The 113,461-nt window shown below is 71.8% G+C and carries 106 protein-coding genes and 1 pseudogene (2 of these 107 only partly in view); 67 read left to right on the top strand and 40 right to left on the bottom strand.

The window, feature by feature from the left end; all coding sequences use genetic code 11:
* Positions 1-648, top strand: partial view of a trypsin-like peptidase domain-containing protein gene (locus EIY87_RS08450; RefSeq protein WP_191984012.1) — the end only. The gene continues 870 nt to the left of window position 1, outside the view; 648 of the gene's 1,518 nt are visible here — the last part of the coding sequence; its start codon lies beyond the left edge, outside the window; its stop codon occupies positions 646-648.
* A 78-nt stretch (positions 649-726) separates the two neighbouring features.
* Positions 727-1,137: a Sec-independent protein translocase protein TatB gene (gene tatB, locus EIY87_RS08445; protein WP_125307102.1), complete on the top strand. Its 411-nt coding sequence runs from the start codon at positions 727-729 to the stop codon at positions 1,135-1,137.
* Positions 1,138-1,242: 105 nt separating this feature from the next.
* Here the strand turns inward: tatB and EIY87_RS08440 are convergent, their stop codons facing one another.
* From EIY87_RS08440 to EIY87_RS08425, 4 genes are read right to left on the bottom strand one after another with little or no spacing between them, the layout of a single operon-like run.
* Positions 1,243-2,388 carry an Mrp/NBP35 family ATP-binding protein gene (locus EIY87_RS08440; RefSeq protein ID WP_163046824.1) on the bottom strand — a complete coding sequence of 382 codons (1,146 nt, stop codon included), beginning with the start codon at positions 2,386-2,388 and terminating at the stop codon, positions 1,243-1,245.
* A 10-nt stretch (positions 2,389-2,398) separates the two neighbouring features.
* Positions 2,399-2,899, bottom strand: a complete 501-nt coding sequence (locus EIY87_RS08435) for a DUF1003 domain-containing protein (RefSeq protein WP_125307100.1) — start codon at positions 2,897-2,899, stop codon at positions 2,399-2,401.
* Complete coding sequence (locus EIY87_RS08430) at positions 2,892-4,169, bottom strand: magnesium transporter MgtE N-terminal domain-containing protein (protein WP_125307099.1); 1,278 nt, start codon at positions 4,167-4,169, stop codon at positions 2,892-2,894. The genes EIY87_RS08435 and EIY87_RS08430 overlap by 8 nt, the downstream gene beginning before the upstream one ends.
* Before the next feature lie 10 nt (positions 4,170-4,179).
* Positions 4,180-5,091, bottom strand: a complete 912-nt coding sequence (locus EIY87_RS08425) for an aminoglycoside phosphotransferase family protein (protein ID WP_125307098.1) — start codon at positions 5,089-5,091, stop codon at positions 4,180-4,182.
* Positions 5,092-5,184: 93 nt separating this feature from the next.
* Here EIY87_RS08425 and EIY87_RS08420 point away from each other — a divergent pair, with 93 nt between their 5' ends.
* Positions 5,185-6,036 (top strand): slipin family protein, encoded by an 852-nt coding sequence (locus EIY87_RS08420; RefSeq protein WP_125307097.1) that lies wholly within the window; start codon positions 5,185-5,187, stop codon positions 6,034-6,036.
* Here EIY87_RS08420 and EIY87_RS08415 read toward each other — a convergent pair.
* Together EIY87_RS08415 and EIY87_RS08410 are read right to left on the bottom strand one after the other, a co-directional pair.
* Positions 6,033-6,626, bottom strand: coding sequence for a DUF4190 domain-containing protein (locus EIY87_RS08415; protein WP_125307096.1), 594 nt, complete (start codon positions 6,624-6,626; stop codon positions 6,033-6,035). The two genes, EIY87_RS08420 and EIY87_RS08415, sit on opposite strands and share 4 nt — an antisense overlap.
* Before the next feature lie 34 nt (positions 6,627-6,660).
* A complete protein-coding gene (locus EIY87_RS08410) occupies positions 6,661-7,023 on the bottom strand; it encodes a DUF4190 domain-containing protein (protein ID WP_125307095.1) in 363 nt (120 codons plus the stop codon).
* Positions 7,024-7,154: 131 nt separating this feature from the next.
* On the opposite strand from EIY87_RS08410, the gene EIY87_RS08405 reads away from it, so the two are divergent.
* The 6 genes from EIY87_RS08405 to EIY87_RS08380 all read left to right on the top strand — a co-directional run bounded on the left by EIY87_RS08405 (position 7,155) and on the right by EIY87_RS08380 (position 13,952).
* Positions 7,155-8,351, top strand: a complete 1,197-nt coding sequence (locus EIY87_RS08405) for an acyl-CoA dehydrogenase family protein (protein ID WP_125307094.1) — start codon at positions 7,155-7,157, stop codon at positions 8,349-8,351.
* 529 nt (positions 8,352-8,880) lie between these two features.
* The gene (locus EIY87_RS08400) at positions 8,881-9,396 is read left to right on the top strand and encodes a general stress protein (RefSeq protein WP_163046823.1); all 516 of its coding nucleotides are present in this window, start codon (positions 8,881-8,883) and stop codon (positions 9,394-9,396) included.
* A 255-nt stretch (positions 9,397-9,651) separates the two neighbouring features.
* Entirely contained in the window at positions 9,652-10,974 is a 1,323-nt protein-coding gene (locus tag EIY87_RS08395) for an ABC transporter substrate-binding protein (RefSeq protein ID WP_125307093.1), read from the top strand.
* The gene (locus EIY87_RS08390; protein ID WP_125307092.1) at positions 10,971-11,933 is read left to right on the top strand and encodes a carbohydrate ABC transporter permease; all 963 of its coding nucleotides are present in this window, start codon (positions 10,971-10,973) and stop codon (positions 11,931-11,933) included. The genes EIY87_RS08395 and EIY87_RS08390 overlap by 4 nt, the downstream gene beginning before the upstream one ends.
* Complete coding sequence (locus EIY87_RS08385) at positions 11,933-12,772, top strand: carbohydrate ABC transporter permease (protein WP_086858878.1); 840 nt, start codon at positions 11,933-11,935, stop codon at positions 12,770-12,772. Before EIY87_RS08390 ends, EIY87_RS08385 begins: the two co-directional genes overlap by 1 nt.
* A 4-nt stretch (positions 12,773-12,776) precedes the next feature.
* The gene (locus EIY87_RS08380) at positions 12,777-13,952 is read left to right on the top strand and encodes an ABC transporter ATP-binding protein (protein ID WP_125307091.1); all 1,176 of its coding nucleotides are present in this window, start codon (positions 12,777-12,779) and stop codon (positions 13,950-13,952) included.
* A gap of 54 nt (positions 13,953-14,006) precedes the next feature.
* On the opposite strand, the gene EIY87_RS08375 is transcribed toward EIY87_RS08380, so the two are convergent.
* Positions 14,007-14,912: a hypothetical protein gene (locus tag EIY87_RS08375; RefSeq protein WP_225439779.1), complete on the bottom strand. Its 906-nt coding sequence runs from the start codon at positions 14,910-14,912 to the stop codon at positions 14,007-14,009.
* Between the two features lie 253 nt (positions 14,913-15,165).
* Between EIY87_RS08375 and EIY87_RS08370 the strand changes: the two genes are divergently transcribed.
* Positions 15,166-15,360, top strand: coding sequence for a PspC domain-containing protein (locus EIY87_RS08370; RefSeq protein ID WP_125307090.1), 195 nt, complete (start codon positions 15,166-15,168; stop codon positions 15,358-15,360).
* A 9-nt stretch (positions 15,361-15,369) separates the two neighbouring features.
* Here the strand turns inward: EIY87_RS08370 and EIY87_RS08365 are convergent, their stop codons facing one another.
* On the bottom strand, positions 15,370-16,035 hold the full coding sequence (locus EIY87_RS08365; protein ID WP_125307089.1) for a TetR/AcrR family transcriptional regulator: 666 nt from the start codon (positions 16,033-16,035) through the stop codon (positions 15,370-15,372).
* Positions 16,036-16,155: 120 nt separating this feature from the next.
* On the opposite strand from EIY87_RS08365, the gene EIY87_RS08360 reads away from it, so the two are divergent.
* On the top strand, positions 16,156-17,655 hold the full coding sequence (locus EIY87_RS08360; RefSeq protein WP_125307088.1) for an MFS transporter: 1,500 nt from the start codon (positions 16,156-16,158) through the stop codon (positions 17,653-17,655).
* A 44-nt stretch (positions 17,656-17,699) separates the two neighbouring features.
* Here EIY87_RS08360 and EIY87_RS08355 read toward each other — a convergent pair whose 3' ends face one another.
* The 3 genes from EIY87_RS08355 to EIY87_RS08345 are packed head-to-tail and all read right to left on the bottom strand — an operon-like array spanning position 17,700 to position 20,310.
* Positions 17,700-18,356: a response regulator gene (locus EIY87_RS08355; protein WP_125307087.1), complete on the bottom strand. Its 657-nt coding sequence runs from the start codon at positions 18,354-18,356 to the stop codon at positions 17,700-17,702.
* Positions 18,353-19,486 carry a sensor histidine kinase gene (locus tag EIY87_RS08350; protein WP_125307086.1) on the bottom strand — a complete coding sequence of 378 codons (1,134 nt, stop codon included), beginning with the start codon at positions 19,484-19,486 and terminating at the stop codon, positions 18,353-18,355. Before EIY87_RS08350 ends, EIY87_RS08355 begins: the two co-directional genes overlap by 4 nt.
* Entirely contained in the window at positions 19,483-20,310 is an 828-nt protein-coding gene (locus EIY87_RS08345; protein ID WP_125307085.1) for a CPBP family intramembrane glutamic endopeptidase, read from the bottom strand. Before EIY87_RS08345 ends, EIY87_RS08350 begins: the two co-directional genes overlap by 4 nt.
* Before the next feature lie 178 nt (positions 20,311-20,488).
* Here EIY87_RS08345 and EIY87_RS08340 point away from each other — a divergent pair, with 178 nt between their 5' ends.
* Both EIY87_RS08340 and EIY87_RS08335 read left to right on the top strand, forming a co-directional pair.
* Positions 20,489-20,983 (top strand): SigE family RNA polymerase sigma factor, encoded by a 495-nt coding sequence (locus tag EIY87_RS08340; RefSeq protein ID WP_225439777.1) that lies wholly within the window; start codon positions 20,489-20,491, stop codon positions 20,981-20,983.
* Positions 20,983-21,723 (top strand): hypothetical protein, encoded by a 741-nt coding sequence (locus EIY87_RS08335; RefSeq protein WP_125307083.1) that lies wholly within the window; start codon positions 20,983-20,985, stop codon positions 21,721-21,723. Before EIY87_RS08340 ends, EIY87_RS08335 begins: the two co-directional genes overlap by 1 nt.
* 99 nt (positions 21,724-21,822) lie before the next feature.
* Here EIY87_RS08335 and EIY87_RS08330 read toward each other — a convergent pair whose 3' ends face one another.
* From EIY87_RS08330 to corA, 3 genes are all read right to left on the bottom strand, one after another.
* On the bottom strand, positions 21,823-22,662 hold the full coding sequence (locus EIY87_RS08330; protein WP_086857204.1) for a chromosome partitioning protein ParB: 840 nt from the start codon (positions 22,660-22,662) through the stop codon (positions 21,823-21,825).
* On the bottom strand, positions 22,659-23,309 hold the full coding sequence (locus EIY87_RS08325) for a metallophosphoesterase family protein (RefSeq protein ID WP_125307082.1): 651 nt from the start codon (positions 23,307-23,309) through the stop codon (positions 22,659-22,661). The genes EIY87_RS08330 and EIY87_RS08325 overlap by 4 nt, the downstream gene beginning before the upstream one ends.
* Positions 23,310-23,486: 177 nt before the next feature.
* Complete coding sequence (gene corA / locus EIY87_RS08320; protein WP_125307081.1) at positions 23,487-24,569, bottom strand: magnesium/cobalt transporter CorA; 1,083 nt, start codon at positions 24,567-24,569, stop codon at positions 23,487-23,489.
* 312 nt (positions 24,570-24,881) lie between these two features.
* Here corA and EIY87_RS08315 point away from each other — a divergent pair, with 312 nt between their 5' ends.
* Together EIY87_RS08315 and EIY87_RS08310 are read left to right on the top strand one after the other, a co-directional pair.
* Positions 24,882-25,385: a MaoC family dehydratase gene (locus tag EIY87_RS08315; RefSeq protein ID WP_125307080.1), complete on the top strand. Its 504-nt coding sequence runs from the start codon at positions 24,882-24,884 to the stop codon at positions 25,383-25,385.
* A gap of 7 nt (positions 25,386-25,392) precedes the next feature.
* Positions 25,393-26,487, top strand: coding sequence for a DUF2332 domain-containing protein (locus EIY87_RS08310; protein ID WP_125307079.1), 1,095 nt, complete (start codon positions 25,393-25,395; stop codon positions 26,485-26,487).
* A 396-nt stretch (positions 26,488-26,883) separates the two neighbouring features.
* Here the strand turns inward: EIY87_RS08310 and EIY87_RS08305 are convergent, their stop codons facing one another.
* Positions 26,884-27,297: an NUDIX hydrolase gene (locus EIY87_RS08305; RefSeq protein WP_125307078.1), complete on the bottom strand. Its 414-nt coding sequence runs from the start codon at positions 27,295-27,297 to the stop codon at positions 26,884-26,886.
* 185 nt (positions 27,298-27,482) lie between these two features.
* On the opposite strand from EIY87_RS08305, the gene EIY87_RS08300 reads away from it, so the two are divergent.
* From EIY87_RS08300 to EIY87_RS48305, 7 genes are all read left to right on the top strand, one after another.
* The gene (locus tag EIY87_RS08300) at positions 27,483-27,647 is read left to right on the top strand and encodes a hypothetical protein (RefSeq protein ID WP_163046845.1); all 165 of its coding nucleotides are present in this window, start codon (positions 27,483-27,485) and stop codon (positions 27,645-27,647) included.
* Between the two features lie 20 nt (positions 27,648-27,667).
* Positions 27,668-28,228, top strand: coding sequence for a PH domain-containing protein (locus EIY87_RS08295; RefSeq protein ID WP_125307077.1), 561 nt, complete (start codon positions 27,668-27,670; stop codon positions 28,226-28,228).
* Between the two features lie 47 nt (positions 28,229-28,275).
* On the top strand, positions 28,276-29,139 hold the full coding sequence (locus EIY87_RS08290) for a PHP domain-containing protein (protein WP_404800023.1): 864 nt from the start codon (positions 28,276-28,278) through the stop codon (positions 29,137-29,139).
* Position 29,140: 1 nt separating this feature from the next.
* Positions 29,141-29,770, top strand: coding sequence for a MarC family protein (locus EIY87_RS08285; RefSeq protein WP_125307075.1), 630 nt, complete (start codon positions 29,141-29,143; stop codon positions 29,768-29,770).
* Positions 29,771-29,895: 125 nt separating this feature from the next.
* Entirely contained in the window at positions 29,896-32,358 is a 2,463-nt protein-coding gene (locus tag EIY87_RS08280) for an alpha-L-rhamnosidase-related protein (protein ID WP_125307074.1), read from the top strand.
* Positions 32,359-32,473: 115 nt separating this feature from the next.
* On the top strand, positions 32,474-33,325 hold the full coding sequence (locus EIY87_RS08275; protein ID WP_191984036.1) for a RecB family exonuclease: 852 nt from the start codon (positions 32,474-32,476) through the stop codon (positions 33,323-33,325).
* 13 nt (positions 33,326-33,338) lie between these two features.
* Positions 33,339-34,238 carry a hypothetical protein gene (locus EIY87_RS48305; RefSeq protein WP_225439776.1) on the top strand — a complete coding sequence of 300 codons (900 nt, stop codon included), beginning with the start codon at positions 33,339-33,341 and terminating at the stop codon, positions 34,236-34,238.
* On the opposite strand, the pseudogene EIY87_RS08265 reads toward EIY87_RS48305, so the two are convergent.
* Both EIY87_RS08265 and EIY87_RS08260 read right to left on the bottom strand, forming a co-directional pair.
* Positions 34,231-35,575: pseudogene (locus EIY87_RS08265) on the bottom strand (Rv3212 family protein). The gene EIY87_RS48305 and the pseudogene EIY87_RS08265 overlap by 8 nt on opposite strands.
* Before the next feature lie 25 nt (positions 35,576-35,600).
* Entirely contained in the window at positions 35,601-37,055 is a 1,455-nt protein-coding gene (locus EIY87_RS08260; protein WP_263855605.1) for a DEAD/DEAH box helicase, read from the bottom strand.
* 556 nt (positions 37,056-37,611) lie between these two features.
* On the opposite strand from EIY87_RS08260, the gene EIY87_RS08255 reads away from it, so the two are divergent.
* Together EIY87_RS08255 and EIY87_RS08250 are read left to right on the top strand one after the other, a co-directional pair.
* Positions 37,612-38,265 carry a ferritin-like fold-containing protein gene (locus tag EIY87_RS08255; protein WP_125307072.1) on the top strand — a complete coding sequence of 218 codons (654 nt, stop codon included), beginning with the start codon at positions 37,612-37,614 and terminating at the stop codon, positions 38,263-38,265.
* Between the two features lie 119 nt (positions 38,266-38,384).
* Positions 38,385-38,615, top strand: coding sequence for a DUF3107 domain-containing protein (locus EIY87_RS08250; RefSeq protein WP_125307071.1), 231 nt, complete (start codon positions 38,385-38,387; stop codon positions 38,613-38,615).
* A gap of 68 nt (positions 38,616-38,683) precedes the next feature.
* On the opposite strand, the gene EIY87_RS08245 is transcribed toward EIY87_RS08250, so the two are convergent.
* Complete coding sequence (locus EIY87_RS08245; protein ID WP_125307070.1) at positions 38,684-39,001, bottom strand: DUF4873 domain-containing protein; 318 nt, start codon at positions 38,999-39,001, stop codon at positions 38,684-38,686.
* Positions 38,998-39,768, bottom strand: coding sequence for a TetR/AcrR family transcriptional regulator (locus EIY87_RS08240; RefSeq protein WP_125307069.1), 771 nt, complete (start codon positions 39,766-39,768; stop codon positions 38,998-39,000). Before EIY87_RS08240 ends, EIY87_RS08245 begins: the two co-directional genes overlap by 4 nt.
* 55 nt (positions 39,769-39,823) lie before the next feature.
* On the opposite strand from EIY87_RS08240, the gene EIY87_RS08235 reads away from it, so the two are divergent.
* Together EIY87_RS08235 and EIY87_RS08230 are read left to right on the top strand one after the other, a co-directional pair.
* Positions 39,824-40,732, top strand: coding sequence for an AurF N-oxygenase family protein (locus tag EIY87_RS08235; RefSeq protein WP_191984011.1), 909 nt, complete (start codon positions 39,824-39,826; stop codon positions 40,730-40,732).
* Positions 40,729-41,637 (top strand): alpha/beta fold hydrolase, encoded by a 909-nt coding sequence (locus EIY87_RS08230; RefSeq protein WP_125307067.1) that lies wholly within the window; start codon positions 40,729-40,731, stop codon positions 41,635-41,637. The genes EIY87_RS08235 and EIY87_RS08230 overlap by 4 nt, the downstream gene beginning before the upstream one ends.
* 68 nt (positions 41,638-41,705) lie before the next feature.
* On the opposite strand, the gene EIY87_RS08225 is transcribed toward EIY87_RS08230, so the two are convergent.
* Positions 41,706-42,332: a TetR/AcrR family transcriptional regulator gene (locus EIY87_RS08225; RefSeq protein WP_125307066.1), complete on the bottom strand. Its 627-nt coding sequence runs from the start codon at positions 42,330-42,332 to the stop codon at positions 41,706-41,708.
* Positions 42,333-42,409: 77 nt separating this feature from the next.
* On the opposite strand from EIY87_RS08225, the gene EIY87_RS08220 reads away from it, so the two are divergent.
* From EIY87_RS08220 to EIY87_RS08170, 11 genes are all read left to right on the top strand, one after another.
* On the top strand, positions 42,410-43,423 hold the full coding sequence (locus EIY87_RS08220) for an alpha/beta fold hydrolase (RefSeq protein WP_404800022.1): 1,014 nt from the start codon (positions 42,410-42,412) through the stop codon (positions 43,421-43,423).
* A gap of 80 nt (positions 43,424-43,503) precedes the next feature.
* Positions 43,504-44,652, top strand: coding sequence for a DUF3152 domain-containing protein (locus tag EIY87_RS08215; protein ID WP_125307064.1), 1,149 nt, complete (start codon positions 43,504-43,506; stop codon positions 44,650-44,652).
* A gap of 95 nt (positions 44,653-44,747) precedes the next feature.
* Entirely contained in the window at positions 44,748-45,923 is a 1,176-nt protein-coding gene (gene moeZ, locus EIY87_RS08210; RefSeq protein WP_125307063.1) for an adenylyltransferase/sulfurtransferase MoeZ, read from the top strand.
* A 141-nt stretch (positions 45,924-46,064) separates the two neighbouring features.
* Positions 46,065-46,862: a TIGR02569 family protein gene (locus tag EIY87_RS08205; protein WP_125307062.1), complete on the top strand. Its 798-nt coding sequence runs from the start codon at positions 46,065-46,067 to the stop codon at positions 46,860-46,862.
* Between the two features lie 195 nt (positions 46,863-47,057).
* The gene (locus tag EIY87_RS08200; RefSeq protein ID WP_125307061.1) at positions 47,058-49,106 is read left to right on the top strand and encodes a molybdopterin oxidoreductase family protein; all 2,049 of its coding nucleotides are present in this window, start codon (positions 47,058-47,060) and stop codon (positions 49,104-49,106) included.
* Positions 49,103-50,530, top strand: a complete 1,428-nt coding sequence (locus EIY87_RS08195) for an FAD-dependent oxidoreductase (RefSeq protein WP_125307060.1) — start codon at positions 49,103-49,105, stop codon at positions 50,528-50,530. Before EIY87_RS08200 ends, EIY87_RS08195 begins: the two co-directional genes overlap by 4 nt.
* Positions 50,527-51,918, top strand: coding sequence for a nitrate/nitrite transporter (locus tag EIY87_RS08190; RefSeq protein WP_125307059.1), 1,392 nt, complete (start codon positions 50,527-50,529; stop codon positions 51,916-51,918). The genes EIY87_RS08195 and EIY87_RS08190 overlap by 4 nt, the downstream gene beginning before the upstream one ends.
* A 1-nt stretch (position 51,919) precedes the next feature.
* Complete coding sequence (gene nirB, locus EIY87_RS08185) at positions 51,920-54,427, top strand: nitrite reductase large subunit NirB (protein WP_125307058.1); 2,508 nt, start codon at positions 51,920-51,922, stop codon at positions 54,425-54,427.
* A complete protein-coding gene (gene nirD, locus EIY87_RS08180) occupies positions 54,424-54,765 on the top strand; it encodes a nitrite reductase small subunit NirD (protein WP_125307057.1) in 342 nt (113 codons plus the stop codon). The genes nirB and nirD overlap by 4 nt, the downstream gene beginning before the upstream one ends.
* Complete coding sequence (locus tag EIY87_RS08175) at positions 54,762-55,865, top strand: uroporphyrinogen-III synthase (protein WP_125307056.1); 1,104 nt, start codon at positions 54,762-54,764, stop codon at positions 55,863-55,865. Before nirD ends, EIY87_RS08175 begins: the two co-directional genes overlap by 4 nt.
* 101 nt (positions 55,866-55,966) lie before the next feature.
* On the top strand, positions 55,967-56,632 hold the full coding sequence (locus tag EIY87_RS08170; protein WP_125307055.1) for a DUF4097 family beta strand repeat-containing protein: 666 nt from the start codon (positions 55,967-55,969) through the stop codon (positions 56,630-56,632).
* A 122-nt stretch (positions 56,633-56,754) separates the two neighbouring features.
* On the opposite strand, the gene EIY87_RS08165 is transcribed toward EIY87_RS08170, so the two are convergent.
* Together EIY87_RS08165 and EIY87_RS08160 are read right to left on the bottom strand one after the other, a co-directional pair.
* Positions 56,755-57,852: a DNA glycosylase AlkZ-like family protein gene (locus tag EIY87_RS08165; protein ID WP_125307054.1), complete on the bottom strand. Its 1,098-nt coding sequence runs from the start codon at positions 57,850-57,852 to the stop codon at positions 56,755-56,757.
* 9 nt (positions 57,853-57,861) lie between these two features.
* Entirely contained in the window at positions 57,862-58,257 is a 396-nt protein-coding gene (locus EIY87_RS08160) for a DUF3224 domain-containing protein (RefSeq protein ID WP_191984010.1), read from the bottom strand.
* A 63-nt stretch (positions 58,258-58,320) separates the two neighbouring features.
* Here EIY87_RS08160 and EIY87_RS08155 point away from each other — a divergent pair, with 63 nt between their 5' ends.
* Both EIY87_RS08155 and EIY87_RS08150 read left to right on the top strand, forming a co-directional pair.
* Positions 58,321-59,289: a helix-turn-helix transcriptional regulator gene (locus EIY87_RS08155; protein WP_125307053.1), complete on the top strand. Its 969-nt coding sequence runs from the start codon at positions 58,321-58,323 to the stop codon at positions 59,287-59,289.
* Positions 59,282-60,088 (top strand): uroporphyrinogen-III synthase, encoded by an 807-nt coding sequence (locus tag EIY87_RS08150; protein ID WP_125307052.1) that lies wholly within the window; start codon positions 59,282-59,284, stop codon positions 60,086-60,088. The genes EIY87_RS08155 and EIY87_RS08150 overlap by 8 nt, the downstream gene beginning before the upstream one ends.
* Positions 60,089-60,177: 89 nt before the next feature.
* Here the strand turns inward: EIY87_RS08150 and EIY87_RS08145 are convergent, their stop codons facing one another.
* Together EIY87_RS08145 and EIY87_RS08140 are read right to left on the bottom strand one after the other, a co-directional pair.
* A complete protein-coding gene (locus EIY87_RS08145) occupies positions 60,178-61,035 on the bottom strand; it encodes a siderophore-interacting protein (protein WP_125307051.1) in 858 nt (285 codons plus the stop codon).
* Positions 61,036-61,063: 28 nt separating this feature from the next.
* The gene (locus EIY87_RS08140; protein WP_125307050.1) at positions 61,064-61,387 is read right to left on the bottom strand and encodes an MGMT family protein; all 324 of its coding nucleotides are present in this window, start codon (positions 61,385-61,387) and stop codon (positions 61,064-61,066) included.
* A gap of 139 nt (positions 61,388-61,526) precedes the next feature.
* On the opposite strand from EIY87_RS08140, the gene EIY87_RS08135 reads away from it, so the two are divergent.
* Both EIY87_RS08135 and EIY87_RS08130 read left to right on the top strand, forming a co-directional pair.
* On the top strand, positions 61,527-64,700 hold the full coding sequence (locus EIY87_RS08135) for an ATP-dependent helicase (protein ID WP_125307476.1): 3,174 nt from the start codon (positions 61,527-61,529) through the stop codon (positions 64,698-64,700).
* Positions 64,701-64,794: 94 nt separating this feature from the next.
* Positions 64,795-68,031 (top strand): ATP-dependent helicase, encoded by a 3,237-nt coding sequence (locus EIY87_RS08130; RefSeq protein ID WP_125307049.1) that lies wholly within the window; start codon positions 64,795-64,797, stop codon positions 68,029-68,031.
* Between the two features lie 7 nt (positions 68,032-68,038).
* On the opposite strand, the gene EIY87_RS08125 is transcribed toward EIY87_RS08130, so the two are convergent.
* Complete coding sequence (locus EIY87_RS08125; protein ID WP_125307048.1) at positions 68,039-68,401, bottom strand: DoxX family protein; 363 nt, start codon at positions 68,399-68,401, stop codon at positions 68,039-68,041.
* 91 nt (positions 68,402-68,492) lie between these two features.
* Between EIY87_RS08125 and EIY87_RS08120 the strand changes: the two genes are divergently transcribed.
* Both EIY87_RS08120 and EIY87_RS08115 read left to right on the top strand, forming a co-directional pair.
* Complete coding sequence (locus tag EIY87_RS08120) at positions 68,493-69,575, top strand: potassium channel family protein (RefSeq protein ID WP_125307047.1); 1,083 nt, start codon at positions 68,493-68,495, stop codon at positions 69,573-69,575.
* A 78-nt stretch (positions 69,576-69,653) separates the two neighbouring features.
* Positions 69,654-70,073 (top strand): P-loop NTPase family protein, encoded by a 420-nt coding sequence (locus tag EIY87_RS08115; RefSeq protein WP_125307475.1) that lies wholly within the window; start codon positions 69,654-69,656, stop codon positions 70,071-70,073.
* 373 nt (positions 70,074-70,446) lie between these two features.
* On the opposite strand, the gene EIY87_RS08110 is transcribed toward EIY87_RS08115, so the two are convergent.
* Entirely contained in the window at positions 70,447-71,466 is a 1,020-nt protein-coding gene (locus EIY87_RS08110; protein WP_125307046.1) for a neutral zinc metallopeptidase, read from the bottom strand.
* 250 nt (positions 71,467-71,716) lie between these two features.
* Between EIY87_RS08110 and EIY87_RS08105 the strand changes: the two genes are divergently transcribed.
* From EIY87_RS08105 to EIY87_RS08080, 6 genes are read left to right on the top strand one after another with little or no spacing between them, the layout of a single operon-like run.
* Positions 71,717-72,859 carry a hypothetical protein gene (locus EIY87_RS08105; RefSeq protein ID WP_125307045.1) on the top strand — a complete coding sequence of 381 codons (1,143 nt, stop codon included), beginning with the start codon at positions 71,717-71,719 and terminating at the stop codon, positions 72,857-72,859.
* Positions 72,853-73,485 (top strand): DUF4129 domain-containing protein, encoded by a 633-nt coding sequence (locus EIY87_RS08100; protein WP_125307044.1) that lies wholly within the window; start codon positions 72,853-72,855, stop codon positions 73,483-73,485. Before EIY87_RS08105 ends, EIY87_RS08100 begins: the two co-directional genes overlap by 7 nt.
* Positions 73,482-74,621: a DUF4350 domain-containing protein gene (locus EIY87_RS08095; RefSeq protein ID WP_125307043.1), complete on the top strand. Its 1,140-nt coding sequence runs from the start codon at positions 73,482-73,484 to the stop codon at positions 74,619-74,621. Before EIY87_RS08100 ends, EIY87_RS08095 begins: the two co-directional genes overlap by 4 nt.
* Positions 74,618-75,583, top strand: coding sequence for an AAA family ATPase (locus tag EIY87_RS08090; protein ID WP_125307042.1), 966 nt, complete (start codon positions 74,618-74,620; stop codon positions 75,581-75,583). Before EIY87_RS08095 ends, EIY87_RS08090 begins: the two co-directional genes overlap by 4 nt.
* Position 75,584: 1 nt before the next feature.
* A complete protein-coding gene (locus EIY87_RS08085) occupies positions 75,585-76,877 on the top strand; it encodes a DUF58 domain-containing protein (RefSeq protein ID WP_125307041.1) in 1,293 nt (430 codons plus the stop codon).
* 48 nt (positions 76,878-76,925) lie between these two features.
* The gene (locus EIY87_RS08080) at positions 76,926-77,681 is read left to right on the top strand and encodes an RICIN domain-containing protein (RefSeq protein ID WP_125307040.1); all 756 of its coding nucleotides are present in this window, start codon (positions 76,926-76,928) and stop codon (positions 77,679-77,681) included.
* Here EIY87_RS08080 and EIY87_RS08075 read toward each other — a convergent pair.
* Complete coding sequence (locus EIY87_RS08075) at positions 77,673-78,680, bottom strand: stage II sporulation protein M (RefSeq protein WP_125307039.1); 1,008 nt, start codon at positions 78,678-78,680, stop codon at positions 77,673-77,675. The genes EIY87_RS08080 and EIY87_RS08075 overlap by 9 nt on opposite strands.
* 33 nt (positions 78,681-78,713) lie before the next feature.
* Between EIY87_RS08075 and EIY87_RS08070 the strand changes: the two genes are divergently transcribed.
* The gene (locus EIY87_RS08070; protein ID WP_125307038.1) at positions 78,714-79,619 is read left to right on the top strand and encodes an RDD family protein; all 906 of its coding nucleotides are present in this window, start codon (positions 78,714-78,716) and stop codon (positions 79,617-79,619) included.
* Between the two features lie 110 nt (positions 79,620-79,729).
* On the opposite strand, the gene EIY87_RS08065 is transcribed toward EIY87_RS08070, so the two are convergent.
* Positions 79,730-80,791 (bottom strand): neutral zinc metallopeptidase, encoded by a 1,062-nt coding sequence (locus EIY87_RS08065; RefSeq protein ID WP_318531881.1) that lies wholly within the window; start codon positions 80,789-80,791, stop codon positions 79,730-79,732.
* Positions 80,792-81,393: 602 nt separating this feature from the next.
* On the opposite strand from EIY87_RS08065, the gene EIY87_RS08055 reads away from it, so the two are divergent.
* The 11 genes from EIY87_RS08055 (at position 81,394) to EIY87_RS08005 (ending at position 95,289) form a co-directional block, all read left to right on the top strand.
* Positions 81,394-83,115, top strand: coding sequence for a DUF2207 family protein (locus EIY87_RS08055; protein ID WP_191984009.1), 1,722 nt, complete (start codon positions 81,394-81,396; stop codon positions 83,113-83,115).
* A gap of 2 nt (positions 83,116-83,117) precedes the next feature.
* Entirely contained in the window at positions 83,118-84,716 is a 1,599-nt protein-coding gene (locus EIY87_RS08050; protein WP_125307036.1) for a DUF2207 family protein, read from the top strand.
* 9 nt (positions 84,717-84,725) lie between these two features.
* Positions 84,726-86,018 (top strand): M16 family metallopeptidase, encoded by a 1,293-nt coding sequence (locus EIY87_RS08045; RefSeq protein ID WP_125307035.1) that lies wholly within the window; start codon positions 84,726-84,728, stop codon positions 86,016-86,018.
* Positions 86,015-87,394 (top strand): M16 family metallopeptidase, encoded by a 1,380-nt coding sequence (locus tag EIY87_RS08040; RefSeq protein WP_125307034.1) that lies wholly within the window; start codon positions 86,015-86,017, stop codon positions 87,392-87,394. Before EIY87_RS08045 ends, EIY87_RS08040 begins: the two co-directional genes overlap by 4 nt.
* On the top strand, positions 87,394-88,413 hold the full coding sequence (gene nudC / locus EIY87_RS08035; RefSeq protein WP_125307033.1) for an NAD(+) diphosphatase: 1,020 nt from the start codon (positions 87,394-87,396) through the stop codon (positions 88,411-88,413). The genes EIY87_RS08040 and nudC overlap by 1 nt, the downstream gene beginning before the upstream one ends.
* A gap of 209 nt (positions 88,414-88,622) precedes the next feature.
* A complete protein-coding gene (locus EIY87_RS08030; RefSeq protein WP_125307473.1) occupies positions 88,623-89,822 on the top strand; it encodes an ROK family transcriptional regulator in 1,200 nt (399 codons plus the stop codon).
* Between the two features lie 11 nt (positions 89,823-89,833).
* Positions 89,834-91,192, top strand: a complete 1,359-nt coding sequence (locus tag EIY87_RS08025) for an extracellular solute-binding protein (RefSeq protein WP_125307032.1) — start codon at positions 89,834-89,836, stop codon at positions 91,190-91,192.
* Positions 91,189-92,175, top strand: a complete 987-nt coding sequence (locus tag EIY87_RS08020; protein WP_125307031.1) for a carbohydrate ABC transporter permease — start codon at positions 91,189-91,191, stop codon at positions 92,173-92,175. Before EIY87_RS08025 ends, EIY87_RS08020 begins: the two co-directional genes overlap by 4 nt.
* Positions 92,172-93,062 carry a carbohydrate ABC transporter permease gene (locus EIY87_RS08015; RefSeq protein ID WP_125307030.1) on the top strand — a complete coding sequence of 297 codons (891 nt, stop codon included), beginning with the start codon at positions 92,172-92,174 and terminating at the stop codon, positions 93,060-93,062. Before EIY87_RS08020 ends, EIY87_RS08015 begins: the two co-directional genes overlap by 4 nt.
* Entirely contained in the window at positions 93,059-94,324 is a 1,266-nt protein-coding gene (locus tag EIY87_RS08010; RefSeq protein ID WP_125307029.1) for a 6-phospho-beta-glucosidase, read from the top strand. The genes EIY87_RS08015 and EIY87_RS08010 overlap by 4 nt, the downstream gene beginning before the upstream one ends.
* Complete coding sequence (locus tag EIY87_RS08005; protein ID WP_125307028.1) at positions 94,321-95,289, top strand: N-acetylglucosamine kinase; 969 nt, start codon at positions 94,321-94,323, stop codon at positions 95,287-95,289. Before EIY87_RS08010 ends, EIY87_RS08005 begins: the two co-directional genes overlap by 4 nt.
* 56 nt (positions 95,290-95,345) lie before the next feature.
* On the opposite strand, the gene EIY87_RS08000 is transcribed toward EIY87_RS08005, so the two are convergent.
* From EIY87_RS08000 to EIY87_RS07985, 4 genes are all read right to left on the bottom strand, one after another.
* Positions 95,346-95,852, bottom strand: coding sequence for an SRPBCC domain-containing protein (locus EIY87_RS08000; protein ID WP_125307027.1), 507 nt, complete (start codon positions 95,850-95,852; stop codon positions 95,346-95,348).
* Positions 95,849-96,169 carry an ArsR/SmtB family transcription factor gene (locus tag EIY87_RS07995; RefSeq protein ID WP_225439772.1) on the bottom strand — a complete coding sequence of 107 codons (321 nt, stop codon included), beginning with the start codon at positions 96,167-96,169 and terminating at the stop codon, positions 95,849-95,851. The genes EIY87_RS08000 and EIY87_RS07995 overlap by 4 nt, the downstream gene beginning before the upstream one ends.
* Positions 96,170-96,277: 108 nt before the next feature.
* Positions 96,278-97,642: a GntT/GntP/DsdX family permease gene (locus tag EIY87_RS07990; protein WP_125307025.1), complete on the bottom strand. Its 1,365-nt coding sequence runs from the start codon at positions 97,640-97,642 to the stop codon at positions 96,278-96,280.
* A complete protein-coding gene (locus EIY87_RS07985) occupies positions 97,639-98,133 on the bottom strand; it encodes a gluconokinase (protein WP_191984008.1) in 495 nt (164 codons plus the stop codon). Before EIY87_RS07985 ends, EIY87_RS07990 begins: the two co-directional genes overlap by 4 nt.
* Positions 98,134-98,236: 103 nt before the next feature.
* Between EIY87_RS07985 and EIY87_RS07980 the strand changes: the two genes are divergently transcribed.
* Together EIY87_RS07980 and EIY87_RS07975 are read left to right on the top strand one after the other, a co-directional pair.
* The gene (locus EIY87_RS07980; protein WP_125307023.1) at positions 98,237-98,920 is read left to right on the top strand and encodes a FadR/GntR family transcriptional regulator; all 684 of its coding nucleotides are present in this window, start codon (positions 98,237-98,239) and stop codon (positions 98,918-98,920) included.
* A 41-nt stretch (positions 98,921-98,961) separates the two neighbouring features.
* Complete coding sequence (locus tag EIY87_RS07975) at positions 98,962-99,852, top strand: cobalamin biosynthesis protein CobD/CbiB (protein WP_125307022.1); 891 nt, start codon at positions 98,962-98,964, stop codon at positions 99,850-99,852.
* A gap of 129 nt (positions 99,853-99,981) precedes the next feature.
* Here the strand turns inward: EIY87_RS07975 and EIY87_RS07970 are convergent, their stop codons facing one another.
* Genes EIY87_RS07970 through EIY87_RS07955 form a run of 4 tightly spaced genes read right to left on the bottom strand, consistent with a single transcriptional unit; the run spans position 99,982 to position 102,796 of the window.
* The gene (locus tag EIY87_RS07970) at positions 99,982-100,596 is read right to left on the bottom strand and encodes an FMN-binding negative transcriptional regulator (protein ID WP_125307021.1); all 615 of its coding nucleotides are present in this window, start codon (positions 100,594-100,596) and stop codon (positions 99,982-99,984) included.
* 50 nt (positions 100,597-100,646) lie between these two features.
* Positions 100,647-101,489: an SURF1 family cytochrome oxidase biogenesis protein gene (locus EIY87_RS07965; RefSeq protein WP_125307020.1), complete on the bottom strand. Its 843-nt coding sequence runs from the start codon at positions 101,487-101,489 to the stop codon at positions 100,647-100,649.
* A 60-nt stretch (positions 101,490-101,549) separates the two neighbouring features.
* Positions 101,550-102,011 (bottom strand): low molecular weight protein-tyrosine-phosphatase, encoded by a 462-nt coding sequence (locus tag EIY87_RS07960; protein ID WP_125307019.1) that lies wholly within the window; start codon positions 102,009-102,011, stop codon positions 101,550-101,552.
* 23 nt (positions 102,012-102,034) lie between these two features.
* Entirely contained in the window at positions 102,035-102,796 is a 762-nt protein-coding gene (locus EIY87_RS07955) for a GntR family transcriptional regulator (protein WP_125307018.1), read from the bottom strand.
* 571 nt (positions 102,797-103,367) lie between these two features.
* Here EIY87_RS07955 and EIY87_RS07950 point away from each other — a divergent pair.
* The 4 genes from EIY87_RS07950 (at position 103,368) to EIY87_RS07935 (ending at position 107,972) form a co-directional block, all read left to right on the top strand.
* On the top strand, positions 103,368-104,189 hold the full coding sequence (locus tag EIY87_RS07950) for a Nif3-like dinuclear metal center hexameric protein (RefSeq protein ID WP_125307017.1): 822 nt from the start codon (positions 103,368-103,370) through the stop codon (positions 104,187-104,189).
* A 12-nt stretch (positions 104,190-104,201) separates the two neighbouring features.
* A complete protein-coding gene (locus EIY87_RS07945) occupies positions 104,202-104,939 on the top strand; it encodes a zinc ribbon domain-containing protein (RefSeq protein WP_125307016.1) in 738 nt (245 codons plus the stop codon).
* Positions 104,936-106,045, top strand: a complete 1,110-nt coding sequence (locus tag EIY87_RS07940) for a bifunctional RNase H/acid phosphatase (protein ID WP_125307015.1) — start codon at positions 104,936-104,938, stop codon at positions 106,043-106,045. The genes EIY87_RS07945 and EIY87_RS07940 overlap by 4 nt, the downstream gene beginning before the upstream one ends.
* Positions 106,046-106,229: 184 nt before the next feature.
* Positions 106,230-107,972 carry a glycosyltransferase family protein gene (locus EIY87_RS07935; protein ID WP_125307014.1) on the top strand — a complete coding sequence of 581 codons (1,743 nt, stop codon included), beginning with the start codon at positions 106,230-106,232 and terminating at the stop codon, positions 107,970-107,972.
* Positions 107,973-107,975: 3 nt separating this feature from the next.
* Here the strand turns inward: EIY87_RS07935 and EIY87_RS07930 are convergent, their stop codons facing one another.
* From EIY87_RS07930 to EIY87_RS07915, 4 genes are all read right to left on the bottom strand, one after another.
* Positions 107,976-108,269, bottom strand: coding sequence for a contact-dependent growth inhibition system immunity protein (locus EIY87_RS07930; protein WP_125307013.1), 294 nt, complete (start codon positions 108,267-108,269; stop codon positions 107,976-107,978).
* Between the two features lie 3 nt (positions 108,270-108,272).
* Positions 108,273-109,514 (bottom strand): SLC13 family permease, encoded by a 1,242-nt coding sequence (locus tag EIY87_RS07925; protein ID WP_125307012.1) that lies wholly within the window; start codon positions 109,512-109,514, stop codon positions 108,273-108,275.
* 69 nt (positions 109,515-109,583) lie between these two features.
* The gene (gene sfnG, locus EIY87_RS07920; RefSeq protein WP_125307011.1) at positions 109,584-110,696 is read right to left on the bottom strand and encodes a dimethylsulfone monooxygenase SfnG; all 1,113 of its coding nucleotides are present in this window, start codon (positions 110,694-110,696) and stop codon (positions 109,584-109,586) included.
* Between the two features lie 31 nt (positions 110,697-110,727).
* Positions 110,728-113,461, bottom strand: the 3' portion of a protein-coding gene (locus EIY87_RS07915; protein WP_125307010.1) for an AAA family ATPase. 53 nt of this gene lie beyond the right edge of the window; the window shows 2,734 of its 2,787 coding nt (coding positions 54-2,787); its start codon lies beyond the right edge, outside the window — the gene reads right to left on this strand; its stop codon occupies positions 110,728-110,730.

Here is a 113,461-nt window from a genome sequence, read left to right as displayed (position 1 = left end):
GTCACCAACCCGACCGTGCTGCAGATCGGCAAGTCCGCGGACCTGCAGGTCGGCGACACCGTGATGGCGATCGGCTCGCCGCTGGCACTGCAGAACTCGGTCACCGCGGGCATCGTCAGCGCGCTGAACCGGCCGATCACCGCGGGCGGCGACAGCGGCGCACCGCCGGTCACCTACGAGGCCATCCAGACCGACGCCGCGATCAACCACGGCAACTCGGGCGGCGCGCTCGTCGACTCCACCGGCGCGCTGGTCGGCATCAACTCGTCGATCCGCTCGTCCAGCGCGGACGGCGGCAGCATCGGCATCGGCTTCGCCATCCCGAGCGACTACGCGATCAAGATCGCGAAGTCGCTGATCAAGGACGGCAAGGTCCGGCACGCGGACATCGGCATCAACGCGTCGTCGACGGTCGCCGGCTCGTCCACGATGGGCGCGCAGGTGAAGAACGTCGCCCCCGGCGGCCCGGCCGCGAACGCGGGCATCAAGGAGGGCGACGTGATCACGAAGATCGGCAGCCGGCTGGTCCGCGACTCCGCGGAGCTGACGGTCGCGGTCCGCGCGCACGACGTCGGCGAAGTGGTCCCGGTGTCACTGGCCCGCGACGGCGCGAGCTTCGTCGTGGACGTAACCCTGGCTTCCGACTGAGTTCCCGCGTTCGGCCTGCCGGAGCACGGCGGGCTGCGGGTACCCTGGCCGGGTAGGTTCAGCTGCGGAGGTTGACTGGTGTTCGACAGCGTCGGGTGGGGCGAAATCCTCGTCCTCATCATCGCCGGTCTCTTCATCCTCGGCCCGGAACGCCTCCCCGAGGCGGCTTCCTGGCTGGCGAAGAGCGTGAAGAAGGTCCGGGACTTCGCGACCGGCGCCCGTGAACAGCTGCGCGAGGAGATGGGCCCGGAGTTCGACCAGCTCCGCAAGCCCCTCGAGGACCTGCGCGGCCTGCGCAACTTCGACCCCAAACGCGTGGTGACGCAGCACCTCTTCGACGGTGACGCGGACCCACTGGGCCTCAAGGGCATCACGAACGGCAGCAACGGGACGAACGGGACCAACGGCACGACGGTCGGTCAGCCCAAGGCAGCGCCGGAACCGCTGAAGCCGGGGGAGCGCCCGCCGATCGACCCGGACGCCACCTGACGCGCACTTCTCAAGCGCCCCAATGTGGCCTTCGGTGCGTCAGACGCACCCAAGGCGGCCTTCGGTGCGTCTGACGCAACCAAGGCCACCTTGGGGCGCTTGGGGTCAGCGGCCGGCCGGGGTCACGTTCAGCATCATCCCGGCCAGGCCGCGAGCCCGGACCGAGAGCTTCTTCGCCACGTCGCCGAGCACCACCGACGCCGGGGCCTCCGGCTCGGACAGCACGATCGGCGTGCCCGCGTCGCCCTGGGCGACCACACGCGGGTCCATCGGGACCTGGCCGAGCAGCGGCACCTCGGAGCCGATCGACTTGGTCAGCGAGTCGGCCACCGTCTGGCCGCCGCCGGCGCCGAAGATCTCCAGCCGGGAGCCGTCAGGCTGCTCCAGCCACGACATGTTCTCGATGACGCCCGCCACGCGCTGGCGGGTCTGCAGCGCGATCGCGCCCGCGCGCTCGGCCACCTCGGCCGCCGCCTGCTGCGGGGTCGTGACCACCAGGATCTCCGCGTTCGGGATCAGCTGGGCCACCGAGATCGCGATGTCGCCGGTGCCCGGCGGCAGGTCCAGCAGCAGGATGTCCAGGTCGCCCCAGAAGACGTCGGCCAGGAACTGCTGCAGCGCGCGGTGCAGCATCGGGCCGCGCCACACCACCGGCGTGTTGCCCGGGGTGAACATGCCGATGGAGATCACCTTCACGCCGTGGGACTGCGGCGGCATGATCATCGTGTCGACCTTGGTCGGCTTCTCGCGCGCGCCCAGCATGCGGGGGATCGAGTGGCCGTAGATGTCCGCGTCCACGACGCCGACCGACAGCCCGCGCGCGGCCATCGCCGCGGCCAGGTTCACCGTGACCGACGACTTGCCGACGCCGCCCTTGCCCGAGGCCACGCAGTACACGCGGGTCATCGAGCCCGGCTGCGCGAACGGGATCACCGGCTCCGCCGCGTCGCCGCGGAGGGACTTCCGCAGCTCGGAGCGCTGCTCGTCGCTCATGACGTCCAGCTCGACGCGCACGTCGACGACGCCGGGGAGCTTCGCGACGGCTTCCTTCGTGTCGTTGGTCAGCGTCGCCTTCAGCGGGCAGCCCGCGACCGTCAGGTAGATCCCGACCGTCACGACGCCGTCGTCGCCGACGACCACGTCCTTGACCATCCCCAGGTCCGTGATGGGTTTCCGGATCTCCGGGTCTTGCACGCTCTTCAGCGCGCTGCGGACGTCGTCGACGCTGGGGAGCTGCTGCGTACTGGTCACGCCACCCATGTTACGTACCGGTAGGCGTCCGGGACTTCTTGGGCTTTACGTCCAGGTCTTCCCGCAGCCGGTCCAGCTCGCTGCGGAGGTAGTCGCGCGTCGCGACTTCGCCGATCGCCAGCCGCAGCGCCGCCAGCTCGCGGGCCAGGTACTCCGTGTCGGCTTTCGTCTGGGTCGCCCGGTTCCGGTCCTCCTCGAGGGAGACGCGGTCGCGGTCGTCCTGGCGGTTCTGCGCGAGCAGGATCAGCGGCGCCGCGTACGCCGCCTGGGTCGAAAACGCCAGGTTGAGCAGGATGAACGGGTACGGGTCCCACTGCAGCGACACCGCGGCCAGGTTCAGCACGATCCAGACGATCACGATGAGCGTCTGCCAGAACAGGTACTTCCCGGTGCCGAGGAACCGCGCGACCCGCTCGGTGAACCGGCCGAACGAATCGGGGTCGATGTTCAGCCTGAACCGGTTCTGGCCGCGGGGCTGGTCGAGCCGCCGTCCCGGAGTCAGCTCAGGCACGGTGTTCCTCCAAGGTGTCGTGCAGCCCGGTCTCGCGCCAGTCCTCGGGCAGCAGGTGGTCGAGGACGTCGTCGACGGTCACCGCGCCGATCAGGTGGTCGTCGGTGTCGACGACCGGCCCGCAGGTCAGGTTGTACGCCGCGAAGTACCGCGTGACCTCGGCCAGCGACGCGCCCGGTTTCAGCGGCGGCAGCCCGGTGTCGACGGCGCTGGCCACCAGTTCCGCCGGCGGCTCGCGCAGCAGGCGCTGGAAGTGGACGACGCCGACGTAGCGCCCGGTCGGCGTCGCGGTCGGCGGCCGGCAGACGAACACCATGCTGGCCAGCGCCGGGGGCAGCTCGGGGTTGCGGATGTGGGCCAGCGCCTCCGCGATCGTCGTGTCCGGCGTGAGCACCACCGGCTCCGGCGTCATCAGGCCGCCCGCGGTGTCCGACGAGTACTTCAGCAGCCGCTTGACCGGCGCGGACTCCTCCGGCTCCATCAGCTCCAGCAGCCGGCTCTGGTCGGCCGGGGCCAGCTCGGCCAGCAGGTCGGCCGCGTCGTCCGGGTTCATCGCCTCCAGGACGTCGGCGGCGCGCTCCTCGGCCAGGTAGGCCAGCAGCTCCTTCTGGTCGTCGTCCGGCAGCTCTTCGATGACGTCGGCGAGGCGCTCGTCGTCCATCGCGTCGGCGACCTCGTGGCGCCGCTTGAGCGGCAGGTCGCGCACGGTCGCGGCAATGTCGGCCGGTCGCATGGTGTCGAACAGCATGAGCAGCTGGCCGGCGCCCTGGGGCTGCGCGCCGAGGTCGGCCAGTCCCAGCCCGGAGACCTCCGGCCACGGCAGCACCTGCATCGTCGAGCGGCGGCGGCCCAGCCCGCCCCGCCGTTCCCGGATGGCCAGCTTGGCCAGCACCCAGTCGCGGGTGCGGGTCGGCTCCATCCCGGCGTCGACGACGGTGATCCGGGTGCCGGACGCGGTCAGCGTGGCGTGCGCGTCGAGCAGCTGGCCGAGCACCAGCACCTCGTTGGGCCGCTGGACGAACTGGCGCATGTTGACCGAGCCGGTGGCGAGCGTCACGGCGGTCGGCTCGATCCCGGTGACCCGCAGCATCGGCACGAAGACGCGCCGCCGCGTGCTCAGCTCGACGACCAGGCCGAGGATCCGCGGCGGCTGCGCGTCCAGCCGCAGCCCGGCCACCAGGTCGCGGACCCGCCCGATCGACTCGCCATCCGGGCCGAACACCGGCAAGCCGGACAGCTGAGCTGCGAAAACCCTGTTGACCGAGGCCATGGCGCTGACACTATCGGCTGGCTGCCCAGGGAGCGATTTCCGCCACTGTGACGAAGGCCGGGTCGTCGCTGTCCTCGCCGGTCCCGGCGAGCTCCTCGATCATCCAGATCCAGTTCTGCACCGCGCGCACGAGCGTCCACGCCCGCGCCTTCGAGGCGTCCAGCTCGTGCGAGGCGACGATCAGCGCGAACCGTTCGTCCAGTGTGGACTCGGTGAAGCGGTTCCAGAACAACGGGATGACACCCCACTCGAGGTCGCCCGCCAGCGGCTTGGGGTCGATCACCAGCCACGGCTCGCGCGTGCCCGCGAGGACGTTCTCGAAGTGCAGGTCCTCGTTCACCAGCAGCTCACCCGCGTCCGGGCCCAGCTCGCGGCAGATCGCGACGGCGTCGTCGACCAGCCGCTTCTCGAACGGCTCGCCCAGCTCGGCCCACCGGCGGGGGAGTTCCTCGGCGAGGCGCTCGGCTTCGGCGCGCAGCCGCCGCCGCATCGACGACGGCGCGGGCACGGCGAGCCGGCGCGCGAGGCCGCCGATGAGCGGGATCGCTTCGCGCAGCGGGAGGTCGTCGAGGGTCCGGTCCGGGTCGAGCCGTTCGAGCAGCAGGACGCCGTCCTCGGGCGCGGACTCCAGCAGCAGCACCGCACCCCGACCGGCCCATGTGGACAGTGCGAGCGGCTCGTCGGCCGACTCTTCGTCGCGCCAGCCGAGCTTCAGCACCACCGGCGTCCCGTCGGGCAGGCGCGCGGGCTGCGCCACGCCGACGTAGCCGTGCATCGCCTCGCCCTCGAACGTCAGCCCCCACTTCCGCGCGTACCCGGCGGCGAGGCCGGGCAAGGCCGCCAGCCACGGGACGGCCTCGGGGCCGAGCACCCGGGGCGCGCGAGCGGCGAACAGCGGCGGGACGCGGAGATCGTTCACCACCCCAGTCTGGCGGTCCCGTCCACCGCGTTTCGTCGTCGGCGCGGCGGGCGTACGCTGGGTTTTCAGGGGAAAACGCAACCCCGGGGAGCAGCCATGGTGGTGGAGGTCCTCAGCGCGGTCGTCGTCGCGGGCGGAGCCTGGCTCGCGGCCAGCGTGCGCGTCGTGAAGCAGTACGAACGCGGGCTCGTCTTCCGGTTCGGCCGGGTGCGGGCGAAGGTGCGGGAACCGGGGCTGGCGGTGCTGGTGCCGTTCGCGGACCGCATCCAGAAGGTCAACATGCAGATCGTCACCATGCCGATCCCGGCCCAGGACGGCATCACCCGCGACAACGTCACCGTCCGGGTCGACGCCGTCGTCTACTTCAAGGTCATCGACCCGATCGTCGCGGCGGTCAACGTCCAGGACTACCGGTCGGCGGTCGGCCAGGTCGCGCAGACGTCGCTGCGCTCGATCATCGGCAAGAGCGACCTCGACGACCTGCTCTCCAACCGCGAGCGGCTCAACGAGGGCCTGGAGCTGATGATCGACAGCCCCGCGCTGGACTGGGGCATCCACATCGACCGCGTCGAGATCAAGGACGTCGCGCTGCCGGAGGCGATGAAGCGGTCGATGTCGCGCCAGGCCGAGGCGGAGCGGGAACGACGCGCGCGCGTCATCTCCGCCGACGGCGAGCTGCAGGCGTCGCACAAGCTCGCGCAGGCCGCGGCGACGATGGCCGACACCCCTTCGGCGCTGCAGCTGCGGCTGCTGGAGACCGTCGTGCAGGTGTCGTCGGAGAAGAACTCGACGCTGGTGCTGCCGTTCCCGGTGGAGCTGCTGCGGTTCCTGGACGCCCAGACCCCGAAGCCCGCGCCGCCGGAACCGCCGGCCGAGGCCAAGCCGGAGGTCAACGGCCACGCGACCCCGGCACCGCGCAGCCCGGGCGACGCGGTCCTGCCGGACTAGGTGAGCTGCCCGTTCGCGCTCAGCACGATCAACGTGGTGAAGAACCCGACCCACAGCGCGACGACGACGTAGCCGACGATCACGGCGGCCGTGGCCAGGCCGCGGCCGCCCGCTTCGCCGCGGTTCGACTTGCTCAGCGCGATGTGGCCCATGACCAGCCCGGCGATCGCCGTGACGCCGGAGCAGAAGCCGAGGATCGAGCAGACCAGCGCGCCGATCGCCAGCGCGTTGTCCTGCCCGCGGGCGACGTTCCCGTACGGCGCGTACTGCGGCGGCGTCACGTACGACGGGTACTGCGCGTACGGCTGCTGCGGGTAGGCGGGCGGCGTGTACACCGGCTGGCCGGGGGCGGCGTAGGGCGTGCCGGGGATGTGCGCGGCCGGCGTTTCGAACGAGCCGGGCGGCAGCGGCTCGGGCGGCTCGGGAGCCACCGGCGTGTCCGCGACCGTGGTGTCGGCGAGCGTGGCGTCGCCCCCGGGCGGGTCGTACGTCGCCGGCTCGTAGGACGGCGGGTCCGCGGGCGGTGGCGGGTCGTAGGCCGCGGTCGGGTCGGTGGCCGGACGGTCCTTGTCCCCGGACGGGTCGGTCATGACGGGTCCCCTCGGTGCGTGCGGGAAGCCAAGGCTAGCTCCAGGCGCCGATCGCGCCGATGCCGAGGAAGAGGGCGAGCAGCCCGATGTTCAGCGCGACCGCGCAGTAGCCGATGATGATCCCCGCCAGCGCGAGGCCCTGGCCGTCGGCGACGCCGCGCTTGGCCTTGCCGTAGGCGATGTGCCCCATGATGATGCCGGCGATGCCGACGGCGAAGCACAGCACGAGCCCGAGGACCGAGCAGACCAGCGACCCGACCGCGAGGCCGGAGCCTTCCTGGGGCTGCCGCGGCCCGCCGGCGTAGCCCGGGTAGCCGGGGTACTGCGGGTAGCCGGGCTGCTGGTAGCCGTACTGCTGCTGGCCGTACGGGTTGTTCGGGTCCTGCGGATACGTCATGGTGCTCCCCTCCGCGCCGCACTCTACGGCGGGAATCGTGAGCGCCCTCATAGCAGGGTCCGGGTTTTCGGGTCATACTCACCGGTAACCCAGCGCCGGGAGCGGCGTCGTATTCCGGAAAGGGAGCCGTGATGGCCCGTCTCGCCCAGACCGCCGGCCTCACCGACGTGCAGTCGGAGATCCTCGCCACCGTCCGCCAGTTCGTGGACAAGGAGGTCATCCCGCACGCGCAGGAGCTCGAGCACTCCGACACCTACCCGGCGGACATCGTCGAGGGCATGAAGGAGATGGGCCTGTTCGGGATCACCATCCCGGAGGAGTACGGCGGGCTCGGCGAGTCGCTGCTGACGTACGCGCTGGTCGTCGAGGAGATCGCGCGGGGCTGGATGAGCGTGTCCGGCGTGATCAACACCCACTTCATCGTGGCGCACATGATCTCCCGCCACGGCACGGAGGCGCAGAAGCAGCACTTCCTGCCGCGCATGGCCACCGGCGAAGTCCGCGGCTCGTTCTCGATGTCGGAGCCCGACCTCGGCTCGGACGTCGCCGCGATCAAGACCCGCGCGCGCAGGGACGGCGACGGCTACGTCATCGACGGCTCGAAGATGTGGCTGACGAACGGCGGCTCGTCCAACCTGATCGCGCTGCTCGTCAAGACGGACGAAGGCGCCGAGAAGGCCCACCAGAACCTCACGACGTTCCTCGTGGAGAAGCCGGAGGGCTTCGGCGAGGTGGCACCGGGCCTGACCATCCCCGGCAAGATCGACAAGATGGGCTACAAGGGCGTCGACACGACCGAAGCGGTCTTCGACGGCTACAAGATCGGCGCGGACATGGTCCTCGGTGAGGCCCCGGGCAAGGGCTTCGCGTACATGATGGACGGTGTCGAGGTCGGCCGCGTGAACGTCGCGGCCCGGGCGTGCGGCATCGCGATCCGCGCGTTCGAGCTGGCGGTGGAGTACGCCCAGCAGCGCAAGACGTTCGGCAAGGCGATCGCCGAGCACCAGGCGGTGGCGTTCAAGCTGGCCGAGATGGCGACGAAGGTCGAAGCGGCCCACCTGATGATGGTGAACGCGGCCCGGTTGAAGGATTCGGGCGAGCGCAACGACGTCGAAGCCGGCATGGCCAAGCTGATCGCTTCGGAGTACTGCGCGGAGGTCACGCAGGACGCGTTCCGCATCCACGGCGGCTACGGGTACTCGAAGGAGTACGAGATCGAGCGCCTGATGCGCGAAGCGCCGTTCCTGCTGATCGGCGAGGGCACGAGCGAGATCCAGAAGACGATCATCAGCCGCGGCCTCCTGCGGGAGTACAAGTCCCGGAGCTGACCGTAGCTTTCACGTGAAAGCTACGGGGCACGATTGTCGCCGTGTCGACAAATGGACCACGGGCATGAAAAGGGCTGGGTGGTCATCCCGTCGCCTGAGGCCGTCAAATCACTTTGAGCCGGGCCCGCAACACACAGACCAACGCGAGAGAACTACGCAAGCTTGCGGGCCCGGCTCAAAGTGATAGGCCTCGATCAGGCGACGGGATGACCACCCAGCGACCACGTCCACAAGGTGACGGAACAGCGAAAGCCAAGGTCATCCCAGAGCCTGCCCGTCCGGCGAGGACATCTTTTCCGCCCGAAGAGGGCCCGACATCCCCCGCCCCTCCTCGCGGAGTGTTCAGCCGCCGGCTGAAGAGCGGCGAGGACGAGGGGCGGGGGAGGTCTGGTGATCTCCTGCTCGGTCAGCGTCGCCGGCCGCCGCTTCACGAGGTGAAGCCCCGCGCCCGGCCTTTCGGGGTAAGCGGCTCGCACCGTCCGGGTGTTCTTGACAAGATGGACGCCCGAGACCCACGAGTGCGCAGGTGATGATGGTGAGTAGTCCCTTCGGCGGGAACCGGGCGCCCGGCAACCTGCCACGGCTGCCGACCCCGCCGACCGGCTGGCCGATCGGGTCGTACGCGACCTACGGCGAGGCGCAGCAGGCCGTCGACTTCCTCGCCGACAGCGAGTTCTCCGTCTCCGACGTCACCATCGTCGGCGTCGACCTGATGCTCGTCGAACGCGTCATCGGGAAGCTGTCGTGGGGGCGCGTGCTCGGGACCGGCGCCGTGTCCGGTGCGTGGTTCGGGCTGTTCGCGGGGCTGCTGCTCGGGCTGTTCGTCAACCAGGGCTTCGCGCTGCAGCTGCTCACCGGGCTGGTGCTCGGCGTGCTGTCCGGGCTGATGTTCGCGGCCATCGGGTACAGCATGTCGCGGGGGCGGCGGGACTTCTCGTCGGCGAGCCAGCTCGTCGCCGGCCGGTACGACGTCCTGTGCCAGCCGCGTTCCGCCGAACAGGGGCGCGAATTGCTCGCCAAGCTCGCGCTCAAGCCGAACCCCTGAACCGGAACCCCTAAAACCGCGCTCTTACCAGCGAAAAATCACGATTCGGCGCGCGGTGGGCTGAATCGTTACCGATACTGCTTGCGGGGTGTGATCGCCCGGCATAAGTTGTCCGACACCAGTCGGGCGGCCTCGCCCAATCAGCGCGGCGGCCCGAGCACTAGCACGTCGGGGTGCTGGCGCGGTTCGCCTCATCGCGTCGCGGTGCCCACCGGGTACCGCGGTAACCGGCGTGCACGCGGGTGAGGAGGCCTTATGGGGAAGAGGATCGGCGCGGGCGAACGGGGGCGCTCGCCCGGCCGTGCCGCGGTCCTGCTGGGGGCAGGGGCACTGGTGACCGGTCTGCTGGCCGGTTGCGGATCGGGCGGTGGGCTGAAGATCAACGTCTACTACGCGCCCGAAGACAGCTTCCAGAAAGTCGTCGACAACTGCAACCAGGCGGCGGGCGGGCGCTACGAGATCGTTTACAACAAGCTGCAGCGCGGTGCGGACGACCAGCGCCTGCAGATGGCGCGGCGGCTCGCCGCGGGTGACGACGCGATGGACGTCCTCGGCCTCGACGTGACCTGGGTTTCGGAGTTCGCCGAAGCCGGGTGGATCGAGGAGTGGAAGGACCAGAACAAGGCCGAAGCGACGCAGGGCGTCCTGGAGGGGCCGCTGGAAACGGCGACCTACGACGGGAAGCTCTACGCGGCCACGAAGAACACCAACGTCCAGCTGCTCTGGTACGACGACCGGATCACGCCGGCGCCGCCGAAGACGTGGCAGGAGATGATCGCGAAGTCGAAGGAGCTGAAGGCGCAGGGCAAGCCGTACAGCATCGTCTTCACCGGCGCGCAGTACGAAGGCCTCGTCGTCTTCTACAACACGCTGGTCAACTCGATGGGCGGGCACATCGTCTCCGACGACGGCAAGTCGGTCGTCATGGACGACGGCGCCGTGCAGGCGCTGGCCCTGCTCAAGGAGGTCGCGTCGTCGGGGATCACCGACCCGTCGCTGACCAACTCGAAGGAGGATGACGTCCGGCAGGCGTTCCAGCGCGGTGACGCCGCGTTCGAGCTCAACTGGCCGTTCGTCTACGCCTCCTACGCCAAGGACAAGCCGCAGGACGTCTCGCACATGAAGTGGGCCGTCTACCCCGAGGCGAAGGCCGGCACGCCGGCCAAGACCACGATCGGTGGCTACGACCTGGCCGTCAGCTCGCTGTCGGCGCACAAACCCGAGGCGTTCGAGGCGGCGCTGTGCCTGCGCAACGCGGAGAACCAGAAGTTCTCGGCGATCAACGACGGCGTCCCGCCGACCATCGAATCGGTGTACCACAACGACACGCCGCTCGACCCGTCGAAGCCGGCGAGCGCCGACAACCCGAACATGGCGCTGAAGTACCCGATGCGCGACTCGATCATCGACGCCATCAAGGACTCGGCGGTGCGGCCGCTGACCCCGGCGTACCAGAACATGTCGACCGTGATGTCGAAAGTCCTTTCGCCGCCCGGGGAAATCGACCCGAAGGCCACCGCGGACAAGCTTCGCGAGCAGCTCAACGACGCGCTCCAGTCGAAGGGAGTGATCCCGTGACCGTCCAGGACCCGACCGCGGCGGGGGCCACCGCCGCCCCGGAACCCGTGTCCCACAAGAAGGGCAAACCCGCGCTCTCCGAAGGGAAGAAGGCCGAACGGCGGCTCGGGCTCTGGCTGTGCGCGCCCGCGTTCATCGTGATGATCGCGGTCACCGGCTACCCGATCCTCTACTCGATCTGGCTTTCGCTGCAGCGCTACGACCTCCGGTTCCCGGCGCAGCAGGAGTTCGTCGGCTTCGACAACTACGGGGCCGTGCTGTCCAATTCGTACTGGTGGACCGCGTTCGGCACCACGATGTTCCTCACCGTGGTGTCGGTGGCGATCGAGTTCGTCCTCGGCATGGCGCTGGCGCTGGTGATGCACCGGACGCTCGTCGGGCGCGGGCTGGTGCGCACGGTCGCGCTGATCCCGTACGGCATCGTCACGGTCGTCGCGGCGTTCTCGTGGTACTACGCGTGGACGCCGAAGACCGGCTACCTGGCGAACTGGCTGGCCGCCGACGCGGCACCGCTCACCCAGCAGTGGCCGTCGCTGTTCATCATCATCGGCGCCGAGGTGTGGAAGACCACGCCGTTCATGGCGCTGCTGCTGATGGCGGGCCTGGCGCTGGTGCCGGACGACCTGCTCAAGGCCGCGGCGATGGACGGCGCGAGCGCGTGGCAGCGGTTCACCAAGGTGATGCTGCCGGTGATGAAGCCGGCGATCCTGGTGGCGCTGCTGTTCCGCACGCTGGACGCGTTCCGCATCTTCGACAACATCTACGTGCTCACCTCGGGCGCGCAGGACACCGGATCGGTCTCCATGCAGACCTACAACAACCTGGTCAAGGGGCTCAACCTCGGGATCGGGTCGACGATGGCGGTGCTGATCTTCCTCACCGTGGCGATCATCGCCTTCATCTTCATCAAGGTGTTCGGCACGGCCGCACCGGGTTCGGACGACGGGGGTAAGCGCTGATGGTGATGGGAACCGTCACGACGGGCCGCAAAGTCAGGTGGGGCCTGGTCGACATCCTCGTGCTGGTGTTCGCGCTGGTGCCGGTGCTCTGGGTGGTTTCGCTGTCGTTCAAGACCAAGGACACGCTGACCGACGGGAACTTCATCCCGCGGTCGTGGACCTGGCAGAACTACGCGGACATCTTCCAGACCTCGGAGTTCCTGCTGGCGCTGGTCAACTCCATCGGCATCGCGATCATCTCGACGGTGATCGCGGTGGTGCTGGGCACGATGGCCGCGTACGCGATCGCGCGGCTGGAGTTCCCCGGCAAGCAGCTGCTGGTCGGGCTTTCGCTGCTGATCGCGATGTTCCCGCAGGTGTCGCTGGTGACGCCGCTGTTCAACATCGAGCGGAACCTGGCGCTGTTCGACACGTGGCCGGGGCTGATCCTGCCCTACATCACGTTCGCGCTGCCGCTGTCGATCTACACGCTGTCGGCGTTCTTCCGGGAAATCCCGTGGGAGCTGGAAAAAGCGGCCAAGATGGACGGCGCGACGCCGGCACAGGCCTTCCGGAAGGTGATCGCGCCGCTGGCCGCGCCGGGCGTGTTCACCACCGCGATCCTGGTGTTCATCTTCTGCTGGAACGATTTCCTGTTCGCCATCTCGCTGACGTCGACCACGGCGTCGCGCACGGTGCCGGCCGCGCTGTCGTTCTTCACCGGGTCCTCGCAGTTCGAGGACCCGACCGGGCAGGTGAGCGCGGCCGCGGTCGTGATCACCATCCCGATCATTGTGTTCGTGTTGTTCTTCCAGCGTCGCATCGTGGCGGGGCTGACGTCCGGTGCGGTGAAGGGGTAGCGCTATGGCAGAGATCGTGCTCGACAAGGTGTCGAAGAAGTACCCCGACGGCGCCCTCGCCGTGTCCGAAGTGGACATCACCATCGCCGACGGCGAGTTCATCATCCTGGTCGGCCCGTCCGGCTGCGGGAAGTCGACGACGCTGAACATGGTGGCGGGCCTGGAGGACATCTCCTCCGGCGAGCTGCGCATCGACGGCAAGCGCGTCAACGAGAAGGCCCCGAAGGACCGGGACATCGCGATGGTGTTCCAGTCCTACGCGCTCTACCCGCACATGAGCGTCCGGGAGAACATGGCCTTCCCGCTGCGGCTGGCCAAAGTGGACGACAAGACGGTGCGGGCGAAGGTCGAAGAGGCGGCGACGATCCTCGACCTGACCGCGCACCTGGACCGCAAGCCGGCCAACCTCTCCGGTGGCCAGCGCCAGCGCGTCGCGATGGGCCGGGCGATCGTCCGCAGCCCCAAGGCGTTCCTGATGGACGAGCCGCTGTCCAACCTGGACGCCAAGCTGCGCGGCCAGATGCGGACGTCGGTGTCGAAGATCCAGAAGCAGCTCGGCACCACGACGCTGTACGTGACGCACGACCAGACCGAGGCCATGACCCTGGGCGACCGGGTCGTGGTGCTGCGGGCCGGGTACGTGCAGCAGATCGGCTCGCCGCAGTTCCTCTACGACAACCCGGCGAACCTGTTCGTGGCCGGGTTCATCGGCTCGCCGTCGATGAACTTCGTCCCGGCGACGCTGGAGAACAACGAGCTGCGCAGCGCGCTGGGCACGACGTCGTTGACCGACCGCGTCCGCCGGCTGGTGGAGCGGGCCGACGCCCCGCGCGAGCTGATCGTCGGTATCAGGCCGGAGCACTTCGAGGACGCCGCCCTGGTCGCCGACAAGAGCGGCGGGGGGACGTTCACCGCGCACATCGACGTGCTCGAGTCGATGGGTTCGGAGAAGTTCGCCCACTTCACGGTGGAGGGCGAAACGGCGACGTCCGAGGAACTGGCGGAACTGGCCGCGGACAGCGGCTCGTCCGACGTCCCGGGCGCGGAGTCCCAGATCGTGGCCCGCCTGTCGGCCGAGTCGGCGGCGACGGAGAACGCGGACCTCGAGGTCTGGTACGACGCGGACAAGATCAAGCTGTTCGACCCCTCGAACGGCAAGAACCTCACCTACGAGGACTGAGCCGCAAGTCCGTGAAGGCCTCCTTACCGGGCATAAAAGCCGGTAAGGAGGCCTTCACGGCTTTCCGGGCGTGGGGAGGCGGGGGAAGATCGACGTCGCCGCGGTGCGGGCCAGGGCGCAGGTGGCGTCGTTGGCCGTGCCCGCCGTTTCCACCACGCTGATCTCCGCCAGCTCGCGGCGGCCCGGCAGGCCGGGGGCCGGCTGGGTGGTGTCGACCAGGCAGAACGCGCCGGCCGGCCGGACGTGGGCGTCGCGGCCGCCGAGTTTCTCGGGCGGGGCGGACGGCGGCGTCGTCTCCACCGTCAGCGCGAGGCTGACCTTGCCGCGGATGCAGGTGTGCCCGGACAGGCCGGTCGTCGGCCGGCTGCCCGGGCCGGCGGCGGCGTCGAGGTCGTGGCTGTCGAGCAGCACGCACGGCGCGACCCGGCCCCACGAGCGGTCCGGGAACGTCAGCCTGCCGACCTTGCCCGCGGTGATGGCGGTCAGCGCCGAGCCGACGGTGGCGTCCGCGACGCCGCAGCGCGCGGCCTGGTCGGTGCCGGTGTCGGTGACCGTCAGGTCGATCCGGTTGCCGTCGGCGAAGGTGATCGCGCGGGTGCACGCGCTGCGGTCGTTGAACATCGACTGCTGGACCGCCACGCCGTCGGGCACCGGGCCGGGGTAGTCGTAGGGCTTGATGTTCGGGTCGGAGTCGAACGCCAGCGGCCCGAGCCGGATCGTCTGCGCGCCGCGCGCGGCCTGGCAGGACTCGAACGTCGGCACGGCGACCGCGCCGGGCGCGACCGCGGCGACGTTGAGGAGGCTGCAGTAGTCGACCGTGCCGAAGTCCCCGAGCGCGGCGGACGCCGTCAGCGGCGTCGGGCCGGACTGGTCGGGCGCCGCCGCCCGCGTCGTCGAGCACGCCGCGGTGAGCAGGGCGCAGAACATCGCGACGGCCAAGCTTTTCGAACGCGGGTACACGGGGTGCAAGTATCACCACATCGGCCGGAAAAACCAGCCCTGACGGGGACATCTCTCAGTATTTTCGGCACCACCGGCGGCAAACCCGCAGTTCAGGCGGATTCGCCGGCGGGCGACCGGGTTTTCCCGGGCTTACGAATGTTTTTCGGCTTTACCGTCCCCTAAGGGAGCTGTCCTTCCCGCGAGCGATGCGGCGGCGGGTGGCGCGGTGGTGAAGTGGGTTCATCGGAACTTCGAGGAAAAGGAAACGACGATGAGCGCACCGGTCACCCGCCGCCTGTCCCGCCCCCGCCACGGCCGCATGCTCGGCGGCGTCTGCGCGGGCCTGGCCCAGCGCTGGGGCATGAAGCCCGGCACGGTCCGGTTGCTGGCGGTGCTGTCCTGCCTGCTGCCCGGACCGCAGTTCGTGGCCTACCTGGTCCTGTGGGTGGTCATCCCGTCCGAGTGACCGAAGCCCTCAGGGGCGCCAGCAGGACATCGCCTCGTCCACCTCGTCCACCCCGAGCGGCGGCCGGGGCAGCTTCGACGGCTTCCCCGGCTCGGCGCGCAGGCCGTCGAGCAGCATCGCGAGGCAGCGGCGCCACAGGTCCGGCTCCACCGCCGACGTGAACTCGATCGCCGAGCCGATCATCATGTGCAGCAGCGGGATGTCCGTGGGGGAGAAGTCGGCGCGCAGGCCGCCCGCCTCCTGGGCCCGCTCGACGAGCCGTGTGATCAACGGCACCATGCGGGCTTTCTCTTCGGCGACGTGCTCGTGGCCGAACTTGTTGGACAGCATGATCTCGCGCAGGCCGCGGTCGCCCGAGTGAAGCTCGATCGACTTCCAGGTGAAGTCCACGAACGCCTGCCACGCGTCTTCGGCCTTCAGCGCTTCTTCGGCGAGATCGCCGATTTCCTCCATGCGTTCGGCGAACATGGCCTCGACCAGGTGTTCCTTGCTGGGGAACCGGCGGTAGACCGTGCCGACACCGAGGCCGGCGTGGTGGGCGATGTCGTCCAGCGTGGCTTCGAGCCCGCGCTGGCCGAACACCACGCGGGCCGACGCCAGGATGCGACGGCGGTTGAGTTCAGCGTCACGCCGCAGCGGCCGCGCCGGTGCGGCGGGACCAGCGTCCCGTGCCATACCGGCCAGTCTAACGCGTCAAGTAGAGGCGCCCTCTCCGGTTTGTGTGTACCTTGGGTCGCGTAAGGGGAGATACCTACTCCACATAGCTTCCTGATCACTCCCAGTGAGGGGACACCCATGTCCGAATCCACCCTCGCCGTCGCGCCGCCGGGGGACGCGCGCGCCGACGGGAACCCCCACCACAGCCGGAGATGGCTGATCCTGGTGATGATCGGCATCGCGCAGCTGATGGTCGTGCTGGACGCGACCGTCGTGAACATCGCGCTGCCGTCCGCCCAGGTCGACCTCGGGTTCTCCAACGACGCGCGCCAATGGGTCGTCACCGCGTACGCGCTCGCGTTCGGCAGCCTGCTGCTGCTCGGCGGGCGGCTCGCGGACCTCTTCGGCCGCAAGAACGCGTTCCTGGTCGGCCTCGCCGGCTTCGCCGCGGTGTCCGCGCTCGGGGGCGCGGCCGCCAACATCGAGATGCTGCTGATCGCGCGCGCCGCACAGGGCGTGTTCGGCGCGCTGCTCGCGCCGGCCGCGCTTTCGCTGCTGACCACGACGTTCACCGACCCGAAGGAGCGCGGCCGCGCGTTCGGCGTCTTCGGCGCCATCGGCGGTGGCGGCGCGGCGATCGGCCTGCTGCTCGGCGGCGTGCTGACCGAGTACCTCGACTGGCGCTGGTGCATGTTCGTCAACATCATCTTCGCCGTCGTGGCCTTCGTCGGCGGCTCGTTCCTGCTGCGCCGCCAGGAGTCCGAGGGCCCGCGCCCCAAGCTCGACCTGCCCGGCACGATCACCGCGTCCGCCGGTCTGTTCGCCCTGGTCTACGGCTTCGCGAACGCGGAGTCGGACTCGTGGTCGGCGGTCTCGGTGTGGGGCTTCCTCGCCGCCGGCGTGGTGCTGCTGGGCGCGTTCGTGTGGCTGCAGCAGCGCGTCTCGCACCCGCTGCTCCCGCTGCGCGTGCTGCTCGACCGCAACCGCGGCGGCTCGTACCTGGCGATGTTCCTGCTCGCCATCGGCATGTTCGCGATCTTCCTGTTCCTGACGTTCTACGTGCAGCAGAACCTGAAGTTCACGCCGATCGAGAGCGGCGTCGGCTTCCTGCCGATGGTCGCCACCCTGATGTTGTCCGCCACCACCGCGACGGCCGTGCTGCTGCCGCGCTTCGGCCCGCGGCCGCTGGTCCCGACCGGCATGGCGATCGCCGCCGTCGGCCTGTTCTGGCTGAGCGGCATCGGCCTCGACAGCACCTACACCTCCGGCGTCCTCGGCCCGCTCCTGGTGATGGGCTTCGGCATCGGCCTGGCGATGGCGCCGGCGATGAGCGTCGCGACCTTCGGGGTCGAGGCGCACGACGCCGGTGTCGCGTCGGCCGCGGTCAACACCATGCAGCAGGTCGGCGGCTCGATCGGCACGGCGCTGCTGTCGACGCTGGCCGGCAACGCGGCCACGGCGTACCTCGCGGGCAAGGTCCCGACCCCGCAGCTGGCGGCCGAGGCGGCGATCGAGAGTTACACGACGGCGTTCACCTGGGCCGCCGTGATCTTCGCGGCCGGCGCGGTGCTCAGCGGCCTGCTGCTGCGCCCCGGCGTCCCGAAGGGCGAAGCCGCTCCCGGCGCCGTCCACATGTGAGACCCGCCGGCGCGGGCCTTCGGGGGGCCCGCGCCGGCGGCGCGTCAGGTGACCAGGCCGTGGCGGTAGGCGTAGACGACCGCCTGCACGCGGTCGCGGAGGTCGAGCTTGGTGAGGATCCGCGAGACGAACGTCTTCACGGTTTCCGGGCTGATGAACAGCTTCGCGGCGATTTCGGCGTTCGAGAGGCCGTCCGCGATCAGGCGGAGGACTTCCAGCTCGCGCGGGGTCAGGGGGTGCTCGGGCGCGGTGCCGGCGGGCCGGATCCGGGCGGCGTGCCGTCCCACGAGCCGGCGCGTCACCTCCGGGTCGAGCAGCGCCGCGCCGGTGGCGACGGTCCGGATGCCGTGCAGCAGGTGCTCCGGCGGCGCGTCCTTGAGCAGGAACCCGCTGGCACCCGCGCGCAGGGCCTCGTAGACGTACTCGTCGAGGTTGAACGTCGTCAGCACGAGCACCTTGACCGGGTGCGCGACACCGGGCCCGGCCAGCAGCCGGGTGGCTTCGATGCCGTCGAGCACCGGCATGCGCACGTCCATCACCACGACGTCCGGGCGCAGCCGGCCGGCGAGCTCGACGGCGGTCTTCCCGTCGCCGCACTCGCCCGCCACCTCGAAGTCCGGCTGCGCGCCGATGATCGTCACCAGCCCGGTGCGGATCAGCATCTGGTCGTCGCACACCAGGACGCGGATCGGCGCGGTCACGCCCGGGCCCCGGTGGGGATCCGGGCGCGCACGACGAACGCGGCGCCGTGCGGGCCCGCGCTGAAGTCGCCGCCCAGGACGCCGACCCGTTCGCGGAGCCCGGCCAGGCCGCGCCCGCTCCCGCCGGGCGAGGCGCTGCCCGGCCCTTCCGTGCCGACCGCCACTTCGATCTCCTGTTCACCGTGGCGCACCCGCACCGAGGTGCGGCAGCCGCGGGCGTGCTTGAGGGCGTTCGTCAAAGCTTCCTGCACGACGCGGTAGGCCACGAGGTCGGCACTGCCGGCGGCCTCGGACGGCGTGCCCTCCTCGGCGAACTCCACCGGCTGCCCGGCCTCGATCGCGTGGTCCACGAGCGCGCGGAGCCCGCCCGGCGGCGGCGCGATCCCGGGACCGTGGTCGGGGTTGAGCAGGTCCAGCAGGTGCCGCAGGTCGGCGATGGCCCGGCGGCCGGTGCCGGTGATCGCGGTCAGCGACTCGCCGAGGCGCTCCGGCGCGGCGGTCAGGTACCGGGCCGCTTCGGCCTGCACGACCATCGCCGTCACGTGGTGGGTGACGACGTCGTGCAGTTCGCGGGCGATGCGCGCGCGTTCGGCCGCGCGGGTGTCCTCGGCGACGCGGCGGCGGCGTTCGGCCTCGGCGGTGCGGGTGGCGCGCAGCCACGCGCCGAGGCCCCACGCGAACACCAGCAGCAGGAAGAACGTGACGTACTCTTCGACCGGGTCCGTGCCGAGCCGGAAGAGGACGATCGCCAGCGCGGTGTAGGCCACGGAGAGCAGCAACGCGGTGATCCGCCTTCGCGCTCCCAGGTGGGCGCCCGCGCTCATCAGCGCGACGGCCAGCGCCGCGCCCGAGACCGAGTGGTAGCCGCGGAGCTGGTCGAGGGCGAATCCGAGCGACACCAGCGTCACGCACAGCCCGGGCCACCGCCGCCGGAGGGCGAGCGGGAGGCATTCGAACCCGACGGCCACGAAGGCCAGCGCGTCGAAGGGGCGTTGCGGGAGGCCGCCGAGCTGCGTGCCGTGGTTCTGGACCACCGGCAGGAACGCCGCCGCCAGGAACAGCACCGCGAGCGGCGTGTCCCGGACGGCGACGTCGAACCGGCGCCACCGCGCCAGAGCCCGCTCGATCACCGGGAAAGTGTAGTGACGGCGTCGACCCGCTCGGCGCGCCGACGGGGCACCAGGGTGCCGCGGCGGTGGGCCAGCCACAGGAACGCGCCCGTTCCGAGGAGGCAGAACAGCAGCGAGTAGAGGCTGCCTTCCGGGCCGAACGCGCCACCGGTGACGGCGACCGGGCCCGACGTCACGGCGTCCAGCAGGCCCTGCGGGGTGCCGTTGCCCGAAACCTCCGTGCCGAACAGGCCTGCCGCGGCGAAGTTCCAGCCGAAGTGCACGCCCATCGGCAGCCAGAGCTTGCGGGTGGCGATGTACGCCGAGGTCAGCAGGCCGCCGGCCTCGATCGCGATGGCGAGGGCGCCCCACAGCGTCGCGTGCTCGTTGAACAGGTGCGAAGAACCGAACAGCACCGCGGTCAGCACGAGGGCGATCCAGGTGCCGGTGCGCTCCTCGATGATCCGGAACAGCACCCCGCGGAAGAGCAGTTCCTCCGTCGCCGCGGCGGCGGCCATGAAGCCGAGCAGCCCGACCGCGCCCGTGACCGTGCCCCAGCCGCGGATTTCGTAGTCCCCGAGCAGCGCGATGTTCGCGATGACGGCCGCGAAGAGCGCGATCCCGGCGAGCGTCCCCCACGCCAGCCCGGTCGACGGCCGCGCCAGCTCGGTCACCGGGCGCTGCTCGGTCCGCCGCACCACCCACCGGTAGGCCAGGCCCGCGAGGACGGCGGTCACCGCGCCGACGACCAGCGTCAGCCACGGGTTTCCCGCCACCGCGTTGGTGACCAGGTTGCCGAGGAACGCGACCGCCGCGACGGCCAGCAACTGCCAGAGCAGCCTCATCAGAACTCCTTCGCCGATCCCGCGGCCGACGTGCCGCGACTGCGGTGAACGCTAGGGATCCGGCGGCCCGGAATCGTCCCCGCGCGGTGGACATTCGCGCGTAGCTCGCACGGGGGACGCTTGAACCTTTCCGGCCCCTCGCGGGCTAGTAGGAATGAGGACGGGCGAAGGAGGCCGGGTGGGGGCGTCGAGAGACCTCGATTTCAGCGAATACTTCGCCGCGCGGGTCCAGCGGTTCCGCCGGGTGGCGTTCGCCCTGTGCGGCGACTGGCACGGCGCGGAGGACCTCGTGCAGGCGATGTTCGTCCAGCTGTACCGCCGCTGGCGCCGGGTGCGGCCGGACACGGCCGACGCCTACGCGCGCCGCGTCCTGCTGAACCTCTTCCTGGCCGGACGGCGGAAGTCGGGCCGCGAGTACGTGACGTCGTCGCCACCCGAAGCGGCGTCGCCGCCGGGCCGCGACACCCCGCTGCGCCTCGACGTCGAGCGCGCGCTGGCCGGGCTGACGCCGAGGCAGCGCGCGATGGTCGTGCTGCGGTTCCTGGAGGACCTCCCGGTGGCCGAGGTGGCGTCGCTGCTGCGCGTGGCCGAAGGCACGGTCAAGTCCCAGACGGCCCGCGGGGTCGAAGCCCTGCGCGCGGTCCTGCCGGCGCCGACGAGCGAGGAGTGGTGATGGAAGAGGTCCGGACTCTGCTGGCGGCGTACGTGACCGAAGGCGAGCCCCCGCTCGGCCTGTCGGGCGACACGGTCCTTGCGGCGGCGCGGGCTTCTCGCCGTCGTCACTTGCTGACGGGCGCGGCGGCGCTGGCCGTGGCCGTCCTCGCGCTGGCGCTGGCGGTGGTGGTGCTGCCGCACCGGGGTCAGGTGGCGGACGTCCCGTGCCCCACGGCGTCGGACACCCGCGAGGCGCTGGTCGACCGCCTGAGCTGCGTGGTGGGTCGCGCGGTTCGCGCGCTGCTGCCCGCGGACGCGCGGATCACGCGCCTGACGATCCCGGGCGAGACCCCGCCGGCGGACCCGTTCCACCTGATCGCCGACCCGGCCGGGGACGCGCCGCGGGAGGCGTTGTTCCACCTGGGGGTCCGGGTGACGGACGCGGCAGGGTCGGGGGCGGTGTACGTGCTGATGCTGCCGGGCAACGCGGGCGGGCCGCCGTGCGGTGAGGTGGGGGAGGTTTCGTGCCGCTCGGAGCAGACGTCGGCGGGGCTGTTGACGCTGTCGACGTTGCGGGCCGGCGACGTCGTGACCCACCGGGTGACGTTGTCCGGCAGGGGTTCTCTCGTGCAGTTCTGGTCGAACAACAGCGGGGTGCTGCAGCAGTCGGGGGTGCGGTTGCCGGGACAGCGGCCGGAACCGACGTTGACGGCGGCGCAGGTGCGGCTGCTGGCCCTGACCCCGAGGCTGGAGTTCTGACACCGGCCCCAAGCGCCCCAATGTGGCCTTGGTTGCGTCTGACGCACCCAAGGCGGCCTTCGGTGCGTCAGACGCACCGAAGGCCACATTGGGGCGCTGCTAGTGCCGCCGGGACCGCAGCGTCTCGATGACCTCGTCGTCCCAGCGGTGGGTCCGGATCAGGCGGTACCGCTCCGCCGCCACCCACATGTACGCCTCCGCGTCCGTCCGGTCGCCGATCAGCCCCGCCTGCCGCAGCATCGCGACCACCGGGCCGAACTCCTCGTCGAACCACCGCTGGGCCACGCTCGCGCGGTCGCAGAACTTGCCTTCGTCCTGCATCAGCCGGAAGCCCCACGCCTCCACGTGCTCGCCCAGCCGCGCGTAGTCCCACGGGTCCGACACGATCACCGACGCCCGGGCGTGGCCCGTCAGCGGCACCCGCTCCAGGAACAGGCGGCGGTAGTCCTTGACGATCAGGTCGCCGCGGTGGCGGATGCCGCTCGGGTCCAGTTTGGTCCGGACCACCGTCACCGCCGCTTCTATTGTGGACAGTCCCTGCGCGATCGCGACCGAAACCCGGTGGTGGCCGTCGATGATGAAGTGCAGCTCGCCGACGCGGTAGACCTCGATCGGCGGGATCTCCTCGCCGCGGCGGGCGGCCAGCGCCAGGCGTTCCCAGCGTTCGCGGACGCGGGCCGACGTCGGGCGGAAGCGGCGGTCGAAGTCGCGGCTGCGGTCGACCGTGCCGACGATCGAGTCCAGCTTGATCACCCGCAGCCCGATCCGGTGCTCGCCGAGGTAGCCGAGTGCCTCCACGACTTCGTGGAACGGCAGCATGATGTTGACGTCGTCCGGCTCGCGGCGCAGCCACGTCGAGAGCCGTGAAAGCACCTGGCCGCGGCGCGCGCGGAGGAAGTCGTTTTCCGCGTCGGCGCGGGGGAACCCCGTCTCCTTCATGAGAACTCCATGATCCGGTGGCCCACCACGTTGCGGATCCGGGTGCCGCCGACCACCCGGTCGGGCACCGGCTCCCCGTGGGGGTGGATGTGCCCGTGCAGCAGCCACTTCGGCCGCAGCGCGTCGATCGTCCGGTGCAGGCAGGCGAACCCGCGGTGCGGCGGGTCTGCCCGGTCGCCGAGGTCCAGCGGCGGCGAGTGCGTCAGCAGGATGTCGACGTCGCGGCCGTCCCGGCGCCGCCGCCACTTCGCGCGCCGCACCAGGCCGCGGGCCCGGCGCGCCTGCTGGCGCTGCGTCCACTGGTTCGGCCCGTCGTTGTAGCGGATCGAGCCGCCCAGCCCGGCGAAGCGCAGGCCGGCGACGTCGACGACGCGGCCGTCCGCGTTGACGCCGCCCGCCGGGCCGGGCCAGACCGTCGGGAAGCCGTCCTTCATGGACAGCCCGCCGTAGCGCGTGTAGCCGCTCAGGTCGGGGTCGTGGTTGCCGGGCACGAACACGCACGGCACGTCGAGCGCGCCGGCCAGGAACGCGAGGTAGTCGTAAGGGAGGTCACCGGCGCCGATGACCAGGTCGACGGAGACGGCGCGGACCGCGTCGGTCCACAGCCGCTCGTCGACCTCGTCGGAGACGACCAGCGCTTTCGGCACGCACCCAGGGTACGACGACGAGCCTCACTTCATCCCGTGCGCGAACCCCGGGTCGGCGACGATGACGAAAGTGATGACGACGATCCACAGCACGCTGAGCGCGAGCGCCCAGAACTTGAGGTTGGACAGCATCCGAGGCATCACGAATTCTCCGAATCCGGTGGAAAGAAAGGGGACCTAGAGCCAGCCGTTCTTCCGGAATATTCGGTACAGCAACAGGCAGATGCCGAGGATCACGGTGATCACCAGCGGGTACCCGAACTTCCAGTGCAGCTCGGGCAGGTAGTCGAAGTTCATCCCGTAGATGCCGGCGATCATCGTCGGCACGGTGATGATCGCCGCCCACGACGTGATCTTGCGCATGTCGGTGTTCTGCTGCAGCGAAATCTTCGCGACCGTCGCGTCGACCAGGGTGGACAGCAGCTCGTCGAACGCCGCCACCCGTTCGGACACGGTCGTGAGGTGGTCGGCGACGTCGCGGAAGTACGAGCGGACGTCGTCCGGCACCAGCCGCGTGTAGCCCTCGGCCAGGCGCTGCACCGGCGTCGCGAGCGGCATCACCGCGCGCCGCAGCTCGAGGACCTCCCGCTTCATCAGGTAGATCTGCTCGGCGCTGATCTGCGACCGGGGCGCGAAGACCTGCGCCTCCATCACGTCGATGTCGTTCTCGATCCGGCCCGTGACGTCGAGGTAGTGGTCGACGACGTGGTCGGCGATCGCGTGCACGACCGCGGCCGGGCCCAGCTGCAGGCGCTCGGGGTCCTCGTCCAGCTCTCGGCGCAGCCGCGCGAGGCCCGAGTGGTTCCCGTGCCGCACGGTGATGACGAAGTCGCGGCCGAGGAACACCATCAGCTCGCCGGTTTCGACGATCTCGTTCGCCGTGGTGGGTGATTCGTGTTCGACGTAGCGGACGGTCTTCACCACGAGGAACAGCGTGTCGTCGTAGCGCTCGAGCTTCGGCCGCTGGTGCGCCTCCAGCGCGTCCTCGACCGCCAGCTCGTGCAGCCCGAACGTCTCCGCGATGCCCTGGATCTGGTCGGCGTCGGGCTCGTGCAGCCCGATCCAGACGAACCCCTCGTGCCGCTTCCGGACCTCTTTGATGGCTTCGGTGTGCGTCCAGCGGCCGGGCAGGCGCTCGCCCGCGACGTACACCGCGCAGTCCACGACGTACGCGGACAGCGGCACCGGGACCGGGCGGACGGGAACGGCGCCCTTGTTGCCGCGGCCGCGCAGGCCGCCGAGCGAGGGAATGGCAGGCATGGGATCTCCTGGGCGTCGTGCGTTGGTCGTGCGAGACGACTGACCAGGGGCGGACCGCGTCCGCCCGGCGACACCAGCGTTCCCGAGGGGGTGAAAAGGCCTACCTGGAGACGACCCGTGAGGTGGGAACGCTGGGACTACTAGGGAGCGGACTATCGCCACTGCTCATCGGGGTTCCTCACCTCCTTCGGGCCGGGTGCAGAGTGGTGGGGCTCGCGTTGACGCGCGAGAACCGATGGTTGAGGGTACTCCTCACTACGGATGCGTGTCGTACCAGCCTCACGCGGTGTTACGCGGGCAAGGAGAAGACGAGTGCAGTTCGGTCGGTACTACGAGGAGTTCGAGGTCGGTGCGGTCTACAAGCACTGGCCGGGCAAAACGGTCACCGAATACGACGACCACCTGTTCTGCCTGATCACCATGAACCACCACCCGCTGCACCTGGACGCGCACTACGCCGAGGAGACCACGGACTTCGGCAAGAACGTCGTGGTCGGCAACTACATCTACTCGCTGCTGCTCGGGATGTCGGTGCCCGACGTCTCCGGCAAGGCCATCGCGAACCTCGAGGTCGAGTCGCTCAAGCACGTCAAGCCGACGTTCCACGGCGACACCATCTACGGCGAGACCGAGGTGCTCGACAAGACGCCGTCGAAGTCCAAGGACGACCGCGGCGTCGTGTACGTCGAGACGCGCGGGTACAAGCAGGACGGCCTGATCGTGTGCACCTTCCGGCGGAAGGTGATGGTGCCGAAGCGCTCGTACGGGGAGACTCGGGGCGGGGAGCAGCCGGGCCGGCCGGTGCCGCACGAATGAGGCTCTGATGGACCTGGACGCGATCAAGGACGTACTGCGCACGTTCGCGGAAGTCGAGGCCCGCGGGGTCTCGCCGCTGTACGAGCACCTGGCGCTGAAGGCGGCCGAGGACGACGACGTCGCCGGCCTGCTGTCGGTGGCCCGCGACGGCGAGGTGCGCGCGACGCTGCTGATGGCGACCGCGCACCGCCTCGTCCAGGCCGACCCGATCCACCCGCTGTCCCGCTACTACCCCTCGCTGGGCGGCTTCGACGGCGTCGACTCCGAGACGTGGCCGCTGTTCCGGTCGTTCCTGCTGGAGCGGGCCGAGAAGGCCAGGGCGCTGATTTCGTCGCGGTACACCCAGACGAACGAGGTCCGCCGCGCCGCGCTGCTGTACCCGGGCGTGGCGCGGGCGGCGCGCGAGGCGGGCGGGAAGATCGCGCTGCTGGAGGTCGGTTGCAGCGCAGGGCTGCTGCTCGGCCTGGACCGCTTCGGCTACCGCTACCAGTGCGACGGCGGCGAGCAGCTGACGGCCGGCCCGGCCAAGTCGGCGGTCGGCTTGCACTGCGCGCTGGACCTGGCCCCGGGCGCGGTGGCGCCGAAGCTGCCGAAGAAGCTCGCGGTGACGGACCGGGCGGGGCTCGACCGGGCCCCGGTGGACCTGTCGGACGAGGACGAGCTGGCGTGGCTCGAGGCCTGCGTCTGGGCCGACCAGCCGGACCGGATCCGATTGCTGCGGACGGCGGCGGCCGAGCAGGCGAAGCACCGGCCTCGGCTGATCGCCGGGGACGGGGTTTCGGACTTCGCTTCGGCGGCTGACTCGCTGGAGGGGCCGCTGGTGGTGGTGACCAGCCACGCGCTGGCTTACTTCGGGGCTTCGCGGCGGGCCGAGTTCGTGGCCGAGCTGGCCTCGCTGGCGGCTTCGCGGCCGTTGTGGTGGGTTTCGGAGGAGTTCTACGGGGCCGGGCTGGAGCTGGTGCTGCCCGGGCGGGCGGATCTCGCCGGTGGGGATGGCCTGGCGACGCTGGGCGTGGTCCGGTGGGAGGACGGGAAGGCGGAGGCGCACGCCCTGGCCCGGACCGCACCGCACGGGCAGCGGATGACCTGGCTGCCGCTTTAGCCGGCCGGTCCGGCTGCCCCGGCACGGTCACGACGGCTCCGCCGGGACGGGATGCCGGCCGGTCCGCGATGTCATGAACGAGTCGTTCACCTCGCCGGACGCCATGAAAGGGTCGTTCATGGCGTCTGGCGACAGGGCTCCGGCAAAGTCGCCGGGGGCCGACCGCCCTCGGTCCGAACCGACCGGTGCCGGCCGCGGCGAGTGGGGCCGGGCGGCCCTGTGGTGTCTTGAATGAGTCATTCAGGACCTCCGAAGACCTGAATGAGTCATTCAAGACGTCGGCGACGCCGCCGCCGGGCAGACTGCCGCGACTTTGCCGGGACCCTGTCGCCGGACGCCGTGAAAGGGTCGTTCATGGCGTCCGGATCCGCGCCCGACAGCCCTGCCCGTGCCCGCTCAAGCCCGCGGCAACGCGTTCCAGTCACGCAAAGTCACATACAGGAGATCCACCAGCTCCCCACGCGCCTCCAGCTCCGCAAGGTCTGCCGCTTCGGACCAACGCACGTCCGACGCGTCATCACCCGCCGTGAGCACCCCGCCGGCCACCGTGCACGCGTAATCGAAGATCAAGTACGGCCCCCGCCGGACGCTCCCGATCACTGTGCCCGGAATCACGTCGAGCCCGGTCTCCTCCCGAAGCTCCCTGATGACCGCCGTTTCGTCCGTTTCGCCCGGTTCGACTCGGCCACCCGGCAGCGACCATTGCCCCGAACCGGGGTCATTGCGGCGCCGGATGAGCAGCAAACGGCCGTGGTCGTCGAACGCGATGCCGCCGACGCAGCGGATTGTGGTGCCGGTGGGAGCCTCCATGTCCCCAATGGTAGACGTGACCGAACTGAAAACGGATGTCCTGTACACGGAGAGTAGCCGTGCGGTACACTTCGGACCACGTGCTGACCCAAGCGCGGGACTTACCTCCCGTGTGCCAGTTGAGTGCGGTACAACGTAAAAAGTCTGTTGTCCGGTGTCACCGTAAGAGACGGGATTTGATCGCGGTGAACGTGAAGAAGATTGCGGGCCTCGCCGGTATCGCGTTGGTGCTGTTCTTCGTCATTGCCCAGCCGGGGCAGGCCGCTGGCCTCGTCGGCAACATCATCCAGTTCCTCCGTGACTCGGCCGAATCGGTGATCACCTTCGTCAGCAACGTCTTCAAGGGCTGATCGAGGGCTACCCTCGACCCATGTTCGCGCCACGCGACCCCGACGAGTACCTCCTCGACACCGAGCGGCGGGTCATCCGGATCCGCCGCCACTGGGCGGTGCTGCTGTGGGACACCTTCGAGGCGGCCGCGCTCCTGGCCATCTGCGTGCTGGTGTCCTACCTGCTGCCACCGGCGCTGTACATCGGCCAGAACATCCTCTGGTACGTCGCGCTGCTCGTCGTCCTGCGGTTCGCCTACGTGGTGATGGAGTGGTGGGTCGAGCGGCTGGTGGTCACCGACAAGCGGTTCGTCATGACCACCGGGGTGTTCACGACCAAGGTGCTGATGATGCCCATCAGCAAGGTCACCGACCTCAGCTACGTGCGCACCGCCACCGGCCGCATGATGGGCTACGGCACGATGGTCGTGGAGTCGGCCGGGCAGATCCAGGCGCTCAACAAGATCGACTTCCTGCCGCGGCCCGAAGAGTTCTACGACACGATCTCGGAGCTCGTCTTCGGCGACAAGCAGAAGCAGGCCGAGCGCTTCTCGATGATCAAGGCCCAGCGCGCCGCGCGAGGCAAGAAGCCGGTCGGCTAGCCGTCCCGCTGAGCGTGTGACGCAGCGCATCGTCGACAATGGACCCGATGCGCATCGACCTGCACGCCCACTCCACCGCTTCCGACGGCACCGACACGCCGGCCGGTCTCGTCGCCGCGGCCGCGAGAGCCGGGCTCGACGTCGTCGCGATCACCGATCACGACACCACCGCGGGCTGGGCCCCCGCCGCCGAGGCGGTGCCGCCGGGGCTCACCCTGGTCCCCGGCGCCGAGCTGTCCACGGTGTCGATCGACCCCGAAACCGGCAGGCAGATCAGCGTCCACCTGCTCGCCTACCTCTTCGACCCGACGGCGGAAGCCGTGGTCGTCGAGCAGACCCGGCTGCGCCTCGAGCGCCGCACGCGGCTGCGCCGGATGGCCGAGCGGATGGCCGCCGACGGCCTGCCCATCGACATCGACGAGATCTTCGGCCTGCTGCCCGAGGACTCGCCGCCCGGGCGGCCGCACCTGGCGCAGGCGCTGGTCCGCGCCGGCCTGGTCACGTCTGTCGACGAGGCCTTCGCCGACTACCTCAGCCCGCGTCGCGGCTACTACGTCGCGCGCCGGGACACCCCGGTCGAAGAGGCCATCGACATGATCGCCGCGGCCGGCGGCGTCACCGTCATCGCGCACCCCTTCGCCTTCAGCCGTGGCGCCACCATCAGCGAGGACACCCTCGCCGGCCTGGCCGCGCACGGCCTCACCGGCGTCGAGGCCGACCACCCGAACCACGACGAGCCGACCCGCGCCCGCACCCGCGAGCTGGCCGGGGAGCTCGGCCTGCTCGTCACCGGGTCCAGCGACTACCACGGCACGAACAAGACGATCCCGCTCGGGGCGTGCACCACCGACCCCGGCCAGTTCGAGGAGCTGGTGGCGCGCGCGACCGGGTACCAGGTCGTGAAGGGCTGACATGGCGATCGCCGACGTCTTCGACGCGAAGCTCTTCATGAGCGCGACGATCACCCTCGTCGTGATCATGGACCCGCCGGGCACCGTGCCGGTGTTCCTCAGCCTCGTCGGCCGCAAGCCGGTCGCGACGCGGGCGCGCGCCGCCCGGCAGGCGGTGCTGGTGTCGCTGCTGGTCATCAGCCTGTTCGCGGTCGCCGGCCAGGCGATCCTCGCCTACCTCGGCATCGGCATCCCCGCGCTGCAGGGCGCGGGCGGCCTGCTGCTCCTGCTGATCGCGCTGCAGCTGCTCACCGGCAGCGGGCACGAGCCGGAGGCCGCCGCGGAGGACGTCAACGTCGCGCTCGTGCCGCTCGGCACGCCGCTGCTGGCCGGGCCCGGCGCGATCGCCGCGACCATCGTGTTCGTCCGGCAGGCCGACGGCCACGTCGGCGCGTACATCGCGCTGGCGGCGGCGATCGTGATGACGCACTTCGTGATCTACATCTGCATGCGCTACTCCGGCGTCGTGATCCGGCTGATCAAGGAAAGCGGCATCACGCTGCTGGCCAAGGTGGCCGGCCTGCTGCTCGCGGCCATCGCCGTCGAGCTCGTCGCGAACTCCGTGCGCGGCTTCATCGACGGCGGCAGCTGACCCCGCCTTTCGGGTTGTCCTGCGGGACAGGAACTCCCGGGTTCGTTGACATCGTTGGCACCGCTCGCGCAGCCTGAACCTCAGCTCAGCGCTTGAAACGATTCAATCGCCTTGCGGAGGCCTCGATGAAGTGGCACAGAGCAATCCTGCCGGTCGCGGTGCTGGTGGCGAGCGGGGTGGCCGCCACCCCCGCGGACGCCGTGCCCGGGTGGCAGAAGTACGTCGTCGCGCCGCCGAGCCGGGACGTCCGGCCGGTGAAGGTGCTGTCGACGACCGGCGACGTCGCGAACCCGGACGGCCTGCTCGGCCGGGGTGTCGCGACGTTCAAGCGGCAGGCGCCGCCGCCGAAGCCGGTGTGGCCCGCGGGGACGACGGCGACCGCGTCGTCGTTCCACGCGCCGAACAACGGCGGGAACGGCCAGCCGCGCACGTACGACCCGGGCAACGCCGTCGACGGCAACACCGAGACGTTCTGGAACGACGACACGATCGGTGCCTACCCGGACGTCCTGACCATCACGGCGGGCGCGCCGGCCGCGCTGCCCGGAGTCACCGTGCTGTCCAATGTGGACGGCGTGCCGCAGGACTTCACGGTCGAGGTGCTGGACGGCGGCGTGTGGCGCGTCGCGGCTTCGGTGACCGGCAACACCGCGGTGCAGCGCGCGGTCGCGTTCGACCGGGCGGTGACGACGACGCAGGTGCGGATCACCGTGACGAAGGACCAGAACACGCCGTCCGGCGAGTTCAGCCGCGTCGCCGAGGTCTGGCCGGGCCTGGTCGCCGATCCGCCGGTGCCGACGGCCGTCGTCGACTTCGGCAAGGTCGTCGCCGGCTACCCGAAGATCGCCTTCGCGGGTGCGTCGGCGAACCGGCCGGGCGTCCGGCTGTCGTTCTCCGAAACCCTCCAGTACCTGGGCGAACGCTCCGACTTCACGCGTTCGGACTTCTCCGGCGGGCCCGGGAGCGACCAGTACGCCGTGCCGGCCGAACCGACGGTGTGGCGCGACACGAAGGGCTGCCAGAGCGGGACGCAGGTCTGCGCGGACGGCCTGCACGGCTTCCGCTACCTGCGGATCAGCCTCGACGCGCTGGCCTCGGACGCGCCGCTCGCCCAGCCCTCCGGCGAGGTGCGGATCAGCGGCGTCTCGCTCGACTTCACGCCGTTCCTCGGCACGCCGGACACCTACCGCGGCTGGTTCGAGTCGTCCGACGACGCGTTGAACCGCTACTGGTACGCCGCGTCCTACACGAACGAGCTGGGCATGGACACCTTCCGCGAGTCCGATGTGGACCCGCGCGGCGCGTTTTCGCCGTCGCTGGACGGGAAGCTCGTGCTGCACGACGGCGCGAAGCGCGACCGGGACCCGTACGTCGGCGACGTCGCGGTGTCCGGGCTGACCCAGTACCTGACGCACCAGGACGGCACGGCGGCGAAGAACGTCCTCGCCGACCTGGCCGACCACCAGCGCGCGGACGGCTGGATCCCGCCCGCGTCGATCAACGACTACACGTTGCCGTTGTTCGACTATCCGCTCTGGTGGGTTACGTCGAGCTGGGATTACGTCCTCTACAGCGGCGACACCGCGTACGCGGCTTCGTACTACTCGCACCTCGTGAAGACGCTCGACACGTGGTACCCGTCGGTCACCGATTCGCGCGGGTTGCTCGCGAAGGGCCTCAACGGCACAGGCGGCTACGGCGACTACGCGTTCCTGCCGCGTACCGGCGAAGTGACGTACTACAACGCGTTGTACGTACGGGCGCTTCAGGGCGCTGCCGGTCTGGCGCGCGCGACGGGCCATCCCGCGGACGCCGACCGGTGGCTCGCGCGGGCTTCCGGCGTCGCCGCCGCGGTGAACGCCTCCCTGTGGGACCCCGCGGCGGGTGCGTACCTCGACTCCGGGACGGGCGCGGTGCGGCACGGCCAGGACGGCAACAGCCAGGCCATCCTGGCCGGGATCGCGTCGCCGTCGCAGGCCACTTCGGCGCTGGCGCGGCTCGCGGCGGGCGCGCTGCCGTACGGGAACCCGTTCATGGACAACGACACGCTCGTTTCCGACGGCACGAAGCGCGTGTACGCGTTCACGTCGTTCCCGGAGCTGCAGGCGCGGTTCCGGAGCGGGCAGGCGGACTCCGCGATCGACCAGATCAAGCGGATGTACGGCTGGATGGCCGCGCACGACCCGGGAATCACGGCGTGGGAAGGCATCGGCGAGGGCGGTTCGCACTACGAGCAGGGCTACACGTCGGCAGCGCACGGCTGGTCGACGGGCGTCGTGCCGGCGTTGACCAACGACCTGCTGGGCGTTTCGCCGACGTCGCCGGGCTTCGCGACGTGGACGGTTGCGCCGCACCCCGGTTCCGTCGCGTGGGCGCGAGGAGCGGTACCGACGCCGAAGGGCGCGTTGTCGGCTTCGTGGTCGCAGCAGGGTTCGGTGTTCTCCCTGACGGTTTCCGCGCCGCGGGGAACGTCCGGCTCGCTGGTGGTGCCGTCCGGCCGGCTGGTCCTGCTGGACGGCCGCCCGCTGCGCGCGGCAGGCCCGCTGACCGTCTCCGGCGGCACCCACACGGTGCTGGTGGTGCGGTAGGAAAAAGCCGTGAAGGCCTCCTTACCGGCTCTTATGACCGGTAAGGAGGCCTTCACGGACCTGCGCGCGGAAAGTGTCGGTGGTGGTGCGTAGCGTGGCACCCGTGAAGGAGCAGATGGGGTTCGACTTCGGCGTGGCGCAACCGGTGCGGCTCACGAAGGTCTCGCCGGCGCGGCTGGCGACCTTCGACGATTGCCCGCGCCGGTACCGCCTCGCGTACCTCGATCGGCCGACGCCGCAGCGCACCGGCCCGTGGGCGCACAGCACGCTCGGCGCGGTGGTGCACAACGCGTTGCGGGCGCTGTTCGACCTGCCGGTGCTCAAACGGGTGCCGCAGCGGGCCGTGGCGCTGGTGGCCGAGTTCTGGAAGGACGCGGGCTTCGAGAGCGAAGAGCAGGCGGCGCGCTACCGGGCGCGGGCGAAGGGCTGGGTGGCGGAGTACGTCGAGGACAACGACGTCACGCACGACCCGGCCGGGCTGGAGCGCTGGGTGTCGGCGCCGGTGAACCCGGAGCCGGGGGAGCGGCCGTCGATGATCATCGAGGGCCGCGCGGACCGCATCGACGCGCGCGCGGGCGAGCTGGTGATCGTCGACTACAAGACCGGGCGCCGGCCACCGGACGAGTACGAAGCACGCGCGTCGCAGGCACTGGCGCTGTACGCGGTGGCAGCGGCGCGCACGCTGCGGATGCCGTGCACGACGGTCGAGCTGCACCACCTCCCGACGGGCACGATCGCGGCGGCCGAGCACACCCCGGAAAGCCTCAAGCGGCACCTGCAACGCGCCGACGAGACCGCCGGGGACCTCCGCCTCGCCACGGATACCCTGAAGGCGGGCGGAGACGGGGACGTGCTGTTCCCACCCCGCCCGGACCGGCGTTGCGCCTGGTGCGACTTCCGGCCAAGCTGCGCGGCAGGCCAGGAAGCCGCCCCGCAGGCGCAACCGTGGGACCTGCTCGCGCCCTGAACGGGAGGGAACGTTGGCTTCACCGGACACCGACGAGCTGGCGACGGCACCGTTGCCCACGGGCGCTCCCGGGCAGGCCGAAGCCGCCGCCGCGCCCGGGGCAGGCACCGCGCCGCCGGGCAAGGAGCCGCGCGGTGCCGCGGAGACCGTGGCGCACGAGCTGCCGGCCGTGGGTGAGGCCAGAGGGCGGGCCGTGCGGCGCGAGGTGCCGGCCGTGGTTGAGGCCGATGGGCGGGCCGTGCGGCAAGAGGCGCCTGCCGTGGGTGTTGCCGAGGGGCGGACTGTGCGGCGCGAGCTGCCCGCCGTCGGTGAGGCCGGAGGGCGGGCCGTGCGGCGCGAGGTGCCCGCCGTGGGTGAGGCCGAGGGGCGGGCCGTGCGGCGCGAGGTGCCCGCCGTGGGTGAGGCCGAGGGGCGCGCCGTGCGGCGCGAGCTGCCTGCCGTGGGTGGCGCCGTGCGGCGCGAAGCACCTGCCGAGGGGCGCGCCGTGCGGCGCGAGCTGCCTGTCGAGGGCCGCACCGTGCCGCACGAGCTGCCCGCCGCGGGTGCCGCCGAAGCGCACACCGTGCCGCAAGAACGCGTCGAGCCCCAGCGGATCGAGCCCGAAACCGAGCCCACCGAAACCCCCGAAGCGCCGCCGAAAGAACGTGGTCGCTGGTGGCGGGGCTTCACCGGCTCCCTGGCCGCCGGCCTAGCCGTGCTCGCTCTCGGCGTGCTGGTCGTCGCCGGGGTCTGCCTCTACACCGGCGCCCCCGGTCCGGGCGCGACCCTCCTGGTCGGTCACCCGGTCGCCGCCGTGCTCGCGCTGCTCGCTCAGCGCGTCGCCGACCGTCGCAACGGTCCCGCCGCCGTGGGCGCGGGCGTCGCCGTCGTGCTCTTCACCGTCTCCGCGTTGACGCTGTTCTGGCTCACTTGAGCGCGGTCAGCGTGTCCCCGCGCTCCTCCAGCAGCACCGGCCCGGCTGCGCCCAGGCGGACGACGCCCGAATAACCACGGCGGTCGACGCCGACCGTGCGGATGGTCGAGCCGTCGTTCTCGTTCAGCACCGCCAGGCCGCCCTTGATCGGGATCACCAGCTGGTTCGCGAACGTGATGCCCGGGCCCATCGCGCTGCTCAGGGTCCAGCGGGGGGGACAGGTCGTCGCGCGAGAGGGCCAGCACCTTCGAGCCGCTGAACCAGTACACGTTCGCCGCGGTCTGGGTGGTCGCCTCGACGCCCGACGGCGGGTCCTGGGCCAGGTCCGAAGGCGGTACGTCCAAGGGGTACGCCGCGCGCTGGGTGCCGTCGCCGTTGTAGGTCACCAGGAGCTTCTGGTCCGGCAGCACCACGGCCGTCAGGTCGCCCGACATCGCGACCACGCGGGCGCGCTTGCCCGCCAGCACCGAGCTGAAGCTGACCTGGGGCTCGTCGTCCTTCTCCGGGGCCGCCTTGTAGACCGTCAGGCGGTCGGCCGGGTCGCCGGGGCAGCGCTCGATCACGCCGACCTTGCCCGACGACATCGCCACCGTGCCGTACGTGCAGCCCGTGCGGGGCTGCTTGCCCGCGTTGACCAGCGCCGGGACCTCGCCGTACTCGGCGCTCTTCACCAGGTCGTCGCGCCAGGTGTCGAGGAGCTTCTTGCCGGTCGCCGTCACGTGCGAGCCGTCGCTGACCAGCTGGGTGCCCATTTCCGCGTTGCCGTTGCGCTGGGCGGTGATGCGGCCCGTGCCCGGGTCCAGCTGCGTCACTTCGCTGCAGTTGACGTCCTTGTGGTAGACGGCGTTCAGCCGCCCCCACGTCTCGTTCATCGTGCAAAGCTGCAGGTCACGCGCGTAGTGCCAGCGGATCTGGCCGGTGAGCGGGTCGCGGGCGGCGACCTCGCCGCCGTCGGCGGTGGCCACCGCGTCGCCGGCCACCACCGGCACCGGGGTCGCGCCGCTGCGGGCGCTCCACAGTTCCGCCAGCGAGCCCGGCACCGTGTCCGGCGCCGCGGGCAACGGCGGGGGCGGCACGGCCCGGGTGTGGTCGGTGGCCGCGCTGTCGCTGGTCGCGCCGATGACCAGCGCGACCGCCAGCACCACCACCGCGATCACGGCGGCGAGCACCCGGTCCCGCCCGCGGTTCCACGGCGACCTGCGCGCCTTGACCCGCGGGGCGGGCGGGGTGGGTTCGACGTCCTCGAGAACGTCTTCGGAGCCGTACTCGGGGGCCGGTTCTTCGGCGGGCTCGACCGGTTCGGGCGCGCTCTCGGGCGCCTTCTCGTCTTCGCTCACTTAACCGACCCCCGCTGCGTAGGCCTCAGTCTGCCGACGCAGGTGTATCAGACGTGGCGGCCGGGCGGCGACGGCGGCGTCGGCGAGCCGGGCGCTCGGCGTTCTCGCCGGCTTCCTTCTCGACGGCCGGGCCGGTCGCTTCCGGGGCGTTGCCGCTGCGGGTGCGGCGGCGCGTCCGGGTGCGGCCTTCGGCGGCGGGAGCGTCTTCCGGCGTCGCGGCGGCCTTGTCGGCGGCTTCGATCGCCTCGGCCGCCCGCGCACCACCGCGGGTGCGCTTGCGCGGGGCGCGGGTGCGCTTGCGCGGCGCTTCTTCGGAGGCGGGCTCGCCGCGCCGGCGGCCGCGCTTCTTGCCGCCCAGGTCCTCTTCCTCCTCGGCGGCCAGGCCCGCGCGGGTCCGCTTCGCCAGCGGCAGCCGCCCGGTGGTGCCCTCCGGGATGCCCAGGTCCTCGAACAGGTGCTTCGACGACGAGTACGTCTCCACCGGCTCCGGCTTGTCCAGGCCGAGGGTGTCCGAGATCAGCTTCCAGCGCGGCTCTTCGTCCCAGTCGACGAGGGTGACCGCGACGCCGGTGCGCCCGGCGCGGCCGGTGCGGCCGATCCGGTGGACGTAGGTCTTCTCGTCCTCGGGGCACTGGTAGTTGATGACGTGCGTGACGTCGTCGATGTCGATGCCGCGGGCGGCGACGTCGGTCGCGACCAGCACGTCGACCTTGCCCGAGCGGAACGCGCGCAGCGCCTGCTCGCGGGCGCCCTGGCCCAGGTCACCGTGCACGGCGGCGGCCGCGAAGCCGCGCTCGACCAGGTCGTCGGCCACCTTCTGCGCGGTGCGCTTGGTGCGGCTGAAGATCATCGTGAGCCCGCGGCCCTCGGCCTGCAGGATCCGCGCGACGACCTCGGGCTTGTCCATCGAGTGCGCCCGGTAGACGAACTGCGTGGTGCGCTCGTGCACCGCGCCGGCGTCGTTCTCCTCGGCGCGGATGTGCGTCGGCTGGTTCAGGAACGTGCGGGCCAGCGTGATGATCGGGCCGGGCATGGTCGCCGAGAACAGCATGGTCTGCCGCTCGTCCGGCACCATCCGCAGAATGCGCTCGATGTCGGGCAGGAAGCCCAGGTCGAGCATCTCGTCGGCCTCGTCCAGCACGAGCCCGCGGACCTTGCCCAGCACCAGGTGCTGCTGCTCGGCCAGGTCGAGGAGACGGCCCGGGGTGCCGATCACGACGTCGACGCCCTTGCGCAGCGCCTCGATCTGCGGCTCGTACGGGCGGCCGCCGTAGATGGCCAGCGTGCGGATGCCGAGGTGCTTGCCCGCGCCCTTGAGGTCGTTGGCGACCTGGATGCACAGCTCGCGGGTCGGGACCACGACGAGCACCTGCGGGGTGCCGTCGCCGGGGACCTGCACGCGGTGCAGCAGCGGGACGCCGAAGCCCAGCGTCTTGCCCATGCCGGTGCGGGCCTGGCCGATGAGGTCGTCGCCGGCCATCGCGAGCGGCAGCGTGAGCGCCTGGATCGCGAAGGTCCGCTCGATGCCGGCCTCGCCCAGCGCCTTGACGATCTCCGGCTTGACGCCGAAGGACGCGAAGGTCGGGGCCTCGGGCTCGACCTCGACGCCCGCCTGCAGCGGGTGCGAGGTGTCGAGCGCGGCCGGGCCGGTCTCGCTGTGCTCCAGCGCGACGGCGGGGGTCTGTTCGGTTGTGGGAATTTCTGCGGTCAGGGTGATCGCCTCTCTCGTGACCAGCGCGCACAGCCGTGGGTCCGCTCGACACTCGACCGGGAGTAAACCCTGGTCCCTGGCGCTGATCTGGAGCGCGGAACCGGTCCGCCCCGGGAATGCCGGAAGAGGCGTGCACGCACATTGCAGTACGTCGGCAAGCCAACGTGACCTGCCTGTTTCCCGACGCCGGTATGGCGTACGGAAGCTTGATATCGGACGCCAGTGTACCTGGTCAGCAGTTTTTCGACAGTACCCGGCGCGCCGGAGCCAGTGGGATCGGTCTCGTCGCGGCACGCCCGGGTGCTTCGGCGATACCCTGACCGCCGTGACCGACCCGAAAGAGATCTCCGAAGGCGTAGTCGACCTGCTGGGTGTGATCGCCTACCTCGAACTGTCCGCCTTCGACCGGCTGGCCGAGGACGCCCGCAGCGCCCCGACCCTCGCCGGGCGCGCCGCGCTCGCGACCATGGCGGCCGCCGAGATCGGTCACTACGGGCTGCTGGCCCAGCACCTGGCCGCCCAGGGCGTCAAGGTCGAGGACGCGATGGCGCCGTTCGTGGCCCAGGTCGACGCCTGGCACGCCTCGACGCCGCCGAAGTCGTGGCTGGAATCGCTGGTCAAGGCCTACGTCGGCGACGGGCTGGCCGCGGACCTCTACCGGGAGATCGCCAGCTGGCTCGACCCGGAGACCAAGGACCTCGTGCTCACGGTCCTCGCCGACACCGGCCACTCCGCGTTCGCCGAGCGCGAGGTGGCCGCTGGGATCGAAGCCGATCCCAAGACCCGCGACAAACTCGCCCTGTGGGGCCGCCGCCTGCTCGGCGAGGCACTGACCCAGGCCCAGTACGTCGTCGCCGAACGCGACGGCCTGGCCGAGCTCATCATCGGCGGCTCCGGCGACCTCTCCGGAATTGCGGCGCTGTTCCGGCGGTTGCAACAGGGGCACACCAAGCGCATGCAGGCGCTCGGCCTGGGCTGACCCCGATGGAGTACCCGGAATTGACGACGCGGTCAGGCGCGGTCATGCGCCACCGGAACGAGCCCGTTCGGTTAGCCTTGCCGAGCACATCCCTTACGAATTTCCAGCGGAGGTCCCACGTGGAGGTCAAGATCGGCATCAAGGACACACCGCGCGAGCTGGTGGTGTCCAGTGGCCAGTCTCCCGAAGAGGTGGAGAAGCTGGTCGCCGAGGCCCTGACGGCCGGTGACGGGCTCTTCCGCATCAGCGACGAGAAGGGGCGCAAGTACATCGTCCCGTCCGACCGCATCGCGTACGTCGAGATCGCCCCGTCCGACGTCCGGAAGGTCGGCTTCGGCGTCGGCGACTGACCCACAGCCCAAAGCCGTGAAGGCCTCCTTGCCGGTCGAAAACGCCGGTAAGGAGGCCTTCACGGCCTTCACGCGTTGAGTTCTTCCAGCGACGTCGGAACGTGGAACGGCGGGGTGCTCGTGCCCGTGATCCGGTACCGGCCCCAGGGGTCGGGGTCGGACAGCTCGCCGTCCGCGGTGTGGGTGCCGGCGTGGATCGTCACCGGCTTCTTCTTGCCGCCCGCCAGCTTCGTCAGCTCCTCGTTCACCGCCACACGGCCGTACCAGCGGTAGTAGCCGTCGATCGGCTGGAAGTAGCCGCGCAGCTCCACCGTCGCCGTCACGGAGACCCCGTCGACCACCAGCGTGGCCGAACCGCTGTAGCCGTCTTCGTCGTGCTCGCTCATGACGTCTCCTCCGCCTGCTCCGAAGCGCGGCCCAGCTGGACCACCTTGTTGGCTTCCAGGGGCATGTTCGGGTCGATGACCACGCCGTTCTGGCGGGTCAGGCCGTCGATCGCCGCCCAGATGATCTGCGTCAGGTACTCCACGACCGAGTCGCGGCCCATCGAGCGGCGGTCCAGCCACCACTCGCCGGTGTTCTGGACCATGCCGACGATGCCGTGCGCCCACGGCTCGGCCGCGCCGGAGTCCATGTTGAACATCCGCATGTAGTCGCCGAGCAGCGCGGTCAGCGCCGACGCGATCAGCTCCTTGTCCTCGGCGACGACGTCCGACGACACCGGCTTCTCCGGCCGCCCGTGCGCGAGCAGCCGGTAGAGGTTCGGGTGCTCCTCGATCACCGTGAAGAACGCGTCGAGCGCCATCCGGATCCGCGGCACCGGCGCCAGTTCCGCGTTGATCGCCGGGATCAGCCGCTCGAACAGGATCTCCGTGCCGCGCTGGCCCAGCGCCACGTAGAGGTCGGCCTTGTCGTCGAAGTGCCGGTACAGCACCGGTTTCGTGACGCCGGCCTCCGCGGCGACGTCCTCCATGCCGAGGTCGGGCCCGTGCGTGTCGAGCGCCCGCAGCGCCGCTTCGACGAACTCCTTGCGCCGCGCGATCCGGTGCTTGCGCCAGCGGTCGCGCCGGGCGTCGCCGGTCGTCTCCTCGCCGCGCGAGGACTTGCTGGACTGCTTGCCGGAGCGCTTGACACGTTCGATCACGGGGGTCATGCTACGCACAGGTAACTGTTACCTCAAGTTACACATTGCGGAAGGGGTGTCGGCAATGACGCGGACGCTGAAGGAACCGGACCGCGAGAAGACCGCGGACCGCCTGCTGAAGTCGTCGGCGAACAAGTTCTACGACCCGGACGTCGACATCGACTGGACCGCGCCGCTGGTCGAGGGCAAGCGCTTCATCCTCGACGAGCGCTCCTCGCTCTACGGCACCGAGCTGTGGGACAAGCTGACCCCCGAGCAGCGCATCGAGCTGGGCAAGCACGAGGTCGCCAGCGTCGCGACCACCGGCCTGTGGTTCGAAATCCTCCTGATGCAGATGCTGCTCAAGGAGGTCTACGAAGAGGACCCGACGTCCGCGCACGCCCAGTTCGCGCTCACCGAGATCGCCGACGAATGCCGGCACTCGACGATGTTCGCGCGGATGGCGTCGCGGATCGGCTGCCCCGCCTACGGCCCGGTGCCGTGGCTGCGGCGCCTCGCGAAGCTGATGCCGACGATCTCCTACGGCCCGGCGCGCTACGGCGCGATCCTGGTCGCCGAGGAGGTCCTCGACCGGCTGCAGCGCGAGCAGATGAATGACGAAGGCGTGCAGCCGCTGGTGCGGATGGTCAACCGGATCCACGTGCTCGAGGAGGCCCGGCACGTCACCTTCGCCCGCGAAGAGGTCACGCGCGGCATGGCGAAGCTGTCCAAGGCCGAGATCGCTTACCAGCAGTTCATCATCGCGCTCGTCTCGTACTTCGTGACGCGGGCGTTCATCAACCCGAACGTCTACAAGGCGGTCGGCATCCGGCCGCGCGACGGCGTCGAAGCGGCGCTGAACAACCCGCACTGGCAGGGGACGATCGCGTGGGCCGGGGAGAAGATCATGCCGTTCCTGCAGGAGTCCGGCCTGGTCGGGCTGCCGGGGAGGTACTTCTGGCGCAAGTCGTTCCTGCTCCCGGCGGGCCGGTGACCACCGCGTCGCGGCTGCGCGACCCCTCGCTCGCGCACCGGTTCGTCGCGAGCGACGGCGCCGCGCTGCACGTCGCGGAATCGGGCCCCGCCGCCTCGGCGGTCACGCTGGTGCTGGTGCACGGCTGGACGCAGGACCACCGGACGTGGGACTTCGTGCTGCCGCACCTGGACCCGGGCGTGCGCGTACTGCGCTACGACCTGCGCGGCCACGGCGGTTCGGCGCACGCGCGCCCCGGCTCGGCCACGATCGCGCGGCTGGCCGACGACCTCGCCGAGCTGATCGCGTCGCGGGTGCCGGCCGGGCCGGTGGTGCTGGCCGGGCACTCCATGGGCGGCATGACGCTGATGGTGCTCGCCGAACGGCACCCGTCGCTGGTCCGGGACCGGCTGGCGGGCGCGGCGTTCGTGGCGACGTCGTCGGGGGACATGGACAAGCTGACGCTCGGGTTCCCCGGCCTGGCCGGGCGGAGCGTGATGCGCTTGGAGCCGCGGCTGGCTCGCCTGCTGGCGGGCTTGCGGTCGGACACGCTGCGGCTGCGGCCGGGGATGGTCCGCTCGGGCGCCCGGCGGCTCGTCTTCGGGGTGCGGCCGGGGCGCGAGCAGGTGGACAGCGTCGTCGAGCAGCTGCTCGCCGCGCACCCGGCGAGCGCGGGGCTGTTCCTGGACGCGATCGCGTCCCACCGCGGCGTGGGCGGGCTGGGCGCGCTGTGCGACGTGCCTTCAGTGGTCTTGGCAGGGGAGCGGGACCGCCTCTGCCCCCTGGCGCACGCGAAGGTGATCGCGGAGGAGCTGCCGCACGCGGAGTTCGTCCGGTTCCCCGGCGCGGGCCACATGCTCCCCCAGGAACGCCCCTACGAGGTCGCCCGCCGCATCTCCGCCCTGGTCCGGACCGCCACGAACTGAAAGCCGCACTTTCACGTGAAAGTGCGCACCAGGGGCCGCACTTTCACGTGAAAGTGCGGCCTGGGGCGTCAGGAGTCCTTGAGGGGGAAGCCGCCGCCGATGCCGCGCCAGGCGAGGTTGGCCGTCAGGGCCACCGCTTCCTCGCGGCTCATCGACTGGTGGTGCTGCAGCCAGAACCGGGCGCTGACCTGGCTCATCCCGACCAGCCCCACGGCCAGCAGGCGGGCCTTGTCCTCGTCCAGGCCCGCGTCCGCGGTGATCGTCTCCGTGATCGCGTCGACGCTCGCCGACGTCGCCCGGTCGACCGCTTCCTGGACCGCCGGCTCGCCGCGCAGGTCGGACTCGAACACCATCCGGAACGCGCCCGCGTCGTTGCTGACGAAGTCGAAGAACGCGCCGACCGTCGCCGGGACGCGCTGGCGGTTCTCCGTGGTGGAGTCCAGCGCCGTCTGCACGCGCTTCACCAGCTCGTCGACGTGGCTCTCCAGCAGCGCGATGTACAGGTCGAGCTTGCCGGGGAAGTGCTGGTAGAGGACCGGCTTGCTGACACCGGCCACTTCGGCGATCTCGTCCATCGCGGCGGCGTGGTAACCGTTCTCGGCGAAGACCCGCTGCGCCGCGGCGAGGAGCTGGGCCCGGCGCTCCGTCCGGGGCAGCCGCACCCCGCGCTGCTGCAGCCGCGTCATCTCCGTCATGCTCATCCTCCCGTCTTCACACCTTCGACGGGCGGGGTCGCCACCGCGTGAAGTCGTCCTGAAGATTACTCGCCGGTATGTATGCCGTGCCACGGGTCGGGCATCCTGGATCCGTGAACACCGCCGCGACCGCACGGACGCCGCTGACGCACGTGCCCCTGTCGACCAGGGAGTTGCCGTCCCTCGAACCGCTGAAACCGCCGTGGCCGGCAGCGTTCGAAGAGGTCGGCACCGCGCGGCTGCACGTCCGCCGCACGCCGGGCCCCGATGGCACGCCCGCGGTCTACGTGCACGGGCTCGGCGGCTCGTCGACGAACTGGACCGACCTGGCCGCGCTGCTCGCGCCGGTCGCCGGCGGCACCGCGCCCGACCTGCCCGGGTTCGGCTACTCCGAGCCGGAAGCGGGCTTCGACTTCACCCTCGACGCGCACGCCGACGTCGTCGCGACGCACATCGAGTCGGTCGGGGCGCCGGTGCACCTGTTCGGCAATTCGATGGGCGGGGCGATCGCGCTGCTCGTCGCCGCCCGGCGCCCGGAGCTGGTCAAGACGCTCACGCTGATCTCGCCGGCGGTGCCCGACCGGCGTCCCGACCTGCGGCGGCTTTCGGACCCGCGGATGGCGCTCGCCTACCTGCCGCTGGTCGGCGCGCGCGTGCGGGCCCAGCTGGCCGCGCTCGGGCCGCGGGAACGCGCCGCGCAGGTCATCAAGCTCTGCTTCGCGGACCCGGCGCGGTTCCCGGAAAGCCGGCTCGACGAGCTGACCGAGGAGCACGGCGCTCGCGCGGGCTTCGCCTGGGCGGCGCCCGCGATGGCCCGCAGCACGTTCGCCATCTTCCGGGCGTGGTCGACGCTCGGGAAAGCGTCGCTGTGGTCGGTCGCGCCGCGCGTGCAGGCGCCGACGCTGGTGGTCTGGGGTCGCGAGGACCGCGTCATCTCGGTGAAGCGGGCCGTGCGGACGGCACGGGCGATCCCGCGGGCCCGGTTGCTGGTGCTGCCGCGGACCGGTCACGTGGCGCAGATGGAACGTCCGGTGGTCGTCGCGAAGGCCGTTCTGGGCATGTGGGAGCACGTCGAAGCCGGTACCTGGTAGTCCGATCGAGTGACAACAAACCCCTGCGTGGTCAGCCAGTCGCCGATAACGGTTCGGTGGCGCTGTGGCACCCTGGTGCGGTGGACCGGGTGAAGCAGGACGCGCGAGGCGACGATCGGCGCGCGCCCCACCGCGCGTCGGCGCGCCGTACCCCGGAGCCCGAGGAGCCGCCGCGCACCGGGCAGTACCGCCCGTCGTCGAAGGCGCCCGCGCAGCGCGTCACCGAGGACCGCTACCGCCCGGGCGGGCGGCGGACCAGCGCCGAGCCGTTGAGCGCGTCGTGGAAGCCCCACGGCGAGACGCCGCGGGTGCCGAAGGAACCGCCGCCGAAGTCCGGGCTCGCGAAGCTCACCAAGACCTACGGCTGGCGTGTCTACGCCCTGCCGATCCTCGTCGTGCTGACCGTGCTCGTCGTGGTCAACACCGCCAACAGCCCGGCCCAGCCGATCGCCGAGCAGAGCGCCCCGCCCGGCGTCGAGTCCGCGGGCGGCGACGCGGCGGGCGGCGCCATCGACGGCGACGGCGAGCAGGGCATCCCGGAGAACCCGGCCAAGCCGGTCGACCTCAAGGTGCCGACGGCGGACCTGCCGAACGGCAGCCCGTTCACGCAGGCGGGCAAGGGCAGCTGGCACGTCGTCCCCGGCAGTGGCCCCAAGATCGGCACCGGGAAGCTGTACACCTACACGATCGAGGTCGAGGACGGCATCGACGCGTCGAGCTACGCCGGCGACGACGCCTTCGCGGCCGCGGTCCAGGGCACGCTGTCCGATCCCAAGAGCTGGACGTGGGACGGCAAGATCGCGCTCCAGCGCGTCGACGCCAACTTCCCGAACCCGTCGTTCCGCGTGAGCCTCACCACGCCCGAGACGACGCACCGCGCCGACGCGTGCGGCTTCCAGATCACCTTCGAGGCGTCCTGCTACCGCAAGAGCCTGGGCCGGGTGCTGATCAACCTGGCCCGCTGGGTGCGCGGCGCGAAGGCGTTCAACGCGGACATGACCGGGTACCGACAGTACGCCATCAACCACGAGGTCGGGCACGCGCTGGGCAACCAGCACGTCGGCTGCGGCGGCAACGGCCAGCCCGCGCCGGTGATGATGCAGCAGTCGTTCGGCGTCTCCGACGACTACGTCTCGATGCTCAACGACATCCCCGGCGGCGACAAGGGCAAGGTCGCCAAGGACGGCCGCGTCTGCGTCCCCAACGCCTGGCCGAATCCCACTCCGTAAGACCTTCCCAGTATGTGGCATGGGGGAAGGTCTGTTTGCCAGCGCGTGTTGTGCATAGTGGGATGGACGCGAACCGCGCGCGAGATGGAGGACCCATGTCAGCACTGCCGCCGCTCGTCGAGCCGGCTGCCGAGCTCACCAAGGAAGAGGTGGCCAGGTACAGCCGTCACCTGATCATTCCGGACGTCGGGGTGACCGGGCAGAAGCGGCTGAAGAACGCCAAGGTCCTGGTCATCGGCGCCGGCGGCCTCGGCAGCCCCGCGCTGCTCTACCTGGCCGCGGCCGGCGTCGGCACCCTCGGCATCGTCGACTTCGACGTCGTCGACGAGTCGAACCTGCAGCGCCAGGTCATCCACGGCCAGTCCGACGTCGGCAAGCTCAAGGCCGCGTCCGCCCAGGAGTCGATCGCCGAGATCAACCCGCTGGTCAAGGTGCACCTGCACACCGACCGGCTGGACTCGTCGAACGCGCTGGAGATCTTCGAGCAGTACGACCTGATCGTCGACGGCACCGACAACTTCGCCACGCGCTACCTGGTGAACGACGCCGCCGTGCTGCTGGGCAAGCCGTACGTGTGGGGCTCGATCTTCCGGTTCGAGGGCCAGGTCAGCGTGTTCTGGGAGGACGCGCCGAACGGCAAGGGCCTCAACTACCGCGACCTCTACCCGGAGCCGCCGCCCCCGGGCATGGTCCCCTCCTGCGCCGAAGGTGGCGTGCTGGGCGTGCTCTGCGCGTCCATCGGCTCGATCATGGTGACCGAGGCGATCAAGCTCATCACCGGCATCGGCGAGCCGCTGCTCGGGCGCCTGATCAGCTACGACGCGCTGGAAATGAAGTACCGCGAGGTCAAGATCCGCAAGGACCCGGACACCCCGAAGATCACCGAGCTGATCGACTACGAGGCGTTCTGCGGTGTCGTTTCGGACGAGGCCGCGCAGGCCGCGTCGGGCAGCACGATCACCCCGGCGGAGCTCAAGGCCAAGTTCGACAACGGCGAGAACTTCGCCCTGATCGACGTCCGCGAGCAGCACGAGTACGAGATCGTCAACATCAAGGGCGCGACGCTGATCCCGAAGGACCGCATCCTCTCGGGCGAGGCGCTGGCGGAGCTGCCGCAGGACAAGCCGATCGTCCTGCACTGCAAGTCGGGCGCCCGGTCGGCGGAGGCCCTCGCGGCCCTGCACGCGGCCGGCTTCAAGGACGCGACGCACCTCGGCGGTGGCGTGCTGGCCTGGGCGAAGCAGATCGACCCGAGCCTGCCGACCTACTAGCCGTTCTGCCGTTAAGGCCACCTTACGGGCGTCTGACGCCCGTAAGGTGGCCTTAACGGCATTTCGGGCAGGCCGCAAAACACTGTGTGACCAGCGCGTCTTCTCGAACGTGGAACACCCGGCCGGGTAACGTCACGACCCGTGCGGTCAACCCTCGAACGCCCTCCGGCGCACGTCTGCTCGGCCTTCGGCGGCCTTGACGACGGCTGCGAACCGCTGCCGGGCTCGACGGCGTGGCGTTGCGGCGACCTCGTGCTCAAGCCGGTCACCGACAAGGCGAAGACGCTGTGGACCGCCCGCGCCCTCGACTACATCGCCGAGCCGGGCCTGCGCGTCGCGAAGCCGGTGGGCTCCAGCGACGGCCGCTGGATCGTCGGCGGCTGGACGGCGTCGCGTTTCGTGGCGGGGACGCCCGGCCACCGCGGCGACGAGTCGGTACTGGCGGCGGTGAAGCTCCACCGCGCGACGCTGGGCCTGCCCCGGCCGGACTTCCTGGCCGCCCGCCGCGACATCGACGCGATCGCCGACCGGGTGGCCTGGGCGGAACTCGAAGTCCCGCTGGAGGAGACGAAGGGCGGCCGCTGGTTCGAGGTGCTGGCCGGTGCCCGCCGCCCGATCCGCCTGCCGTCCCAGGTGGCGCACGGCGAGCTGCTGGCGGGCCTGCTCTTCGACGGCGACGCGGCCCCGGGCCTGGTGGACTTCGTCCCGTACTACCGCCCCGGCGAGTACGGCGCGGCGATCGTCGCGGTGGACGCGCTGGCGTGGGGCGGCGCGACGCGGGAGCTGCTCGAGCGGTGGGCGCACCTGCCGGAGTGGCCGCAGCTGCTGTTGCGCGCGGTGTTGTTCCGCCTGGCGTCGAACGCGTTGAACCCGAGGTCGACGCAGGCGTCGCTGGACGGCCTGCGAGTGGCGGCGCGCGAGGTGTCCGGCGTCTTGTGACCGAGGTCGCAAGATCGCGCGTCACGGCCGGCGATGCGGCGCTGACCTCCCGACTCCCGGTCCGTGGACGCGGATCTCACCGGCCGGGCGGTGGAAACACCGCCGCAATGTCAACTGCCTGAAACATTCGGTCGAATCCGGTTAACACGGCCTCCTTAGCGTCAGGGGCATCCCCGAAGCGCCGAGGAGGTGCCCGTGCCGCAGGTCGACACCCACTGCCCCTACTGCGCGCTGCAGTGCGGGATGAGCCTCGAAGGCACCCGCGTCACGCCGCGGGACTTCCCGGTCAACGCCGGTGGCCTGTGCCAGAAGGGCTGGACCTCCGGCAGCCTCCTCACGAGCCCGAAGCGCCTCACCACCCCGATGATCCGCGTCGACGGCGCGCTCGAGCCCGTCAGCTGGGACTTCGCCCTCGACTTCGTCGCCCGCAGGCTGCAGGCGATCCAGCGGGAAAGCGGCCCGGACGGCGTCGCGATCTTCGGCGGCGGGGGACTCACCAACGAGAAGGCCTACCTGCTCGGCAAGTTCGCCCGCGTCGCGCTCGGCACCTCGCAGATCGACTACAACGGCCGGTTCTGCATGTCCTCGGCCGCCGCCGCCGGGATCAAGGCGTTCGGGGCCGATCGCGGGATGCCGTTCCCCGTCACCGATCTGAAGCGGGCCGACGTCGTGCTGCTCGCCGGCGCGAACCCGGCCGAGACGATGCCGCCGTTCACCCAGCACGTGCGGGGGAGCGACCTCATCGTCGTCGACCCGCGGCGGACGCCGACCGCCGAGCTGGCGAGCCTGCACCTCGCACCCGCGCCCGGCACCGATCTCGCGCTGGCGCTGGGGATCCTGCACGCCGTCGTCGAAGGCGGGCACCTCGACAAGTCCTATGTGGACGAACGCACGAGCGGGTTCGAAGACGTGTGGCGGATCGTCGCCTCCTGGTGGCCGGAACGCGCCGAGCGCGTCACCGGGGTCTCGGCCGCCGACATGCGCCTCGCCGCGGAGAAGCTCGCCGGTGCCCGCAACGCCTACATCCTCACCGCGCGCGGCACCGAGCAGCACGCCACCGGCACCGCGACCGTCGGCGCCTGGATCAACCTCGCGCTTTCGCTCGGCCTGCCGGGCCGGGCGGGCTCCGGCTACGGCTGCCTCACCGGCCAGGGCAACGGCCAGGGCGGCCGCGAGCACGGCCAGAAGGCCGACCAGCTGCCCGGCTACCGCAAGCTCGACGACCCGGCCGCCCGCGAGTACGTCGCCGGCGTGTGGGGTGTCGAACCGGACAGCCTGCCCGGCCCGGGCCGCTCGGCCTCCGAGCTGCTCGAAGCGCTCGGCCAGGAAGACGGCCCGAAGGCGCTGATGGTCTTCGGCAGCAACGTCGTCGTCTCCGCGCCGCGCTCGCAGCGTGTCCAAGATCGACTGTCCGAACTGGACTTCCTGGTCGTCGCCGACTTCGTGCTGTCGGAGACCGCCGCGCTGGCCGACGTCGTCCTGCCGGTCACGCAGTGGGCCGAAGAGCACGGCACGCTCACCAACCTGGAAGGCCGGGTCCTGCTGCGCCGCAAGGCACTCGACCCGCCACCCGGCGTCCGGTCCGACTTGGACGTCCTGAATGGACTCGCGAAACGCCTGGGGCAGCCGGAAGACCGGTTCCCGGCCGACGCCGAGACCGTGTTCGAGGAGCTGCGGATCGCGTCCAAGGGCGGGATCGCCGACTACTCCGGCGTCAGCTACGACCGGCTGCGCGCCGGCGAGGCGCTGCACTGGCCGGTGCCGGACGAGAGCCACCCCGGCACGCCGCGGATGTTCCTCGACGCCTTCGCCCACCCGGACGGCCGCGCGCGGTTCGTGCCGGTCGAGCACACCGGCCCGGCCGAGCTGCCCGACGAGGAGTTCCCGTTGCAGGCCACCACGGGACGCGTGTTGCAGCACTACCAATCGGGCGCGCAGACGCGGCTGATCGACGAACTGAACGACGTCGTGCCGGAAGCGTTCGTCGAAGTGCACCCGGACACCGCCAAGCGCGCGGGTCTCGAAGAAGGCGATCCGGCGAAGGTCCGGTCCCGGCGCGGCGAGACCGTCGCCAAGGTCCGGTTCGTGCAAAGCCTCCAGCCCGACGTCGTCTTCCTGCCGTTCCACTTCCCCGGTGAGCAGCGCGCGAACCTGTTCACCAACCCGGCGCTCGACCCGGTCAGCCGGATGCCGGAGTTCAAGGTGTGTGCCGTGTCCTTGTCTACTGTGGATGGTGCCGCATGAGTCCCCGTGAAGTCGTCATCGTCGGTTACGGCATGGCCGGTGCCCGGCTGGCCGACGAGATCCGCCGCCGCGACCCCATCGCCGAACGCGTCCGCCTGACCGTGCTCGGCGCCGAAAAGCACGCCGCCTACAACCGTGTCCTCCTGTCGGCCGTCGTCGCCGGCGGGATGAGCGCCGAAAGCGTCCGCCTGCACGACGACGAATGGGCCGCGCGCCACAACATCGACCTGCGGCTCGGCGTCGACGTCGCCCGCATCGACCGGGAGAAGCGCTGCGTCGAACTCGGCGACGGCGCATGCGTGGACTACGACGCCCTGGTCCTCGCGACCGGCGCCAATCCGTGGATCCCGCCCGTCGAAGGCCTCGAAGCCGGGCCGGGCGTGGTGGCCTTCCGCAGCCTCGACGACTGCGCCAAGATCCTCGACGCCGCCCGCTTCGGCGCGCCGGTCGCCGTCCTCGGCGGTGGCCTCCTCGGCCTCGAAGCCGCCCGCGGGCTGGCCGGGCGCGGCAACCAGGTGACCGTCGTGCACCCGCTCGGGCACGTCATGGAACGGCAGCTCGACCCGGCCGCCGGGCACGTGCTCGCCCGCCAGCTCACCGACATGGGTGTGACGTTCAAGTTCGGCGCCACCGCCGCGCGCTACCTGCCCGGCGACGGCCTCAAGCTCGATGACGGCACCCTCGTCCCGGCCGACCTGGTCGTCGTCGCCGCGGGCGTCCGCGCCGAGACGAGCCTGGCCGCCGACGCCGGGCTCGACGTCGACATGGGGATCCTGGTCGACGACACGCTGCGCACCAGCGACGGCCGCATCCACGCGCTCGGCGACTGCGCCCGCCACCCCGGCGCGCCCGCCGGGCTGATCCAGCCCGCGTGGGAGCAGGCCGAAGTCCTCGCCGACGTCCTGACCGGCACGAACGCGGCTGCCCGGTACCGCGGCACGACCGCCGTCACCCGGCTCAAGGCCCGCGGCATCGACCTCGCCGCGCTCGGCGAGACGCAGCTCGAAGCCTCCGAGAGCGGCGCCGAGGTGCTGACCTTCAACGACCCCACCGGTGGGCGGTACGGCAAGCTCGTCGTCCGCGAAAACCGCGTGGCCGGGGCGATCCTGCTCGGGCTGCCCGACGCGGCCGCCACGATCACCCAGTTCCACGACCGCGGCACGCTGCTGCCCGACGACCGGCTCGCCGTCCTGCTGGGCCGCGCGCTGCCCACCGGCAGCACGCCTGCCGCCAGCCCGGCCGACCTGCCCGCCGCGGCGGTGATCTGCCGCTGCAACAACGTCACCAAGGGCCGGCTGATCGAAGCCTGGAAGGCCGGCGCCACCGACACCCCCGCACTGGCGCGGGCCACGCGAGCCACCACCGGCTGCGGCGGGTGCACCGACACCGTCGGCGGCATCGCCACCTGGCTCGCGGCGCAATGACCGACCCGACCCGTCGCAAGGAGAACTCCGTGGCACACCAAGGCAAGCACTGGATCGAGCACTGGGAACCCGAGGACGAAGAGTTCTGGGAGTCCACGGGCAAGCAGGTCGCCCGCCGCAACCTCTGGTTCTCGGTCTTCGCCGAGCACATCGGCTTTTCGATCTGGACACTGTGGTCGGTCATCGTCCTGTTCATGGGCAAGGACTACGGTTTCTCCGCCGCGGACAAGTTCCTGCTCGTCTCGACGCCGACGCTGATCGGCGGCCTGATGCGGCTGCCCTACACCTTCGCCGTGGCGAAGTTCGGCGGTCGCAACTGGACGGTCGTGTCCGCCGCCCTGCTGCTGATCCCGACGATCCTGGCCGCGGTGGTACTGCACCCCGGCACGTCACTCGGCACGTTCCTGCTGGTCGCGGCCCTCGGCGGCGTCGGCGGCGGCAACTTCGCGTCGTCGATGACGAACATCAACACCTTCTACCCGGAGAAGCACAAGGGCTGGGCCCTCGGCCTCAACGCGGGCGGCGGCAACCTCGGCGTCGCCGCGATCCAGCTGGTCGGGCTCCTGGTGATCGGCACGGCGGGGGCGACCGCGCCGCGGATCGTGCTCTACGTCTACATCCCGCTGATCGTCGTCGCCGCGGTGTGCGCGTACTTCTACATGGACAACCTGGCCACCGTGAAGGGCGATACGAAGGCGATGCGCGAGGTCGTCAAGGACCCGCACACCTGGGTGATGTCGTTCCTCTACGTCGGCACGTTCGGCTCGTTCATCGGCTACAGCTTCGCCTTCGGCCTGGTGCTGCAGAACCAGTTCGGCCGCACCCCGCTGCAGGCGGCCGCGGTGACGTTCCTCGGCCCGCTGCTCGGCTCGCTCTCGCGGCCCACCGGCGGCTGGCTGGCAGACCGGATCGGCGGCGGGAAGATCACCTTCTTCACGTTCATCGGGATGGCGCTGGCCACGGTGGTGCTGATCCTCGCGTCGACGTCGAAGTCCCTGGCGCTGTTCACGATCGCCTTCATCGTGCTGTTCGTGCTCACCGGCATCGGCAACGGCTCGACGTACAAGATGATCCCGGCGATCTTCCGCGCCAAGGCGAAGGTGGCGATCTCGAACGGCGCCGAAGAAGCGGCCGAGCTGCTCAAGGCACGCCGCCTGTCCGGCGCGCTGATCGGCCTGGCCGGTGCGATCGGCGCCGAGGGCGGGCTGTTCATCAACCTCGCCTTCCGGCAGTCGTTCGCCGACGCCAAGAGCGGCGTCCCCGCCTTCATCGGCTTCCTCGTCTTCTACGGGCTGTGCTTCGCCGTCACCTGGGCGGTCTACCTGCGCAAGCCCGCCGAACAGCCCACGAGTGAGCGCGGTCTGGCGCTCGCGGGAGCGGAGGTCTGAGATGCCCACCCTGGTCGTCGCCGGACACGGCATGGTCGCCCACCGGCTCGTGGAGGCGGTGCGCGCGGAAGACCCTTCCGGCAACTGGCACATCGTCGTCCTGTCCGAGGAGCCGCGCCCGGCGTACGACCGGGTGGCGCTGACGTCCTACGTGGACACCTGGGACCCGGCTTCGCTGGCGCTCCCGGGTTCGGACTACGCGGATGACTCCTTCGTGGATCTCCGGCTCGGGGAGCTGGCGGTTTCGGTGGACCGGGCCGCGAAGACGGTCACCACGGCGTCCGGCGCCGTCGTCGCCTACGACGCGCTGGTGCTGGCCACGGGCTCGCGGCCGTTCGTGCCGCCGGTGCCGGGCCACGACCTGCCCGGCTGCTTCGTCTACCGGACCATCGAGGACCTCGACGCGATCCGCGCGGCGGCCGTCGACAAGCCGGGCCGCGGGCGTCGCTCGGCCGTCGTGATCGGTGGTGGCCTGCTCGGCCTGGAAGCCGCGAAGGCGTTGCGGGACATGGGACTCTCCCCGCACGTCGTCGAGATGGCGCCGCGGCTGATGCCGTTGCAGGTCGACGAAGGCGGCGGCTCGCTGCTGCGGCGGCTGATCACGAACCTCGACGTGACCGTCCACACGGGAACGTCGACCGACGCCATCGAGGCCGACGGCTCGCGGCTGCTGGCCAAGCTGGGCAACGGCACCGAGCTGGACGTCGACCTGGTCGTGTTCTCCGCCGGCGTCCGGCCGCGCGACGACCTCGCCCGCCAGTCCGGCCTCGAACTGGGCCCGCGCGGCGGTGTCCTGACGGACCTGTCCTGCCGCACCAGCGATCCCTCGATCTACGCCATCGGTGAGTGCGCCGCGGTCGACGGTCGCGTGTACGGCATCGTGGCGCCCGGGTACGCGATGGCCGAGATCGTCGCGGCCCAGCTCACCGGTGGCGCCGGTGAGTTCCCGGAGCCGGACACGTCCACGAAGCTCAAGCTGATGGGCGTCGACGTCGCTTCCTTCGGGGACGCGCACGCGACGACCGAGGGCGCGCTGGAAGTCGCCGTCAACGACGCGGTCGCCGGGACCTACAAGAAGCTCGTGGTCACCGACGACGGCAAGACGCTGCTGGGCGGCGTGCTGGTCGGCGACGCGACCGAGTACAACACCCTGCGCGCGCTGGTCGGCCGTCCGCTGCCGGCCGAGCCGGGCGCGATCCTCGCCCCGGCGGGCGGCGGCGCGGCGGTCGGTGTCGACGCGCTCCCGGACGCGGCGCAGATCTGCTCGTGCAACGCGGTGTCCAAGGGCGCGATCACCCGCGCGATCCACGAAGACGGCTGCGACTCGGTGCCCAAGCTCAAGGCGTGCACCCGCGCCGGCACCGCGTGCGGCTCGTGCGTCCCGCTGCTGGGCAAGCTGCTGAGCGCCGCCGGGGTCGAGCAGTCGAAGGCCGTGTGCGAGCACTTCCCGCAGTCGCGCGCGGAGCTGTTCGAGATCGTCCAGGCCACCAGGATCACCACGTTCAGCGAACTGATCGCCCGGTACGGCACCGGCAGCGGCTGCGCGCTCTGCAAGCCCGCGGTGGCCTCGATCCTGGCCACGCTCGGCAACGGCCACGTGCTCGGCGGCGAGCAGATGACGTTGCAGGACACCAACGACCGCTACCTGGCGAACCTGCAGCGCAACGGCACGTACTCGGTCGTCCCCCGGATCCCCGGCGGCGAGATCACGCCGGACAAGCTGATCGTGATCGGCGAGGTCGCCCGCGACTTCGGGCTGTACACGAAGATCACCGGCGGCCAGCGCATCGACCTGTTCGGGGCCACTGTGGACCAGCTGCCGCAGATCTGGCGCCGGCTGGTCGACGCGGGCTTCGAGTCCGGGCACGCCTACGGCAAGGCGCTGCGCACGGTCAAGTCGTGCGTCGGGTCGACGTGGTGCCGCTACGGCGTGCAGGACAGCGTCGGGCTGGCGATCGAGCTGGAGCTGCGCTACCGCGGGCTGCGTTCGCCGCACAAGCTCAAGTCGGCGGTCTCCGGCTGCGCGCGGGAGTGCGCGGAGGCGCGGAGCAAGGACTTCGGGATCATCGCGACGGAGAACGGCTGGAACCTCTACGTCGGCGGCAACGGCGGCACGACCCCGCGCCACGCCGACCTGCTCGTGTCCGATGTGGACACCGAGACGCTGATCCGGACGATCGACCGGTTCCTCATGTTCTACGTGCGCACCGCCGATCGGCTCCAGCGCACGGCGCCGTGGATCGAAGAGATGGAGGGCGGTCTCGACCACCTGCGCGCGGTGATCGTCGACGACTCCCTCGGCATCTGCGAAGACCTCGACGCGGCGATGGCCAAGCACGTCGACAACTACGCCGACGAGTGGAAGGGCGTCCTGGAGGACCCGGAGAAGCTGGCCCGGTTCACCTCGTTCGTCAACGCGCCGGGCACCCCCGACCCGGCGATCTCGTTCCGCTCGGAGCGCGAGCAGAAAGTGCCCGTGATGCTGGGTGTCCCGGAGGTGCGCCGATGACGACGTCGATCGAACGGACCTGGACGGCGGTCTGCCCCGTCGAAGCCGTGCCGGAGTACGCGGGGGTCGCCGCGTTGCTCGACGGCGTGCAGGTGGCGATCTTCCACCTGCCCGGCGACCGGTGGTACGCACTGTCCAACTGGGACCCGTGCAGCGGCGCGGCGGTGCTGTCCCGCGGCATCGTCGGGGACGCGGGCGGGGTCCCGGTCGTCGCGTCGCCCGTCTACAAGGAACGGTTCGCGCTCGAGAGTGGACAGTGCCTGGACGCCGAGGACGTCTCCGTTCCGGTGTACGAGGTGCGCGTGCGAGAGGGCGTGGTCGAAGTGGAGAGCCCGTGACCGGTGTTCTCCCGCTGACCGGCTTCGTGGTCGGCATCACCGCGGCGCGCCGAGCCGATGAGCTCGGCGCGCTACTGGTGCGCAAGGGGGCCAGCGTGCGCTACGGCCCGGCGATCCGGATCGTGCCCCTGACCGACGACACGGAGCTGCACTCGGCGACGGCGGCGTTGCTGGAGGCACCGGTGGACGCGGTGGTGGCGACTACGGGCATCGGCTTCCGCGGCTGGCTCGAGGCGGCGGAAGGCTGGGGCCTCGGCGACGCGCTGATCTCGCGCCTTTCCGGCTGCGCCCTGCTGGCCCGGGGCCCGAAGGTGACCGGGGCGATCCGGGCGGCCGGGTTGTCCGAGGCGTACTCGCCGGCGTCGGAGAGCAACGCGGAGCTGTTGCAGCACCTGCTGTCCTCGGACGTCACCGGCAAGCGGATCGCGGTGCAGCTGCACGGCGAGCCGCTGCCGTACTTCGTGGAGACGTTGCGGGCCGCGGGCGCGGAGGTCATCGAGATCTCGGTGTACCGCTGGGTCGGCCCGGTGGACCCGGGCCCGGTGGACCGGCTCCTGGACGGGGTGCTGGACGGCGCGATCCACGCGTTGCCGTTCACGAGCGCTCCGGCGGTGGCGTCGCTGCTGGCGCTGGCCCGCCGCACCGGCCGGCTGCCGGGCCTGGTCACGGCGCTGTCGGGCCCGGTGGTGGCGGCCTGCGTCGGCCCGATCACGGCGGGGCCGCTGGCGGCGCTGGGCGTGCCGACGGTCCAGCCGCACCGCGCGCGGATCGGCGCGCTGGCCCGCACGGTGGCGGAGACGCTGGTGACGCGGTCACCCCGGTTCTCCGCGGGCGGCCGGGAAATCGAACTGCGCGGCCAGGCGGCCATTGTGGACGGTGACTGGCGGGAGGTGGCACCGGCACCGATGGCGCTGCTGCGGGCGCTGGCGGCGTCGCCGGGCCGGGTGGTGTCCCGCCGCGAGCTGATCTCGGCGTTGCCGGGCGGCGGCGAGGAGCACGCGGTGGAGACGGCGATCGGCCGCCTGCGGACGTCGCTCGGGGGCGGCAAGGTCGTCCAGACGGTGGTGAAGCGGGGGTACCGGCTGGCCGTGGACGCCTGACCGGCGTGTCAGCGGGCGTGTCAGCGCGGTGGCGATCCGGTGTCAGCGGGCCCGGCGAAGGTGGCTTCACACACCGAAACCGACACACCAGGAGCCCCACGATGCAGAACTTCACCACCCCCGCCCCGATCGCCACCGTCCTCGACATCGCCGCCGGCCGCGTCCGGTTCGTCGCCGCCGAGGCGGGCGAGACCACCGTCGAGATCCTGCCCGCCGACCCGTCGAAGAGCCGGGACGTGAAGGCCGCTTCGCAGGTCGAGGTCGGCTTCTCCGACGGTGTCCTGCGGATCGAGGGCGTCGTCAAGAACCAGTACTTCGGCCCGTCCGGCGCCCTCGACGTGACCGTCGCGCTGCCCGCCGGCTCCGACGTCCAGGCCAAGGCCGCGAGCGTCGAGCTGCGGGGCGTCGGCCGCCTCGGCGACGTCACCGTCGAAGGCGCGCACGGCGGCGTCGTGATCGACGAGGCCGCGAGCGTCCGCCTCACCGCCCACGCCGGCGACGTCTCGGTCGGGCGCCTCACCGGCCCGGCGGAGATCACCACCGGCAAGGGCGACATCCGGATCGCGGAAGCCGTGCGCGGCAACCTGGTCCTGAGCACCCAGGCCGGCGACATCACGGTCGGCGCGGCCACCGGCGTGTCCGCGTCCCTCGACGCCGGCACGACGTACGGCCGGATCCGCAACGCCCTCAAGAACACCGAGGGCACGCCGGGCCTGACCATCCAGGCGACCACCGCGTACGGCGACATCGACGCGTCCAGCCGGTGAGTCCGTGCCGCCAAACGCCCCAATGTGGCGTTGGTTGCGTCCAACGCACCGAACGCCACATTGGGTGCGCTGGACGCACCGAACGCCACATTGGGGCGCTTGGGGCGGACCGAGGACCGGCGTCAGCCGACCCAGGAGACGGCGTGCTTTTCGAACCCCCGCGCCGCCGCGACCCGCGCGGCTTCGGCTTCGGCCTCCTCGCGCAGCGGCGGGCGGAGGGGGTCGAACGCCGTCACCGTGAACGTCAGCTTCGCGCCGCTGCCCTTCGTGCGCCAGGTACCCGCGATGTCGCCGTCCGCGAGGAGGACGCCGGGGTTGCCCAGCATCTTCCAGACCTCCTTGCGGCGCGCGGGATCCGGGACCAGCAGGGTCTTGTCGCGGGCCTGGACGAAGGGGTCCAGCGGGGGCAGCAGCCGCACCGGGTCGGGCTCCGGCGGGTTCTCCAAGGCGGGCAGCTGGGCGGCGGGCAGGTACTTCCGCCGTCCCTCCACCTCGACCTCGGCCAGGTCCGCCGGCCACGTCCGGTCCACGACGGCCTTCGCGGTGCCGACGAACTCCGCCGCCTCGCCCGGGGTCGCCGGGCCGTTGAGCCGCAGGTAGTCCTCGACCAGCTTCGTCGCGGCCGCCGGGTCCGGCGTGCGGCGCATCCGGCCGCGTCCTTCGAGCGGGGCGAGCGTCGCCGGGGAGGCACCCGCGACCAGGCGGACGCCCGCGTGCGGGGCCGCGATGCGCATCAGCTGTTCCTGGATGTGGGTCGCGCCGCACCCCCGGCACCACCGCGAGAACGACGGCGGCAGCGCCTTCGTCACCGCGGTGCTCGCCGCGCCCTTCGTCATCGGCTTGGTGACGACCTTGCGCAACGCGGCCGCCGCCGTGAAGACGACGTCGGCCGCCGCCTGGCCGGTCGCCGCCACTTCCTTGCGCTGCCAGAGCATCCGGGCGAGCGCGTCCGCGTCGTCGAGCGGCACGAGGGCCCGCGTCACCTCGGCGAGGCCGAGGTGGAAGTGCGGCGCGCCGCGCAACGTCCAGGCGAGCACCAGCCGCGGATCGTCCACGAGGGACACCTCGCCGTCCAGCCGGGCCACGAGGGCGAGCAGCGCGGTGTCGCGCATGCTGTCCTGCAGCCCGGCCCGGACGACGGCGAGGTCGGCCAGGTCCCGCGCGGTGCGGTGCAGGCCGTGCTCGGCGATGCGGTAGGCGAGTACCTGGCGGCGGTCCACGTGCGGCTCCTAGAACGTGTACTCGAAGGTGTAGCCGACCTTGTCCTCGCCCAGCGCGCCGCCGGCGGTGCCGGAGCCGGTCAGCCCGGCCAGCCCGCCGGTGCCCGAGCCGGGGACGACGGTGAACGTCGACGCGATGCCCTTGGCGTCGAACGTGTACTCGTGGCGCACGATGAACGTCCCTTCGCGACCGCCGACCTTGCCCTCGAAGCGCTCGAAGCTCGGCGACGTCGTCTCGCCGCTCTCGTAGCCTTCGCCCGCGTAGTACAGCAGAAGGTCGCAGATCGATTCGCCCTCGAGGACGCCTTCGTACGCGAACGAGGCGTGCGCGTAGGCCACCCGCGGGCCGCCCTCGGCGCCGCTGACGATCTTCTCTTCCCAGTTCTTCGTGCTGAATCCGTTCATGGGAGTCACTCTGCCGGGCATACCTGTCAGCTTGTGTCAGGTATTTCTGTCAAAATTCCGGGTATGCGTGCGAGCCGTCTCCTGTCCGTCCTCCTGCTGCTGCAGAACCGCGGCCGGATGACGGCCGAAGAGCTGGCCGAAGAGCTCGAAGTCTCGGTGCGCACGATCTATCGGGACATCGACGCGCTGTCGGCGTCCGGCGTCCCGGTGTACGCCGACCGCGGGCGGACCGGCGGCTACCGGCTGGTCGACGGCTACCGCACCCGGCTCACCGGGATGACCGAGGAAGAGGCGCAGTCGCTGTCGCTGGCCGGGCTGCCGGTGGCCGCCGCCGAGCTGGGCCTCGGGACGGTCCTCGCGGCGGCGCAGCTCAAGCTGTACGCGGCGCTGCCGCCGGAGCTGCGGGACCGGGCGGGGCGCGTCGCCGAGCGGTTCTACCTGGACGTTCCCGGCTGGCACCGGGGGATCGAGAGCCTGCCGACGCTGTCCGCCGTCGCCGACGCCGTGTGGTCGTCGCACCGGATCCGGATCCGCTACGAACGGTGGGGCCAGCGCGTCGTCGAGCGGGACGTCGAGCCGCTGGGGCTGATCCTCAAGGCGGGCAACTGGTACCTCGCGGCGCGGTGCGAAGGGACCGACCGGACGTACCGGATCTCGCGGGTGCTGGCGCTGGAGGACCTCGGCGAGGCGTTCGAGCGGCCGGCCGGGTTCGACCTCGCGCGGTACTGGCAGGAGTGGTCGGAGCAGTTCGAACGCCGGATGTTCCCGCGCGTGGCCGTGGTGCGGCTGTCACCGCGGGCGCAGGCTCTCGTACCGTTCTACGCGGGCGCGGTCGGGGCCCGCGCGCTGCGCTCGGCCCCGGGCGAACCGGACGCGGACGGCTGGCTCACCGTGGAGCTGCCGGTGGAACGGGGCGAACCGGCCATCGGCGAGCTGCTGCGCTTCGGGCCGCACCTGGAGGTCCTCGAACCGGCGGACCTGCGGGCGGAGCTGGCCAAAGCGATCGAAGAGATGGGCGCGAAGTATGGGTGAGCTGACCGGGATCGCCATCGGCGTCACGGCCGAACGCCGGGCCGAGGACTTCATCGCGGCCCTCGAACGCTACGGCGCCGAGGTCCGCCACGCGCCCACGATCACCATCGTCCCGCTGGAATCGGACCCCGCGCTGCGGTCGGCCACCGAGGCGGTCCTGGCCGAGCCGGTCGCCTTCACGGTGGTGACGACGGGCGCGGGCTTCCGCGGCTGGCTCGACGCGGCGGCCGGCTGGGGCCTGCGCGAGCCGCTGCTCGACCGGCTGCGCGCGTCCCGGATCTACGCCCGCGGCCCGAAGGCGGTCGGCGCGGTCCGCGGGGCCGGCCTGCGGGAGGCCTTTTCGGCGGAGTCGGAGTCGAACGCGGAGCTGTTCGGCGCCCTGGCCGCGGCGGGCGTGGCCGGCGCGCGGGTGGCGGTCCAGCTGCACGGGACGCCGCTGCCCGCGCACACGTCGTCGCTGACCGGGGCGTCGCTGGTGGAGGTGCAGCCGTACCGGTGGCATTCCCCGCCGGACGTCCGCCCGGTGCACGAGCTGATCGACGCGGCGATCGCGGGCGAGCTGGGCGCACTGGCGTTCACGAGCGCCCCGGCGGCGGCGAACTTCCTGGCGCTGGCGAGGTCGTACGGGCGGTATGAGGCGCTGGTGGCGGCGTTGCGGGGGCCGGTGGTGGTCGCGTGCGTGGGCCCGGTGACCGCGGCCCCGCTGGAGGAGGCGGGGATCCGGACGGTGCAGCCGGAGCGCCAGCGGCTGGGAGCGCTGGTGAAACTGCTGGTCACGACGTTCGCGGCACCGGCCTAGCGCCCCAATGTGGCCTTGGTTGCGTCAGACGCACCGAAGGCCGCCTTGGGTGCGTCTGACGCACCGAAGGCCACATTGGGGCGCGTCGGTCAGTCGTCCTCGGCCGGGACTTCGCCCGCCTCGGCCGCCCGGACCGCTTCCCGGCCCGCGTCCTCCTCGCTCAGCCCGCGCCGCCAGTAACCCGTGAAGCAGATCGAGCGCTTGTCGACCTCGCGCTCCCGCACCAGGTGCCGCCGCACCAGCTTCACCACACCCGCCTCGCCGGACACCCACGCGTACGGCGTCCCGCCGGGGAACGCCGCCCCGCGCACCGCGCCCAGCAACGCCTCGCCCAGCGGCCGCGAACCGCGCAGCACCCAGTGGACCTCGACCGCGCCGAGCGTGTCGAAGGCCTGCCGGTCCGCCCGGTCCGCCAGCTCGACGTACACCGACGCCCGCGTGCCCGGCGGCAGCTGCTCGACGATCGCGCCGATCGCGGGCAGCGCCGTCTCGTCGCCCACCAGCAGCTGCCAGTCGGTGGCGGGCGGAGGCGCGTACAGGCCGTACGGGCCCATGAACGCCACCCGGTCGCCCGGCCGGACCCGGGACGCCCACGCCGACGCCGGGCCCTCGTCGCCGTGCAGGACGAAGTCGACGTCGACCTCCGCCGCTTCCGGCCGGATCGCGCGGGCCGTGTACGTGCGCATCGGGGGACGGACGTCGTCCGGCATCGCCAGGTACGTGCGGTACCAGGACATGACGTCGGACGCCGTCTCCGGCAGCACCGGCTCGTCCTGCCCGGCGAGCGGGAAGAAGAGCTTGACGTACTGGTCGGGCGCCTGCGGCACCAGCTCGCGGAAGGTCTCCGTGGCGAGCGTCACGCGCACCAGGTGCGGCGACAGCGGCCGGACCGCCGTGACCGAGGCACGGTGGTGGGTCAGAGTGGTGCGCTCCGCCTGCGTCGTCATTAGGCGAGGCTAACCTAAGGGTCGGGTATCAGAACAGCCCTTCCGGACCGGGATCCACGTCACCTCCTTGCTTCCAGCGGTACTTCCGCAGGTCCACGCGCTGACCGTCGGCCAGCACCCCTTCCGCGCGCAGCCGCTCCAGCTGGTCGTGGACCAGGTGCGGCGCCGGGGTGCCGTTCGCGCGCAGGATCCGGTGCCACGGCAGGTCGTGCCCGTCTTCGGCGAGGATGGCGCCCACCATCCGCGGCGAAGGCGCGCCCGCGAGTGCCGCGATGTCGCCGTACGTCGCCACCTTGCCGGCCGGCACCGACGCGATGATCTCCCGCACGCGCTCGTGCAGAACGTCGTCCATACCGACACTCTGCCGTAGGGGTACGACACTTTTCGTAGCCGTCCACCGCTAAGCCGTGCCGGTGCCGCACCCACTACTCCGGACGTGGTTCCATCGCGGGGTGAACGGGAGGCGAACGGTGCGGGCGGACGCGCGGCTGGTGCGCACGCCGGTCCCCGACGCACCCACGTTCACCTGGGACGAAGGCGCCCGGCGGCTGCTCTCCGCGCCCGGGGGGTTCCGGCGCGTGCTCGGCGGACCCGGCACCGGCAAGACGGCGTTGCTCGCCTCGGCCGCCACCCGCCGCATCGCCGAGGGCGCCGACCCCGAGAGCGTGCTCGTGCTCACCACGTCCCGCCGGTCCGCGGACGCCCTGCGCGCCGACATCACGCGCCGCCTCACCGCCGACCCGGACCTGGCGCGGCCGCTGCCCCGGACCGTCCGCGAACCGCTCGTGCGCACCGTGCACTCCTACGCCTACTCGCTGCTTCGGCTCGAGGCGATGGCCGAAGAGCTCCCGCCGCCGCGGCTGCTCGCGGGCGCCGAGCAGGACGTCGTCGTGCGCGAGCTGCTGGCGGGCGACCTCGACGAGGAAGCCGGGTACTGGCCCGAGGCGCTGCGGCCCGCCCTGATCGTCCCGGGCTTCGCCGAAGAGCTGCGCGACCTGCTGATGCGTGCGGCCGAACGCGGGCTCGGCCCGGAGGACCTCGCCGAGCTGGGCCGCCGCCGCGGCCGCGACGAATGGGTCGCCGCCGGGCAGTTCTGGGCGCAGTACGAAGAGGTCACGCAGCTGCAGGGCGCGGGCGGCAACGCGCTCGGCGTCGCGAGCGCGCCCGCGCTGGACGCCGCCGAGCTGGTCACCTCCGCGCTGCTCGCCCTCGAAGACGACGACGAGCTGCGCGACCGCGAGCGCACCCGCGTGCGGCACCTGTTCGTCGACGACGCCCACCACCTCGACCCGCTGCAGACCAGCCTGGTCCGGATGATCGGGCACACCGCGGCCGAGTTCGTCGTGGCCGGCGACCCGGACCAGAACGTGTTCTCCTTCCGCGGCGCGGACGCGAGCCTGTTCGCCGACGCCGACCCGGACGGCAGCCGGACCGTCACGCTCACGACGTCGCACCGGCTGGCCCCGGCCGTGCGCCTGGCGGTGGCGAAGATCGGCGCGACGCTGCCGGGCGCGTCGCCGCACCGCAAGATCGTCCCGCCGAAGGGTGCCACCGGCGGGAACGTGCGCGTCCGCGTGATGCCGACCCCCGCCGCCGAGGCGAGCTGGATCGCCGACCAGCTGCGCCGCGCGCACCTCGTCGACGGCGTGCCGTGGTCGGAGATCGCGGTGCTCGTCCGCTCGCCAGCCCGGACTTTCCTGGTGCTGCAACGGGCATTGCGCGCCGCGGGTGTCCCGATCGGGTCGGCGACGGAGGAGCTGCCGCTGGCGAAGCAGCCCGCGGTGCGGCCGCTGCTGGCCGTGCTGAAGCTCGCGCCCGCGCCCGAACTGCTCGACGTCGACCTCGCGGAAATGCTGTTGTCGTCGGCACTCGGCGGCGCGGACCCGCTGGCGCTGCGACGGCTGCGGCGGGGTCTGCGCCGGCTCGAACTGGCCGGGGGCGGGCAGCGCTCGAGCGACGAACTGCTCGTGGAAGCGTTGCGGGGCGGGGACATCCTCGCCGGGCTGGCCGACGCCGAAGCCGAGCCGGTGCGGCGCGTCGGCGGGCTGCTGCGCGTGACGCACCAGGCCGTGGCCCGCGGCGACGGCGTCGAGCAGGTGCTGTGGCAGCTGTGGACCGAAAGCGGGCTGCAGGACAAGCTGCTGAAGCAGGTCGAGCGCGGCGGATCGCTGGCCGCGCAAGCCGATCGCGACCTCGACGCCGTGGTCGCGCTGTTCGACGCGGCCGGCCGGTACGTCGACCGGCTGCCGCGCGCGAGTGTCGCGTCCTTCGCGGATTACCTGGGCGCGCAACGGATCGCGGGCGACACGCTGGCCCCGGCCGCCGTCCCCGGCGACGGCGTCTCGCTGCTCACCGCGCACGCGGCCGCCGGTCGCGAGTGGACGGTCGTGGCCGTCGCCGGCGTCCAGGAAGGCGCGTGGCCGGACCTGCGGCTGCGCGGATCCGTGCTGGGCGTGGAACGGCTCAAGGACCTGATGGCCGGGGTCGACGACGACGCCGTGTCCCAGACCGCGCCGATCCTCGCCGAGGAACGGCGCCTGTTCTACCTCGCGATGAGCCGCGCGAAGCAGACGTTGCTGGTGACCGCGGTTTCGGGTGAGGACGAGCAGCCGTCGCGGTTCCTCGACGACCTCGAGGAGAACGGCGCCGACGACGGCGGCCTCGACTCGCGGATGAAGCCGCCGGGCCGGTCGCTGGTGCTGGCCGAGCTGGTGGGGGAGCTGCGCGAGGTCGTCTGCGACGACAAGGCGGACCCCGCGCGCCGTCGCCGGGCGGCGAAGCAGCTGGCCCGGCTGGCCGACGCCAAGGTGCCGGGCGCGCACCCGTCGACGTGGTACGGCCTGCTCCCGGCGTCCAGCGACGAGCCGGTGCACCCGCCGGGCGACCTGATCCGGATCTCACCGTCCACAGTGGAAATCCTGACCAAGTGCCCGCTGCGGTGGATGATCGAGCGCCACGGCGGCAGCGACCCGGCGCAGCTGGCCGCGGTCACCGGGACCCTGGTGCACGGGCTGGCGGAGGCGGTCTCGTCGGGCCGCACCGAGGCGGAGCTGCAGGCCGCGCTGGACGAAGCGTGGGTGCGGGTCGACGCCGGGGCGCCGTGGTTCTCGCGGCGGGAACGGCGGCGCGTCGAGCAGATGCTGCAGAACTTCGTGACGTGGCTGGAGCGCAGCCGGGCGGAGCTGAAGGAAGCCGGGGTCGAGCAGGACATCGAGGTCGAGCTGCCGGCGGGCGGCTCGGACGAGGTCCGCGTGCTGCTGCGCGGGCGCGTCGACCGGGTGGAGCTGGACGCCGACGGGCGGCCGGTGATCGTCGACATCAAGACGGGCAAGGTGCCGGTTTCCGGCGCGGACGCCGAGGCGCACCCGCAGCTGGCCGCGTACCAGCTGGCGGTGCTGCTGGGCGCGATCAAGGGCAGCAACGAACCCGGCGGCGCGAGGCTGGTCTACGTCGCGAAGGCGAACAACAAGACGGGAGCCACCGAGCGGTCCCAGCCGCCGATGGACGAGGTCGGCGGCAAGCAGTGGCTGGAGCTGGTCCGCGACGCCGCGGCGTCGGCCGCCGGGCCGGACTACCAGGCGCAGGAGAACCCGGACTGCGACCGCTGCCCGGTCCGCGGCTGCTGCCCCCTGCGCCCCGAAGGCCGACAGGTGCCAGGCCCGTGACCCGCCCGACGACCGCGCCGCTTTCACGTGAAAGCTACGCTTTGTCGCGCAAAGCCGCACTTTCACGTGAAAGTGCGGCGCGGGGGGTGGGGAAGTGAGCCCGCTCGTTGTCGCGAATCCGGTTGAGCCTGCGGAGCTGGCCGATGCGCTCGGGTTGCACCGGCCCACGCCGGAGCAGGCCACCGTCATCGCCGCGCCCGTGGAACCCTCGCTCGTCGTTGCCGGGGCCGGGGCCGGGAAGACCGAAACCATGGCCGCGCGGGTGGTCTGGCTGGTCGCCAACGGGATCGTCAGCCCCGACCGCGTGCTCGGCCTCACCTTCACCCGCAAGGCCGCCCGCCAGCTCGGCGAGCGCGTCCGCGCGCGGCTGCGGCGCCTGGCCGGGTCCGGGCTGCTCGACCGGCTCGACCCCACCGGCGGGCTGCGGTCGACTGTGGTCGCCGGCGAACCGACCGTCCTGACCTACCACGCCTACGCCGGGCGCATGCTCTCCGAACACGGGCTCCGGCTGCCGGTGCAGCCCGGTGTCCGGCTGCTGTCCGAGACGTCGTCGTGGCAGATCGCGCACCGCGTGGTGTCCACTTGGGACAACGAGCTGGACACCGACCGCGTCCCGCCGACCGTCACCGCCGACGTCCTGCAGCTCGCCGGCGAACTCGGCGAGCACCTCATCTCCACCGAGCAGCTCGCCGAGTACACGACGTGGATGTGCCGCGTCATCGAAAACGCGCCGCGCGCCAAGGGACAACGGGCCGCGTTGCCGCAGAAGCTCACGGAAATCATGGCCGCGCAGCACTTCCGGCTCGCGCTGCTGCCGCTCGTCGAGGAGTACCACCGGCGCAAGCGCAACGAAGGCGCGCTCGACTTCGCCGACCAGATGTCGCTGGCCGCGCAGCTCGCGAGCGGCTACCCGTCGGTCGTGCGCGGCGAACGGGAGCGCTACGGCGCCGTCCTGCTCGACGAGTACCAGGACACCGGACACGCCCAGCGCGTCCTGCTGCGCGCGCTGTTCGGCGGCGTCGAGAACCCGCCGCTGCCGGTGACCGCCGTCGGCGACCCGGCGCAGGCCATCTACGGCTGGCGCGGCGCCAGCGCCGCCAACCTGCCCCGGTTCACCACGGACTTCCCGCGCTTCGACGGCGAACGCCTCGTCCCCGCGCACGAATTCGGGCTGCTCACCAGTTTCCGGAACCCGCCGGAGATCCTCGACCTCGCGAACGCGATCGCCGAACCGCTGCGCGCCCGCGGCCTCGGCGTCGAACGGCTGCGGGCGCGCGAAGGCGCCGGGGCGGCGGACATCGCGTGTGCGCTGCTGCCGGACATCCGCACCGAACGCGAGTGGGTCGCCGACGCGCTGGCCCGGCGCTGGTACGCCCACCAGGAGCAGACCGGCAAGCCGCCGACCGCCGCGGTCCTCGTGCGGCGCCGTGCCGACATGGCCCCGATCGCCGCCGAACTGCGGGCCCGCGGGCTGCCGGTCGAGGTCGTCGGGCTCGGCGGGCTGCTCGACGAGCCCGAGGTCGCCGACCTCGTTTCGACGTTGAAGGTGCTCGCGGATCCGCTGTCGGGCAGCGCGGCGGCGCGGCTGCTGACCGGCGCGCGCTGGCGCCTCGCGGCCGCCGACGTCGCCGCGCTGTGGCGGCGCGCGGGCGAGCTGTCCAGCCCGGAGAAGCCGGACACGCCCGAGCTGGTCGTCGAGCGCGTAGAGCAGGCCGGGCTGATCGACGCCATCGACGAACCCGGTGCGCCGGAACGGTATTCCGAGGAGGGCTACCGGCGCATCCGGCGGATCGGCTGGGAGCTGGCCGCGCTGCGGCGGCGGCTCGACCAGTCGCTGCCGGAGCTCGTCGCCGACGTCGAGCGCACGATGCTGCTGGACGTGGAGTCGTTGGCACGCCCCGGTTCCGCGGGTCGCGCGCACCTGGACGCGTTCGCCGAAGTCGTCACCGACTACGCCGAGACGGCGCCGACCGCGACCCTGCTGTCCTTTGTGGACTACCTGAACACGGCCGCGCACGCCGAAGACGGGCTCACCCCCGGCGAGGTCGAGGTCGTCCCGGACCGGGTGCAGGTGCTCACCGTGCACTCGTCGAAGGGGCTGGAGTGGGAGGTCGTCGCCGTCCCGCACCTGGTGCACGAGGTGTTCCCCGGCCGGCGGCGGTCGTCGTCGTGGCTGCGGACCGCGACGTCGCTGCCGGCCGCGCTGCGCGGCGACGCCGAAGACCTGCCGGAACTGCGCATCGCCGAGGGCTACGACCGCAAGGAAGTCCAAGAAGGACTGGAGCTGCACGAGGCCGGGTTCGTCGAGCGGGAGCAGGCGGAGGAGCGGCGGCTCTGCTACGTGGCGCTGACGCGGTCCGAGCACGCGCTGATCGTCTCCGGGCACTGGTGGAATGAGAGCAGCAGCCGCGCGAAGGGGCCGTCGGAGTTCCTGACGGAGATCGCCGGCGTGCTGCGCGAAACCGGCGTCGGGCAGCTCGCCGACTGGGCGCCGGAGCCGGGCGCCGACGACGAAAACCCGCTGGTGTCGGACTCGCGGAAGTCCCGGTGGCCGGTCGACCCGCTGGCCGACCGCCGCACCGGCGTGCAGACCGGGGTCGAGCTGGTGTCCGAGGCGATGTCCACTGTGGATACTGCAGAAGAAGAGGAGGACGACCCGGACGGCTGGCTGACCGACACCGACGTCCTGCTGGAGGAGTGGGCGCGCAAGGACGACCACGTCAAGCGGGTGCCGCTGCCGTCCCGGCTGACGGTGAGCCAGCTGGTCACGCTGGCCGACGACAGCGCCCGGCTGGCGAGCGACCTGCGCCGCCCGTTGCCGGCGGAGCCCAACAGCTTCGCCCGCCGCGGCACGGAGTTCCACGGCTGGCTGGAGCGCCGGTTCGGGGGCGACCAGCTCATCGAAATCGACGACCTCCCCGGCGCGGCCGACTTCGACGAGGCCCCCGACGCGGACTTCGAGGAGCTCCGCGCGGCCTTCGAGGAGAGCGAGTGGGCGGAGAAAGTCCCGGAGGCGGTGGAGATCTCGTTCTCGGCCGACGTCGAGGGCATCACCCTGCGCGGCCGGATGGACGCGGTGTTCCGGCACCCGGACGGGTACTGGGAGGTCGTGGACTGGAAGACGGGTTCCGTCCCGCCGGAGTCCCGGATCCCGGCGCTGGCGGTCCAGCTGGCGGCGTACCGGATGGCGTGGGCGGCGCTGAAGAACGTCCCGGTGGAGCAGGTGCGCGCGGCGTTCCACTACGTCCGGGCGAACCGCACGATCCGCCCGGCGGACCTCCTGGACGCCGAAGGCCTGCGACGGCTGCTGCGGGACATCCCGGAGGCGTGAGGCCGGGTCAGGCCCGGTCGCGGACCTTCAGCGCCCACGCGATCAGCGGCCACTGCAGCGGCAGCCGTCCCCACGCGACCGCCCGCTGCGGCGTGGTCTTCGCGTCCACCGCCATCTTCACGTTCCCCGGGAACACACCCAGGAACAGCAGCGCCGCTGCCAGGCCGCCCAGCCGCCGGGTGCGCGGGACCGCCACCGCGGCCGCGACCGCCAGTTCCGCCACGCCCGAGCCGTACGTCCACGCCCGCCGGGAACCCGGCAGCGACGCCGGGATCAGCGCGTCGAACGGCTTGGGCACGGCGAAGTGCAGGACGCCCATGAAGCCCAGTGCGCCCGCCAGGAGGTGCGCGGGCCGGTGCGGATCAGCCATGGAGTCATCGTTCCACGCGGCGGCCCGCCACCCGGCTGGGCTATCCTCCGGGCGTGAGTGACGCTCGACACCTGGCGCCGGGAGCAGGTGCATGAAGGCCCTCAAGCGGTTGCCGCTGGGCAGTCTCACCGATCGGCCGGACCACGAGCTCGTCGGCGTCCTGCGGATGCCCGAGCTGACGGTCAGCCCGCTGCGGTCCATCGTGAAGCGGATCATCGGCGCGATGCTGGCGCTGCTGGCCACCGTGGTCATCGTCTACCTCGACCGCGACGGGTACCGCGACGCGAACGGAGACGGCCTGTCCCTGCTGGACAGCCTGTACTACGCCACCGTCTCGCTCTCGACCACCGGCTACGGCGACATCGCGCCGGCCACGTCGTCGGCGCGGCTGGTGAACGTCCTGGTGATCACCCCGCTGCGGGTGCTCTTCCTCATCGTCCTGGTCGGGACCACCCTGGAAGTGCTCACCGAGCGCTCCCGCCAGGCGTTCAAGATCCAGAAGTGGAGGACGAAGGTGCGCGACCACACGGTCGTCGTCGGGTTCGGCACCAAGGGCCGGTCCGCCGTCAACGCGCTGCTCGGCGACGAGAACGTCGCCCCGGGCCAGATCGTCGTCGTCGACACCGACCAGCAGGCCCTCGACGCGGCGAGCGCGCTGGGCCTGGTCGCCGTGCACGGCTCGGCCACCCGCGCCGACGTCCTCCGCGTCGCCGCGGTGCAGCACGCGCGCGCGGTCGTCGTCGCCCCGAACCGGGACGACACGGCGGTGCTCGTCACGCTCACCGCACGCGAGCTGGCGCCCAAGGCGCACATCGTGGCGTCGGTGCGGGAGGCGGAGAACGTCCACCTGCTGAAGCAGTCGGGCGCGAACCAGGTCGTCGTCTCCAGCGAGACGGCCGGGCGGCTGCTCGGCATGGCGACGTCGACGCCGCTGGTCGTCGACATCATGGAGGACCTGCTCACGCCGGAGTCGGGCCTGGCCATCGCCGAGCGGGCGGTCGAGCCGGCGGAGGAGGGCGGGTCGCCGCGGCACCTGTCCGACCTCGTCCTCGGCCTGGTCCGCGACGGCGTCCTCTACCGCGTCGACGCCCCGCAGGCCGACGCCATCGAGCCCGGCGACAAGCTGCTGTACGTCAAGAAGGTGACGCAGGCGGAGAAGATCGAGCAGCGCTGAGGGCTCCTGGGTTTCGGCCGCGGAATCTGGAACCATGGCCGGGTGCCCCCGCGATCCCTCGCACTCAAGTGGCCCACGGTGGCGATCCCCGCCGCGGCGGGCGTGCTCGTCGTGCTGCTCGCCTGGCTGGCCGGGCCGGGGCTGCTGGGCATCACCAACGACAACGCCGGCGCCCCGGTGCAGGCCGAGGTGACCAAGCCGGCGGCGTGCGACAAGCCGGACGCCGTCGAGACGGTCAAGTTCACCGTCGCGGGCAAGACCCACGAAGGCACGCTGAACGGCTGCGGGCACGGCCAGGGCGAGCGCGTCGAGGTCAGCGTCCCGGAGGAACTGCCGGACCAGGGCGCGGTCACCGTGCACGCCGCGGACACCTCGACGGGCTCGTCGGACGCGCGGCGGCCGCTCGGGCTCGCGCTGCTGGTGTTCGCGTGCTTCTCCGGCGGGATGTTCGCCTACCTGTGGCTGAGCATCCCGCTGCGGCGATCCGCGATGTCATGAAAGGGTCGTTCACCTCGCCGGACGACATGAACGACCCTTTCATGACATCCGGCGGCGGCTTCGCCGACACCGCGGGGCCGCCCTGCGCCACTCGCCGCGGCCGGCGCCGGTCGGTTCAGACCGAGCGGTCGGCCCTCGGCGACTTTGCCGGGGCCCTGTCGCCAGACGACATGAACGACCCTTTCGTGACATCCCCGCGCAGGGTCCCGGCAAAGTCGCGGCAGTCTGCCCTGCGGCGGCTTCGCCGACGTCTTGAATGACTCATTCAGGTCTTCGGAGGTCCTGAATGACTCATTCAAGACACCCCCGGCGACTTCGCCGGAGCCGTGACATCCCCTCGGCGCCGGGCAGACCACGCGTCTGACGCGCGTCGCTAGCTGACCTCGGAGGACGGCGCCGCGAACGTATTGCAGTCCGCGATCCGGTTGCTCGTCGCGCCCGCTCGCCACCAGGCCGCGTAGTGGGCGTTCGTGCCGTGGTCGTGGCTGCGGGACGTGTTGTCGCCGCGGGTCTCCTGGTCGTTCCAGGCCTTGTTGTACATGTCGCGGCTGATCGTGCCGCCCTGGTCGACGTGCGCGCCGAGGAACATGCCCGAGAAGCACTGGGCCTGCAGTTCCTTGCGCCGGGACATCTCCAGCCCGGCCGGGCTGTTCTGGCCGGCCTCGTAGATCTTCTGCCAGGCCGCGTCCATCAGGCCGGCGACCTCCTGGACGTGGTGGCCGTACTCGTGCGCGAACAGGGCCAGGTAGACGCCGGGGTTGTTGCCGTACTGGTCGGTCTGCAGGCCGCGGAACGGGACGTACAGGTTGTTTTCGCAGTAGTACGCGGCCGTCGCGATGCCGACCTGGATGGTGCCGCACTCGGTTTCGAAGCTCGCGCCGGTCGGGAAGTGCAGGGCCGGCGGGGTGAACGGCAGGTGGTAGGCCTCGAGGAACGGGCCCCACGCCGCGTCCAGGCACTTGCTGGCCGCGGTGAAGAACGCCTCTGCGCCCTCCTGGGTGCTCTGCCAGGCCGGGAGCGTGCACACGCGGTTCTGCAGGCCCGCGTTCGGGTCCTGCAGGATCGGGTGGTCGGCCAGCTTGAGGACCTTCTGCGGGCCGGTCGCGCTGGGTGACGGCGTCTCGGTCGCGGGGTTCGACGCCGACGCCGGGGCGCCCGCGCCGCCGGGGGGCAGCGGGGCCGGGCTGTCCTGCGACGACGGCGCGTCCCGGAAGCTGGGGTCGGCCAGCGGCGTTTCGGTGCGGTTGAGCGCGACGATCGCGACCAGCCCGAGCACCAGCACGGCCACCGCGCCCAGGCACACGCCGATCACCGCCGCCGGTGAGCGGCGCTTCGGGGCGGCCACGGTGTGCGGTTGGCCCAGCCACGGGAGATCCGGTTGCGCACCCGGCACCGGCGGCGGCTGAACGGTTCCGCGAGGCGGTACCCGGCCGTGGGGCGGTTGCGTCACTAGGCAGTCCCGAAGGGTCTCGGTACGGATCGGGGGTACCCGATCCCGCGGTTCAGCATATCGGGGGAACGGGCCGTCCCGCACCCGTCCGTGCGCGTGGTGTCACGGCGACCGGACGTCACCCCAGGTCTGGCCGGGTACAAGTGGCTCTGAGAGAGTGTCCGCAAGCAGGTACTGCAGGCGAGGGGCTTCGATGACAGACACCGGTGGCGCGCCCGGCGGAGAGGGCGCCGACACGCCGACACCGAGCCGGGGCGTGCCCGCGGCTCCCGCCCCCGGATCGGGTGAGCCGAAGCCGACGGAAGACCACACCGCGTCACCGGCCACGCCGCCGCGCGGGTGGCAGGCGCCGGACACCCCGCCCGCCCCGCCGACGCCGCCGCCGGGCTGGCAGCAGGCACCCGCGTGGCAGGCGCCGCAGCCGCGCTGGAACCCGCACGGGCTGGGCAAACCGGGCGTGATCGCGCTCCGGCCGCTGAACATCGGCGACATCCTCGACGGCGCGATCACGACGCTGCGCCGCAACCCGCTGCTCGTGCTGGGCATCGGCGCGGTGGTCGCGGTGATCAGCGCCGCGCTGACCTTCGTCGCGCAGAAGTTCCTCTACGCGGACCTCGAAAGCCTGACCTCGACGGCCGAACTCGGGCCGGGCGCGACCGACGAGGAACTCCGCAACGCCCTGTTCGGCACCTTGGGCGACCTCCTGATCGTGGCGCTGCCGGCGTCGCTCATCTCCGCGCTGCTGATGACGGTCGCCACCGGCCTGATGGCCGCGGTCGTGGGCCGCGCCGCGCTGGGCCGCGAGGTCACCTTCGGCATCGTGTGGAGCGAAGTGCAGCCGCGGCTGCTGCCGCTGCTCGGCGTCGCCTTCGTCTACGCGCTGACCAGCACGATCGGCCTGATGCTCTGCATCATCCCCGGCGTCCTCGCCTGGGTGTTCTGGGCGCTGGCGTCCCCGGCGCTGGTGCTCGAGCGCGGCACGTTCCGCGAGGCGTTCGCCCGGTCGGTCAAGCTGGTGAGCGGCGCGTTCTGGCGGGTGCTCGGCGTCCTCGTGCTGGCGCGGATCATCCAGTCGTTCTTCGAGAACATCATCCAGCTGCCGTTCGCGCTGGGGACCGGCGTGTTCGACGGCTTCCTCAACCCGGGCAAGGTGTCCGTGCCGGGCACCGGCGAGCTGCTCCTGCAGTCCGCCGGGCAGATCGTCTCCGGCACCATCGCCATCCCGTTCGTCGCGCTGGTCACCGCGATCCTCTACCTCGACCAGCGGATGCGCCGCGAAGGCATGGACATCGAGCTGGCGCGCGCGGCCGGGGTCCAGCCCCCGCAGGCGTGGTGACGCTGTTCTTCACCGACGTCCCGGTCGACATCGACCGGGACCCGGCCCGCCGCGCCGCCGCGGAGGAGCTGTCCGACCCGAAGTACCGCGACGCGCAGCCCGGCTTCCTGCAACAGGTCGGGCAGTGGCTCGGCGAGCAGGTGGAAAAGCTGCTGAGGGGCATGTCGTCGGTGGTCCCGGGCGGCCCCTTCGGGCTGCTGCTGGTCATCGCGCTGCTGATCGTGCTCGTCGTCGTGGTCCGGCTGCGTACCGGCAAGGTCGCCCGCACCGCCCGCGCCGACCGGGTGGTCTTCGGCGGGCAGCGGCAGAGCGCCGAGGGCTACCGCCGCTCGGCCGCCGAAGCCGCCGCGGCCGGCCGGTACGACGACGCCGTGCGCGACCGCTTCCGCGCCGTCGTGCGGGCCTTGGAGGAGCGCGCGCTGCTCGACACCCGCTCCGGCCGGACGGCGGACGAAGCCGCCGCCGAGGCCGGTGTCCTGCTGCCGAACGCCGCCGACGCGCTGCGGCAAGGCGCGCGGCTCTTCGACGACGTCCACTACGGCGGCCGCGCAGGCACCGAAGCGGCGTACCGCACGTTGACCGAGCTGGACGAGCAGTGCCGCCGTGAGCGGCCGGTCGCCGTATGAGCACCTCCGTTTCGCCGGACTTGCGCCGGATCTGGCGCGGTGCCCGGATCCCGCTCGCCCTCGTCGTGCTGGTCTTCGCCGCGGGCGCCCTGCTCCTGCTCGGCCGCGGGGAGCAGACGCACGGCGCGCTCGAACCCGGCTCCTACGAGCCCGGCGGCGCCCACGCGCTCGCGAAGCTCCTGCGCGACCAGGGCGTGGACATCCGGACCGCGCACACGATGGCCGAAGCGGACGACGTGGCGGGCGAGAACGCGACGCTGCTCGTCACCCAGCCCGACCTGGTGCCGGCGAAGCGGCTCGACGCGCTGCGGGAGCGTTCCGCCGACGTCGTGCTGGTGACGCCGGGAACGCTGACGCTGCAGGACTCGCTGCCGCTGGTGCGCCGCGAGGGCGACAGCGAAGTCGGCCCGCTGAGCCCGCAGTGCACGGTCGCCGCGGCCGTCGCGGCGGGCGACGTCACCCTCGGCGGCACCGGGTACGCGTCCCCCGGCGCGCGCTCCTGCTACCCCGGCGAAGACGGCGGCGGCACGCTGCTGCAGCTCGCCGACGCGGGCGGCACGACGACGCTGCTCGGCTCCGCGGCGCCGCTGACCAACTCGCGGCTCGCCGAGCAGGGCAACGCGGCGCTGGCGCTGCGCCTGCTCGGGGCGCACCCGCGGCTGGTCTGGTACCTGCCCTCGGTCACGGACCCCGGGCTCGACGCCAGCCGCAAGTCGATCTTCGACCTGATCCCGGCCGGCTGGTACTACGGTGCCGCGCAGGCGGGGATCGCCGTCGTGCTGCTGGCGCTGTGGCGGGCGCGGCGGCTGGGCCCGGTGGTCACCGAGCCGCTGCCGATCGTCGTCCGCGCGGCCGAAACCGCCGAGGGGCGCGCGCGGCTGTACCGGCGGGCGAAGGCGGCCGACCACGCGGGTGAGACGCTGCGGAAGGCGGCGCGGACCCGGCTGCGGACCGCGCTGGGCCTGCCGCGCGACGCCGAACCGGCGGCGTTGGTGGCCTCGGTGGGCGAGCGCACCGGCCGCGCGGCGAATGACGTCGGCGCGGTGCTCTACGGCCCGCCGGTGACCGGCGACGCGGAGCTGGTCCGGCTGGCGGGCGAACTGGACCGGGTGGAACGAGAGGCAGGGCGAACTTGACCAGCGAGAACGCGACCGGGGCCCGTGACGCGCTGATCGCGCTGCGCGCCGAGGTCGGCAAGGCCGTCGTCGGCAACGACGCCGCCGTCACCGGGCTGATCCTGGCGCTGCTGTGCCGCGGGCACGTGCTGCTCGAAGGCGTCCCCGGCGTGGCGAAGACGCTGCTCGTGCGGGCGCTGGCCGCGGCGCTGGACCTGGAGACCAAGCGGGTGCAGTTCACGCCGGACCTGATGCCCGGCGACGTCACCGGCTCGATCGTCTACGACGCCCACAGCGGCGAGTTCTCCTTCCGCGAGGGCCCGGTGTTCACGAACCTGCTGCTCGCCGACGAGATCAACCGGACGCCGCCGAAGACGCAGTCGTCGCTGCTGGAGGCGATGGAGGAGCGGCAGGTCTCGCTCGACGGCAAGACCCGGCCGCTGCCGGACCCGTTCATCGTGATCGCCACGCAGAACCCGGTGGAGTACGAGGGCACCTACCCGCTGCCGGAGGCGCAGCTGGACCGGTTCCTGCTGAAGCTGACCATGCCGGCGCCCTCGCGCGAGGACGAGATCGGGATCCTGTGGCGGCACGCGCAGGGCTTCGACCCGCGCAACCTCGCGGCGGCCGGGCTCAAGGCGGTCGCGGGCGCGGCGGAGCTGGCGACCGCGCGCGAAGCCGTCGCCCGCGTGACCGTCGGGCCCGAGGTGATCGGGTACGTCGTCGACCTGTGCCGGGCGACGCGGTCGCTGCCGTCGGTGCGGATCGGCGTTTCGCCCCGCGGTGCCACGGCCTTGCTGGCGGTCACCCGGGCCTGGGCGTGGCTCGCCGGGCGCGACTACGCGACCCCCGACGACGTCAAGGCCCTGGCGCGGCCCGCGCTGCGGCACCGCCTCGACGTCCGGCCGGAAGCCGAGCTCGAGGGCGTCACCGCGGACGGCGTGCTGGACCGCGTGCTCGCGTCCGTGCCCGTGCCGCGCTGACATGGCCGTCACCGGGAGGCTCGGGCTGCTCGCGCTCTTCGGCGCGCTGGTGGTCGGGCTGCTGGCGCCGTCGGACGCCGGGCTGCTGGCGGTCGGCGGGGTGCTGCTGGTGCTGGTCGTCGCCGACCTGGTGCTGGCGGGCAGCGTGCGGGCGCTGACGTTCTCGCGCTCCGGCGACACTTCGGTCCGGCTCGGCGAACCATGCGAGGTGACGCTGCTGGTCGGCAACCCCGGCGGGCGGGCCGTGCGGGGTGCGCTGCGCGACGCGTGGCCCCCGTCGGCGGGCGCCTCGGACCGGCACGCGGTGAAGGTGCCGCCGGGGGAACGACGGGCTTTCGTGACCGCGCTGCGGCCGTCGCGCCGCGGCGACCGGACGGCGGCGCGGGTGACGGTCCGGTCGGTGGGGCCGCTGGGCCTGGCCGCGCGGCAGGGGTCGCACGAGGTGCCGTGGACGGTCCGCGTGCTGCCGCCGTTCCACAGCCGCAAGCACCTGCCGTCGCGGCTGGCGCGGTTGCAGCAGCTCGACGGCCGCAACGCGGTGCTGATCCGGGGCCAGGGCACGGAATTCGACTCGCTGCGCGAGTACGTGATCGGCGACGACGTCCGCTCGATCGACTGGCGGGCGACCGCGCGGGCCGCGGACGTCATGGTCCGCACGTGGCGTCCCGAGCGCGACCGGCACGTGGTGCTGGTGCTCGACACCGGCCGCGTCTCGGCCGGCCGGGTGGGCGACGCGCCCCGCCTGGACGCGGCGATGGACGCGGCGTTGCTGCTGGCGGCGCTGGCTTCCCGGGCCGGCGACCGCGTCGACCTCCTGGCGTACGACCGGCGGCTGCGGGCGGCCGTGCAGGGTTCGTCCGGGCCCGCGCTGCTGACGTCGCTGGTGAACGCGATGGCGCCGCTGGAGCCGTCGCTGGTCGAGACGGACGCGCGGGGGATGGTCGCGGAAGTGCTGCAGCGGACCCGGCGGCGGGCGCTGGTCGTCCTGCTGACCGGCCTCGACGCGGCGCCGCTGGAGGAGGGGCTGTTCCCGGTGTTGAGCTCGCTGACCGCGCGGCACGAGCTGATCGTGGCGTCGGTGGCGGACCCGAGGGTGGCGGAGATGCTGGCCGGCCGCGGCGACGCGGAAGCCGTGTACGACGCGGCGGCGGCGTCGCGGACGCTGGCCGAGCGCCACCGCGTGACCGAGCGGCTGGGGCGGCACGGGGTGAGTGTGGTGGACGCGGTCCCGGAGGAGCTGGCCCCGGCGCTGGCGGACCGCTACCTGGCCTTGAAGGCGGCCGGGCGGCTCTAACGGGTGGCTGCGGTGGTGAACGCCCGTGCGGCCTGTTAAGCCCGAAGGATGTTCAAGCTCATGGCGGTGGCACTGGCGATCGCTTCGGCGCCGGTGTCCGACGGTGCTCCGGTGTACCTGGCCGACGGTGGGGGCAAGCTGTCGCTCGCGGTGGTTTCCGGTCAGCCGGTGCTGGCGGACGCTGCGGACCCGGGTGCTCAGTGGACTTACGCGTCGCAGCACTTCACGAATGTCTCAAGTGGACAGTGCCTGACGGCGGTCAGCCCGGTCGACGGGGTGGCGGTGAAGGTCGCGGCGTGCGACGCGGCGGACAAGCACCAGGCGTGGCGGCGGATCGCGGGGCTGCCGGGCCTGGTGGAGATCGCGAACGTGGCGACCGCGCGCTGCCTCACGGCGGAGAGCGCGTCGGTGGGAGCCCGGCTGTACCAGGAAGTCTGTTCCCTGACGGGCATCGCGAACACGTGGGCGGCGGGCGGCCGGACGCTGGCGATCCTGTCGGGCAACGGCCAGCGGCTGGCGTCGAAGGACCCGGGCGCGCCGTTCGTGGTCCGGGTGATCGGCGAGAACGGCCAGCCCGCGGCGGACGTCCCGGTGACGTTCTTCGTGCGGGCCGCCCGGCCGAAGAGCGCGTTGGTGTTCGAAGGCGGCGGGGAGACGGTGACGGTGAAGACGGGGGCGGACGGGTCGGCGTCGAGTCCCAAGCTGGTGCTGACCGAGGTGGGCGAGTTCGAGGCGCGGTTCGTCGGGTCGGCGGGGCTGGAGGACGGTTCGTCGATCGCCTTCGAGGGGTCGTGCCTATGCTGACTCGGGCAGCGCGTCCCCGGTGTCCCGCGCGTCCAGATCGCCCACTTCGCCGTCCTTCGCCGCCCGCCTGCCGAGCGTGAAAACGTAGACGAGGAAAGCGACTTCGGCGAGGACGCCGATCCCCACCCGGATCCAGGTCGGCCAGCCCGACGGCGTCACGAACGCCTCGATGATCCCGGTCACCAGCAGCACGCACGCCAGCCCGAGCGCGATCACCACCACCGACCGGCCCTGTTCGGCCAGCGCCGCGGACCGCGAACGGCGGCCGGGGTCGATCACCGTCCAGCCGAGTTTGAGGCCGGTGCCCGCCGCGACGAAGACCGCCGTCAGTTCGAGAAGGCCGTGGGGGAGCAGGAGGCCGATCATCACGTCGCCGCGGCCCGCCGCGCTCATCGCGCCGATGATCACGCCCGCGTTCAGCGAGTTCAGCCAGAGCCCGCCGATCACCGGGATGCCGAGCGCGATGCCCAGGAACAGCGAATTCGCCGCCACCAGCGCGTTGTTCGTCCAGACGCGCGCCGCGAACGACCCCGCCGGGCCGGTCGAGTAGTAGCTTTCCGCTTCGCCGCCGGGCTTGGTCAGCTCGCGCAGCTCGTCCGGGGTGGCCATCGACGCGCGCACGTGCGGGTCGCCCGCCACCCACACGGCGATCACCGCCATCACCGCGATCGACACCAGCGCGGCCGGGATCCACCAGCGCCGCGACAGGTACACCGCGGCCGGGAAGCGGCGCGTGAAGAACAGCGCGACCTCGCGCCACGCCGGGTTGTGCGACCCCGAGATCGCCGACCGGCCGCGCGCCACCAGCTCCGACAGCCTGCCGAGCAGGGCCGGGTCCGGCGCGACCGAGCGGACGATCGACAGGTGCGTCGCCGTCCGCTGGTAGAGCGTCACCAGCTCGTCGGCCTCGGCGCCGGTCAGCTTGCCGCCGCGGCGGGTCAGCTCGCCGAGCCGGTTCCACTCCGCCGCGTGCGCCGCGACGAAGACGTCCACATCCACGACGTCACCCTATCCGTCGATACCCTGGGCCGCGTGCACGAGGAATCGGAGCTGGTCACCGGCGAAGCCGTCGTCCTGGACCTGCGCGTCGCCAAGCTCGCCAGCCGGGCGCTGGCGATGGCCCTCGACGTCCTCCTGCAGTTCGCGCTGCTGCTGGTCGCGTTCATCGTGCTCACGCTGACGGTGCCGGGCGAGGACGAAGCACTCGCGCTGACGCTGATCCTGGTGTGCGTGGTGCTGATCCTGGTCGGCTACCCGGTGTTGTCCGAGACGCTCACCCGCGGCCGCTCGCTCGGCAAGATGGCGGTGGGCCTGCGCGTGGTCCGCGTCGACGGCGGCCCGATCCGCTTCCGGCACGCCCTGGTCCGCGGGCTCGCCGGCTTCGTCGTCGACTTCTGGACGCTCGGCCTGTTCGGCGCGGTCGCGGTGATCGTGTCGCTGTGCTCGTCCGACGGCCGCCGGGTCGGCGACTTCCTGGCCGGCACGCTGGTGGTCCGCGAGCGCGTCCCGGAGACGGCAGGCCACCCGGCCATCGCGATGCCGTACGGCCTCGAAGGCTGGGCCGCCCACCTCGACCTGACCCGGCTCCCGGACGACCTCGCGCTGGCGAGCCGCCAGTTCCTGACCCGCTTCGCCCAGCTGCGCCCGGAGGCGGCGGAGGCACTGGGCTGGGGCCTCGCGCGGCAGGTGAGCGACGCATTGGGCACGCCGGTGCCGCCCGGGGTGCCGGCGTGGGCGTTCCTGGCGGCGGTGCTGGCCGAGCGCCGCAACCGCGACCACGCGCGAGCGGTCCAGGCGTACACGGCCCGCGTCCAGGCGGCGCGGGGTCAGGGCTTCGGGGCGCCGTCCCCGGACCAGCCGCACCGGGTAGCGCCTTCGCCGGCTCCCGCGGAGCCGCCGACACCGCCGTCCGGCAACCCGTTCACCCCGCCGAGCTGAGCCCCGACCCGAGCGCCCCAATGTGGCGTTGGTTGCGTCAGACGCACCCAATGTGGCGTTCGGTGCGTCTGACGCACCGAACGCCACATTGGGGCGCTTGACCCGCCGGGCTAGGAGACGTCTCCCGAGGACGCGAGCCACGTGTTGCACTGCTGGTTGCGGTTGGTCGTCGCGCCGTGCTGCCACCAGGAGATGTTGTGCTTGGCGCTGCCGTGGTCGCGCTTGCCGTTGCGGGCGTAGTCGTCGCCGCGGTCCTGGGCGTTCCAGGCCTCGTTGTAGATGTTCTTGTCGACCGAGCCGCCGGAGACCGAGGCCGAGCCGAGGAACATGCCGGAGAAGCACTGGGCTTCCAGTTCCATCCGCCGTGACAGCTCGAGGCCCGCCGCCGAGTCGGCGCCGGCGTCGTAGCGCTGGTTGCCGTAGGCCTCCGAAATGCCGGCCATGTTCTGCACGTGGTGGCCGTATTCGTGGGCCAGGATCGACAGGTACGGGCCGGGGTGGTTGCCCCAGACGTCGATCTCGATGCGGTCCATCGGCATGTAGATCGTGTTGTTGCTCGGGCAGTAGAACGGCGTGACCCCGGTCGTCGTGCCCCCGCTGCCGCACGGCGTCGACGATTCGGACAGCGACCGCGGCACCGACAGGTTCGGCGTCTCGAACGGCAGGTCGACGGCGCCGAGCATGCGCGACCACATCGCGTCCAGGCAGGTGATGCCGGACTGGAAGAACTTCGTGGCGCTGTTCTGGTCGGTTCCCCAGCGGCTCAGCGAGCACGAGATGTTCTGCAGGCCGTAGTCCGGGCTGCCGAACAGCGGGTTGTTCCCGGTGGCGGCCACCGAACGCGGCCCGGACGGTGGCTGCGACGTCGGCGTCTCGTGCGCGGAGGTGCGGGTCGTTTCTTCGGTGGTGGTCGTCGACGACGTGGTGCTCTCGGTCGTCTCGGTGGTTTCTTCGGTGCTGGTCGGGTAGGTGCTGGAGTACCCGGCGTCGGCGACGTGCCGCGACTTCCCGCCCCCGATCAGCGCGACGGCCGCGACCAGCCCCCCGGCGACGGCGACGATGGCGAAGATCGCCACCGCGACGATGACGCCGGTGTTGGACTTCTTGGCGGGGTACGGGCCGAAGCGGGTGCCGTAGGGAGCGTAGGGCGGAGGCGCGGCGTAACCGGGCACGAAGGCAGCGGGCGCGGCGGCGGGCGGCGGGAGCGGGCTTCGCGCCGGTGGTGGGGCGGGGTGGCCGAAGGGCGGGACGGGGCTGGGGCCGGTCGGCGGGCCGTACGGCGCGGTGCTTTGCGGCGGGCGTCCCATGGGGTAGCGCGGGGGCATTCCGCCGGGGCCTTGCTGTGGGCCGGGTGCGCCGATCGGCGTTTGCCCGGTGGAGCCCGGGCCGTGCGTGGGTGTGCCGGGGTGCTGCTGGGGGTGGCCCGGAGCGCCGGCTGGGCCCTGCGCGCCAGCGCCGGGGCCGTGCCCAGGTGCGCCGGGGCGTTGCTGCGGGTGGCCCGGCGCGCCGGCCGGCCCCTGTCCGGGTACCCCACCAGGCCCCGGCTGCCCAGGCGTCCCGCCCGCACCCGGCAACGGCCGCGCGGCCGGTGGCGGCAACGGGCGGGCCCCCGGCGGCGGGCGGCGCGGGTCATGCGGACCAGGACCCTGCGGGCCGTGCGTCATCGAGTGGAACCCCCCAAGCTTTTTCCCCGTCGGAAGCGGCGTACCTGCGGTGATCTCGCCGTTCCGGGCGTCAGCATAGATCGAGTGCTCTAGGGTGTGGTGCTGTGTCGATGAAATGGGGGGCCACGGCCGCGATCGTCGTCGTGGCCGGGCTGCTCGGGGCCGGGACCGCGGCCGCGCAGAACGCCGGGCCCAGCCTGCCCAACCTGCCGAGTGACCTGGTGCCGAAGCCGCAGCAGCTCACCGGGGGCGGCAACGTCCAGCAACCCGACGGCCCGGTCGCGGACGTCGCCCTCAAGGTCCTCCGCGACGGCTCCCTTTCGGTCACCGAAAAGGTCACCGTCCCCGGCGGGCAGCAGCTCACCTCGCGCGTCCCGCTGCGCGTGCCCGCCGGTGACGACCAGGACCGCGTCTACGCCGTCCGCGACGTCAAGACCGAAGGCGCCGCCACCAGCCAGCTCACCGGTGACCAGCTCGTGCTCACCTTCGCCGGGGGCGCCGGCACCGTCACCTACCTGGTCGACGGCGCCGTCGCCGACCAGGGTGGCCGCCAGCAGGCGCGGTGGCAGGTCGCGAGCGGGTTCGACACGCCGCTGGCCAAGCTCACCGCGTCCTTCCTCGCGCCGTCGCCCGAACTGTCCCCGGTGGACTGCTTCGCCGGCCCGGTCGGCTCGAGCCGCCGCTGCACCCTCGCCGAGCTCGACCACACCGGGGTCGTGCGCCTCGAGCAGAACGACGTCGGGCCGGGCGACCGCGTCGACCTGCTCGTCGGGCTGCCCGCGAACACCGCGCCGGCGACAGCGAAGTTCGCCGACATCGGCCTGCTCGCCAACGCCTTCGCGCTGACCCCGCTGACCGGCATCGTCTTCGCCGTCCTGCTCGTCCTCCTCGTCGCGGCCGGCGTCTTCGTGTGGCGCCGCCGCAAGCAGGACGCCGGTGCGCTGCGCGCGGCCACCGGCCCGGTCGAGGTCCTGCTCCGCGACGGCGACCGCGTCTTCTTCGCCAGTCCGGACGGCGTGCTGCCCGGGCAGGTCGGCACGGTCGTCGACGAGACCGTCGACGTCGTGGACATCAGCGCCACCGTCGTCGACCTCGCCGTCCGGAACTACCTGTGGCTCGCGGAAATCCCCGGGCAGCACGGACAAGATTGGCAGATCTCCCGCCGCAACCCGCCGGACGAGCACCTCCACGACTTCGAGCGCGCCGTCTGCGAAACCCTGCTGCCCGAAGGCACCGACACCGTCCTGGTGTCGCAGCTGCGCGCCCGCGGCGGGCTCGACCTGCGCCGGATCAGCGACGCGATGTACACCGACGTCGTCACCAAGCGCTGGTTCTCCCGCCGCCCGGACACCGCGCGTGGACGGCTGACCTGGCTCGGTGCCGGGATCTTCGCACTCGGGCTCGCCGCGACCGCGGTGCTCACCTTCACCGTCGGGGACGCGCTGCTCGGCGTCGCCGTCGCGCTGGCCGGGCTCGGCGTCGTCGCGGCGGCCGCGCTGCTGCCGTCCCGCACCGCGCGCGGGCGGGCGCTCGCCGGGCAGGTCCGCGGCCTGCTCGACTACCTGCACACCGCCAAGGCCGAGGACATCCCGCCCGCCGACCGCGAGCTGGTGTTCTCCCGTTCGCTGCCGTACGCCGTGGTGCTCGGCGACACCGAGCGCTGGCTCGGCGCGTTCGCCGGGCTGAACCCGGCGGCGGACGGTTCGGCCGGGCTGTACTGGTACGGCGGTATGGAGGCCGACCCCGACCTGCGGCGGTTCGGCGCGCGCTTCCCGTCGTTCCTGACCGCGCTCGACGGGCTGCTCACCGCGTCCGGCCGCGCTGCCCGCTGACCGTGCTCGCCGCGGCCGCGCTGGCGCTTCTCCTGGCCGCGGCGCCGGTCGACCAGCCGCCGCTGCCCACGCTGCCGCAGAGCGCCGAGATCCAGCTCAAGCTCGAGCGCGACGGCTCGCTTTCGGTCGCCGAAGCGATCTCCGTGCCCAACGGCGTCACCATGGACCGCCGGGTCGCGCTGCGCGTCGCCGCGCCGCACCACCGCGACCGGCTCTACCAAGTGCGCGACGTCGTCCTCGAAGGCAGCGGGACGGCGAGCGTGGACAAGGACGCCTTCACCGTCCACCTCACCTCCGGGACCTCGATCCTCCGGTACACAGTGGACGGTGCGGTCGACGGCGACCGGGTCACCTGGGAGCTGGCCGGCGGCTGGAGCGCCGAGCTGAAGTTCCTCCGCGCCTCCTTCGCCGCGCCGAAGATCCCGACGGCCGTCGACTGCCTCGCCGGGCCGCCGGACTCCGACTTCCCGTGCGGCGCCGCGCAGATCGACCACGCCGGGCTGACCCGGTTCAGCCAGCAGAACCTCGCCGCGGGCCAGCGGATGGCGGCGACCGTCGAGCTGCCCGCGGGCACCGTGCCGGCCAACGCCGTCGTGGTCCCGGCCGCGACCATCGCGGGTGCCTTCGTGCTCACCGCCCCGGTCGGCTGGGCCTGGACCGCCTTCGCCGCGCTCCTCCTGCTGACGGCCGCCCTGGTCTGGCGCGCCCGGCGTCGCTTTCACGTGAAAGCTCCGCCCCCAGGTGGTCGCTTTCACGTGAAAGCGACGGAGGGGGGCGAGTTCGAGTCGCCGGAGGGGGTGCTGCCGGGGCACGTGGGCGTCCTGCTGCACGGCCGCGCCGGGCCCGCCGACCTGGCCGCGACCGTGCTCGACCTCGCCGTCCGCAACTACCTGTGGGTGAGCGCCGAGGACGGTGACTGGCGGCTGACCCGCCGCAACCCGCCCGACGAGCACCTGACCGCCTTCGAACGTGCCGTCTTCGAGGCCGCCGAGGACGCGGGGACCGTCGCCGGGCTGCGGCGCCGCCACGTCGACGTCGACGACGCCCTGTATGCCGACGCTGTCCGCCGCGGCTGGGTCGCGCGGAAGCCCCGGCGGCTCGGCCGAGCCGGGATTCGCGTCGTCTTCTACGGCCTGTTCCTCACCGTGCTGCTCGCGCTGACCGTCGGCTACGCCCAGCTCGGCGTCATCCTCGTCCTGGCCGGGGTCGCCGCCGTGGTGACGTCGGCCGCGCTGCCGGCGCGGCGGCGAGCGGGGACCGACCTCTCCCGGCGCCTGCTCGGCGTCGCCGAAGCACTGGCGTCGGCCAAGCCCAAGGACCTCACCAAGCCCCAGCGCGAACTCGTCTTCTCGCGCGCCCTCCCGTACGCGTCAGCTCTGGGCGAACTGGCGCCGTGGGTCGCCGCCTTCGCCGCGCTCCCGCACCCGCCGCGGGTGTACTGGCACGCCGGTGACGTCGCCCCTGACCAGGCCGGATCCTTCGCGACGGCGCTCGCGGGCGCGTTCGCCGGTGCCCGCCGCGCCCACCTGCTCGACACCGCGCGGCCGCACGCCGGTGCTGACCCGCCAGCCGGGACACCGGAACCCGCTCCGCCGTCGTAGGGTGGGGCCATGGCCGATCCCGAGCTCGTCCGATACACCCTCGACAACGGTCTGCGGGTGGTTCTCGCCCCCGACGCGACCGCGCCGGTGGTCGGCGTCAGCGTGCACTACGACGTGGGTTTCCGTTCCGAGCCGGAGGGGCGCACCGGTTTCGCGCACCTCTTCGAGCACCTGATGTTCCAGGGCTCCGAGAGCCTCGAGAAGCTCGCGCACTTCCGGCACGTCCAGTCCAGCGGCGGCACCTTCAACGGGTCGACCCACCCGGACTACACCGACTACTTCGAGGTCCTGCCCAGCGCCGCGCTCGAGCGCGCGCTGTTCCTCGAAGCCGACCGGATGCGCGCGCCGAAGCTGACGGCGGAGAACCTGGCGAACCAGATCGACGTCGTCAAGGAAGAGATCCGGCTGAACGTGCTGAACCGGCCGTACGGCGGGTTCCCGTGGATCACCCTGCCGCCGGTGCTGTACTCGACGTTCCCCAACGCGCACAACGGTTACGGCGGCTTCGAGGACCTCGAGAGCGCCACGGTCGAGGACTGCGCCGCGTTCTTCGACACCTACTACTCGCCGGCGAACGCCGTGCTCACGGTGGCGGGTGACTTCGAGGTCGGCGCCGCGAAGGAACTGATCGAAAAGCACTTCGGCGACGTCCCGCACCGGCCCGCGCCGGAGCGCCCGTCGTTCGCCGAGCCGCTGCCGACCACCGAGCTGCTGGGCGAGACGATCGACCCGCACGCGCCGCTGCCCGCGCTCGGCATCGGCTACCGGATGCCGGACCCGATCAACGACGTCGACGGCTACCTGGCCTACCTGGTGCTGGCCGGTGTGCTCACCGACGGCGACGGCTCCCGCCTCCAGCAGCGGCTGGTGCACAAGGAGCCGCTGGTCGTCGACATCGGCGCCGGGGCCGGCTTGTTCGGCCCGTTCGAGGCCCGCGACCCCGACACGTTCACCATCACCCTCATCCACCCGCACGAGGTGCCCCGCGAGCGCGTGCTCGCGGCGCTGGACGACGAGCTCGAGAAGCTCGCCGAGACCCCGCCGAGCGACGAAGAGCTGCGCAAGGTCACCGCCCGCTGGACGGCGAGTCTGCACTCGGAGCACGACCGCCTGGTGTCCCGGACGCTGGCGCTCGGCTCGTTCGAGCTGCTCTACGGCGACGCGTCGCTGGTGTACCAGCTGGCGGACCGGATGTCGGCCGTCACCGCGGAGGCCGTCTCGGCGGCGGCGAAGGCGCTGCGCCCCGACGCGCGCGCCGTGCTGGTGGTCAAGCCCGCTTCGGAAGGGAACAACGAGCAGTGACTTCGGCAACGCACCGCAGTGCGGAGGAGATCGGCCGCACCGCGCAGGGTCCCCGCCCGCTGCCCCCGCTCGGCGCGCAGCGCGCGGCCGCCGACCTGTCCCACGTGGACACCGAACTGTCCAACGGCCTGCGCGTGCTGGCCGTGCGCAAGGCGACCGTGCCGCTGGTCGAGGCGCGGCTGTGGATCCCGTTCGCGGGCGACGACGCGCTGCACCCGGCGACCGCCGAGGTGCTCGCGGAGACGATCCTCACCGGCACCGCGCGGCGCAACCGCATCGAGATCGACGCCGAGCTGGCGCTGATCGGCGGCGACATCGGCGCCGGCGTCGACCCGGAACGCCTGGTGCTGACCGGATCCGCGCTCGCCGACAAGCTCCCGACATTCCTCGACGTGCTCGGCGACGTCCTCACCGGAGCGACCTACGCCGACGAGGAGATCGCGCGCGAGAAGGAGCGGCTCGTCGAGCGCATCGCCGTCTCGCGAACGCAGCCGCGCACGATCGCGCGGGAAGCGCTGCAAAAGCACCGCTACGGCGACCACCCAGCCACCCGCGAGGTGCCGCGCGCCGAAGACGTCGCGGTCGTGACGCCGGAACAGGTGCGGGCGCTGCACCAGGCGTCCGTGCTGCCGCGCGGCGCGGTGCTGGTGCTGGTCGGCGACCTCGACCCGGCCGCGGTGGTCGGTGACCTCGAAAAGGTGCTCGGCGCCTGGGCGTCCGACCGCTCCGCCGTCCGGCTCCCGGCGCTGCCGGACCTGACCGGGCCGAACGTGCTGCTGGTGCCGCGCGCCGGCGCTGTCCAGTCGCAGATCCGGCTCTCCGCGCAGACGGTCCCGCGCACCGACCCGGGCTACGCGGCGCTGCAGCTGGCGAACCTGGCCTACGGCGGGTACTTCTCGTCGCGGCTGGTGGAGAACATCCGGGAGAACAAGGGGTACACGTACTCCGCGCACTCCGGCTTCGAGTTCACCGACGGCACCGCGGTGGTGAACGTCGACGCGGACACCGCGACCGACGCGACCGCCCCGGCCCTGCTGGAGACCCGCTACGAACTGGGCCGACTCGGCCAGGTCCCGCCGTCGGGCGACGAGCTGGAATCGGTGCGGCAGTACGCGATCGGCTCGCTGCTGACCTCGACGTCGTCGCAGGCCGGGCTGGCCGGGCAGGTGCTCGCGCTGGCCTCGACCGGGCTGGGCCTGGAGTGGCTGAACGAGCACCCGGCGCGGGTGGCCGCGGTGACCGCCGACGAGGTGGCCGAAGCGGCGCTGAAGTTCTTCGCCCCCAAGCGGTTCACCGGCGTGGTCGTCGGCGACGCGGCGGTGCTGGAACAGAAGCTCCTCGCGCTCGGCGACGTCGTGGTGGGCGAGCCCGCCTGATGTCCGCTCCGTTCACGCTCGGCGATCTGCCCACCCTGTCCCGGTCCACTGTGGACCGCCAGGAAGGCTTGCGCACCAACCCTTCGCGGCTGGTGTCGAAGTGGCCCGACGCCCGGGTCGTCCTGCTGGACGACACCGGGCGCACCCCGGTCGTCGAAGGCTCGTCGGTACTGGCGTTCCGCAAGGCGATCGACTTCGGCCCGGAACCCCCGGCGGACGCGGTGTTCCTGGGCGAGTGGCAGGACGTCGACTACTGGTCGCTCCCGGGCGGCCCGTCGGGCGAAGCCGACACGGTGAAGATGGCGGGCAGCTGGGGCTTCGTCGAGGAGGTCCCGCGTGCCGCCGGCGAGATCTGGGTCGACCTGCGCGGCTACGGCGACCTGCTGGACGACACGTCGGCGGGCCTGTTCACGACGGCGCAGGCGCTGCGTTTCTGGCGCCGCCAAGCCAAGTTCTGCACGCGCTGCGGCCACCCGACCGAACTGGTCCAGTTCGGCTGGGCGAGCAAGTGCACCAACGACGGCCGCGAGGAGTACCCGCGCACGGACCCGGCGGTGATCTGCCTGGTCCACTCGCTGGAGGGCACGAACGGCTCCCACGTGCTCCTGGCCCGCCAGCCGATCTGGCCGGCCGGCCGCTATTCGGTGCTGGCGGGCTTCGTCGAGGCGGGGGAGTCCCTCGAAGCGTGCGTGGTCCGGGAGATCCGCGAAGAGGTCGGGGCGTCGGTCTCGGACGTGCGCTACCTGGGCAGCCAGCCGTGGCCGTTCCCGCGCTCGATCATGCTGGGCTTCACGGCCCGGGCTGATCGATCGTTGCCCCTGGTCCCGGCGGACGGGGAGATCGAAGAGGCGCTGTGGGTGTCGCGGGCGGAGGTCCGTGAGGCGTTCGAGAACAGCCAGCTGCGGAACGAGGGCGCGAAGCCGACCCCGATCGCCGACGGCGCGGCGGAGATCATCCTGCCGGGCAACTCGTCCATCGCCCGCGTAATGCTCAAGGCCTGGGCGGACGCGGAGGAGTAACCACCCGCCACAGAGCGCGACCACCAGGGCGGCCCCGGCTACTCGCCGGGGCCGTTTTCGTTGCGCCCTGTGCACTCCGGCCAAGCGTTACCTGCCCGTTTCAGGAGACCGTTGACGGCTGTGCTCCGGCTCACTACAGTCCTGCGAAACCGTCTGTAAAGTATCCTAATTAAGTCGGGAGCGAACGAGTGCGAGCCGGTAGCCCGCGGATGCTGCGCGAGATCAACGATCGCGCCGCCATCGAGGTCCTCCTCCGGGAAGGCCCGTTGACCCGCGCCGAACTCGAGCTCGCCATCGGTCTCTCGAAGCCCGCCACCGCGCAGCTCATCACCCGGCTCGAGCTGGACGATCTCGTCGTCAAGGCGGGTGTGCGGGGCGGGGGAAGGGGACCGCGCGCCCAGCTCTGGGCGGCCAACGGGAGCCTCGCCTTCGTCGCCGCCGTCGATCTGACGCCGCACTTCGCGGAGTTCGTCGTCGCTGACGTCGCCGGGGTCGTGCTCGCCGAGTACCGGACGCCGCTGCCCGTGCACGAAGGGGCCGATGTCGTCGGGGCCTTCGGGGAGGCCCTCCAAAAAGTCGCCGAAGAAGCCGGGATCGAAAGAGCGGACCTGGCCCACGTCGTGATCGGCGCGCAGGGGGCGTTCGATCCGCGGACCGGCCTGCTGTCCTCCGCGCCGCACATCCCCGGCTGGCTCGGTTTCGACGTCCCGCAGAAGCTGTCCGACGAGCTCGGGGTCGACGTCCTCATCGAGAACGACGTCAACCTCGTCGCCGTCGAGGAGATGAGCGTCGGGATGGCGCAGGACGTCGACGACTTCGTCATGGTGTGGCTGTCCGAAGGCGTCGGCGGCGCCGTCGTGATCGGGCGGCGGCTGCTGCGCGGCGCGACCGGCGGTGGCGGCGAGATCGACTGGATGCGGGTGCCCGATCCGGCCACTGTGGACACCGGGGACGTCTGGCCCGAGGCCGGCGCCCGGTTCGGCAACCTGGTCGACTCGCCCGCCGTCTGCCGCCTCGCCGCCGCGCACGGCGTCGAAGCCGAAACCGCCTGGGACGCCGTCGCCAAAACCGGGCCGGACCACCCCTTCCGGCACGACCTGGCGAGGCGGGTGGCCGGCGGCGTCGCCAACCTCGTCGCCGTCGCCGATCCGCAGCTCGTGCTCCTCTGCGGGGACACCAGCCGCGCGGGCGGCGAGCAGTTCGCCGCGCTCGTCGAAGAAAAGCTGCACGAACTCGTCCTGCCACGCACGCCCGTCGGCTGCGCTTCGGTGCAGGGCAACGCCGTTCGCGCGGGCGCGCTGCAGTCCGCGCTCGCCAAAACCCGCGAGGACGTCTTCGGCGTCGTCACCCCCACGCTCCTCGGCTCACGCCGGACCGAGGACAAGCACCCGAGTAGCCCCAACCGATGAGGAGGAGGGCCATGCCCCCTACCACCCGGACCCGTCGCGGCGCACTTCTCGCTGCCGCCGCCGCGGCGTCCGTCCTGCTGACCAGCGCCTGCTCCGGCGCCGCCGCCCCGAGCGGGGGTGACGCCGCGGCCGCGCCCGGCAAGGACGACAAGCTCACGATCACCGTGTACTCGAAGTTCACCGACCGCGAGTACGGCGTGGTGACGGCCGGCCTCAACAAGCTCAAGGCGAAGTTCCCGAACATCGAGATCAAGCACGAGGGCAACCAGGACGACGACAAGCTCACCCAGTCGATCCGCGGCGGCAACCCGCCCGACGTCGCGATCTCCTTCTACACCGACAACCTCGGCGCGTGGTGCTCCACCGGCAGCTTCCAGGACCTCAAGCCCTACATCGAGCGCGACAAGATCGACCTGAACCAAATCCCCGAAGCGGTCCGCAACTACACCGAGTACCAGGGCAAGCGGTGCGCGATGCCGATGCTCGCCGACGTCTACGGGATGTACTACAACACCGACATGTTCGCGGCGAAGGGCATCACCACGCCGCCGAAGACGCTGTCGGAGCTGTTCGAGGACACCAAGAAGCTCACCGAGTTCAACCCGGACGACTCGATCAAGGTCGCCGGCTTCCTGCCCTCGATGCCGTTCTACGCCAACCAGGCCCAGTACTGGGCGCAGTACTTCGGCGCCACCTTCCTGGGCCAGGACGGCAAGTCGGACCTCGCCACCAACCCGGGCTGGAAGGCGATGTTCGAGTTCCAGAAGCAACTCATCGACTTCTACGGCGGCCACGACAAGGTCGAGAAGTTCAAGGCGGGCCTCGGCGACGAGTACTCCGCCGACCACGGCTTCCACAAGGGCAAGCTCGCGATGATCATGGATGGCGAGTTCCGCACCGCGTTCCTGAAGGACCAGGCGCCGGAGGTCAAGTACCAGACCGCGCCGTTCCCGGTCCTCGACTCGATGGCCGACCACTACGGCGGCGGCTTCACCACCGGCACGATCATCGCGATCCCCAAGGGCGCCAAGAACCCCGGCGCCGCGTGGGAGCTGATCAAGCAGGTCACCCTGGACACCGACACCCTGGTGGACATGGCCAACGGCCTGAAGAACGTGCCCAGCACCAAGGCTTCGCTCACCTCGCCGAAGCTGGACCTGCAGCCGCAGTTCAAGACGTTCCTCGACATCTACGACAGCGGCAAGCTGGTGGCCAACCAGACCACCCCGATCGGTGACGCGCACCTCAAGGCCGTCAACGACTTCGCGGAGAAGTGGCAGGCCGGTTCGGTGCCCGACCTCATCGCCGGCCTGAAGACGGTCGACGCGCAGGTCAACGACGAACTCAAGCAGAAGGGCGCGGGCGGATGACGTCCACGCTCGCGGAAAAGGTATCCCCGTCCGTGCCTGCCAAGGCGCGGGCGGGGGCCCGCCGGGCCAAGCGCCGCCGGACCGTCTTCTTCTTCATGGCGCCGGCTTTCCTCGGGTTCCTGATCTTCTTCGGCTACCCGCTGATCGCCACGGTCTACTACTCCTTCACCCGGTACGACCTGATCAACGCGCCGGAGTTCATCGGCTTCGACAACTACGTCCGGATGTTCACCACCGAGCCGCTGGTCGGCACGGCCGCGTACAACACGCTGTGGCTGGTGGTCATCCTGACGGTCTGCCGGGTGGTGTTCTCCCTCGGCGTCGCGTCGGTGATCTCGCGGCTCAAGTCGGGCGTCGGCCTGGTCCGGACGCTGTGCTACTTGCCGACGCTCGCCCCGCCCGCGGCGGCGACGCTGGCGTTCGTCTTCGTGTTCAACCCGGAATTCGGGCCGGTCAACCGGTTCCTGCGGCTCGTCGGCATCGACGGCGGCCTGTGGTTCAACAGCCCGGAGATGTCGAAGCCCGCGCTGACGCTGCTGGCGCTGTGGGGTTCCGGCGAGCTGATGATCATCATCCTGGCCGCGCTGCTGGACGTCCCGACCGAACAGTACGAAGCGGCGGAACTCGACGGCGCCGGTCCGATCCGCCGGTTCTGGCACGTCACGCTGCCGTCGATTTCGCCGGTGCTGCTCTTCGGCGTGGTCAACTCGATCATCTACGCCCTGCAGTTCTTCACCCAGGCGATCGTGGCGGCCTCCGCGAGCGCGGGCACGGCGGACGTCGCCGGCAACTCGAAGCTCATCGGGGCGCCGCAGAACTCGACGCTGACGTACCCGATCTGGCTGTACGTCCAGGGTTTCCGCTACTTCAACATGGGTTACGCGGCGGCGATGGCCGTGCTGCTGTTCATCGTGAGCGCGGCGTTCACGTGGATTCTCGTTCGCCAGCTGCGGAAGTCCCAGCACCAGGAGGAGGGCGCATGACCGCGTTGGCCGAAGCGCCGCAGCGCGAAGCGGGCGTGCCGCCGAAGGTGAAGTTCAAGCGGCAGTGGGACAAGCGGCTGTCGTTCATCGCCCTGCACTCGGTCGGCATCGCCATGGGCGTGATCTTCATGCTGCCCATCCTGTTCGTCTTCCTCACCTCGGTGATGAAGAGCGACCAGGCGATGACGGCGAGCCTGTGGCCGACCGAATGGCACTTCGAAAACTTCGTCGAGGTGTTCCAGAAGGCCCCGCTGCTGTCGTACTTCGGCAACAGCCTGCTGTACTCGGCCGTGGCGACGGCGGGCGCGCTGCTCTCGGCGATCCCGGCCGCCTACGGGCTTTCGAAGCTGCGGTGGCGCGGGCAGAACCTGTTCTTCATGCTGACCGTGGCCGCGATGCTGCTGCCGCCGCAGGTCACCATCGTGCCGCTGTACGACCTGTGGGTGCGGATGGGGCTCACCGGCACGCTGGTTCCGCTGATCGTGCCGTACTTCTTCTTCGACGCGTTCTCGATCTTCCTGCTCCGGCAGTTCTTCCTGACGATCCCGAAGGACTACATCGAAGCGGCGAAGATCGACGGCTGCAACGAGTTCCAGGCGATGTACCGGGTGCTGATCCCGATGGCGAAGCCCGGGATCGCGGCCACCGCGATGTTCTGCTTCCTGTTCACCTGGAACGACTACTTCGGGCCGCTGCTCTACACCGGGGAAAACCGCGACCACTGGCCGCTTTCGCTGGCGATCGCGTCCTTCCGCGGCATGCACCACGTCGAGTGGAACCTGACGATGGCCGCCACGGCCCTCATCATGGCGCCGGTCATCGTGTTGTTCATCTTCGCCCAGAAGTCGTTCGTCAAGGGCATCACATTCACGGGAGTCAAGGGATGAAGCTGGCAGTCGTCGGTGGCGGGTCCACCTACACGCCGGAGCTGATCGACGGGATCGCCGGTCGCCGGTCCACTTTGGACGTCGACGAGATCGTGCTGGTCGACCCGGACGCCTACCGCGTGGAGGCCGTCGGCGGGTTCAGTCAGCGCCTCCTCGACCACGCCGGGCACCCGGCGCGCGTGCGGACCACGCAGTCGCTGGAAGAGGGCGTGGACGGCGCGTCCGCGGTGCTGATCCAGCTGCGGGTCGGCGGGCAGCGGGCGCGGCGCTCGGACGAGACGTTCCCGCACGCCTGCGGCTGCGTCGGGCAGGAGACGACCGGCGCGGGCGGCCTGGCGAAGGCGCTGCGCACGGTGCCGGTGGTGCTCGACATCGCCGACCGCGTGCGCAAGATCGCCGGCGACGACACGTGGATCGTCAACTTCACCAACCCGGTCGGCATCGTCACGCGGGCGCTGCTCGACGAGGGCCACCGCGCGGTCGGGCTGTGCAACGTCGCGATCAACCTGCAGCGCCAGTTCGGGAAGCTGCTCGGCGTCGGCGCGGACGACGTCAAGCTCGTCCACACCGGACTCAACCACCTGAGCTGGGAGCGCGGCGCGCTCGTCGACGGCGTCGACCGGCTGCCCGAGCTGCTCGAGGGGCACCTGGACTACTTGTCCAATGAGGTCAGTGTGCCGCGGGAATGGCTGCGGCGGATGAACGTCGTGCCGTCGTACTACCTGAAGTACTTCTACGCGCACGACGAGCAGGTCGCCAAGCAGCGCACCGAGCGGCCGCGCGCGGAGGTCGTTTCCGACGTCGAGGAAGAGCTGCTGAAGATCTACCTCGACCCGGAGCAGGACACGAAGCCGGAGTCGCTGGAGAAGCGCGGCGGGGCGTACTACTCGGAAGCCGCCGTGCAGCTGGTGCACGCGCTGACCGCGGGCGGGCCGGCCGAGGAGCACGTGGTGAACGTCCGCAACGACGGGACCTTCCCGTTCCTGCCGGACGACGCCGTCATCGAAGCACGGTCCACTGTGGATTCTTCCGGCGCGACGCCGATTGCGCAGCCGCCGGTGGAACCCCGGTTCTCCGGCCTGATCTCGGCGACGACGGCGTACGAGTTCCTCGCGCTGGAGGCGGCGGTGAAGGGTGGCCGCGACCGCGTGGCCGACGCGCTGCTGGCGCACCCGCTGGTCGGCCAGTACTCGAAAGCCGACCAGCTCGCCGATGCGCTGGTGCGGATCAACCGCGAGTACCTGCCCTGGGCGCGCGGATGAAGCCTGCCATCATCGCGATCGACGGCGGCAACAGCAAGACCGAGGTCCTGGTGGTCTCGGAAGACGGCGTGGTGCTGGGGAAGTCGAGAGGTCCCGGCGCGTCGCCGCAGAACATCGGCGTCGCGGCCTGCGTCGCGGCGCTGGAAGACCTGGTGCTGGAAGCCTTCCCGGGCTTCGGGGAGCGGCCGTTCGCGGTCCACACCTCGGCGTACCTGGCCGGGCTGGACTTCCCGCGTGAGGAAGAAGCCCTGCACGCGGCGTTGTCCGCGCGTGGCTGGAGCGACACCCTGACCGTCGGGAACGACACCCTCGCGCTGCTTCGGGCGGGCAGCGCGGGGGTGGGGGTCGCGGTGGTGTGCGGGGCCGGGATCAACGGCGCCGGCGTCGGCCCGGACGGCCGCGTCCACCGCTTTCCCGCGCTGGGCAAGATTTCCGGCGACTGGGGCGGCGGGTACCGGCTCGGCGAAGAGGCGCTGTGGTGGGCGGTCCGCGCCGAGGACGGCCGCGGCCCGCGCACGGCGCTGATGCCGGCGGTGGCGGCGTACTTCGGGAAGCCGACGCTGCTGGACGTCGTGCAGGGCCTGCACTTCGAGGAGATCGACCCGGCGTCGATCCACGGCCTGTGCCCGCTGCTGTTCGAGGTGGCGGCGGACGGCGACGAGGTCGCGCAGGACGTCGTGACGCGGTTCGTGGAGGAGGTCAGCGTGTTCGCCGCGGTGATCCTCCGCGAACTGGACCTGACCGAGGAAGCGCCGGAGATCGTCCTCGGCGGCGGCGTGCTGACCGGGATCGGCGCGCCGGTGATCGCGGAGATCGAGAAGCGGTGCCTGAAGGTGGCGCCGCGCGCGGTGGTCCGCGTCGTCGACGTGAACCCCGTGGTGGGGGCGGCGCTGTTCGGCCTCGACACGCTGGGTGCGCCGGAGGCCGCGAAGACGGCCTTGAAGGCGGCGACCCAGCGCGTCTGAAGACCCTGGCGGGACCTGCCTCGAAGCGGCGCGAGGCAGGTCCCGCCAGACCCCCGTCACGGCACCAGGATCTCGCCGGTCTCCAGCAGGGACTTGAGGTCGGAGAGCACCCAGGCCCAGCCGCCACCGGCGTTCTCGCCCGGCCCGGCGTCGATGTTCTCGTGCACCCCGCCGACCATCTCGGCGGTCAGCGGCGCGCCCGTGAGGTCGTGGGTGACGGTGAGTCTGGTGCCGGCGGTCTTCGTCGCCTCGATGTCGTAGGTGACCGTGGTGTACGGCTCGCTCTCCATGCCGTCGATGCCCATCAGCAGTTTCCAGGTGATCACGAGCTTGCGCGGCGGGTCGACCTCCAGCACCTCGCCGTCGACGAGGTCCCCGGTCATGCCGGCGTCGATGAACGCCTGCGTCGGGCGGGTCCGGTGCTTGCCGCCGACCTTGAGGTCGAAGTCCACGAGGCCGGTGTAGCCGTACTTCTGCGACCACTCGGGCTGGGTGATGGCGTCCCAGATGCGCTCCGGGGTGGCCTTGATGTAGACGCGGTGGACCTGCACGGTGTTCGTCATGGTTCTTCGCCTTCCAGTTCGTTCTTGAGGTCGAGCAGCGCCGTGACCTGGCGCTCGGTGTACTTGTCGATCCACCGGTCGTGGATCTGCCGGATCGGCACGGGGTTGAGGAAGTGCCGCTTCTCGCGGCCGTCCTTCCGCGTGACGACGAGTCCGGCTTCTTCCAGCAGCTTCAGGTGCTTCATGACGCCGAAGCGGGTCATCTCGACCTGGGTCTCCAGCTCGGTGAGCGTGCGGCCGTCACGCTCGAAGAGCAGGTCGAGCAGGAACCGGCGGGTCGGATCCGCCAGCGCCTTGAACACCAGGTCGTCGTGCACGTCCTCAAGATAGGTGACCAAAAGGTCACATGTCAACGGCCGCCAAAAGCCGTGAAGGCCTCCTTACCGGCTTTTATGACCGGTAAGGAGGCCTTCACGGCTTTCGAACTAGACCAGGAGCGACAGCGGGAGGATCAGGGCGATCGCCACCACGGAGATCAGGGTCTCCATCACCGACCAGCTCTTCAGCGTCTGGCCGACCGACAGGCCGAAGTACTCCTTCACCAGCCAGAACCCCGCGTCGTTGACGTGCGAGAAGAACAGCGACCCCGCGCCGATCGCCAGCACCAGCAGCGCGCTATGCGACGGGTCCATCCCCGCCGCCAGCGGGGCGACGATGCCCGCCGCGGAGACCGTCGCCACCGTGGCCGATCCCGTCGCCAGCCGGATCGCGACCGCGACCAGCCAGCCGAGCAGGAGCGGGGAGAGGTTCGCGTCCTTGGCCAGGCCGGTGATGACGTCGCCGACGCCGGCGTCGACCAGGGTCTGCTTGAACCCGCCGCCCGCGCCGACGATGAGGATGATGCCCGCGATCGGGCCGAGCGACTCACCGACCACAGTGGACAGCTTTTCGCGGCCGAGTCCGGCTGGGCGGCCCAGCAGCACCATGCCGACCAGGACCGCCGCCAGCAGCGCGATCAGCGGGTCGCCGACGAAGTCCAGGATCTTGCGGGCCCCGCTGCCCTTGTCCAGCAGGATGTCGGAGAGCGCTTTCGCCAGCATGAGCACGACCGGCAGCAGCACCGTCGTGAGCGTCGCGGCGAAGCTCGGGCGCGGCTTGTCCGTGTCCGCGCGCTCCGGGATCAGGCGCTCCGGCGGCTGGGCGTCCGGGACGAGCCGGGCCGCCACCTTGCCGAACAGCGGGCCGGCGATGACGAGCGTCGGGATGCCGACGAGCAGGCCGAACGCCAGCGTGACGCCAACGTTCGCGTTCAGCGCGCCCGCCGCGGCGAGCGGGCCCGGGTGCGGCGGGACCAGGCCGTGCAGCACCGAAAGCCCGGCCACCGCCGGAATCCCCAGCAGCAGCAACGGTTTCCCGGTGCGCTTGGCCGCGAGCAGCACCACCGGGATCAGCATGACGAGGCCGATCTCGAAGAACATCGGCAGCCCGATCAGCGCGGCGACGAGCGCCATCGCCCACGGCAGTGCGGCCCCGCGGGCCCTGCCGAGCACGGTGTCGACGATCTGGTCGGCGCCACCGGAGTCGGCCAGCAGCTTGCCGAGCATCGCGCCGAGGGCGATCAGGATGCCGACGGACGCGACGGTGCTGCCGACGCCGGTCGTGAAGCTCTTCAGCAGCTTGTCGACCGGCATCCCGGCGGTCAGCCCGAGCGCGAGCGAGCCGAGCACCAGTGACAGGAACGGGTGCAGCTTCACCTTGGTGATCAGCACGACGATGACGGCGATCGCGACGACGGTCGCGATGATCAGCCGGGAATCGTGGCCGGTCCAGGCGGCGGCGAGGGTGGTCATGAGCGCTCCCGGAAGGCGGTGAGGGCGGCGTCGGTGATCGCCGCGGGAGTTTCGCGGATGTCGAAGACGGCACCGGCCTCGTCCGGCTCCAGCGGTTCGAGGTCGGCGAGCTGGGAGTCCAGCAGGGACACCGGCATGAAGTGGCCCGAGCGCGACTTCATGCGCTCGGCGAGGATCTCGCGATCGCCGCGCAGGTGCGCGAACCAGACGTTCCCGCCCGTCCGCAGCACGTCGCGGTACCGGCGCTTGAGCGCGGACGACGTCACGACGCCGCCGCCGTCCTGGTGCTCGCGGATCCAGCCGGCGATGGCCTCGAGCCAGGGGGCGCGGTCCTCGTCGGTCAGCGGGTGCCCCGCGGTCATCTTGTCGATGTTGGCTTTGGGGTGGAACGAGTCCGCTTCGGCGTATTCGACGTCCAGTGCCCGCGCGAGCGCGGTCCCGATCGTCGTCTTCCCGGAGCCGGACACGCCCATCACCACGATGACGGTCATCCGCACCTCCCACTTCGTTGTGCCCAGGTGAGTCAAACTCAAAAGTACTACTTATTCAAGATGAAGTACTACTTAATCGAATCAGACGGCTAGGTTGGACCGGGTGAGGCACGAGCAGGTACTGGACGCGCTGGGTGCGGCGATCGCGAACGGCGAGCTGCCGCCGGGCACCGTGCTGCGGTCCGAAGAGCTGCAGGAGCGCTTCGGGGCGTCGCGGACGGTGGCGCGCGAAGTCGTCCGCGTGCTGGAGACGATGCGGCTTACCAGCAGCAAGCGGCGGGTCGGGGTGATCGTCCGCGAGGCGGCGGAGTGGAACCACTACGACCCGCGCCTGATCCGCTGGCAGCTCGACGGCCCGGCCCGCCCGGCGGCGCTCGCCACCCTGAACGAGCTCCGCTCGGCGATCGAACCCTGCGCGGCGCGGTACGCGGCGCTGCGCGCGACGCCGGAGGAGCGCGGCCGGCTCGGTGCGTTAGGCGAGCGGCTGGCGCGCACGGCCCGCGCGCGCGACCTCCGGACGTTCCTCGAGTTCGACATCGCGTTCCACGACCTGCTGCTCGGCGCGTCGCGCAACCCGATGTTCGCGCAGCTGTCGGAGGTCGTCGCGGAGGTGCTCACCGGCCGGACCGGGCACGGCCTGATGCCCCCGGAGCCGCAGCCCGACGCGGTCGCACTGCACCTGGAGGTGGCCGCGGCGGTGGCGGCCGGGGACGCGGACCGGGCGGAGCGGGCGATGCGGGACATCGTCGTCCAGGCACGTGACGAGATCGCGGCGCTGGTCGAGTAGCCTCCTCGGGTACTGCAGTTTTCTTCCGCCGGGGGGCACGGGTGAGCGCGGCGCGCGCGATCGGACTGGTGTTGGGTGTGGCGGCCGACGGCGCCCTCGGCGACCCCCGCCGCCGTCCGCCGGTGACGGCCTTCCGCCGCCTCGCGCCCGGCCGCGGCGCACTCGTCGCGGGCGCGGTGGTCGCGGGCGGCGTACTGCTGGAACGGGCCGGCCGCGGCCGCCCGCTGGTCCAGGCCTCGGCGACGGCCGTCACGACGTGGGCGGTCCTCGGCGCGGCCGGCCTCGCACTGCAGGGCACGGAGCTGGCCCGCGACCTCGAGGAGTGCCGCTTCGAGCCGGCGCGCACCACACTGTCCGAATTGGACCCGCGGGTCGCCGACGGCCTGGGCGCGATCGCGCTGTCCCGCGCCTCGGTGGAGACGCTGGCCGAGAACACCTCCGACGCCGTGGTCGCCCCGCTGGTGTGGGGCGCGCTGGCGGGCGTCCCCGGCCTGGCCGGCGCCCGCGCGGTGAGCCTGCTGCGCCGCGCCCGCGTCGGCCGCCGCGGCCACTGGGCGATCGACCGGCTCGACGAACTCGTCCACTTGGTCCCGACCCGCGTGGCGGCGGCGCTGACGGTCCTGGCGGCCCCGGTGGTCGGCGGCTCGGCGGGCGGCGCGTGGCGCGCGTGGCGCCGCGACACGATCGCCCACCCGAGCCCCAACGCGGGCCGCGTAGAGGCGGCGTTCGCGGGCGCGCTGGAGATCCGCGTCGGCGGCCGGACGGTGTATCCGCACGGCGTGGCCGAGCTGCCGGTGCTCGGGGTGGGACGGAATCCGGACGCCGGGCACGTGACGCGCGCGGTGGAGCTGTCCCGGGTGGTCGGCTGGCTGGCGGCGGTGACTTCGGTGCTGCTGGCCGTGGTGGCGGGGTTGCGGCGCCGGTCGCGCTGAGCTGTCCACAAGACCGGCCGGGTGTGGACAACCGGCCGGTTTCGCTTGCGCTGGGGCGGTTTTGCCGGGTGGCGCCGATAGACTGGCCTAGGGGCCGCCCCCCAGGGATAGGGCGGGGGCCGCGGTTCCTCAGCCGCGGCGGCGCAGCTGCGTCAACGCCGCCCCGTCCAGCCGCCCACCCCGCTCCGCCAGCCGCGCCCCGATCCGCTCCCGGTCCTCCGCCGTCTTGTTCCCGCCGAACTTGAACTTCGCCCGCACCCCCGTGATCGTGAACTCGATCCCGCGGATCCCCGGCAGCAGCCGCCGGTCCGGCCCCTCCGTGGCGCTCACCGGCGCCCGCGCGCCGTCCGGCTCGAAGTGCCGCAACTGCTTGTCCAGCAGCTCCGCCTTCGCCGCCGGGTCGTCGACCAGCCGGACGTCGCCTTCGAGCTGCACCGTCGCGTAGTACGACGTCGGCACGCCGTGCGCCGGGTCCGCGGCCGTGTTCCAGTCCGCGCGGATGTAGGTGTAGTCGTCGACCACCGTCAGCAGCGCCCGCGGGTGCTCCTCCAGCAGCGGCCAGATGGGGTTCGGCCGCGCCAGGTGCGTGACGACCGTCCGGTCGCCGTCGAACGCGAAGTGCGCCGGGGTCACCACCGGCAGGTCGCGGCCGGTGCCACCGGCGATCAGCTGGCCAAAGTCGTGCGAGGACAGCCACTCCCGCCATTCGGAGTCGTCGGCGGCGTCCCACGGGTGGATCAGCATGCCCGCAGTGTCACCCGGGCAAGTGGCCGTGTCGAAGGGCCATTTCCGGCCTATTTCTGATGGCCACTTTGGGCCAGCTCGTCTTCGGCCAGGATTTCCGCGACGGACTTCCGGCGCGTCTTCTCCGGCTTCTCGGGCGACGACGCGTCGAGCGCGCCACCCGGCTTCAGCTCCCGGACCGTGAAGTACAGCCAGCCGAGCAGCGCCATCGCGCCGAAGGCGATCCACTGCAGCGCGTACGACAGGAACGGCCCCGAGTCCGTCTGCGGCAGCGGCAGCGCGCCGAGCACGCCGGGCTGGCCGGTGTCGAGCTGGAAGTAGCCGGGCCGGATGTCGAGCTGCCCGGCCCGCGCGACGACCCGCGAATCGACGACGTAGCTCTGCAGCCGCCCGCCGGTCGAGGCGTCGGCGAACGCGGCGCGGTTCTTGGGGTCCGTCTCGTCGGCGCGGGCCCGCGCGGTCACCGTCACCGTGCCGGGCGGGGGCGGCGCGAACGGAAGGACGCCGGACTTGCTGTCGAGCCGGACGTAGCCGCGGTCGATCAGCACGACGGTGCCGTCGGTGGTCTGCAGCGGCGTCAGCACCTCGAACGCGCCCTCGCCCTGGACCGTCCGCAGCCGCGCGACGACTTCCTTGTCCGGCAGGTACCGGCCGGTGATGGAGACGAGGTGCCACTCGGTCTTCGGCCCGACCACGCTCCCCGGCGGCAGCAGCTGCGTGAGCGGCAGCGGGTCGGCGGTGAACGACGTCTCGAGCGCGGCGTTCTGCTGCTCACGCTCGGTGTTGCGGCTGAACTGCCAGGGTGAGAGGAGCGTGAAGCAGCAGATGGCGAAGGTGAACACCACCGCCGTCAGAGCCAGCCACCCGGGCCTGAGCAGGAACCGCAACCGCACCCCACCACGGTAGGCCGTGTCCCGCCCCGGCTGCCCGCCGACCTCCGCCACCTGTGATCCCTACCCCCGCGAACGCACCCAATCGAGCAAACCGGGCACCGCGCGCTCGACCATGCCGAGCACGTCCTCGAAGCCGTCGTCACCGCCGTAGTAGGGGTCGGGGACCTCGGCGCCCTCGGGAGCCGACGGGTCGAACGACCGCAGCAGCCGCACCTTCGCCGGGTCGCCGGCCCGCGACCGCAGGAACTCGGCGTGCCCTTCGTCGGCGGCCAGCAGCAGATCGGCGGCGAGGTCTTCGGCGGAGACCTCGGACGCCACGTGCGCGGTGGGGTAACCGTGCGCCTTCAACGTCGCGCGGGCGCGCTTGTCGGCGGGCTCCCCGACGTGCCAGGGCCCGGTGCCGGCACTGGTGACGCGGACGGCGTCGCCGAGGCCGGCCTCCTCGAGCTTGGCCCGGAACACCAGCTCGGCCATGGGGGAGCGGCAGATGTTGCCGGAGCAGACGAAGACGATGTGGGTCACGTCCGCGAGCGTAACCGGCTCGATCAGTCGGCCGGCCACTCGTACGACAGCTGGTAGAGGCTGGCCGGGAGCACGATGTCGTTCATCTCCAGTGGCCTGCCCTCGGTTCCGTACGCCACGCGCGTGATCGTCAGGACCGGCACGCCGACGGCGAGCTGGAGCAGCGTCACCTCGTCCGGCGTCGGCATCCGGGCGCCCACGTGCTCGGCGAACGAACCGATCACGTGACCGGCCTCTTCGAGACGAGCGTAAGTACCACCGTCGCCCGTGGCGACCTTCTCGATCGCGGTGCCCCGGGTCAGTTCGCGAGGCAGCCGGGACACCGCGAGCTGAGCCACCAGCCCGTCGGCTCGCATCACCCGATCCCGCACGGTCAACTCGGTCCCGACGTCGAGCCGCAGGAATTCGGCCGCCCGCTCGTCGGCACGCTCGAAGCGGACCTTGACGTTGCTCGATGCGGAGAACCCCGTCGCCTTGGCCTCGGCCAGGAAAGCGCCCTCGTTCCGTCCTCGCGCGTCACGGGAAAGCCGGGCGCGGGCGAGCCGGTGGATGTTCGACGGCGGCCGGACGAACACGCCACGACCGTGCTCGACGTCCACCACGCCTTCGGACCTCAAGAGGTTCACCGCTTCGCGGACGGTCGGCCGCGAGACGCCGTAGGTTTCGATCAGTTCGCGTTCACTCGGAAGCTTGGCGCCGGGCGCGTACTCCCCGGCATCGATCTTTCGGCGAAGGTCGGCCGCGACCTGCCGGAAGGCGGGAACTCCACTCGTGCGGTCCACCATGCGACGCATTCTCCACTCGTCAGCTCGTCTTGACCAGTTGTGCGGCGGCTGGAGAACCTCGTGGGCCTGATCGTCTACTTGGACAAAGCGCGGATCCAACCGGCTCTCGGTGACGTCTGGCATCGGGTCGCGGAAGTCGACTTCGTCAACGGCACGCTCACCACGCTGTGCGGAAAACGAGGAAAGCTCGTCTTCGAGTGCTTCGAGCGGAGGCCTCCGTTGAAGACCTGCTGGGATTGCGACTCGGCTTGCCGGCGGGCGATGCGGATTCCCCGGCCCCATCCGCGAGCGTAACCGGCCGGTTCACCCGGTCACCCGCTCGCTCGGCGGTACCCCCGCCCGCCAACCGGCACTTAGCGTGATCACGCGAGGACGCGAACCGGAAGGAAAGCGATCATGCACGGATGCTGCTCGAAGTGCACCGGTCAGGGCTGCGGCTGCTGCGGCAACTGCAACTGACGCTCCACGCGGCGCTCACGGCGGCGGCGGCCAGACGTCGCCGGGGCGCCTCCCCCGGCCCGCGCGCGCCAGTACCCGCGTGGCGAGCGGGCGCCCGTGCGAAGATCCCCGGATGCCCGCGCTATCCGAAATCATCGCCGTGCTGGAGCAGGCCTACCCGCCCGCGCTCGCCGAGTCGTGGGACGCCGTCGGTCTCGTCTGCGGCGATCCGGCCGAGTCCGTCACGCGTGTGCTCTTCTGCGTCGATCCCGTCGCCGAGACCGTCGACGAAGCCGCCGAGCTGGGCGCGCAGCTGATCGTCGCGCACCACCCGCTGCTCCTGCGCGGGGTGCACGGCGTGCCGGCCGACACCGCCAAGGGCGCGCTCGTGCACCGGATGATCCGCGCCGGCATCGCGCTCTACTGCGCCCACACCAACGCCGACTCGGCCGATCCGGGGGTCTCCGACGCGCTCGCGCGGGCGATCGGGCTCCGCGTCACCGGTCCGCTGGCGCCCAACGCCGACGGCGTCACCGGTATCGGTCGCCTGGGCGAGCTGCCCGAGCCCGAGCCGTTCGCGGTGTTCGTGCAGCGGGTTGCCGATGCCCTGCCCGAGACCGTGCCCGGGGTGCTCGGGGCGGGCGACGAGGACCGCGAGATCCGGACCGTCGCGGTGTCCGGCGGGGCCGGGGACTCCTACCTCACGCAGGCCACGGCGGCCGGTGTCGACGCCTACGTCACCGCCGACCTGCGGCATCACCCCGCCGGGGAGCACCTCGCCGCGGCCGGGCCGGTGCCCGCGCTGGTCGGGCTGACGCACTGGGCCAGCGAATGGCCGTGGTGCGGGCAAGCCTCGGCGGTCGTGGCGCGAGCGTTTGCGGGTAACGTCGACACCTGCGTCTCCACGCGGTGCACCGACCCGTGGAACGTCCGCGCCGAGCGCACGTCGAACTGAACGAGGAGCACCGTGAAGGCCGAACCCGCCGTGCAGCGCCAGCTGCTCGAACTCGCCAAGGTGGACGCCGAGCTCTCGCGCACCGCGCACCGCCGCCGCACCCTGCCGGAGCTGGCCGAGATCGACGCGGGGGAGAAGACCGCCCGCGAGCGCCGCGACGCGCTCGTTTCGGTGGAGACCGCCGCGTCCGACCTCGACCGCGAGATCGCCCGGCAGGAGAAGGAGATCGAGTCGGTGCGCGCCCGCGAGGACCGCGACCGCAAGCTCCTGGCGTCCGGCTCGGTGAACGCGAAGCAGATGACCGACATCGAGCACGAGCTGCAGTCGCTGGAGCGGCGCCAGCGCGCGCTCGAGGACGACCTGCTGGAGCTGATGGAGCAGCGCGAGGCCCTCGGCCTGGACGCGCAGCGCACCGGCGCCGAGGTCGACAAGGCCGAAGCCGAGGTCGTCGCCGCGACCGCCCGCCGCGACGAGGCGTTCAAGGACCTCGACACCACCCGCGCGCGCCGCGAAGAGGACCGCGAGAAGCTGGTGCCGCGCTTCCCGGAGCCGCTGCTCAAGCTGTACGAGCGGGTCCGCGAGCACAAGGGCATCGGCGCCGCGCTGCTGCGCGCCCGCCGGTGCGGCGCGTGCCAGCTGGAGCTGGACCGCAACACCGTCAACGAGATCAAGGCCGCGCCCGAGGACGACGTCATCCAGTGCGAGAACTGCGGCGCGATCCTGGTCCGGACCATGGAGTCGGGTCTGTGACCTCGCACGTCGTCGTCGAAGCCGACGGCGGGTCCCGGGGCAACCCCGGCCCCGCCGGCTACGGCGCGGTCGTCAAGGACGCCGACGGTCAGGTGCTCGCCGAGCGGAAGGAAAGCCTCGGCGTCGTCACCAACAACGTCGCCGAGTACCGCGGGCTGATCGCCGGGCTCGCCGCCGCGGCCGAGCTTGGCGCGTCCACTGTGGACGTCCGGATGGACTCGAAGCTCGTGGTGGAGCAGATGTCCGGGCGCTGGAAGATCAAGCACCCGGACATGCAGCCGCTCGCCGTGCAGGCGAAGGAGCTGGCCGCGGGGTTCGCCCGCGTGAAGTACGAGTGGATCCCGCGCGCGCAGAACGCCCACGCCGACCGGCTCGCCAACGAGGCCATGGACGCGGCCGCCGGCAAGCCCGCCCTGCCGAAGCTGCCGACCCGCAAGCCCGACCGCGCGACCGTGGCGTGGACCGGCGCGAAGGGCACCCCGACCCGGCTGCTCCTGCTCCGCCACGGCCAGACGGAGATGTCGGCGCTGCGCCGCTACTCCGGCCGCGGCGACATCCCGCTCACCGAGCTGGGCCGCGCCCAGGCCGCGGCGGCGGCGAAGCGGCTGGCCGCGATGGACGGCCTGGTCGTCGACGGCGAGGCCGTCCCGATCATCTCCTCGCCGCTGACCCGCGCGAAGCAGACCGCGCAGGCCGTCGCCGACGCGCTCGGCGGCCGCGTCGAGACCCACCCCGGCCTCATCGAGACCGACTTCGGCGACTGGGAAGGCCTGACGTTCGCCGAAGCGGCCGACCGCGACCCCGAACTGCACGGCTCCTGGCTGGGCGACAGCTCGGTGCCGCCGCCCGGCGGGGAGAGCTTCGACGTCGTCCACCGGCGCGTCCGCAAGGCCCGCGACGAGCTGATCGCCGAGCACGGCGGCCGGACGTTGCTGCTGGTCAGCCACGTGACGCCGATCAAGACGCTGCTGCGGATGGGCCTCGACGCCGGTCCGCAGCTGCTCTTCCGGCTGCACCTCGACCTGGCGTCGCTGTCGATCGTCGAGTTCTACCCGGACGGCAACGCGTCGGTCCGCCTGGTCAACGACACCTCGCACCTGTCCTGACCGGCGGAAGTGTGGGGTGGATCACGCTCAATGCCGACGCGTGGCCGACCCCGGATGGGGTATTGGCTACAGTGTCTCGACCGCGTCGCCGCGGTGGCGGGCCGGCTGGATCGGCCCACTCAGGGGGCGCCAGCTCGCGCGTATCCCACCGGCAGAAGCCTGCGGGCGGAACAGTGACGAGGACATGACGGCTAGCGCACTCACCGAGACCTCCCCGAGCGACGTCCCCGAGGACCCCGCGCCCGCGACGACCACGCGGAGCTGGGGCGCGCGGCTCGCGCCGGTGCTGGCCGTGCTCGCCGGCGTCGCGGCGGTCGCCGTCCACGCCACCCGCTACGGCCACTGGATCGTCGACGACGCCGCCATCACGTTCTCCTACGCCCGCAGCTTCGCCGACGGCCTCGGCCCGGTGCTGCAGCCGGGCGCTCCGCCGGTCGAGGGCTTCTCCGACCCGACGTGGATGGTGCTGCTCGGCCTCGGCAAGCTCGTCGGCCTCTTCGACCACGGCTCGCTCTTCGGGCTCCCGGACTACGTGCTGTTCCCGAAGGCGCTGGGCCTGCTGTTCACCGGCGGCATCCTGACCGCCTGCTACTTCGCCGCGAAGCAGGTCTTCACCCGCTTCGCGTGGCTGGCCACGCTGATCGCCGGCCTGACGCTGGCGACGATCCCGTCGTTCGTCATCTGGGTCGTCTCCGGCCTGGAGAACTCGCTGTTCGCGTTCGCGGTGGTCACGCTGGCCGTGACGCTGTTCATCGCGGTCCGCAACGACCGCCTGCTGACCCCGAAGGTCGCGCTCTGGGCCGGCGTCATGGTGGCGTTCGCCGCGCTGACCCGGCCCGAAGGCCTGATCTACGCGGGCGCGTACCCGCTGACGGCGCTGTTCCTGCTGCGCGGCGGCCTGTTCTGGAAGAGCTTCCGCCTGGCGCTGCTGTCGGTGGCGGCGTTCGCGGTGCCGTTCGGCGCGTACGTCGTCTGGCGCCACGCCGAGTTCGGCCGGCTCCTGGCCAACCCGTCGGTGGCGAAGCAGCAGGGCCTGCCCGGGTTCGACGCGGTGAAGCGCCCCTTCGAGCTGGTCGGCTACGCGGGCTGGGCGGGCGTGGTCGTGCTGGCGCTGGTGATCGCGTTCGCGCTGGTCAAGGCCCCGTGGCGGCGGTCGCTGATCGCGCTGCTGGTGCCGCTGGGGCTCGGGATCGTCGCGTACGGCGTGATGGTCGCCGACTGGATGTACCAGCACCGCTTCGCCAGCCCGATCTGGCCGCTGGCGGTCATCGCGGGCACGCTCTCGGCGGGCGAGCTGCTGCGCCACCGCCGCGCGCTGCTGCGCGTCGGCGTGGTCGTGGTGCTGCTCGGCGCGTTCGTCCCGTCGGCGATCGGCTTCGCGGCCGCGGCCGACAAGTTCGCGAAGAACCCCAACATCACGGCGTGCCTGGTCGCGGACCGCTTCGGCCGCGGCTTCAACACGTACGCGGACATCCTCGGCCTGCAGAAGGCGTCGCTGCTGCTGCCGGACCTGGGCGGCTCGTCGATGACCAGCCGCCTCGAGCTGGTCGACATGGCGGGCCTGGTCAACAAGCCGATCGCGGACCTGGTCCACGACAACGACCTGGCGAGCCTGCGCGACTACGTGTTCGACACGGTGAAGCCGACGTTCATCCACTCGTGGGGCCCGTGGGCGGCCGGCAACGGCATCGCGCTGGACCCGCGGTTGGACCGGGATTACGTGCTGATCTATTCGTCGCCGATCGAGGGCTTGAGGAATGGCGACTGGGTCCGCCGCGACGCGGTGACGGACCCGGCGAAGCTGAAGGCGGCGCAGGAGTACGCGGCGAAGACGATCCCGGCGGTGGCGGCGGACCGCTTCGGCGGCCCGCTGGACGACTGCGGGGCGACGATGAAGCCGGGCCAGACGATCACGATGCCCAGCTGAGCCTCAGCGGAACGCGTCGATCTCCCGCTGGACGTACTCCGGCGTGCCGGGGTCGTTGTCGAGCTTCGCGACCAGGCTCGACGCCCGGCGGCGTTCGCTGGGGTGCCAGTGGGCCGGTGGCACCTCCAGCACGGCGACCAGCAGATCGCCGGGGTAGAAGTCGCCCTCGGTGAGCGGGTCCAGCTCCAGGAGGCGCCGGAGTGCGTGAGCCGTCCGGGCCAGCCGGGTCGCGTCGGCGGGCGGGGTGCTCCAGGCGTGGCCTTCGAGCTGTTCGAGGCTCAGCGACTTGTCGACCACGGCTCAGCCCGCCAGGCTCAAGCTCAGCCACAACGCCCCCGTCGCCGCGGCCAGGCACAGCGGGGTCGTGAGGGCGCCCAGTGCGTGGAACGTGCGGGCCGACGGCGGTGACGGCAGCGTCCGGCGCCACAGCAGTGTCGCCAGTGACCCCAGGTACGTCGCGTTCGGGCCGATGTTGACGCCCAGCAGGACCGCCAGCAGCACGCCCGGTGCCGGGTGGGGGCCGAGGACCGAGAGCAGGATCAGCGTTGCCGGGAGGTTGTTGACGAGGTTGGCCAGCAGGGCCGCCACCCCGGCCGCGACCAGGAGGTCCAGCAGGCCGGTCGACGTCGGCAGGACGTCGCCGAGGAGGCCGCCCAGCACGTGCTCCGAAACCGCCTCGACGACGACCGCCAGGCCCAGCACGAACAGGCACAGCTGCGGCGACGCCTCGGTGACCAGCTGCCACGGCCGGATCTTGCCCGCCGCCAGTGCGCGGACGCCCAAGACCAGCGCGGCGAGCGCCGCGATCCAGACCGGCTCGACGTGGCCGAGTTGCCCGACGCCGAAGCCGGCCAGGGTCAGGCCCAGGACGACCAGGGCGAACGTCGGGGTTTCGAGGTGCTGCTTGGGCTCGGCGGTCTCGCGCGGGCGCAGGTCCAGGGCGAAGAACCGCAGGAACACCAGCAGCTCGAGGCCGATCGTGACCAGCCACGGCAGCGCCATCAGCGCCGTGAACCCGGCGAACGTCAGCCCCGACGCCGCGAACGCCAGGAGGTTCGTCAGGTTGGACACCGGCAGCAGCGTCGACGCCGAGTTGGCCAGGTGCGCGCACGCGTAGACGTGCGGGCGGGGCGGCAGTTCGAGGTTCTTCGCGGTCGCGAGCACGACCGGGGTGAGCAGGACGACGGTGGCGTCCAGGCTGAGGATCGCGGTCACCCCGGCCGCCGCGGCGAAGGTGAGCACGAGCAGGCGGCGGGGCTTGCCGTGGCACGCCTCGGCCAGGCGGTTGCCCAGCCAGCTGAAGACGCCGTCGACACTGGCCAAAAAGGACAAAAGCAGGATGGCGGCCAGGAAGCCCAGTGTCGGGAGGATCTCGACAGCTCGTTGCCCGGCCGCTTCGGGGCGGACGAGCCCGAGCAGCAACGCGAGCCCCGCGGCAGGCACCGCGGCGACCGCTTCGGGCCACCCGCGCGGCCGGACGATGGCGAAGACCAGCACGACGGCCAGCAGCGCGAGGCTGCCCGCCCCTGCCCAGAAGTTCACCCGCCTAAGCTAATCGACGGCCACGCCAGGCAGCCCGGTGACCACGGCCGCGGCGGCCGGGCCGCGGCCTCAGACTCCCAGCGGCTCCGGTGTCGCCGCACCTCGGGCCAGGTCCTGTTCCTTCGCCCGGATCACCGGCAGCACCTCCTTGCCGAAGTGCTCCACGTCCTTCAGGTAGTGCAGGAACCCGAGCAGCAGCAGGTTCGCCCCGCGCTTCTTGTACTCGATCGCGCGGTCGGCGATCTGCTCCGGGGTGCCGATCAGCTTCGTCCGGAAGCCGTCGTTGTACTGCACCAGGTCCTCGAACTCCGAGTCCGCCCACATCCCCTTCGCGTCCGAAGTGGACTTGCCAGCCTGTGCCACCGCCGACCGGAAACCCTCGACCGCCTCGACGTTGGCCTTCTCGACGATCTCCTTCAGCACCGCGCGAGCCTCGCTCTCGGACGAACGCGCGATCACGAACCCGTTCAGTCCGAATCGGACGGTCCGCGAATTCTCCGACGCGTAGCCGCGAACTTCCGAAACCTGCTCGCTGAACCCGTCGAAGTCCTTGCCGTTGCTGAAGTACCAGTCCGAGACGCTCCCGGCCAGCTTCCGCGCCGCCGTCGAATTGCCGCCCTGGAAGATCTCCGGGTGCGGGGCCGCGACCGGTTTCGGCTTGATGTCGAAGTCGTGGATGCGGTAGAAGTCGCCGCGGAACTCCGCGTGGTCACTGGTCCAGAGTTCGCGCAGGACGCGGATGAACTCCTCCGACCGGCGGTAGCGCTCGTCGTGCTCCAGCCACGGTTCGCCGAGGCCGGTGAATTCGCCCTTGAACCAGCCGCTGACCACGTTCACCGCCGCGCGGCCGCCGGAAATGACGTCGGCGCTCGCGATGAACTTCGCCAGCACGCCGGGGTGCCACAGTCCGGGGTGGACGGCCGCGATCACCTTCAAGCGTTGCGTGGCAAGCAAGAGCGCCAGGCTGAACCCGGTCGACTCGTGCTGGTAGGCCGCGCCGTAGCTCGCGGTGTAGCGGACCTGGGAAAGCGCGTACTCGAACCCGCTGTTCTCGGCCAGCACGGCCAGCTGCCGGTTGTACTCGTAGCCCCAGTCCGTCCGCTGCTCGATGTCGGACGTGACGAGGCCACCACTCACGTTCGGGACCCAGTAGGCGAATTTCAACGGTTCTTCGAACGACATGGCCCGAGTAGAGCAACGACCCGGAATCGGGTCAACGCGCGTCCGCACGGTGGGACTTGGCCAGCGCGCCACCGAGTTCCGCGCGGCCGGGAATGCCGAGCTTCCGGTACGCGCCCGACAGGTGCAGCTCCACCGTGCGCCGGGTCAGGTGCAGCGCCGTCGCGATTTCGCGGTTGGTCAGGCCCTGCGCGGCCATCACCGCGATGCGGTTTTCCTGCCGCGTCAAGCCGTGTTCGTTGTCCTTGGCCGGGGTCAGCGCGCGCCGGGCCGAGCGCAGCTCCTCCGCCGCGCGGCGGGCGAGCGGCCGGGCGCCGCAGTGCTCGCTCAGCTCCACCGCCTGCCGCAGCGTTTCGATGGCCTTTTCGGACTGGCCGTGCCGCGCCTGCAGGCTGCCCAGCTCGGTCAGCGCCGTCGCCAGCTGCAGCCGCGCCGGGGACGTCCGCAGCGTCGTGATCGCCTTGGTCAGCGCGCGCTCGGCTTCGTCGTCCTCGCGCACGAGACCCAGCGTCGTCAACGCCGTGCCCAGCGGCCGCGCCGCGCCCCAGCGAGCCGCCGCGGTGCTGTCCTCCTCCGCCAGCCGCGCCGCGTCGTCGGCCTGGCCGAGTGCGAGCGCGGCCCGCGCGGCGTGCGCGCGCCACGGCACGAACCCCGGGAACCGCATGCCGTGGTGGGCCAGCCGCCGCCCGCAGCTGAGCAGGTCCTCGAACCCGAAGCGGGTGTACCCGGTGGCGACGCGCAGGCGGCCCCGCGCGTACAGCAGGTACGTGTGCGTGAACAGGCCCTGGCTGGCCACGAAGTCCATCCGGTCCAGCAGCGACGTCGCCGCCTCGAACCGGCCCAGGTCCACCCAGCACTCGACGAGCCTCGCCGCGCACAGCACCCCGACCGGGCACGTCGTCGTGCCGCCGCGCTCGTCGAAGCGGCGCAGCAGCGATTCGAAGTGGACGCTCGCGCGCTGCAGGTCGCCGCTGGCCTGCAGCGCGATCCCGCGGGCCAGGGTGGGCAGCGCGCCGTGCGGCACGTGCACGTCCCACGGCTCGCGCTCGACGTCGAGGACGCGGCACAGCCGGTCGACGTGGGCGGGTTCGTCCGCGAGCACCGCGGTGGCGAGGGTGAAGAAGTAGTGCTGCTCGAACAGCTCGCCGTCGTCGCCCGCCATCACGTCCGCGAAGTGCCCGAGTGCGTCCTGCGCCGACTCGCCGCTGCGGACGGCGTCGAGCGCCAGCAGCGCCGAACGGCTGCGCTGCGCCGCCGGGTCGGTCAGCGGCGCCCACTGCTCCTCGAAGTCGCGGAACTCCGGGGGCGGGCCGAGCCTGCTGCCCGCCTCGGCGAGGTAGGTCATGCACAGCAGCGGCCAGACGGCGTCCGGCCCGCCGGCGTCGAGCCGCGCCGCGATCTGGCCCGCCGCGCTGATCCCCAGCCGGGCGTCCTGCCCGCCGCAGAGGGACAGCAGCATCGCGCTGGCGATGAACGCGGCCGTCTCGCGGTTGCTGATCGTGTCGACCGCTTCCCGCACGCGCTTGGCCGCGGCCGGTGGGTCGGTCTGGAACTCCGCGTGCGCCAGCTGCAGCAGCACCGCGACCCGGCGCCCGGACGACAGCCGTTCCGCCAGCGCCCGCCGCAGGTGCCGGGCGGCCAGCTCGGGCCGTCCGGAGAACACGGCGTCGCGCGCGCTCAGCCGCAGCACGTCCACGCCCCACGGGATCCGGATCGACGTCGCCTCCAGCAGGTGCGCGGCGACGCGCTCGACCGGCGCGCCGGTCTCCGACAGCAGCTTCGCCGCGCGCCCGTGGTTGACCGCGCGGGTGGTCTGCGGCATGTCCTTGAGCAGGGAGTTGCGCACGAACGAGTAGGTCAGCGCCGGCCGGTTGCTGTTGGTGAGCACGTGCAGCCGGACCATCGTGTCGATCGCCTGCAACGCGTCGAGCTCGTCGACGCCGGCGAGCTGGGCCAGCAGGTCGAACGCGGCGTCCTCGCCGAGGATCGCGGCCGCGTGCAGGATTTCCGGTGCGTGCGGGAACTCCTGCATCCGCGTGTGGAGCACCTGGCCGATCAGCGACGAGCCGAGCTCGTGCGGGTCCGCGCCGGGCAGCAGCCGCGGCCGCAGGGCCTGCAGCAGGTACGGGTTGCCGCCGGTCGCTTCCCGGCACGCGGTGGCGAGCTCGCCGGGCGCGAGGCCGAGGATCTCGGCGGCGGCCGCGTCGCCGAGGCCGTTCAGGGTGATCGACGCCGGCGTGCAGCCCGCCATCTCCAGCAGCGCGACCTCGTGGTGTGGCGGGTGCCCGGTCAGCGTGGTCAGGATGATCAGCACCGGCAGGCCGGCCACGCGGTTGCGGATGTAGGCGAGGCACCGCATGGACCAGGCGTCGGCGAGGTGCACGTTGTCGATGCCGAGGAACAGCGGCCCCCGGCCGGCCGCCTCGCGGACGATCCCGAAGAAGAGCTCGAGCGCTTCGCTCTCCCCGGCGGGCCCGCACAGGTCCGCCGCGCGCGGGCGGGGCGTGGCGGGGTCGCTCAGCGCGTCCGCGAGCTGGCGCGCGAGCCCGCCCGCCAGGTGGCTCTCCAGCCGCGACCCGGTGGCGATCGCGACGGTGAAGCCCGCGTCCGCGGCCAGGGCCGCGGCGGTGTGCAGGGTGGCGCTCTTGCCCATGCCGAACTCGCCGACCAGCACCGCGCTGGCCGCCCGGCCGCCGAGCGCGGCCGGGAAGAGGCTGGTCAGACGGCTGAGCTCGGGCTCGCGGCCGGGGAGCCGCGGGGCGGGGCGC

Source organism: Amycolatopsis eburnea, from assembly GCF_003937945.1.
In the GTDB taxonomy this organism is placed as follows: domain Bacteria; phylum Actinomycetota; class Actinomycetes; order Mycobacteriales; family Pseudonocardiaceae; genus Amycolatopsis; species Amycolatopsis eburnea.
This window is presented reverse-complemented; position numbering and strand designations above follow the sequence as displayed.

Bases quoted from the DNA above. Each gene is read 5' to 3' on its own strand.
- EIY87_RS08190 (WP_125307059.1), top strand. From the start codon at position 50,527: ATGACCGACCCGACCCGTCGCAAGGAGAACTCCGTGGCACACCAAGGC.
- EIY87_RS08120 (WP_125307047.1), top strand. From the start codon at position 68,493: ATGAAGGCCCTCAAGCGGTTGCCGCTGGGCAGTCTCACCGATCGGCCG.
- EIY87_RS08245 (WP_125307070.1), bottom strand. From the start codon at position 39,001: ATGAGCGAGCACGACGAAGACGGCTACAGCGGTTCGGCCACGCTGGTG.
- EIY87_RS08080 (WP_125307040.1), top strand. From the start codon at position 76,926: ATGTTCAAGCTCATGGCGGTGGCACTGGCGATCGCTTCGGCGCCGGTG.
- EIY87_RS08045 (WP_125307035.1), top strand. From the start codon at position 84,726: ATGGCCGATCCCGAGCTCGTCCGATACACCCTCGACAACGGTCTGCGG.
- EIY87_RS08305 (WP_125307078.1), bottom strand. From the start codon at position 27,297: ATGGAGGCTCCCACCGGCACCACAATCCGCTGCGTCGGCGGCATCGCG.
- EIY87_RS08020 (WP_125307031.1), top strand. From the start codon at position 91,189: ATGACGTCCACGCTCGCGGAAAAGGTATCCCCGTCCGTGCCTGCCAAG.
- EIY87_RS08235 (WP_191984011.1), top strand. From the start codon at position 39,824: ATGACGCGGACGCTGAAGGAACCGGACCGCGAGAAGACCGCGGACCGC.
- EIY87_RS08145 (WP_125307051.1), bottom strand. From the start codon at position 61,035: ATGACGACGCAGGCGGAGCGCACCACTCTGACCCACCACCGTGCCTCG.
- EIY87_RS08345 (WP_125307085.1), bottom strand. From the start codon at position 20,310: ATGAGGCTGCTCTGGCAGTTGCTGGCCGTCGCGGCGGTCGCGTTCCTC.
- EIY87_RS08160 (WP_191984010.1), bottom strand. From the start codon at position 58,257: ATGAACGGATTCAGCACGAAGAACTGGGAAGAGAAGATCGTCAGCGGC.
- EIY87_RS07955 (WP_125307018.1), bottom strand. From the start codon at position 102,796: ATGGTGGACCGCACGAGTGGAGTTCCCGCCTTCCGGCAGGTCGCGGCC.
- EIY87_RS08285 (WP_125307075.1), top strand. From the start codon at position 29,141: ATGGCGATCGCCGACGTCTTCGACGCGAAGCTCTTCATGAGCGCGACG.
- EIY87_RS08105 (WP_125307045.1), top strand. From the start codon at position 71,717: ATGACAGACACCGGTGGCGCGCCCGGCGGAGAGGGCGCCGACACGCCG.
- EIY87_RS08225 (WP_125307066.1), bottom strand. From the start codon at position 42,332: ATGACGGAGATGACGCGGCTGCAGCAGCGCGGGGTGCGGCTGCCCCGG.
- EIY87_RS07935 (WP_125307014.1), top strand. From the start codon at position 106,230: ATGACGGCTAGCGCACTCACCGAGACCTCCCCGAGCGACGTCCCCGAG.
- EIY87_RS08260 (WP_263855605.1), bottom strand. From the start codon at position 37,055: ATGGCCGGCGACGACCTCATCGGCCAGGCCCGCACCGGCATGGGCAAG.
- EIY87_RS08380 (WP_125307091.1), top strand. From the start codon at position 12,777: ATGGCAGAGATCGTGCTCGACAAGGTGTCGAAGAAGTACCCCGACGGC.
- EIY87_RS08335 (WP_125307083.1), top strand. From the start codon at position 20,983: ATGGAAGAGGTCCGGACTCTGCTGGCGGCGTACGTGACCGAAGGCGAG.
- EIY87_RS07985 (WP_191984008.1), bottom strand. From the start codon at position 98,133: ATGACCGTCATCGTGGTGATGGGCGTGTCCGGCTCCGGGAAGACGACG.
- sfnG (WP_125307011.1), bottom strand. From the start codon at position 110,696: ATGTCGTTCGAAGAACCGTTGAAATTCGCCTACTGGGTCCCGAACGTG.
- nirD (WP_125307057.1), top strand. From the start codon at position 54,424: ATGACGACGTCGATCGAACGGACCTGGACGGCGGTCTGCCCCGTCGAA.
- corA (WP_125307081.1), bottom strand. From the start codon at position 24,569: ATGCCTGCCATTCCCTCGCTCGGCGGCCTGCGCGGCCGCGGCAACAAG.
- EIY87_RS08000 (WP_125307027.1), bottom strand. From the start codon at position 95,852: ATGACGAACACCGTGCAGGTCCACCGCGTCTACATCAAGGCCACCCCG.
- EIY87_RS08405 (WP_125307094.1), top strand. From the start codon at position 7,155: ATGGCCCGTCTCGCCCAGACCGCCGGCCTCACCGACGTGCAGTCGGAG.
- EIY87_RS08365 (WP_125307089.1), bottom strand. From the start codon at position 16,035: ATGGCACGGGACGCTGGTCCCGCCGCACCGGCGCGGCCGCTGCGGCGT.
- EIY87_RS08125 (WP_125307048.1), bottom strand. From the start codon at position 68,401: ATGGCTGATCCGCACCGGCCCGCGCACCTCCTGGCGGGCGCACTGGGC.
- EIY87_RS08095 (WP_125307043.1), top strand. From the start codon at position 73,482: ATGAGCACCTCCGTTTCGCCGGACTTGCGCCGGATCTGGCGCGGTGCC.
- EIY87_RS07970 (WP_125307021.1), bottom strand. From the start codon at position 100,596: ATGCTGATCCACCCGTGGGACGCCGCCGACGACTCCGAATGGCGGGAG.
- nudC (WP_125307033.1), top strand. From the start codon at position 87,394: ATGTCCGCTCCGTTCACGCTCGGCGATCTGCCCACCCTGTCCCGGTCC.
- moeZ (WP_125307063.1), top strand. From the start codon at position 44,748: ATGTCAGCACTGCCGCCGCTCGTCGAGCCGGCTGCCGAGCTCACCAAG.
- EIY87_RS08395 (WP_125307093.1), top strand. From the start codon at position 9,652: ATGGGGAAGAGGATCGGCGCGGGCGAACGGGGGCGCTCGCCCGGCCGT.
- EIY87_RS08280 (WP_125307074.1), top strand. From the start codon at position 29,896: ATGAAGTGGCACAGAGCAATCCTGCCGGTCGCGGTGCTGGTGGCGAGC.
- EIY87_RS08385 (WP_086858878.1), top strand. From the start codon at position 11,933: ATGGTGATGGGAACCGTCACGACGGGCCGCAAAGTCAGGTGGGGCCTG.
- EIY87_RS08400 (WP_163046823.1), top strand. From the start codon at position 8,881: ATGATGGTGAGTAGTCCCTTCGGCGGGAACCGGGCGCCCGGCAACCTG.
- EIY87_RS08330 (WP_086857204.1), bottom strand. From the start codon at position 22,662: ATGAAGGAGACGGGGTTCCCCCGCGCCGACGCGGAAAACGACTTCCTC.
- EIY87_RS08290 (WP_404800023.1), top strand. From the start codon at position 28,276: ATGCGCATCGACCTGCACGCCCACTCCACCGCTTCCGACGGCACCGAC.
- EIY87_RS08415 (WP_125307096.1), bottom strand. From the start codon at position 6,626: ATGACCGACCCGTCCGGGGACAAGGACCGTCCGGCCACCGACCCGACC.
- EIY87_RS08170 (WP_125307055.1), top strand. From the start codon at position 55,967: ATGCAGAACTTCACCACCCCCGCCCCGATCGCCACCGTCCTCGACATC.
- EIY87_RS08030 (WP_125307473.1), top strand. From the start codon at position 88,623: ATGCTGCGCGAGATCAACGATCGCGCCGCCATCGAGGTCCTCCTCCGG.
- EIY87_RS08220 (WP_404800022.1), top strand. From the start codon at position 42,410: ATGTATGCCGTGCCACGGGTCGGGCATCCTGGATCCGTGAACACCGCC.
- EIY87_RS08360 (WP_125307088.1), top strand. From the start codon at position 16,156: ATGTCCGAATCCACCCTCGCCGTCGCGCCGCCGGGGGACGCGCGCGCC.
- EIY87_RS08370 (WP_125307090.1), top strand. From the start codon at position 15,166: ATGAGCGCACCGGTCACCCGCCGCCTGTCCCGCCCCCGCCACGGCCGC.
- EIY87_RS08410 (WP_125307095.1), bottom strand. From the start codon at position 7,023: ATGACGTATCCGCAGGACCCGAACAACCCGTACGGCCAGCAGCAGTAC.
- EIY87_RS08055 (WP_191984009.1), top strand. From the start codon at position 81,394: ATGAAATGGGGGGCCACGGCCGCGATCGTCGTCGTGGCCGGGCTGCTC.
- EIY87_RS08005 (WP_125307028.1), top strand. From the start codon at position 94,321: ATGAAGCCTGCCATCATCGCGATCGACGGCGGCAACAGCAAGACCGAG.
- EIY87_RS08140 (WP_125307050.1), bottom strand. From the start codon at position 61,387: ATGGACGACGTTCTGCACGAGCGCGTGCGGGAGATCATCGCGTCGGTG.
- EIY87_RS08420 (WP_125307097.1), top strand. From the start codon at position 5,185: ATGGTGGTGGAGGTCCTCAGCGCGGTCGTCGTCGCGGGCGGAGCCTGG.
- EIY87_RS08025 (WP_125307032.1), top strand. From the start codon at position 89,834: ATGCCCCCTACCACCCGGACCCGTCGCGGCGCACTTCTCGCTGCCGCC.
- EIY87_RS08010 (WP_125307029.1), top strand. From the start codon at position 93,059: ATGAAGCTGGCAGTCGTCGGTGGCGGGTCCACCTACACGCCGGAGCTG.
- EIY87_RS08085 (WP_125307041.1), top strand. From the start codon at position 75,585: ATGGCCGTCACCGGGAGGCTCGGGCTGCTCGCGCTCTTCGGCGCGCTG.
- EIY87_RS08195 (WP_125307060.1), top strand. From the start codon at position 49,103: ATGAGTCCCCGTGAAGTCGTCATCGTCGGTTACGGCATGGCCGGTGCC.
- EIY87_RS08150 (WP_125307052.1), top strand. From the start codon at position 59,282: ATGGGTGAGCTGACCGGGATCGCCATCGGCGTCACGGCCGAACGCCGG.
- EIY87_RS07950 (WP_125307017.1), top strand. From the start codon at position 103,368: ATGCCCGCGCTATCCGAAATCATCGCCGTGCTGGAGCAGGCCTACCCG.
- EIY87_RS07990 (WP_125307025.1), bottom strand. From the start codon at position 97,642: ATGACCACCCTCGCCGCCGCCTGGACCGGCCACGATTCCCGGCTGATC.
- nirB (WP_125307058.1), top strand. From the start codon at position 51,920: ATGCCCACCCTGGTCGTCGCCGGACACGGCATGGTCGCCCACCGGCTC.
- EIY87_RS08155 (WP_125307053.1), top strand. From the start codon at position 58,321: ATGCGTGCGAGCCGTCTCCTGTCCGTCCTCCTGCTGCTGCAGAACCGC.
- EIY87_RS08275 (WP_191984036.1), top strand. From the start codon at position 32,474: ATGGGGTTCGACTTCGGCGTGGCGCAACCGGTGCGGCTCACGAAGGTC.
- EIY87_RS08015 (WP_125307030.1), top strand. From the start codon at position 92,172: ATGACCGCGTTGGCCGAAGCGCCGCAGCGCGAAGCGGGCGTGCCGCCG.
- EIY87_RS08310 (WP_125307079.1), top strand. From the start codon at position 25,393: ATGGACCTGGACGCGATCAAGGACGTACTGCGCACGTTCGCGGAAGTC.
- EIY87_RS08295 (WP_125307077.1), top strand. From the start codon at position 27,668: ATGTTCGCGCCACGCGACCCCGACGAGTACCTCCTCGACACCGAGCGG.
- EIY87_RS08430 (WP_125307099.1), bottom strand. From the start codon at position 4,169: ATGGCCTCGGTCAACAGGGTTTTCGCAGCTCAGCTGTCCGGCTTGCCG.
- EIY87_RS08240 (WP_125307069.1), bottom strand. From the start codon at position 39,768: ATGACCCCCGTGATCGAACGTGTCAAGCGCTCCGGCAAGCAGTCCAGC.